Here is a 115,343-nt window from a genome sequence, read left to right on the forward strand (position 1 = left end):
TTTAAATGCTGTTGCATTTATTTGTTGAATCTAAGTACCTTAAATCTTGTCCCAATCTTTGAATGGGTGTTGATCTGCAGTCCAAAGTGGATAGAAATACCCATCTATCCATTCTTGTGAAATCTCTTCGAGTAAAGCAGGAGTCCATTGTGGGTTTTTATCTTTATCGATTAATAAGGCGCGAACTCCTTCTGGAAAGTCTGGGTGCATGGCACATTGACAAGAGAGGTTTAGCTCCGTTTGAAAGGCAAAAGCAAGTGACTTTCCCTTATTGAGTTGAAGTTGTCTAAAGATAACAGCTGCCGAACTGGGGGATCCGCTTTTAAAGATTTGATAACCAGCATCTATCCAAGCGTTATTTTTTGCTAGTTTTTCGATGGTTTCTTGAAAGGTAAGTACATCTGATACCTGTTCAAAGGATTCTATCGCTAGGCGATTCGCTTCTGCTTGAGAAGTAGTTTTATCCTTTAGCTCAAAGGCAGTTAAGCTTTCTTTTAGTTGTTTATTTATATCTAGTTTAGGATCTAATTGAGTAAGCTTTTCAATTAATTGCTGCTTAACAAAAGAAGGCAATACATAGTCCGCAAGTCCTAAGTAGTGAGCATCTGCTCCATTAATACGTGCTCCAGTCATTCCTAGGAATAAACCATAGGCAGATGGCATTTGATTAAGGAAAAAAGAAGCTCCTACATCGGGATATAATCCTATGCTAATTTCTGGCATAGCTAACAAGCTACGTTCTGTCACGATGCGGTGTGATGCACCAGCTAATAGTCCGAGTCCACCGCCCATAACAATGCCATCTCCCCATACAACAATGGGCTTCGAATAGGTATGTATGGTGTAGTCCAAGGTGTATTCAGCGATAAAGAAAGTCTTGCATTTCTGTGGTATTTGAGTGGGGTCTATGGCTGCTTGTTCTTCAATTCCTTGTCTCATCTCTCGAATGTCTCCTCCTGCACAGAAGGCTTTCTCACCACTGCCTTGTAAAAAGACACAATGTATGGTATCGTTACTTCTCCATTGATCAAGTAATACTTGTATTTGATCTACCATGGGTTGAGACAGTGCATTAAGTGAACGCTCTGCATTGAGTGTAATAATTCCTAGGTTGTTAATGATTTCACTTGTGATTAGGCTCATATTTATTGTTTTTATCGAAGCCAAAAGTTAAACATTTTTGTTCAGAGTAGCGAGGTTTAGTTCGCTTTATATAGGTCTAAAATTATTCATTCCGCTCTCTATATTCTTCTAAATTGTACTTAATTTCTGATTTCATTCAATTATTTTACGATTTTTCACTAGTGTAATTTGTTTATTTTCAGTATTTTGCAATTAATATAGTGTATTTGTTTGAAAAAACTTCTCAGTGCGATGCAAGATTTGGTAAATATGGGGTTTATATAGTGTATAGTAAAAGAATATAGTTTGTAGTATTAATTTCGTAAACTATGGTGTTAAGAAAAGTTATATTAAGTAAACTAACAAAAGTTCTAAGCAGTGTATTATTACTCAGTGCATTGGGTTGCGGTACATCTGAAGCGAACGATCTCACGATGCTAGACCGAGTTAGCTTGGATAGCGTTAATGGTGAGTATGTTAGTTTACTTAGTACTTTTCACAATCAATACAACGTATTCCTTACTGTAGATAAAGATAGTTTAGTGTTTAAAAACTTTCCGCTGTCTTCTCTGTTAGTGCATGCAAATGAATTAGAAGGAATAGCTGAAACCATTGGCTTCAGCATTAAGTATGATAGAGTGTTGACGGAGCACAAGATGGGAGTAGAGTTGTTTTTAGAACCGACGACTATAAAGATTAGTAAGAACAAAGAAACAGGTGGCGAAAAAGAAATAAATTTGTTGTTAGAATCAAAAGGAAAAGGACTATATATTGGTTCAGAGAAGAAGATTAAGTTTGACTTAAGATTAAAGAAAATTGTTGTAGATAATAAAATAAACATTCTCAAGACCCCTGTAGTTTTTTCAATAGAAACTGTTCTAAAGAAATAGTAGGAGTATAGTTCTTTTTTTCCTTTTAAAGAGTTGTTTGTTAGATAGATGTTATTAGAAGGTCAGGAGGAATCCTTAGTTTCTCGCTTACAAAAAAGAGAGCCAAAAGCTTGGAAGGAGTTTTATGACTTCTATTCGAGTAGCTTGACCTATGTCTGTATGCGATATATTATTAAGCAAGAAGATGTACAAGATATATTGCAAGACAGTCTAGTAAAAATGTATCATGCGATAGAGAAATTTGAATACAAGGGAAAGGGAGCCTTACAAGCGTGGGCAACACGAATAGTGGTTAATGAGTCATTGAAGTTTCTAAGAAAAGAAAAATATAACTTCACTGTCGATGAAGAGCTGATAGAAGATGTAGTAGAGGAAGAAACATCAGACTTTGAAGGGGTGTCTCAAGAAGATATTTTTGAGATGATACGCAGTCTGCCCGATGGGTATAGAGCAGTATTTAACCTTTATGTCTTTGAACAAAAAAGCCATAAAGAGATTGGACAATTACTTGGAATTGCGGAGAATTCATCAGCTTCACAGTTTCACAGGGCGAAAGGAATATTATCCCAAAGAATAAAAGAGTTTAAAAAACTAAAAGTAGCGTTATGAGTAAAGAATGGAATGAAGAGCTGCGGAAAAAAATGAAAGGTTTTAGTCATCAGGCACCTGTTGACGTTTGGGATAATGTAGAGAAGATAATATTTGAGGATAAAAAGAAGGCAGTAATCCTACCTTTGATTCCACAAAAACCTTGGTTCAAACAACCTGTTGTCCTTTATAGAGGAGGTCTATTGATTGGCGCAGCAACAGTTGCTCTGATGTTGTTTGTCAAACCCTCGGTTAATGAGCATATTACAAAACCGATAAAGGAAAAGGTTAGCTCAAAAGTTAATGCAGTCGCTACAGCGATAGAACGTCAAGATGCTGAGGTTGTCGAACAACGTACAATAGCACCAAAGCAAGCATTGATCGCTAAAGTAGAAAGAGAAAAGCAGTCCACACTGTTTAATCATAACTACTTAAATGAACATACGGAAAGACATCAAATAGCTGGTGAGAGAGCAGTCGCTTTTACTGAAGTAGCAGTTACTTTTGCTGGAGATACAAATACGGAGCCTATTAGTCTAGAAGAGTTAATAGAGAAAGAAAAGGCTTTTTGGGAACAAGAAGAGTTAATCGCTACGTCTAATAACAAACTAAAGAGTAAAAGAAAAGGTTGGGATGCTGCGGTACATACGAATGGTATTTTTGCAAAATCACAACAGACTATTCCGGGTTATGCAACGATGAACGGAACGACTCTGGGTATAGATTCAGAAATAGTACAAAGTATCAATGGAGGTACTAATGCTTTTTCTGATATATTCAAAGCAAATCGAATAGAAGATGTAGTAACGAATGTTACGCATAAAGCACCGATCACAGCAGGAGTGTCTATTGGGTATGGATTAAGTGATCGATGGAGTGTATCAACGGGATTAACTTATACGATCATGTCATCTGAGCTAGAATCAGGACAAAAGTATAATCGAATGGTTAGTAAACAGACGTTACACTTCTTAGGAGTTCCTTTACAAGTGAATTATCGTATGTTTAATTTATCAAAAGTTAATACATATGTAACAGCTGGCACGCTATTTGAAAAGACTATATCTGGCAACACGAAGACAGATTATATTGTAAATGATCAGCTTAGTAAGCAAGTGGATAGTCGTACAAATATTAAGGAAGTACAGTTGTCGCTTAATGCAGGAGTAGGAATGGAATATCGCGTGTCTGATTTGATAGGGATCTATGTAGAACCAGGGGTTCAATATCATGTCAAAGACAACAGTGAAATTGGGGTTTTTTATAAAGAGAAGCCTTTTAATTTTAACCTTAAAGCAGGTTTACGCTTTAATTTATCAAAATAGAACATACTTTAACTATTATTAATAACCTTTAGGAGCCAGACGATTTTATTGTCTGGCTTCTATGCTTTAGACTACTTGGATAGTTGCGAAGTTTATTGTCTGGCTTCTATGCTTTAGACTACTTGGATAGTTGCGAAGTTTATTGTCTGGCTTCACTTTTATCTTCTGTTTCTCGTTACTAAGCGGTTTACTCTTGCCATAAGTAGAATGCCTAATATTCCAATAGCTGTTACGACATATCCTACGATATCGTAATTCATTAAGGGAGAGTTTTCTGTATCTTGGAAGACAATAAAACCGGCAACGGCAGATGCTATCCCTCCCGCAATCTGTTGTAATGAGGCATTGATACTCATAAATGCACCTCTGTCCTTAGGCTGTGGAACAGCACTTGTTAACGCTTGCGAAGGAACCATACGACTCATTATACCTATCATTAATAAGATGTTTAGCAACATGACTAACCATAAGGGTACAGCAAATAGATTGGTATAGATAATACAAATCAATAACATCCAGAGTGTTGCTATAACAAATAGTTTATACTTGTCCATCTGATCGCTCAGCTTACCAATAAAAGGCATGATAAGCAGGGAACAGGTTCCAGAGGCCATAAACAAGAAAGGGAGTTCTTCCGGAAGTACACCTAAGTTATTTACGGCGAAGATTGTACCAAAAGGCATCATCATAAAGCCTCCAATAGACAGAAATACTGTAGCTAAAAAGCCTATGCGATAGTCTTTGTTTTGTATGGTATGCCAAAGATGAAGAAGTGGCTTTTTATCGTTTGGTATTTTCAAATGTTCATTGACAGGTTTTAACTTAAAGGCAATAGCAAAAGCGATGCAAATCGATAAACCAACAATCATCAGAAAGGGTGTCTCCCACGTATATTTGTTGGCGATGTATAGCCCTATCGGAATACCAAGTACTTGACTAGCTCCAAAGCCCATCTGGACAAAGCCCATGACACGACCTCTCTGTTGTAGGGTGAATAAATCGGTTATAATAGCCATTGAAATAGAACCTATCACTCCACCAAACAACCCTGTTATAATACGTGCCATAACTAATGTAGAGTAGGAGTTGGCTAGTCCGCAAAGGAATGTCCCGATAATAAAACCACTATAAAAAACTAATAACAGCCGTTTGCGGTCAAACTTATCTGCAAATCCAGCAGTGAGTAGTCCTGATATGCCAGCACTAAAGGCATATGCTGAAACGACTATACCGAAGTCTGTGGGATTGATGTGTAAGTCTTTTAATAGTAAGTCTCCTAGTGGAGCCATGACCATGAAGTCAAGTATAATAGTGAATTGTGTAATAGCGAGTATGAAAACTACGAACTTGTCATAGTTAGAAAACCCTGCTTTGTTTTCTATTGTCATTTGAATTGGGTTTGTTTGTAAACAAAGATAAGGCTTTATGTTAGCTATTTAGAATATTTCTATACTAATGGCTTTTGTATGGTAACAAAAAAGCCCACTTATCTAATTAAATTAGGCAAGTGGACTTTTTACTATGTTGGTTATTTAGGCGTCTTGTTTGGTATCTGAGATAATTAATTCTCTCAATAACACACTTTGAGGTAAGTCATAAGCAAACTTAATCGTACGAGCTACGTCAATTGCTTGAATGCGGTTTGCACCAGATGACTGCATCCATTGCTTGTATCCGTCTTTGATTTGGTCACTTGTCGTATGTCCAAGTAGTTCAGTTGCTACTGCTCCTGGCTCTACTGCGATTACACGTACATTAAACGGACTTAGCTCCAAACGCGCTGTTTGTGTCACTCCTCTTACGGCATATTTACTGGCACAGTATGCAGCGTGATTAGGGAAGGGTAGTACCCCAGCAATAGAAGAAATATTGATAATTGTACCTCCTTGTCTTTCTTTCATATCACCCATTACAGCTTGCATTCCATTCATTACTCCAAGTACATTGATATCCATCATCTGTTTCCACTCTTTCGGGTTTTGTGTAGCCAAATCACCCAGTAGCATAACTCCAGCATTGTTAATTAACAAATCAGTCTTTCCATATACTTGTTCTGCTTCGCGAATAGCTTGTTCAAAAGCTCCTTTGTCGCTTACATCTACACTTTTGCAAATAGTGTTTGGAAGATTTAAGGCTTCCATTTTATCAAGTCTTCTCGCTAATAATAACAAAGGATGACCACTATTTGAGAATTCTTTTGCTAGTTCCATTCCAAATCCTGAACTAGCGCCTGTGATTACTACTAATTTTTTTTCCATTTCTTTCTTTATTTTTACATTGCAAAGTACGTAGAAATCTGCTTTTGTAATGTGTTTTCTTGAGTAATTTTCACTATAAATTGTATTTTTATGATTTTATTAAGTATATTTAATATATGGTGTATAAGGGAAGGGTTGCTTAATAAAAATGAGAAGTTAAATATCTTTTACTTTTCTACTTTATAATGTGGTAATAAAAATTTAACTTACTATTTTTACGCAAAATAATCAGTTGACTATGGCTAATACGGTATTATCCCTTAATGGTGTAGATATTTTTCAAAATAAACACAAAGTGCTTTCAAACATCAATTTGAAAGTAAATAAAGGTGACTTTCTTTATATAATTGGAAAGACTGGAGCAGGTAAAAGTAGCTTTATGAAGACGCTTTATGCTGACCTTCCTTTGACTGAAGGACATGGGACGATTGTTGACTATAATCTAAGAGAGTTGCGCGAGAAGGATATTCCTTATTTGCGTCGTTCTTTAGGAATTGTTTTTCAAGACTTTAAATTACTTCCTGATCGTACTGTATTCGGCAATTTACACTTTGCTCTTAAAGCTACTGGTTGGAATGAGAAAGAAGAAATTAATAGAAAAATAGAGGAAGTACTTGAAAAGGTAGGTATGAGTAGTCATATTGAAAAGATGCCTCATCAACTTTCAGGAGGGGAACAACAGCGTATTGCTATTGCTAGAGCGTTGTTAAATGATCCTGATTTAATCTTAGCGGATGAGCCTACGGGTAATTTGGACCCTCAGACGAGTGTAGAGGTAATGGAGTTACTTAAAGAAATCAATGCAAACGGTAAGACGATCATCATGGTGACGCACGACTATGCTCTGTTGCTGAAGTATCCTTATAAAACATTAAAATGCGAGGACGGTACGCTATTTGAAGTGGTGTACAAAACAACATAAATTACAAAGAGGCTATTTCTGGTAAAGGAAATAGCCTCTTTGTTTATTTTGCCTTTGCTAACTTCAAATCGCTATATGATTGATCAATTAGCTGATCTGTTCTAAGGTGAAAGTACTGGAAGTAGTAGTCACATTGAGCTTGCAATTCTTCAGGCGTTTTGTCGTTTCCGGCATTGCATGCTTCTACTTCTATAAAGCTTCCTAGTCCATCTACTTCGTCTAAGTGAATACTTATATTTTCCTCTGGCTTATAAACCTTTCGCGTTTTAGCTACTTTTACTTTAATGCCAAACTGCATTTCTAGTATAGCTACTAAGGCTGTATTGGGCTCATGTTTGTAGTAAATTACATCAGATTGTTTTGCTCCTGCCTGATTTTCGCGATGGTAATAAATAAGCGAACTATAATCACCATATTCTCTTAATTTTACTCGTCCAATAGGCACATTATAGTAGGTATCGACTTGTGTGTAAATACCTTCTAAAGTGACTTGTGCTCGCTTGAGTTTGTCTTCTAAAGGAAGAATAGAATCCACGCTAGCTTTAAACTCTATATTCTTTAATTCCAATGGGGGAGTTGTTTATTAGGTTAATGGACAAAACTATTAAAACTGATAGTTTGTCCCAATAGAAAAACAGAATTTATTCTGCCGAATAATCTCCTAGCATATCTAGGGTAGGTACAAAAAACAACGCTCCAGTTACAGCTTTTGAATAATCCAAGATACGGTCATAATTACCCACTGGATTACCGATAAACATATTTTTTAGCATCTTATTTGTAGTGCTAAAAGTACTAGCATAAGAGATAAAGTAGGTCCCTACTTCTCCCTTTGATGGATTTCCAAATGGCATATTGTCTCGAACAATTTTCAATGCTTCGCCATTTTCGTCTTTGACATTCGTCAGGGCAGAATGAGAGTTGTTTGGCTTTACCTTATCAGTCATCTCTATATCAGACATTTTATATCGACCGATTACTTTTTCTTGTTCTTCTATAGGCAGTTTGTTCCAGTCTGTCATATCGTGAATGTATTTTTGTACGAATAGGTAACTACCTCCCTTATATGTTGCATCTTCCTCTCCTACAATTCCGTAGAATTCGCGATCTTGACCCTGAGGATTTTCTGTTCCATCGACAAAACCAATGATTGAACGACCATCCCAATATCTGAATCCATGCACTTCATCTAAGCACTCACTCACAGGGATTAATACTTCTGATAGTGCCATTGCCATATCAAAGCATGCAGACATACTTTTTCCTCTTAAGTGGAAGTGTAAATCTCCTGGTGTTGATACTGCTTTGTGTTTATCTCCTTGTATTGATTTAAAAGGCGTTAATTCTTTCGGCATGGGCTGGGGCATACCTAAGCGTAGCCATGCATCATAGCCTATTCCCATGACACAACTTGTCTGTGTCTCTGGTAGTCGAGTTTGAAAAGAGTTGTTGAAATTTTCAATAAGTCCACATACGCGTTCAAAAGCCTCGCTTACTTCTATATTTTCTTTAAATTTCCAAGTTGTAAAGATTGTATTCACATTAGGTGCATCAGTTACATTCTGTGCGTTAAATTCTTGTTTATTCATAAAAATATCCTTTGCAATAAAGATAATAATATATTGAAAAATAACGGGTGTTTCCTTGTTTTTAATTATTGAGTTTTCTTTGATATAGTATATATTGGCATTCGCTGTATTTTTAGATTAACTTTGTCGCAATTTACTAACGCGAACACTATACTAACATGAAGTATTATCTAGTACACTTAGCTTTAAGTTGTATTCCTTTATATTTGGCACAGGCTCAAGATTCTTTAGCCATACATTCGATAGAGGAAGTGATTATTCAAGCCAAACTTCCAGAGAGGAGTTTTTCTTCTAAAATGCCTTTAACAAGTTTGGAGACTCCTCAGTCGTATGATCTGATTCAGTCTAGTACTTTAGAAAAACAAGTTACGACTAACTTAAAAGATGCCTTAAAAAATGCTACGGGTATTGCCAGAGCATGGGAATCTACAGGAGTTGGAGTTATGGGGGGGAGAATATTATACTCTAAGAGGCTTTGCCCTTCAACCTAATTTACTCAATGGGTTACCTAGTTTGAATAATGGCGCACTAGAAATGGCCAATGTTGAACAAGTGGAAGTGATTAAAGGGCCAAATGGAACGTTGTATGGAGGGAGTGTAGTGGGGTATGGAGGACTGATCAATGTGATTACCAAAAAACCACATGATACGTTTGCTTCTTCTATGACCTATACTGTGGGTAGTAATCAATACAATCGTTTCGCCCTTGATTTAAATACGCCTGTTAGTGAGTCTTTCCTGACTCGATTAAATGTATCCTACCAAAAGGAGAATAGTTTTAAAGATGCAGGTTTTAAAGAGTCTTTTTTTGTGGCTCCATCAATGGAATACAAGATCAACAAGCGCGCGACGCTATCTTTTGATTTTCAATATGCGCTGTCACAGGCAGTTCATGTGCCAATGATGTTTGTATCTACAGCAGTTCCAGTTGGTTTTAATACGCTTGATTTGTTTGAGTCAAATTATAAGAATTCATATACTACAAATGATATTGCCATCAAGAATCCAACACTAACTGGTCAGTTGAAGTTTGCTTATGACCTCGCTGAGGGCTGGGTTAATACAACTGTAGTTAGTAAAAATCAAACGCTAGCAAATGGTTATTATCAAGTCTTAGATGATAGGGGAGATAGCGATCATTTTCAGCGATTTATTACTCGTATAGATTCTAAGTCAAAGGTATTGTCTGTGCAGAATAATCTTACGGGAAACTATCAAATTGGCTCATGGAAGAATAAGCTTTTAATAGGTGTTGATTATTTGTCTAAAGAATTTATTAGTCGAAATACGGATTATGTGGCAATGGGAGTAGTTTCTTTGGTAGAGCAGACAGATAGTGGTAATCTGAGTTTATCGGCGATTGATCGTCAATTGGAGCAGGCATTATATGTCGATAATCAGGCAAAAATGCAGACCTAAAGTGCGTATCTGTCTAATGTGACTGACTTGTCAGAAAGGCTTTCAATGATGATGAGTATTCGTCTGGATCATCTCGTCGGAAGTACATCGACCTTTGAAGCAGAGAAAGTTTATCAAACAACTTATTCCCCTAAGTTTGGATTAGTATATCAATTAATGCCTGATCGCTGGGTCGTTTTTGCCAATTATCTTAACGGATTTGTATTCTTGGATCCGGCTATTACTTCAGATCCTGACGGTACAAATAGGCGCATTAAACCTTTTGATCCAGAACAAGCAAATCAATTTGAAATAGGAACTAAAGCAAAGCTCTTTGCTAACCGACTAGAGGCTACCCTGAGCCTATATACAATAGATGTGTATAATAAGTTGATGACCGATATTACCAATACTCAAAATTTCAAACAAGGAGGAAAAGTAAACAGCAAAGGAATAGAGCTTACCCTACACGGTACGCCACTACCGGGGCTGACCATAATAGGCGGTTATAGTCACAACTATAATCAAGTAACTAAGTCTGAACCTTCTGATGCCAATTTAGGACTAAGGCCTGAGGAAGCAGGGCCAGCTAATCTTTTTAATGCATGGATAGATTATGAGATACAGGCTGGTACTTTCAAGAATCTAAATATTGGAATGGGGGTTTTTGGTGCGAGTAGCCAACGATCATTAAATCGCTTGACTTTAGGCGCGATGAAATTGCCTAGTTATACTTTTTTAAATGGGGTAATAGGCTATCAACTGGATCAATACAACGTTCGCTTTAAGATTGACAATATGTTGAATAGAAAGTATTTTACAGGAAATGCTACTGTCAATCCACAGGCTTTGCGAACCTTTCTTGTATCGTTTAATTATTCCTTTTAGTCGATATAGTGTATTGAAGGAAGTAATCAGGAGTGATAAGTCTTCCTAAAGGAATGACAAAGTGTTTAAAAATTGATTTTAATTAAGCAGAGTAACCTATATTTGCCTTAGGCATCTCAGCGAAGAAGTCTGTGTTAAAGAAAAAATAGATAAGACTATGCAGGACAGTGAAAAAGAACTATTGAAAAAGCGAACCAAGCGAGCAATACTGATTGATATTACACTTTTTGTCCTGTGTACAATTAACTTGACCTTATGGCTTATCCGTGCTAGTTATGTAACGGGAGTTATGGATCACTCAGTCGCTATTTGGGTCTATGAACAGCTGTTTACGCCTATGTATTATGCTTTATATGCTTTACCTATACTATTGGTACTTAGTTTTATTAACCGACGAATCACCTTTGATTCTTTTTCTTTTCTATCGGTTAAGTGTTTGGCGATTACTTACTTTTTGATTTTTACTGTTAGTTAGTAAAGTTTCTTCTAAAGAAGATGTCATAAGCATAGTCATCGTTAGGTGTTGCGAGGATTGTAGTTTTGTCTATGATGCGTGCAGAATACGAACAGTATGCTTGAGGTTTTCTTGCCAAGAAAGCCCTTCTGGGGGACTAAAGGCGAAGAATACTGCACTTATACCCCAAGCTTGGAAACAAAAAGACCCTAAACAAAAGGAATTTGCCCCCCTCTAAGAATATGTAGAGTATAAAAAAAACAGCGCCCGTACCCAGAGTGCTGTTTTAACTAACTAACCAACAGAATAATGAATCTTTTTATCTTCAAATTTTCTGATGTAAAAGTACTATATGTGTATTAGGGAAATATTAAGGCAAGGTTATCAAAGTGATAATGTTTTAGTTAAGCTAAAAAAGAAGAGTGCATTCCAAATGGTTTATTTGGAAATGTTAAAGAAATAGATAAAATAAGAAATAACAACTGTAGGGTTAGTCTACTTTTGTAATTTTGCACTAAATTATTTGTAATTATGAACTTGATTAAACAGGTAGCTATTGTGATTGGCTGTCTTGCTTTTGGGGAATTGGTCGTTTACCTAACAGCAGTCAAACTTCCAGCAAGCATTATTGGCTTAATACTCTTGTGGATACTCCTCAAAGTGGAATGGGTAAAAGTAGAATCTATAAGTGGAATAACTGATTTTTTATTGAAAAACATGGGGATATTCTTTGTGCCTCCTTGTGTAGCAATGCTCAACTATTTTGGATTGCTTAGTGCGTCTATTGTTCCGATAATTGTAGCGACCTTAGTCAGCACCATCTTAGTTATTTTTGTCACTGGACTTAGTCATCAAATTTTAAGAAAGAAAAAATGAGTTTTCTCAATAACCCCACCTTTTTGTTATTTCTTACCTTAGCTTTGTATGCGATGGGTATTTATTTGACAAGTAAGAAAAAATGGATTATTTTCAATCCAATAATATTTGCGACAGCGATTCTAATCAGTTATTTATTAGTGTTAGAAATACCGTATGACAATTATGCTCAGGCAGGACGTTATATAGATTTCTTTTTACAGCCTTCCATTGTAGCACTGGCGATACCGCTGTATCTGCAATGGGATAAAATCAAAAAACAACTTTTCCCGATTGTATGTAGTCAGTTTATCGGATGCCTAGTTGGAGTGATCTCAGTAGTCTTGTTAGCCAAGTGGACAGGTGCTGATCGAGAGATAATTTTGTCATTAGCTCCTAAAAGCGTTAGTACCCCGATTGCTTTGGAAATTTCAAAGACGGTAGGGGGGATTCCTTCAATAACAGCAGCGGCGGTGATGATAGCGGGAATATTCGGAAGTATGATAGGTTTTAAGTTTCTAAATATGTCGCGAATTACCAATCCAATGTCACAAGGAATAGCGATGGGGACGTCATCACATGCGATGGGAACCATGAAAGCTATGGAAATCAGTGAAAAATATGGAGCCTTTGCTAGTGTTGGAATGATTTTTAATGGAATTTTAACAGCGATACTTGCGCCTATCATTCTCAATTTTTTAATGCCCTACATATCTTAGAAAAAGTTAGTAAAATAAAGGCTTTACCTGTGCAATATATTGCTAAAAAATATGTTTTAATTAGTATATTAAATATATTTGGCAATAAATAAAATAAACTCAAATGCGCAAGAATATAAGATTAGCCTATTTAGTTATGGCTTTGGGGACCATGACCATGAGTGCTCAACAGTCAGCAGTATATAATAATGAATATCAGGAGTTTGAACATGCGGTGCGTCTATTTAATGAAGAACAATACTTAGCGGCACAATTAATTTTTCAAAAGGTTAAAAATACACAGTTTGCACAGAATAAAGAAATGGAAGCAGATTGTGCTTATTATATAGCCAATTGTGCTATTCGCTTAGATCAAAGTACTGCTGAGCAAAAGATCGATGATTTTGTAAATAAATATCCGACTAGTGCAAAACAGCATCAAGCTTATCTAGATGTGACGGACTACTATTTTTCAAAAGGAGATTATAGAAAGGCACTTCACTACGCAACCAAAATACAGGATCCTAAGTATGTAGGGGATTTAGCAGAAGATAAATATAACTTTCAAAAAGGATATAGCTTTTTTTATGTAAAAAACATGAAAGAAGCAAAGCGTACCTTGCGCAAAGTACGTCCAGGAAGTGAGTGGGGGGATCAAGCCTCTTATTATTTGGGGTATATGGCATATGATTCGGATAATGTAGAAGATGCAGAGAAATTATTTGAAAAAGTAGGAGACAAATCTAAATACCAAGAGCGCATTGGCTATTACCGTGCTGATATGAATTTTAAGTCTGGTAACTTTGAGAAAGCTATTGCTGAAGGCCTTGGACAACTAGATAAAACAGAAGATGAAGCACAGCGCTCTGAACTGCAAAAAATAGTAGGTGAAAGTTACTTTAATACTTCTCAGTTTGAAAATGCTTTGCCTTATTTGTTATCTTATGAAGGAAAAGAGGGCAAGTGGAGTAATACTGATTACTATCAATTGGGGTATGCGTATTACAAGCAAAATGACTACGAACAAGCAATAGAGCAATTTAACAAAATTATCTCAGGTAAAGATGCTGTAGCGCAAAATGCTTACTACCATTTAGGCGAAAGTTATTTGCGTACAGATAAGAAAGTACAAGCGCTGAACGCGTTTAAGAATGCTTCAGAGATGAGTTTTAACAGGGATATTCAAGAAGATGCTTTCTTGAATTATGCTAAATTGAGCTATGAAATAGGGAATGCTTTTGAGAGTGCCCCTACTGTATTAAATGCCTTTATCACAAAATATCCAAGATCTACTCATAAACAAGAGATAGAAAACTTACTGATAGACTCATACGTAACTTCAAAGAACTATGAAGACGCGTTAACAATTCTAGAGAATAGTCGCGGAAATGACAATGCAGAAGTATATCAGAAAGTGTTGTTTTTGAGAGGTATTGAGTTGTATTCAACCCAACAATATAGCCAGGCTTTAAAGTTGTTTAACCGAGCAGCAGGAGAACATCACAATCAACGCATGACAGCTTTGGCGAACTATTGGCGTGCAGAGTCATTATTTGCATTGGGTAGGTATGATGAATCTATACGAGGGTTTGACGACTTTAAGAAAAGTGAAGGCGCTGGCTTGACAAATGAGTACAAACAAGTGGATTATAGCATTGGTTATGCCTACTTTAAGTTGAAAAAATACGAACAAGCTATTGGAGCGTTTACTGCTTTTACAAAGCTTGGAGGTGTAGATAAAAACAAGCTAAACGATGCTAATCTACGCATTGGTGATGCTAATTTTGCAATAGGTAAATATTGGCCAGCGATGGATGCGTATAATTTGGTTATTAACAGTGGTTCGCTTGATGTAGAATATGCTAAGTTTCAAAAGGCAATTTCATATGGATTTGTCGATAGAAACCAGAAAAAAGTAGAAGACTTACTCGCTTTTGTAAGCGATCATCCATTGTCAAATTTGGCTGATAAAGCACAATATGAAATTGGAGTATCTTATGACCTGCTCAATCAAAAAGATAAAGCATTAGGTGCTTATACAGCGTTAATTAATTCTTTTCCAACTTCAAATTACCGCACACGAGCTGTGTTGCGTCAGGGATTGATTTATTATAGTATAGGAAAGAATGATGTAGCTTTATCTAAGTTTAAAGAGGTAGTATCAGACGCACCCAATACGCCGGAGGCTTTAGAAGCTGTGCAGAATGCTCGTCTGATTTATGTTGACAATGGACAGATGGATCAATATGCTAATTGGGTGAAGGGGTTAGACTTCGTAGAAGTGAGTCAAGAAGAGTTGGATAGCGATACGTTCGAATCAGCAGAAAGACAATATATTCAAAACAATAAAGAAGAAGCAATTAGAGGCTATGAGCAATACCTTAAGAGCTTCCCAAATGGGCAGAAGGCATTACAATCTCATTATTACCTAGCACAATTGTATGCAGGACAAGGGCAAGACAACAAGTCATTGCAACACTATGAGGCGGTATTGAGAGCTGGACAAAGTGAATACTCAGAAGTTGCTTTAGTACGTGCTATTGAAATGTATCTGAAAGCAAATGATGAAGGTAAGGCAATCGATCGATTGAAGCGATTAGAAAAAGAAGCAATACAAGAGCAAAATAAAGTATATGCAATGTCTAATTTGATGAAGCTATATTACGAGCAAAAGAATTATACTCAAGCATTAACTTATTCAGAGCAAGTAAATGAAAAGCAAGGAGTTGATAGTCGAATCAAGAATGATGCACAGGTTATTATCGCTAGAACATCACTTTCAACAGGAAATGAGGTAAAGGCCAAACAAGCATATGCAGAAGTATTAAAAAGTGCTAGAGGTGAAGTTGCAGCAGAAGCTTTATACTACGATGCTTACTTCAAAAATAAAGAAGGACAATACGAATCGTCCAATGAAGCAGTTCAGAAATTAGCAAAAGAATATTCATCGTATAAATATTACGGTGCTAAGGGTTTGGTCCTAATGGCAGAGAACTTCTATGCACTCAATGACAGTTATCAAGCAACTTATATATTGGAAAGTGTGATGAAGAATTTTGGAGATTATGTAGATGTAAAAGCTCAAGCTCAGAAAAAACTGAATCAGATAAAAGAAGAAGAAGCTAAGCATAATTCATCAATTGCTAACTAGATTTTTTGATAAGGAAGAAATATGAAAAATAGAAATATATATATAGCCCTAACTGCCTTTGTGGCTTCTGTTGTGTCTGTACAAGCACAGAATAAAAAACCAGATTTGGGAACTGAAGTGGTTAATGTAGTTAGGAATTATGAAGGAAAGGTAGCTGATGCTGATAAGATGACAGAGCTGCCTAAAGAAGATAAAGATATTGTAACAGAGAAAAAAACAGTAGAGTACAATATTAATTCTTACCCGGTAGAGTCAACCTTTGTACCAGAGAAAGGAGAAGTCGCAGAAGTAGAAAAACGCGAACCACTAAAGACGTTTAACAACTATGCGCTAGGTTCATTTGGATCTTATACAACGATTAATGGGGAGGTGTTTTTGAGTCATAAATTCAAAAACAATAGTTATGTGGCAGGATTTGCAAACTATATGTCTTCACAGGGAGGGTTAAAAGATTTATTATTAGAAGACAATTACTCAAAGACAAGTGCTAGTGCTCACTATGGAGGACAAAAAGGGAACTTTAGCTGGACAACTGAGTTAGGAGGAAGTTTTCAATCGAGTCATTGGTATGGTTTGCCAATGGAGGAGGTAAACTTCAACAGAGGAGATATTCAAGGAGTAGATTCCCAACAGCGCTATAAAGATATTTACTTCAATGGTAATTTTGAGTTTAAGCAATCTCCATTCACCAATCTAGACGTAAAGTTTGACCGTTTTTGGGACGACTACAGTTCTACGGAGAATAGATTTTCTATTAAACCGCAAATATCTACGCGTATTGGCTTTATGAGTAATGCTAATTTAGGGATAGTATTGGACTATGTAAGTACAGAATTTAAAGATCACTTGGTGACACAAACAACGCAAAAGACCACCCACTTCAATATCGGATTAGAGCCTAACGTCGCGTTTAAAGGAGATAAATATTTTGTACAATTAGGGTTAGGTATTTACTATAACGATGGTAAAGTAGCTAATCAGAGTGATGGAAAATTCTACGTATATCCACAAATAAAGGGTACTTATAACTTAGTGCCTAATCTATTAAGTGTTTATGCCGGTATAGAAGGAGGGTTGCAACAGAATTCATATAAGGAATTAGTAGAGGTTAATCCATTTGTAGCGCCTAATTTACTAATCACTCCGACGAGTAAGAACTACGATATTTATGTAGGAATGCGTGGAAAGTTAGATCATAATATTTCCTATAATGTAAAAGGGTCGTATATGAATGAGTCCGATAAGTTGTTGTTTATTCATACCCCTTATTCGACCAATACGGCAAAAGTACCATTTGGTTTTGGAAACTCATTCGCGACAGAGTCACAAAAAGTAAAGACTTTTTCGTTGTTAGGAGAACTGAAATATGAATTTAATAAAGAGGCTTCCATTGGAGCTTATGCACAGTGGAGCAACTATGATACAGACGGAGAAAAAGCATGGAATTTACCAACTACAAAGTTTGGGGCAAATCTAGACTTATCGTTTAGTCAAGCGTGGTATGCTAATCTTGACCTCTACTATGTCGGTAGTCGCTATGATGCATTCTCGATTTCAGATATAGAAGGGACGATTGTAGGTGATCCAGAAGCTCTTCAAATGAATAAGGTGCGAGAGCTAGACGGTTATGTAGATTTGAATTTACAAGTAGGATATCGAATTACGAAAAACTGGACAGCCTTTGCAAAGCTGAACAATGTATTAAATAATCAATACGATAAATGGGATAATTATAAGGTACAAGGATTCCAAGCAGTAGGAGGAGTGATGTATAAGTTCGATTTTTGAGAAAAAAAGCTTAATAAAAGTTTAAATTTTGACTATTTGATTGTTTTTTTGCTCGACAAGCATACAAATATGTTGTATTCATAGGTCTAAAGGCTTACTTTTGTGTCACAAAACAACAATAATCAGACTCCAGATAGGAGAATGTATAAAACATTAATGATGACACTAAAAGAAAGACTTAAAACAATTTGTATCCAGCGGTTAGAGGATAAAATTAGTGCATTTCGAACTATCGTCAGTGATATGTCAGCAGATGCTCAGACCGATGCGAAAAGCTCAGCAGGAGATAAACATGAGACGGGATTGGCGATGATGCACATCGAACAAGAAAACTTAAGTAAGAAGATTAAAGAAAACTTAGATATTTTGGAAGTAGTTTCTAAGATAGACGAGAAGAAAGTAAGTGATAAAGTAGAATTTGGAAGTGTAGTTAAGATTAACTCCGTTACTTTATTTTTCAGTGCAGCTTTGCCTAAAATAGTTTTAGACGATATGTCAGTTATGGCAATTTCTAATGATGCTCCGATAGCTAAGGAGCTTCTAGGTAGAAAGTTAAATGAGACATTTGTATTCAACAATTGTGAGTTTAAAGTAAATTATATAGAATAAGCTTTTTTAGATACGATGTAAAAACGCAAGAGTAGCCCTCTTGCGTTTTTTTATCGAAAAAAACAGAGAAAAAGAAGGGTTAAAAACTGCGAATAACCAAGCTTAAAACTTGATATAGTCTTGGAGATAGTTTATATTTGTAGTTACTTATTTTATATAAAAATTATGAGCCAGGAAACAAAGCATAATTATTCAGCAGATAGCATACAAGCTTTAGAGGGAATGGAGCACGTAAGGATGCGTCCATCGATGTATATTGGAGATGTGGGAGTGAGAGGACTTCATCACTTGGTATATGAGGTTGTGGATAACTCTATTGATGAGGCATTAGCAGGATATTGTGATACAATAAAAGTTACAATTAACGAGGATAACTCGATTACAGTAGAGGATAATGGACGTGGGATTCCTGTAGATATTCATAAGAAAGAAGGAGTATCAGCCTTGGAGGTTGTAATGACTAAGATCGGTGCGGGGGGTAAATTCGACAAAGATTCATACAAGGTATCAGGAGGTTTACACGGAGTAGGTGTTTCGTGTGTGAACGCCTTATCAGAACAGTTGATTGCAACAGTGTATCGCGATGGAAAGATATACGAACAAGAATATTCAAAAGGTAAAGCACAGTATCCAGTAAAAGTAATTGGAGAGACAGAGCTAAGAGGTACAAAAGTAATGTTTAAGCCTGATGTTTCTATCTTTACTCAAATCACTGAGTATTCTTATGAGACATTAGCTGCACGTCTACGTGAGCTGGCATTCTTGAACAAGGGGTTAAAGATTACTTTAACAGATGAGAGAGAAAAGAACGAGGATGGTGCCTATAAAGAGGAAACATTCTTTTCAAAAGAAGGTCTAAAAGAGTTTATCAAGTTCTTAGATGGAAACCGAGTGCCAATCATTGGGGATGTAATTTCTATGGAGAATGATAAAGGAGATGTGCCTGTAGAAGTAGCGTTGATTTATAACGATACTTATGCTGAGAATATTTATTCTTATGTCAATAACATTAATACACATGAAGGAGGTACACATTTGCAAGGTTTCCGTATGGGACTTACTCGTACACTTAAAAAATATGCAGATGCTTCAGGACTGTTAGATAAATTAAAGTTTGAGATCTCTGGAGATGACTTTAGAGAGGGATTGACAGCTATTATTTCTGTAAAAGTAATGGAGCCTCAATTCGAAGGTCAAACGAAGACTAAGTTAGGAAATAGAGAGGTAGTATCTCCAGTAAGTCAGGCTGTAGCAGAAATGCTAGAAAGCTACTTAGAAGAGAATCCAAACGATGCGAAAATAATCATTCAGAAGGTAATCTTGGCAGCACAAGCACGTCACGCTGCTAAGAAAGCACGTGAGATGGTACAGCGCAAAACCGTGATGACAGGAGGAGGATTACCAGGTAAACTGTCTGACTGTTCAGAACAAGACCCATCTAAATGTGAGGTGTTCTTAGTCGAGGGAGACTCGGCGGGTGGAACTGCCAAACAAGGACGAGATAGAGCTTTTCAAGCAATTCTTCCATTAAGAGGTAAGATACTTAACGTAGAGAAAGCGATGGGACACAAAGTTTTTGAAAACGAAGAGATCAAGAATATCTTTACCGCTCTGGGTGTAACAATAGGAACAGAGGAAGATAGTAAAGCGTTAAACCTAGAAAAGTTAAGATACCATAAGGTTGTAATCATGTGTGATGCCGACGTGGACGGAAGCCACATTGCTACACTTATTCTTACTTTCTTCTTCCGTTATATGAGAGGATTGATAGAGAATGGATATGTTTATATCGCGACACCACCTTTATACATGGTGAAAAAAGGACAGAAAAAAGAATATGCTTGGTCTGAAGAAGAGCGCTTAACACTTATGGAAGCTATGGGAAGTGGTTCTTCTGTTCAACGATACAAAGGTCTTGGAGAGATGAACGCGGAACAGTTATGGGAAACAACAATGAATCCAGAACACCGTATCCTAAGACAAGTAACCATTGATAGTATGCAAGAAGCAGATAGAGTATTCTCCATGTTGATGGGTGATGAAGTTCCACCACGTAGAGAGTTTATCGAGAAGAATGCTACTTATGCAAAGATTGACGCATAATAACTTATACTAAAAGGTCATGCATTTTTGTATTGACCTTTTTTTAATCACTAAAAAATATTAACGTATGAAAGTTTCAGTAATTGGAGCAGGAAATGTAGGAGCAACCTGCGCAGAAGTAATTGCAAACAAACAAATTGCTAGTGAAGTAGTTCTAGTGGATATTGTAGAGGGATATGCTGAGGGTAAGGCAATGGATATAATGCAGTGTGCTGCTACTTCAGGATTTGGTACTGTAGTATCAGGAGCTACTAATCAATACGAGAAGACAGCAAATAGTAATGTGATCGTTATCACTTCGGGTATTCCTAGAAAACCAGGAATGACTAGAGAAGAGCTAATAGGAACTAATGCGTCTATTGTAAAGACAGTTATCAATAATTCATTAAAATATTCGCCTGAAGCAATCTTCGTTATTGTTACTAATCCATTAGACACAATGGCTTTAGCAGCAATGAAAGTAACAGGATTGCCAAAGAATAGAATCATCGGTATGGGGGGAGCATTAGACTCTTCTCGTTTTAGATATTTCTTGAGTCAGAAATTTAATAAACCAATTGCAGATATCGAAGGCATGGTAGTGGGTGGACACGGAGATACTACTATGATTCCACTAACTCGTTTTGCAACGTATAAAGGTATCCCATTATCAACACTTGTCAGTGAAGAGGAATTAGAAGAAGTAGCTAAGCAAACAATGGTTGGAGGAGCAACTTTAACTAAGTTATTAGGAACATCGGCTTGGTATGCACCAGGAGCATCTGTAGCCTATTTAGTAGATAGTATACTTAGTGATCGCAAACGCATGATACCATGTTCAGCCTATTTAGAAGGAGAGTATGGAAAAAAAGACCTATTTATTGGTGTACCATGTGTGATCGGTAAAAACGGTATTGAGAAAATAGTAGAGTTGTCTTTCAATGAGTTAGAGCAATCAAAGTTTGATGCAAGTGTAGAAGCGATATTAGAAACGAACAAAGAGTTAACAAATTTTTTATCTTAAGGGATTGAAATGTTAAAATAAAGTGATACTTTGTGCATCGTTTTGCCGATATTCTCTCGTAAAGTGTTGGTAAAGTATCACGCAATATTTTATATTTGCTCGTTTTTAAAGTAATAAATAATTAATTTTTAATAATAATGCAGAACAAAGGACTCGTTAAATTTTTCGCAGTAATATTTGCATTGGTAAGTATTTACCAACTTTCATTCACCTTTGTTACCAACCATTATGAGGATAAGGCAAAAGCATTTGCTGGTGGAGACGCTACAAAAGAGTTGCTATACCTTGATTCAATTGGTAATCAAACGGTATTTTTAGGACAGACATTTAATGAAGTAAGAGCTAAGCAAATCAAGAAAGGATTAGACTTAGAAGGGGGGATTAGTGTGACTTTACAGATATCTATTAAAGATATTTTGAAAGGTTTATCTAATAACTCTAAAAATGCTGTTTTTAACCAGGCATTAGCGAATGCTGAATCTAAAAGACAAGGGAACCAAACATTCTTAGAAGGTTTCTATCAAGCTTTCGAGGAAGCGTCTAATGGTACAGTAGGATTAGCTTCACCTGATATCTTCGCTAATAGAAATCTAAGTGAGATTACTATTGGAATGCCAGATAGCCAAGTGAAAACAATTCTTGAAAAAAAGGTAACAGAATCTGTAGAGAGTGCTTACCGTGTATTCAGAGAGCGTATCGACAAGTTTGGTGTTACTCAACCTACAATTCAGTTGTTAGGAAATTCTGGACGTATATTAGTTGAGTTACCTGGGGCTAAAGATATTGACCGTATCAAAAACCTTTTACAGAGTACTGCACAACTAGAGTTCTGGGAAACCTATAAAAATAATGAAATTAGAGGTTTTGTATATGCAGCTAATTCTTATTTACAGACCACTGAGAAATCGGAAGAGCCTAAAAAAGAAGTAGTTGAAGCTTCAGCGGAAAGCTCTGAAATTGATGCAATCCTAGGAGGTGTTAAAAAGGATAGTGTTGCAGCAGAACCGACTTCTAGAGGGCCATTATTAGATTTAATGATCGGAGAAGGTAATCCTGAGGGACCTATCGTAGCTTACTTCCACACAAAAGATACTATTAAAGTAAACACTTATTTAAAACGTCAAGATGTACGTAATTTATTAAGTGCTGATAAGAAATATGCTCGTTTCGTATGGGGTAAACCAGCGAAGAAAAACGAAGGTGTTGTTGAATTATACGCTTTAAAAACAAACCGTGAAGGAATACCTCCACTAAGTGGAAGTGTAGTAACGGGAGCTCAAGATGAGTTTGATCAATTTGGACGTCCAGTAGTTGGAATGCAAATGAGTCCAAAAGGAGCTAAAATATGGGAAGAACTTACAGGTAAAGCATTCAGAGAGAAATCACAAATTGCTATTGTTCTTGATAACGTAGTATATTCTGCGCCTGGAGTAACTACAGGGCCTATTACAGGGGGTAGATCATCTATTTCAGGAGACTTTACAATCGCAGATTCTAAAGACTTAGCAAATATCTTAAGAGCTGGTAAGCTACCAGCTGGAGCAGATATTGTTCAGTCAGAGGTTGTAGGACCATCATTAGGACAAGAAGCTATTGATGCAGGTATGTTGTCAGCAATTGCTGGTCTTATCATCGTAGCTGGTTGGATGGCTTTCTATTACGGTAGAGCAGGTTGGTATGCTAACGTAGCATTATTGGCTAACTTATTATTCTTATTTGGTATCTTGGCTAGTTTAGGTGCTGTGTTAACTTTACCTGGTATTGCCGGTATTGTATTAACAATGGGTACTGCAGTAGATGCGAATATTATTATTTCTGAACGAGCGAAGGAGTGTCTGCGCAAGGGCATGAGCTTACCAGAGACAATTAAAGAGTCTTATAGCTGGCAAGGTGCTATGCGTCCAATCGTTGATGCTAACGTTACACATATTTTGACAGGGGTTATCTTATTTGCTTTTGGAGCTGGACCTATTAAAGGATTTGCTACTACTTTATTAATTGGTATCGGTACATCTTTATTTACTTCGATCTTTATCGCTCGTATTTTTATGGATAAGGATATTATTAAAGGTAGAACACTTGCTTTCTGTACAAATATCACTAAGAACTGGTTTACTAATTTTAACTTTGATTTCTTAAAAGTTAAAAAGGTGACTTATGGTATTTCTGCTGTTATCGTTATCGTTTCTTTTGTATCTTTCTTTACTAATGGATTTGATGAAGGAACTGACTTTGTAGGAGGAAGAACATTCCAGGTTAGGTTTGACCAACCTGTAGAAGCTAGTGAAGTAGGAGACCACTTAGGTGATGTATTCGGAGTGAATGTAGAGGCTAAAACCTTTGGTAATAAAGAGCAACTTAAAATTACTACTAAATACAAAGTAGATGAAGAAGGTGCTGCTGTTGACAAAGAGGTTAATGAAAAAATGTACGAAGGACTTAAGTCTTATTATAAAAATGAATTGACTTACATTGAGTTTGTAAATACAGGTGAAGGTAAAAGTTTAGGTATTATTCAAGCTTCTAAGATTGGACCTAGTATGGCAAAAGACGTTAAGCAAAATGCTTACTGGGCTGTGTTAGGATCGATGGTAGCTATTTTTATCTACTTAATCATTTCTTTCCGCAAATGGCAGTATTCATTAGGAGCTATTATTTCAGTAGCACACGACGTTATCTTTGTATTGGGTATTTACTCTCTTACTTATAAGATTATGCCATGGCACATGGAGATTGATCAGCACTTTATCGCTGCAATCTTGACAGTGATTGGTTACTCGATGAATGATACCGTAATTGTTTTTGACCGTGTACGTGAATATATCGCTGGAAAAACAAAAGGTGATTTCAACAAGATCGTTAATGACTCTGTAAATACTACAATCTCTCGTACAATTAATACTTCTGTTACTTTATTAATGGTATTGTTAATTATGTTCATCTTCGGTGGTGATTCTATGAGAGGGTTTGTATTCGCGATGTTAATCGGTATCTTAGTAGGTACTTATTCATCTTTATTCTTGGCTACACCGGTATTAGTGGATACTATGCCACGTAAAGACAAGGAGGCTATTGAAAAAAGACACCAAGAAGCTCAAGAAGAACTAGCAGCTGAAAACGCTTAATTACTTCTTAGCTTAATAGTATAAAAATAAAACGACCACTCCGAATGGAGTGGTCGTTTTTATTTTTAGCAACGGTAGTTGTTTAGTTTTTCTTATTAATGTTTTCTTTGACTGTGTATAAAGCGAAATAAGGCTATTAACAAATGCGCATCAGTCAATTTGTCAATATTATCTATTAGTTCGTCTAATTTTACCCAATGCAGGTGTTCACTTGCCTTAGCCAGTGTTACAACATAAGGATATACTTGCTCTGGAGTCACACCAATACTCGGAAAGTATTTCTGACCTAGCGTTTTAAATGCTTTGATAGGTGAACCTTCAACAATTAGTTTTTCTAAGTATTGCTCTAGATCCCATAAATCCTCTATTTTCTTGGATAATCTAAAAGCAGGTATGGTCAATAGAAGGCTATTGTCTTGATGGAGTTGTGGAACAGGTAAGCTGCGTTGTTCTAACCCTATATAGACTTCTTGATTGTATTTATATACTGGAAGAACAGTAACTGTATTGATGCTGTAGTTCGTGGGATAGGTGTATTCTAAGACTACATTACTATTGTCAATACCACGTTCGGCGAATACTGCACGACGAGTCGTTAGAAAGTTAACAGTTTCTGCTGTTGGGATATATTCCTTTGCGCGTTGATCAAGTATATCAGATAAGTTTGTCACCGATAAATCATCAATTTGCTCAGGCGTGAGCTGTTCTCCCAGCCATTTAGGCAATTCTACTTTCTTCTGGGCTAGTAAATAGTATATATTTAATTCCAATCGGGCTTCGACCAATGCTCCTGTCTGAGCAGTGTTGAGCAGTTGAATAGCGTCGTATTGTTTTAAACATCCCATGTCTTTAAATCCTGTTCTTGCTTTTGGCAATCCGCTTGGTTTAAAGTTGAAGTTGTCCGTTAAGGGCAAATACTGAGCAACTACTCGTTCATTGATCCCTCCAGGAGAAGTATAATAACTCAATCCTTGTTCTGCTGCTAGATAGTGTTTAGCCATAATATTAAAGCGCTGGGCTACCTCCTCAGCCCAATCTGCACTATCAGCCAAGGCTAGAGCCTCAGGAATATAACCACTATAGCGTTTGCCGTCAAGTATTTGTCCGCTTTCTGTCAAAATACACAGTGGGCGGGGATAACCGTGCTTAGCAATAACTTTAAGATTGTTCTCAATCCATTGATAAGGGAGAATATCTACTACTTGATTTGGACGTTTTACTAAGTCAAATACTTGTTTGTTTTTTACGTTTAAAAAGGAGCTATATTCTAAATAAGGGGTTGAAAGTAAAGGAAGGTGTCTGGTTAATTGCAACTGTTTAGCTCCAGTAACTTTTTCTCCTGCAATTAAGTAATTCGTTGGAGGTAGTCCAATGTCATTTCCTTCTAAATCATATATAGTAAAGGCTCCTTTATATCTATTATTGATAATCCACTGATTGTAAATAGGAGTAGAGACAATGATGCGCAATCCTAAATCGCGAAAGGTATCTTCAAATTCTTTTTGCGTAAAGTAACCATATTCTTCTTGTAATTCAATATCCCAGTTTGCATAATAATCCTTTCGACGTATAAATTCAACTACATCTGTATAAAATGCCTTAAAACGTTTAGTATTGGATTTTAAGGTTTGTACTTCTTCTATAGGAAACCCCTTGTTTGTGGATAAGCAGCGAGCCGTTTGGCTAAACTGTATAAATAAATCCGTATCACTTGGCCGGTCTTCTTTAGCAAGGGTAGAGAGTTCTAAGATTACTTCTTTTTCCTCTACTTTGACAAAGTCGCGTACCACGAGTACTCCTTTGTCTTGCAGTAATTCAACCTGTCTCTTTAAAGTATTGAGTGCTCGGTTGTTGTCATAGTCGTTATAGGAGGTGATGTGATGTATCGCTGAGCAATTAAAGAAGCCGCTAACTTTGTTTTCTGTAAAGCTCGTCAAGGTTTCTCCATCATCTTCGCGAAAGCTAAGATTTGGTAATTGATAGGTTTTTTGAGCTATATTGACCATTTTTGGGTTAATATCTACACCGATTACTTGTAAGTGAGGAAATAGTTCTGCTAGAATAGCAGTACTAGTACCGGAAGCCATACCAACATCAACCAACACATTACCTTGTTTGCTATGAAAAAACACACTGGCTGAAGCTACTTTTTCGATGGCTATCGCATCCATGGCTTCTAGGTATTGTTGGTACTGTTTTTTATCTCCTCTGTCCTGAGTGGTGTATTTTGTAGACATAATATATAGGGCGTGTTTGATTCTTTTTTGATTTGATATTTTTGGCTATGATCTAATGTGAAAGATAGTGTTTATTTGAGCAAGTTTAAATAGGTTTATTTATATATTTGGGTATGTTAAACTATTATTATGAAAAGATTTGAAAAAAATAATTGAAGTCAAGCTAAAAGGCATGTTGAATCCTGATTTAGATGTCTTAAAAGCAGAAAAAGAGCTCAATAACTTAGGTATGCAAGGGTGGGAGTTGGTTAGTGTAACTCCTAATATAAATTCTGGGACAACGTATAAACAGTATTGTACATTCAAAAGAGCATTATAAACAAAAAGAGCTAATCAATAGTATTTGATTAGCTCTTTTTGTTATAATGAAGATACGCTTATTCATATCGTCTATTTTTTGCAGTTGCCCAGAAGTAAATTCCTATAATGATAAAAGGAATACTTAACCATTGGCCGGTAGAGAACACCCCTAATACATCTTCAAAACCTCCTTGACTATCTTTGACAAATTCAACAATAAAGCGAACTGTCCAAAGAAGTACTAAGAATACGCCAAACAATAATCCTAAATGTTTTCGTGCATCTGTTTTCCAATACATATAGTATAGAATGATAAAGACAAAGATATAACCAAATGCTTCATATAGCTGTGCTGGGTGCTTCGGTGTGACATAAGCAAGTGCTTCAGCAAATTGAGGATTGGTCTCAATTGCATTATATGCTTGGTTGTGATCTGTAAGCCCTGTTAACTGTCGCGCTTGGTTTGGTGTAAACTTATCGCGAATAAAACGAACGCCCAGTGATGCTGTTGTTTCGTGTCCTACTATTTCTGAGTTGAAGAAATTACCAATACGCACAAACACACCACCAATACTAACAGGAATAGTTATTCTATCTAAAATCCAAAGCATAGGTTTGTGTACAATATTTTTGCTGTAATAATACATTACAATAATAATAGAAATAGCAGCACCATGACTGGCTAATCCACTAAAACCAACGATTTCAAACTTAGGTGAAAAACGTACTGGTGATATAATTTCGAATAAATGATCCTTGTAATAATCCCAATCATAGAAGAATACGTGCCCTAATCGCGCACCAACAAGAGTAGCTAGTACTGTATAGATAAACAGTTTGTCTAATTTTTCGGTTGACTCGCCTTCGCGGTCAAAAATTTTCTTTGTCAAAAACCAGCCTAATCCAAAGGCAATGACAAACATTAAACTATAAAATCGCAGGGTTATAGGTCCAAGGTTAAAACCTTCTGAGGGATTCCAAATCATATTCAATGAGTAAATCATAGTTATTGTATCGTGTTAAAGGATAAATGTAAATATTTTTTGACAAATAAGCGTCAAATATTTGTTAAGGCACAGGATCATATCCTTTACCTCCCCAAGGCCCACAGCTACTAATTCGCTTAATTGCCAACCAACCTCCTTTGAATAATCCATGCTTTTTTAAGGCCTCTAATGTGTACTGAGAGCACGTAGGGCTATATCGACAAGCAGGTGGAAAAAAAGGGGAGATGGCTACTTGATAAAATCGAACAAGTAGAACAAAAGGAAAGATTAATATTTTCTTTAACATGGGAGCTATATGAATGAAAAGCTATAAGAGAAGACCCTTATAGCTTTTTGATTATTGTATTATATAGAGAAGGAAGTTCCTTCTTTTCCATCTTTTAATTGGATGCCTAGCTTTGCTAGTTCATCTCTAATGTGATCAGACATGGCGAAATCTTTATTCGCTCTAGCTTCATTTCGCATACTAATTAGCATATTAACTACACCTTCTAGTTTTGCGTTGTCTTGACCTGTAGCTTCTTCTTGTTCTAGCCCTAGAATATCAAAGACAAAGGCATTTAGACTTGTTTTTAATTCTTCTAAATCGACAGCAGAGATGGTTTCTTTACCTTCTTTAATAAGGTTAATCATCTTCACTGCGTCAAATAGATGAGCGATTAAGATAGGACTGTTGAAGTCATCGTTCATCGCATCATAACAAGTCTGCTTCCATGCTGCGATATTAACCGTAGAACTAGCAGAGACTGGTAAATCTTTTAAAGCTTTGATCGCTTCCATCAATCGGTGGAAACCTTTTTCAGAAGCCATGATTGCGTCATCAGAAAAGTCAAGAATACTTCTATAATGTGCTTGCATAATGAAGAAACGAGTTACTGCTGGCGAAAAAGCTTTTTTTAAAATTGAATTATCTCCTGAGAACAATTCATTGGGTAGAATATTGTTGCCAGTAGATTTAGACATCTTTTTACCATTTAAGGTAAGCATATTTGCGTGCATCCAATAGTTAACTGGAGAGTTACCCGTAGAAGCTTCATTCTGTGCAATTTCACACTCGTGGTGTGGGAATTTTAAGTCCATTCCTCCTCCGTGAATATCAAAGTGTTTGCCTAAATACTTTGTACTCATCGCTGTACACTCTAAGTGCCAACCTGGAAACCCATCTCCCCAAGGAGAAGGCCAACGCATGATGTGTTGAGGCTCTGCATTTTTCCAAAGAGCGAAGTCTAATGGATTGCGCTTGTCTGATTGTCCGTCTAACTCTCTTGTGTTAGCCAACATATCTTCAATCTTACGACCACTTAGCACACCATAGTTGTGCGATTGGTTGTATTTCACGACATCAAAATATACCGAACCGTTTACCTCATAGGCAAATCCATTGGCTATAATTTCTTCAATAATGCGAATTTGCTCGATAATATGACCGGTTGCCGTAGGCTCTATACTCGGTGGAAGATTGTTGAATTGCTTTAAGATATTGTGGAAGTTCAATGTGTACTTCTGTACAATTTCCATTGGCTCTATCTGTTCGATACGAGCTCGTTTAGCAATTTTATCTTCTCCTTCATCTACATCATCTACGATATGACCTACGTCAGTGATATTACGAACATAGCGCACTTGATATCCCAAGTGTTTCAAATAACGATATACCAAGTCAAAAGAAATAAACGTACGACAGTTTCCAAGGTGTACATAGTTGTAAACGGTAGGTCCACAAACATACATCCCTACTTTTCCTTCATGGATAGGTGTGAAAATCTCTTTTTCTCCTGTTATGGAGTTGTACATTTTTAACTGTTGATTTTGATATAATGTCATTTTAATCTATATTAATGGATTAGAACTTTGTTTCTAATTTTATGTATTCTAAAAATTCTTTGCGAACGCTTTCCTCTTGGAATTTTCCTCCAAATTCAGCAGTCACTGTGCTACTCTCGATATCGCGGATACCACGTGAGTTTACACATAAGTGTTTTGCATCGATAATACATGCTACGTCCTCTGTATTCAATACTCGTTTTAATTCATTTACAATTTGAATAGTTAAACGCTCTTGTACCTGAGGTCTTTTAGCATAAAAATCTACGATACGATTCATTTTAGACAAACCTACAACTGTACCATTAGAGATATAAGCTACGTGTGCACGTCCTACGATAGGAAGTAAATGGTGCTCACAAGTAGAGTAAACAACGATGTTTTTCTCTACCAACATTTCACTGTACTTGTATTTATTGTCAAAAGTTGAAGAGCTAGGTTTCTTAGCAGGGTTTAGCCCTCCAAAAATTTCCTTAACAAACATCTTAGCTACACGGTTAGGCGTTCCTTTCAAACTGTCGTCTGTAAGATCTAAACCTAAAGTATTCAAAATGCTTTCAACATCTTTCTTTATCAATTCTATTTTTTCATCATCTGTGCGGTCAAACGCATCACTTCTCAGAGGAGTAGCATCAGTACCAGAACCAATGTGGTTATCTCCCATGTCGTCGTGAAATTTTTCGTCTGTATTCATTTATATTTGTTTTAATACATATTGTTTTTATCGGATACAAATATAAGTAATAAATGCAGACGAAAGAGTCGTCTATTAGATAAATGTACAATAGCAGCATAGGTGTATTCTATTGCAATTGTTTTGAGTGAGTTAAAGGACTTATTTGTTATTTGTTAGCGCTTTTTTATTGTTTTTTTGGGTTCATTTTACTGTCTTTTAGTATGTATAGTTCAACTTTATTGCTTACCAATAGTATTCTTTTAAGTTTACTTATTTCTTTTACACATTTAGAATTGATTTGCTACTAAGCGATGATAGTATGATACAGTGTATCTATTGGCCTATTGCCAATATTTGAATTGTTTATTTCAAATGAAAAGCACATGACCTATAGATGTGTTTTTTACTATTCGCAAAACATAAGGTTCTTTTGGTTGAAAAAATCAGTTCTACAACTACCGAACTATCGATGAGTTCAATGTATTCAGTGCTTTCTAAGTTACTTCTTCGAGTCATCTTCGAAAGGAATGCCTAAAATAGGGGCTTTTACCGAAGATGACTCGAAGAAGTATCGGTTAATGCCTTGTAAATATTGGGATTTGCTACGTTTTAGATCAGTTTTTTAATAAAAATGAGAAGACAAAATGAGAAAATAAAACACCTAGAGTATTGGTGTTTTTTATTGGGTGTGAAAGTATTTTCTATGCTTTGAATTGCTTTACTTTCAAAATCTTCTGTATCAGCTATACAGGCTGATTTTGTACAAAATAAGAATTTAGACAAAAAGATTAAATAGTTTTAAACCTTTTGTTTTTAAAGAATAAGACTAGCGTTAGAAGGTTCTACAAAAACTGTAATATGATCTTTAAAAAGCGGTAAGTTGACGTGCTAAAAGTTATTTCTTTTACTCTTTTAAGTAGAATATGTCAAAAACTCTATCTATATATAATTAATAAATAAACACACCCAACAGTCTGTAGGCAAGAGAAATGAGAAGCAAAACAATCATATAGTGATAAAAAAGACACTAACAGAGTGATAATAGTTTAACTTTGTGATTAAATCATTTTTTATGTGTGCTTATAAATCCAAAGATATTTATGAATCTTATAGCGTTCGATTGGCTTTAGATATTCTCTCTAAAAGCTGGAATGCATGGATTTTAATGGAGTTAGAGTTAGGGCCACTTGGTCTGAGTGAATTGCATCGGCTAATAGAAGTAGCCCCTAGACGCGTATTGACCAAGCAAATAGGAGAATTGGAACAAGCAGGCTTATTGACTAAACAAGTATTTCCAGAAGTGCCTTTGCGCGTTGAGTACAGTCTTTCAAGTCGAGGACAAGAATTGGTATATATCATTAAGCAATTAAAGCTGTGGAGTAATAAGTATAAAAAAGATTTAATAGCAATAATGGTAGACTAATCCAATAGGATTGGTCTTTTTAATTTAAATAAGATCACCATGAATAGAGTTTATTTAAGAGATTTTGAATTAATCGATGCAGAGGCTTTATTTGAGATATATTCAGATAAAGAGGCTATGAAATATAGAAATACGTTACCATTCGAAACAATGGAGCAGGCTATTGCTTATGTAGAAAATACAGCTGCAGGTAATAATAAGCTTAAAAGTTATCGTTGGGTGGCGATACACAAAGAAGAAAAGGCAGTTATGGGTACAGCTTTTTACAAATTTGTCAGAGATAAACAAACGGTTGAAGTTGGAGTATCAATAGGAAGAGCATTCTGGAGTGGTGGCTTTGGTAGAGAAATATTACAGTTATTAGTCGATACAATAAAACAAGAGTTGCCTCAAGTCAAAACGATAGTAGCTGTAGTTAATAAAGAAAACATATCATCTGTTAAAATGATTACACGCGTCGGCTTTAAGCTTGCCGAAGATAAAGGAATTAAGAGTCAATTCGAGTATAAAGTCAAGTAAAGAATAATTACTATATCCTATTTATATAAGGTAAATTGAGTAAATTCAACGCGCAAACAGTACAAAGCATGAATGCAAAACAACAGTTGTCAGAATTAGAACTAACTATAGCAGATGGAGATGTTGCAGCAACATTAGCCTTGTTAAAATCTGTAGGTGAGACAGAGCGGTTTTCTTGGAGTAAGTCTATTGGAAAATTAGTAAAACACTACAGTGAGATTATAGCGTTAGACGACACTAATAGACGCTTTGGAGCCAGAGGAAGTCAATCACAACTAACAGCAGTAGATACAGCAGCTTTAGTTTGTATGAGTTACAAAGATATCAAAGCAGTGCGAATAGCTGATAAACAGGTATATGAATCTGTTTTAGCATGGTATGTACCAGATTGGTTACCACAACGGATCAATGATGCTATCGGAAAAGACTTTATTAGTCCACCATTTCACGATATTGCGTTTTGCTATGAATTAATAAAGCGCATTGGGCGTGAAGATGAAGTTAAAGAAGAAACTTGGGCTAAGATTTTAGCTACACACCCAGATCTACAATTAGCGGATCGCTATCCTACCTTCTTTTTTAAACATATCTGGCATATGTTTGCTTATGAGACAAGTATATGCTATTCTCATAAACGTATAGATGATCAATTAATTAATTGGCAATTCATCATTCAGCAATTGGTGGACGATGGGCGATTGGATCGAATAAAGGTGGTTGAAGCAATGATAAAAGGGGCGGTAGCTTTTAATAAAACACCTTTAAATAATTGGTTTGCAGAGATGATATCGTTTCTATTAACTGACAAAGAAGCGATCTTGGTTATGCAAGAGCCATTGCAGGGAATGCTATTGAGTCCATATTCTAAAGTGGTTAATACCTCGCTTAATTTGCTATTATCTGTTGTTCATGATCCGTCATTTGACGATAAGAGTTGTATTGCAGCTATGTCAATGGTTTTTAATTCAACAGTGAAGACCGTATTAAATGAAGGAATAAAATTAGTTACTCAACTAGTCAAAAAAGATAAGTCAAAGAATCAAGAGTGTGCAATAGTATTGCTAGCAGGGTTTAGTATGCAAGACCAGACTATGCAGAAAAAGCTAGCTAAGCTATTAATAAAACTCGTCACGCCTAGTCAACCTATAAAAGAAGGATTACATCCTTATCACTCTTTACTACTAAGTGATACGAAAGCCTTGTTAAAGGATTATATAGTAGAACTACAAGAAGTAGGTTTGCCTGAAAAAGGAATAGAAGAAGACAGCGAAGACAGATTTATCAATCCAATTGATAATGCAGAAGATTTAGTCTTTTATCTTACCAGTGCATGGGGAAGTGCGACTATATACACCTTTGAATATGCTGTTGATGCTATCCTGCATTTCATACCTACTATGCAGCAAGAAGATTTTGATAAGCTTCTGCCTGTATTTGATAAGGCGTATAAGGTAATAGGCAATATATGGAGTGCAAGTCATAGAGATATGCTCTTAGGTATGTGGCTGATAGAGTGGAGTCGTTTATTGAGGCAAGATTCGAGATTTAAGATAGAAGCTTTAGAGAAAATATATCAAAAGCACTTAAAAAGCAATAAGTTAGGAGATAACTTTGGGTTTACCTTAGAGACAATATCATTAGTGTCAGAAGGAAATATGAGGCACTTTTATGTAAATGTACGCTTGTGGTTGCCGATTTATTACCACAGTTTAAAGATGGTAACAGAAGGAGTTTATTATCCTGTGCTTTGCGTACCAAGTGTTGAGCCGTTTTATTTAGATGCTAAAGCATTAATTAAGCGCCTAGCTCTGTATCAAAAAGGAGGCTATCTGTTTGATTCAATAGATCTACAATTAGCGATAAGTCGTCTGTATGTAAAGGACCTACAAGATAAAACAGAAGCAATAGCACTAGCTAAAGAAGTGCTAAACGAGGATTGTTTGGCTTTAATACGTTATGTATTAGGAAGCACAATACAAATAAAAGGAAGCAAAGAATTGATTGATGTATGGAGGTATGCTGCTTCTATTCGTTTTCCTGAAACCTTTGAGGAAACTCTTGGAGGTGATGACTACACAGAGCAAGAATACCTATATTGTACCAGCTGGTCTAAAAGTTGGGATTCAATAGATGAGCCCTATACTTATACTGCTTGGGATGCCAAAAGCAAAGAGATGAAGCCAAAGACGGTATATAACAAGAAGATTGTAATTCAACCATTATCATTGAGTGTTGATTCCTCTGTTATTTTTTCACGTATTAATCAGGCATTTGATGTTAGTGGAGTAGGGCATTCTTTTAAAAGCACAAATCTAATGGCTTTACTCTCTTATCAATTAGCAGAGCAGCGCTATAGTGTAGATGGTGATTTGATAGCGTATACACCAAGGAATATTGATGTGGTATTAGTTAAAGTAATTCAACAAGCACTATCTTATGGAGGGAGTAGTACATACGAAGTAGCAGAAAAAAAATTGCTTCAAGGTCTTTTGGTTAATATATTGCAATTCAAAAGTATTCAACATACAGAAGCTTATTATTTATTCTTGGCTTTAGCGCTAATAACAGAAGATAGGGTATCTCGAGCGTTAGCAGCTGAATTGTGGATTAAAGAAGTCGCAGACTTAGATCAAAAAGTGCTTGGAATATATTTGGCTAAAATACAGCGCAATGAGTTTGCTAATCTAAAGCGATTAACGGATACTATTCAAAATACTTTTATTCACATTAGTCAGCAGCATACTACTGCCTTGCAAGTTATGTTAGAATCAATGATAGCTCATATGGGACATGAGCCAATAAAAGGATTTAAGACAATACTTGAACAATACTTCGAAATAATAAATAAACAGGGGTCGGCATTGACTGATGATGGGGTAATTGAGAAATTGTCGAGTTGGTCATCAGTTACTGCAACTAAGAAAATTATTAAATCGTTATTAGCATTGAAAAAATGAAATTAAGAGCAGAGATACTTCCAAACTTTGAAGTGGCTAAAGAGCGGTATGACGAAGTCTTGAAGCAAATACTTGACTATACGGCGTACTGTGATGAGTATGAAGATCAAGATCAGATAATTTATAATAAAATAGCTGCATATTTGGCTGAAATAACTGGTAAAGACATATCTGTTTACAATCTTTATGAGTGGTGGGAAGAGGAAGAAGCACAAGTATTAGCATTTAGGATAGCCTTACCAGCTCCGATAACTCTTAGTGATATTACAATGGAAGAATTACGTGCAGTAATATCAAAGATTAGAACATTTGATACCTTTGAGCAGGAAGGAGAAAACCTTACCTTTGAACAAGAGTTTAGTCTTTATTTAGATGACTATTACCACGCGTGGTTAAAGCTAAATTTCAAAAAATACAAGTATTCTCTATTTAACCGATATAAGAATTCAAAAGGAGAATACCTTGAATACAGTATAGATGAATTAGTCAATTTTATTTACTAAAAGAATAAACAAGTGAATTATACAAAAGTATAGATGAAAGAAATAAAAAAAATAGAGATTGAGTTATTTGATAAGGCAGTAGCTCTTCTTAGTCAAGAGTTCACAATGACCAAATGGAAGTTGACCAAAACTGGAGAAGCTAATTTTATTCGAAATTTTGGAGAAGAGGTGGGAAGCTTCTTTATTAATCATTCGTATCAATCAGGTTGGCGATTTGGGAAGAATTCTTTCTCTCAAGTCTATCAGTTGCATGGATTTAATTACAACAAGAGTAATAAAGCAATTTATAAAAGAGGTTATTATATCATCGGAAGTGGACTACACAATGATCCTATTGTGTTTAACACAAATACAGGTACCGTAGGGTTTATAGATTCGGATTTGTTTTATCGCTCAGAACAAGAGATTGATATAGAAGATTTATTCAAAGATACTGGTTTAGATATGGGGACATTTTATTACCGATCAATCGTAGAAGGAGATAAGTTTTATGGTAGGGCAAGTGATCTTGTTTGAATCACATAAAGGCTTTGCAAAGGATAGTTTATAGAAAAGACAATCCTTTTGTTGTTCTAAGGCAATTTAAGGCTTTATTTTATCCGAAAGCTATTCGGGTTACGAAAACAATAGATAAATGAATACAAAGGGTGTAAATGATTTAAATAGACAACTTGTTTAGTTTTGTTAAAAGTATTTAATGTAAAAGGTAGTTTCATAGTGAAGCTACCTTTTTCTTTTTGAAAAGAATTGAGCTTAGCCTCGAAAATTTGAAAAGGAACATCGTTGTATTACTTACATTCAAAAGGGAATAAAAAGTAAGGTTTAAAAAATGAAGAAGATAAGTCTAAAGAAGGTGTTGATTGAAATGTAAAAAAGACAATTGTAATCTATAGCAATTGGTAAACTTTCCCTTTTTTAAGTACTTCAAAAAGACAGCTTGTCACTTATTAAAACAAAAGTGAAAAAAGGCAGTAAGCGATCAAATAGGGTGGAGTAGATGCTTTAGAAGTAAACTATTCAAATCAGTAATCTTTGATTAAAATATAAGCGTCTTTTTCACTAATTTATTTACTGACTAATATTACAATGGTGTATTTTATATTTGGATAGGTGAGTCTCATTATTTAAAGCTTTACTTTAAGTATTCGTTTTTGAATGGTGTAGCTAATTAATGTATCAGTAGTTTATTAAGCTATTACTGAAGCAAAGGTGTGTTTTGTCAAAATGTCAGTATTTTAATTATCTAAATAATATCTTAAAATACAGCTTAGATGATAAAATTGTTGATATAATTAATCAAATACTTTGTTTATGGCTTGTTTTGAAAAGTTTAAATATATCTTTAAGTTAAACTTTAATTAATTTGATATAACTAACTGATTTGTAGTTGATATTAATTTGATTTTAAATTAACAATCTAATTTATTTTTAATTACCTTTGTTTATGTTGTCGTGATTACTATATTTGCAACAACAAAATAATTGAAATGAGAACAATACAAGACAATTACAATAGGTTTTTAGAGGTCTATAACCAGTGGGAAATAGCTTTAAAAATGTACTCAGACGACCAAATATGCCAACCGACTTCAGTAGACTCCTGGACAATTGGACAAGTTTACAACCACTTAATTCAATCCGTAACTGAGTTTCAGGCACCTGCTATTTTAGCTTGTTTAAATAGTAAAAAAGACGTTTTTACTAATAAGAATATTAAAGGTGTTTTAGTCTTTAAAGTGCTGAATAAATTTCCTCCAGCAAAGATAAAAGTACCTGCTTCGGACGACTATACGCCTAAAGCTCCAAAGTCTAAAAAAGAAGTCAGTGAGGGTATGCTTCAAGTGCTGGATTTAATGAGTAAACTAAAGGATCAAATCGCTTCAACTAGCAGTGGAAAAACACCACATCCTGCCTTTGGTTATCTCAATGCAGAGGAATGGTATCAGTTAATTGTGATGCACTGGGTACATCATTTAAGACAGAAAAAAGAACTAGATAAAGTACTTTTTTCTAATCAATAAAAACATACTAAAGAAGAGAACTATGAATGAACCAGTCGATTTTCACTTCAATGTACCAGAAGAGAGTTCAGGGTATTTATTATGGCAAGTCACCATGGCTTGGCAACGCTCAATGAAGCGCAAGCTTGATGAGTTAGATATTACGCATACGCAGTTTGTTATTTTAGCTGCTTTGGCTTGGTTGAGTAAAGAACAGGAAGCTGTTTCCCAAGTTGATATAGCTCAACACAGCAATACCGATCGTATGATGGTCTCAAAAGTGTTGAGAACTTTAGAAGACAAGAAGTTAGTCGTTAGGGAAGACCACCCTATAGATACTAGGGCGAAAATTATTAAATTAAGCCCTTTAGGAGGTGATTTATTAAAAAAAGCACTAGTAGTAGTTAAGGCTGTAGATGATGCTTTTTTTGACACCTTAGGGCCTTATAGAGGGGTGTTAGATCTAAATATGAAAGCTCTTTGGGATAAAAGTAAAGATGTTTAAATGCCTTTTGCCTGGTTGTGTTATAGAAAGTAACTATAGGATTTGCTCAACTTGTACAGTATAGCTATGTTTGGTGTTTATTTATAAACCAAAAACAAATGAAAAAAATAGTACTACTTCTAGCGCTTAGCTTTACTTCTTTTATTGGAAATGCTCAAGAGCAAGCAAATCAGTCAGCTCCAAAGGCATTTATGCAACAATTGTGTCAATTGGTGGGGAAAGCTTTTAAAGGAAATATCGTATCTACACCTGTTCCCAATGACTTTAAGGACAAAGAATTGATTATGTATGTGATGAGTTGTCAAGATAATCAGATTAAAATACCTTTTTTTGTAGGTGAAGATCTCTCTAGGACATGGGTTTTTACTCAGGATGATAGAACAATAGAACTTAAGCACGATCATAGACATGAAGACGGCAGTCCAGATAAGCTGACAATGTATGGAGGTAAAGCAACGAATACAGGGATGTCTGATATACAGTTTTTTCCAGCTGATCAACAGACAGTAGATATGCTGCCTAGTATTGCCGGTAATGTATGGTACGTGACTGTGAATAAGCAGACTTTTACTTATAACTTAAAACGCGTAGATAGAACCTCTCAGTTTAGTGTAGAGTTTGATTTAACCAAACCTGTAATAACAGATAAAAGACCTTGGTAAAAAAAGATTTAATTTTTAAGAGCCCGTGAAAACTTCACGGGCTTTTTTAATGTTATCTGTGAATTGTACTGTTTTGTATGTGATATAGGTTGCTGTTTAGCCATGGGCTTGTATTACTTTTGTTTCTGTAATTAAAAACAGCTACAAATGAATAACTTATTAATTTACGCTATATTTATTGGTATAGGTGCAACCATTGTTATGGACTTGTTTGCCTTGTTACTGTTGAAAATCTTTGGTATTCCTTCTTTGAATTATGCTCTTGTAGGAAGGTGGATAGGAGGGTTTAGTCAAGGAAAATTTACTTGTCCCAATATTATACAAGCCCATAGTGTGAGAGGAGAACACGCTATAGGTTGGGCTGCACATTATAGTATAGGTATTGCTTTTGCACTTGTGTTATTGTTGATTGAAGGACTCCAGTGGGTAGATCAACCAACATTGCTACCCGCTTTGATTGTTGGAGTATTGACTACGGTTGCTCCTTTCTTTATTATGCAGCCTGCCTTTGGCTTTGGATTTGCTGCTTCAAAGACACCAAAGCCTACAATAGCAAGACTACGCAGTCTTCAGGCTCATACAGTTTATGGAGTTGGACTTTATTTAGCAGGTTTACTATTGAGTATGCTTATCAAATATTGAGTAAGTTAGGTGGACTTACTGTATCTTTGTAAGAAAGGCTGTATAAATAGATAGTCATTTTAGTCGAATTTTGATCAGTATTTGTGATGGAGGAAGAAGAGAAGTTTAAAGAGGTAAAGAATCCACAGGAGTTTATAGATATGTATTTTCCCGAGTCGGAGAGTGCGACTAGTTGTATTGATTGTGATAAGCTGGCATACGATAATAAAGCAGGCTTCTTAGAGCTGTTTTCCTTAAATGACCTTCGCGCTATTAAGCAGTCGTATCTGAATAGTCAGACGCGTAAACTCTTTTATACAATGGTGCTTATAACAAGAGGGGAGGCAACTGAGGTTATAGGTCATCATCGCTATACTTTTTCTGCTAATCAAATGTATTTTATTGCAGAAAATCAATTGCATGCTATAGAATCTTGGAGTGATGACTTAAAAGGTATTATGTGTCTATTTGATGCTGACTATTTTCTCCTGTGTTTAAAACATCAGATTAAGTTAAACAACTTTCCTTTTTTTCAAATAGGACAGCTTCCTTTTATCAATCTTTCGCAGAGAGAATCAACGATGATGGAGCACTTGTTTTGGAAACTGCAAAGTGAAGTGGCTTTAAAAGCTACGTTTAACGATGACTTACTTGTGCGTATGTTCTTAAATATTATCTTATTAGAATCGGAGCGAATCTACAACTTTCGAACACCTGAGCGCATCTATGTATTGTCTAGAAAAGAACAGTTGGCAGCAAAGTTTCAGTTGCTAGTTAATCAAAAAGCAATTCAACTGAGAAAGGTTAGTGATTATGCTAGTCTGCTGAATATTCACCCACATTATCTAAATGACACAGTCAAGGAAATTGTAGGAGCTTCGGCTAGTGCATACATCTACAAAGTAATTGCAGAAGAAGCTAAATCTAGATTAATTCAAACAAGTGATACGATAAGTATGATAGCTGAGGAGTTAAACTTTACAGACGAATCATATTTTAGTCGTTTTTTTAAAAAACAAACAGGGATTACACCATTGCAATATAGAAAGAAACACAAGCAGCATTAACTGTTCTTATCTATGGTTTATCTCTTGTAATAGCTGCTTGAAAATAGTTGTGAAAAAAGCACAGAATATTTCTGTGCTTTTTGTTTTTCTAATCTTCAATATTATTTTCTTTTAATAAAGTTTTAGCTCTATCTAAATCAGTTTCTTCAACAAAGACATTAACAGCCTTACCTAACGTGCCGTATCCTGCAGCGATACCAGATTCTATATCGTCACGGATGATATAGCCTATGTTGTGGTCTTCTAATAAGTTTCTGACAGCTAGCACCATTACTTCGCTTCCAGCATATAGTTTTTTATGACTCATAATAGTAGTTTTTATATTCTCTAAATTAAACTATTTTTGATTAATAACCTTTTAAAAGGTAAATTATTCGGTAAAAACTTACTGCCTTCTTATGATTGTAGTCTTTAATAAATACAAAAGATCCAATAGTTAAGTACAACTATTGGATCTTTTATAAGTATAATTGACAATTATGCCTGTTTATTCTTATTTATTTCGTCTTGTAATTGACGACGTATTTTTTGTTCTCTTTCCAGTGAGCTCCTTCTCAGTTCTTCTAGTTCTAACTCTGTGTCATCTAGTTTCTTGATAGCATCTTTAATATCTGTATGGCTCTTCTTATAGCGGAAAAAAATAATCCCTAACCCAATAAGCAATAGGCCAATGATAGCAGATACTATGGTTTGATAAGTAGATTTTTCTGTAATAGTACCAAATACTTCAAAGCTATTTTCTTTTTGCAAGGCTAGATCAAGGTCTCCTTGTATGGTATTTAGCTTATTAGATAACGAATCTACCGTTGAACTTTGTTCTTTTATTTGGTTGTTTACCTGATCAATGTTCTTTTGAAGAGCTTCAATAGAGTCTCCTACATTCTTCTGTAGATTATATAGCCTTTCTTTCGAAACAACTTTATATGATTGATAATTAGTTGATTCTTCTAAAAGGGTAGTAAACTGATTATTTATACTATTCTTATTGTCCTGTGCGAAGGTAATGGTTGATAATGTTAGTAAGGAAACGGTAAGAATAATTTGTTTTTTCATTAAGTGATTTAATTTATGTAAATAATACTAATAGCAGGGCTAATATAAGACTATATTTCATTTTAAGCCTAGTAAATTCAAGCCTTTTTAATAAAAAGAAGTCCTTTTTGTTTTTATTTTTTTACAAATGAATATTTTGTAATGTTTTCTTAACAAAACACCCTCAATTCGAGAATTGAAGGTGTTTGAAGTAATCAATATATAAGCAAAAGTACATCTAACCTCTTGTTAGCCATCCTCGCTTACTTGCGGTAGCGATTGCGTATGGCGTAATCCAGAAAAGTGTAAATGTATAGAATATACTATATGGATAAGCCCAGAATGACTCTAATACATTATAGCGTTTTGAATAGAATAAAACTTGAATACTAGAGAAAACAAATATTCCGGCTAATGTTGATACAATAAATAATACAGGGTGTGTAGTTATGAACAGCAACATCATGATCAAAATAGGGTAGGCCATTATTACTTTGATCCACTGATTGATAAGTAATATTCTCGGACCTATTTTTGAACCTTCTCTAAAGTTCTTGAAGGCAAAAGTACTCATCATAATATTCTCTCTAACATTACTTCGTTCCCAACGAATAAACATCTTGTAAAGGTTTTTGTATCGCTCAGGAGTATTGGTAAACACATAGGCATTGCGTTGAAATAAAACGTGGTAACCTTGTTTTAAAATCATGTTCGTCATCGCTCTATCTTCACCAATATCTGAAGGCTGCCCCATGAATGTCTGGTTAATCCAGTCTTCTAAGCAATTCATTACAGCCTCTCTTCGATACCCTGCTAGTGCTCCTGGTGTACATAATACTGATCCTAAGGCACTCTGCGCAGAGCGAATGAACTCAAAACTAAAGACAAAGCTTACATTTAGCATCTTTGGAATCATTGCGTCCTTACTGTTTAGTACTTGAACGTTTCCACCAACTGCTCCACATTCCTTATTTGTAACAAATGGAGAGACTAAGTTTCTCAATGTTTCTGGGGTTACGATGGAATCACTGTCAACAGTTACAAACACTTCTCCTTTACCTATCTTGAAGGCGCGATACAATGCATGTCTTTTTCCCATATTCTTTGGCTGTTGATAGATATCTATTCGATCTCCCAGTTCTTCTTTTGCTTTAAGCATCCATTGCCAAGTGTCATCTTTACTTCCGTCATCTATCGAGATAATTTGTAATTTATCAACTGGATATTGGCTGTCGGCTAAGCTATATAGTGTTTCATAAACTAACTTTCCTTCATTATAGGCAGGAACAATGACTGTACAAGTAGGTAGTTCTTCATCTGATACAGATGAGATTGGCTTGTACTTCATGTATAATACAACGATAAACAACAAGAAAGCCATTTGGATGCACAATAAGGCGAAAGTGACGTTTAAGAATATTCCTCCCCAAATGGTATTGAGTCTTTCTTGGTGAAGTTGATCAAAATAAGGCTTTAGTTCAAAGAATAAAAAAGCAGAACCAATCATGGCAACAAAAGTAAGTGCTAAGACTATAAGGTCTTTTTTCCTATTTGTTCCTGGTTGGAAAAGGCGGCTAATTCTTTTGGTAAAGCCTTCAGTAGATTTCCTATTTTCTGGAGTTGTTTTGATTGTTTGCATATTTCAAGTGTTTTGTAGATTACGATCAATCAATACTGATTGGAATTCTTTATTTAGAATAAGTAATCTTATTGGGTACTAAATGTATTTCAATATGCGTGCCAATGGCTCAGAATGCCTTATATCCCTGTTTTTACTATAAAATAGATGGACAGGTTGTGGAATTTAGCCACAATATGAGAGGGGATAAAACAGTGAAACAGGTAATCGATATCTTTATAAAGAAGGCAAGTGTTTTAAGTAGAAAAGAATTAACGCTAGACAAAGACACATTAAGTAGAGATTATAGTTTAGTCAATCAGTAAGGTGGATATATCAAAAACGATTTAATGAAAATTAAAGCGTTTTTGATAAAAAGTAGTATCTATTGCATTAGGCTTGTGTGATAAGAAAAGAATTTCTAAGAAATACACTAATCAAAGTATCTAAATCAACTTATCTTTTTAAGTAAAAAACATCAATACCTAAGGTGTTTTGTTTTCTCATTTTGCCTTATTGACTTTTCTCTAAAACACTATTAAAACATTACTGAAGTCAGTATTTGTAAGGCTTTACCCGATACTTCTGCGAGTCGTGTTCGGTAACTCCCTTAATTTTCGGGACTTCTACCGAAGACGACTCGAACAAGACTTACATAAATAATGTTTAAGCCTTGTTTTATAAGTTGCAAACTAACTTTTAAGCCAGGATCATTGGTTCGTTTTGAGAATGGTAAAAAACACTATATTTCACTTAGCGTATCAGGTCAAACTTACGTATATCAAAGATGAACTACCTAGGAATATTAACAGCTATTGTGGTCAATCATAGATATTAGCTTTGGTAGATCAATAGCTATAGTGTTTAAGATCATCGACTATTGTATAGTGTGAGATTGTATGTCGTGTATTTAACCACTTCAAACAAAAGTGGTTAGTGTGTATATCTCTTTAGGATTTTCGCTTGCTAAATAAGGTAGTGCCTATACTTGCACTTACTACACACAGTATAGAAAGCCATTGTACTAAACTTAGTTTTTCACTCAAAAACAACAGACCGGACAGCGCTGCAAAGGCAGGCTGTAAGCTAGTTAGAATACTAAAAGTATTGGCGGGTAACTGCTTTAAGGCTAATAAATCGAGGCTAAAAGGCAATGCACTTGACAGTATGGCTACCAATAGCCCTAAGCCAAATGTAGTCCAGGTCAAATGCTCTAAACCACCAGCGTATAAGCCTATCGGTATAATGATCAGTGTTGCAAATACCAAACCGACAGATACGGCCTCATTGGTGTTCATCTCTTTGGAAACTTTGCTTCCCATAAAGATATAACATGCCCAAAATACACCAGCCAAAAAAGCTAATCCTAAACCAAGTAAGTCAACATGGTCAGTTTTCCATGGAACGATTAATAAAATACCTATTCCGGCCAGTAGCGCCCACAGAATATCTAATAGCTTTCTAGAGAGTACTAAAGCTAAAAATAAGGGACCTATAAACTCTATAGTCACACCCAGTCCCAAAGGTATGCGCTGTATCGCTAGATAAAAAATAGTATTCATCAATGCGATCGATCCACCGTAATAAAAACAATACAACCATTGCTTGCGAGAAAATTGTGAAATCTTAGGTCTATTAATAAGGTTTAATAAGATAGCTGAAAGACCAATACGCAAAGTCGTCGTTCCGGTAGCACCAACAAGGGGAAATAAGCTCTTAGCTACAGAAGCACCGCCCTGTACACATGCCATAGACAGTAAAGCTGCACTTACTGCAGAGCCTTTTGGTGTTTTTTTCATTAATTGTAGTGTTTTGGAGTTAGGATTGTTATTTTAATCTTTGGGATTAAACAATCAAAAATAGATTAAATTAAACTGTTGTCAAAACACAGAGCAACAAAAACGGCTCCTAGCATCAAAAATAGAGTGGGTGGCCTAGTTTATTCTTTTTACTCTACTATTTCTATCAACAGCGTATAGTCACTACTTGTGGTCTGTAAAAGATTAACTCTTTCTTTATTGGTCAGAATATTGTAAATTTGATTTATACTTGACAGCGGTATTTAAATAAACTTGATTATGAAAAAATACATATTATTTTTATTGATTAGTGGAAGTGCATTTGCCCAGCATACAGAAGGCAAAAATACCTCTATCTGGACAAGAGAACTACGTCACGTAAAAGATATAGCGTATATTCAATATAGTAGAGTGGAAGATGATAGTTTGAAAATCGAGCGAAGAGTTTCAAATTTTGCTGATGCTAATACATCAGTACCAGATGAGTTAGCAGCGCTACAACTTGATCATTCCGCAAAAGAATATATTTACAAAAACAACAAACAGCAAACACTGTTTTATGCAGTCTATCAAAACGATGCAGTGGTAAGTGGTATTGTCTTAGACACACTTTCGTTTGGCAAAGATAAAAACAGATATACATTCTATCAGAATAATCAACCTAGTCAAGTATATGTTTTCGATAGAGATAAGCATTACCTATCTTTTCTGACCTCTAGTGTACACGCTAATAAAAAAGCATTAGATTATTTTTATAGTTTACCCGTAGGGGCTGTTTCTCCTACAATAGAAAGCTTTTCTGACCCAGAAGGTTTTCGCATTAAAGAGAGTAAAACAAGTAAACAACTAATTTCGTCAGAAGACACTTTAAATTTTGTTTTTTCGGATACAGAAGATTTCTTTACCTTGACAATTCACAAACCTAAGAGTATAGAGTACTATGCCGTGTTGAGAAAGGGAAATACAATTACAATTAACAGTATTTCGTATGATAATGAACAGAAAGAAGAGGGAGTATTAACTAAAGCGACTATATCTAATGTAGGGTTAGAACAGAAAAGAGCAATAACAACGACCGCTGAAGGCAAGGGGGTATGGGACGCATATCTAGAAAACTACGCACTTGAAGATTGGCAGGTCAAAAATCAATTGGTCTTTAAGTATAAAAGAGGCAGAGAAAAAAAACCACTACACATGCGCATTGTCGTCGGGGAGTCTATTGATAAGGAGAGTTACCTCTATCATTTAGTTGTCAGTATAATGCGATCTCCAGAGCTTTTTAGAAGAGATGTTATTTTAAAAGACTTTGATTATACGCAAATAGTCTCATCAAATCAATTGATTCTTAAGCCTGAAAAGGAGAGTAAATATACGGTGTTGGAATAAGCGTGTTTCAAAATGAACACATTATATCATATAATAAGCTCTAGGTCTGTGCATTGGCATTTTAACAAAAATACTTGTGTCTAGTTTATAGCATTTTGTACCTTTAGCTTGAAAAATTTATTTTAGAAATGACATATTTAGAGAAATTATCAGCGATCCGTCTTTTGATGAAAGAGAAGGGAATAGATGGTTATATTATTCCTTCTTCAGATCCACATATCAGTGAGTACTTACCCGATTATTATAAGTGTATTGCATGGACTTCAGGATTTACAGGTTCAGCAGGAACATTAGCTATTACACAAGACTTTGCTGGACTGTGGACGGACTCAAGATATTTTGTCCAAGCGAAAGAACAACTAGAGGACTCTGGATTTGAGTTAGTAAAACTTAAAGTTCAACACGCTCCAGAATATGTAACTTGGTTAGGAGAGCAGCTTCCTACTGGAGCAACTGTGGCATTTGATGGGAATCTAGCTTCTCTAGCTGTAGCGAATGCAGTTAAATCAACTTTAGAGCCAATAGGAGTAAAAGTAAATGGTCATGTTGACTTATTAGACCCTATATGGAAGGGGAGACCGAGTTTGCCAACAGAACAAGCATATACTTTGCCAATATCCACTACAGGTCAATCTACTACTGAAAAGATAGCAGCTGTACGTCAAGTATTAAAGCAAAAACGAGCTACTGCTCATTTGATTTCTTCTCTAGACGACTTAGCTTGGCTATTCAATATTAGAGGAACAGATGTAAAATGTAACCCTGTTACTCTAGGCTTTGCTTTTATTAATGAGTCAAAAGCGATTTTGTTTATTGATGCTGTTAAGTTATCTCAAGAAGTTAAAGCAGAGTTAGCTTCTCATGGAGTAGAAATAAAAGGATATACAGAAGTTCAAGACTATCTAAAAACATTGACAGCTTCTGATGTTATTCTACTCGATCCTAAGCGCACTTGTTTTGCTACATACGATTCAGTAGCTAAAGGTACGTCAATCTTAGAGGATATAAATCCTTCTACAATGTTGAAAGCGATAAAGAATGAGGTAGAGATCAACCACCAGCGCAAAGCGATGATTAACGATGGGGTAGCTTTGACTAAATTCTTTAAGTGGATAGAAGAGAATGTGGCATCAGCAGAGTTGTCAGAAATGAGTATTGCAGACTACTTAAGAGATTTACGTGCAGAACAACCAGGGTTTAAGGATATCAGCTTTGACACTATCGCTGGATACAAAGACCACGGAGCATTGCCTCACTATAAAGCTGAGCCGCATAGCAATTATACATTAAAACCAGAAGGTCTTCTTTTAGTAGATTCAGGAGGTCAATACGAAACAGGGACAACCGATATTACGCGTGTTGTATCATTAGGTAAGCTTACGCAGGAAGAGAAAGAAGATTATACTATTACTTTAAAAGGAACAATAGAAGGCTCAATGGCAATCTATCCAAAGGGTACTAGAGGGTATCAAATAGACGCAATTACTAGACGATCTATCTGGGCTACAATGCGCAATTACGGACACGGTACGGGACATGGCGTTGGTTTCTTCTTGAATGTTCACGAGGGACCACATGTATTCAATCCAACACCAACAGATATCGCTATCGAAGTAGGGATGATTACTTCGATTGAGCCAGGGTTATATCGCGAAGGAAAGCACGGTATTCGAATAGAGAACTTAGTATTGTCGAAAGATTTAGACACTAATCAGTTTGGAGAGTTTATGGACTTTGAGACACTGACTATTTGTTATATCGCAACAGACTTAGTGGATACTTCACTGTTAGAAAAGACACATATAGAGTGGTTGAACAATTACAATGCTTGGGTTTATGAATCTTTATCACCTAAATTAACTCAAGAAGAAGCAATTTGGTTAAAAGATAAAACAAAAGCAATCTAAGCTTACTATAATTAAAAAAGCCGATTACGCTACGTAATCGGCTTTTTTAATTATATCCTTAGCAATGTGCATTTTTATTATAGCGAATTAGATTATTCGTGTCAATATGAGGAATAGCATTTAGGTTAGTTAGTAATTGCTCCCCGTTTAAAAAACCATATTTATTAGCAATATCATCTATTTCATCAGAAGAGAATAGAATGAGTTCTAGGCTTTTTAGTAGACGTTCCTTTCTACAATGCTTCACCATCTCATCACCGTAGTAATACTTGAAATTATTGTTTAAAGTAGTTAGATCAAGCCCAATGCTATTAGCAATATTACTTGCAGAAGCCGTAGTACAATCATCTACTTTTATAAATTTCTCAAATACTTCTTTACAAATGGATCTATCGATGGAAGGAGTAAATGAATTACTACTTGCTGGTCTAGCCTCTGTTTTTACTTCAATAATACAGAAGTTCAATGTTATATTATGTGTACGACTATTTAGGTAAGATGTACCAGAGATAATATACTTTTTGTCGTTTACCACATCTTTACAGAAGATTTTTTGATAGCTATCAGTCTCTTTTGTCGTGCGAATTTTCTCTAAATTATCCGCAAGGTACTTAGCTATCAACTGATGACTTGGATTCTGTTGGTTAAAGTCAATGGCACGAGTTAATTGATTGTTTTTGTCGAAAGACAAACAGATATTATCTACGCTTTTGGGAACAACAACTGAGCTTTGGAACTGTACGTAATCTAAGTGATTAATAGAGCTAATCAAAGTATTCGTCATAGATGAGAAATAAGTGAAATAGAACTGTTCCCATGCTAAACCGTCATTGATTTTGTTAATTGGTATTTGTTCGAACTGTGCTATAAAGCTGTCAACTTTAGAGCATAGAACATCAAATAATTGTTGTTTCATAATGTTTGTTGTTTTTGATTGTCGTTATGGAGTCACAATGTATATAAAAAAATATTCATAATCAATTGTTATGTGAATATTAATTTTTCAGATTGATTAATTAGAATAAAGCAAAATAGTGAGTTCTTTTTTTTCAAATTGTCAATTCAAAGCTTATAGGTGGTACATACTTTGCTATATTCTTATTTTAGGAATAATATTTTTCTTCAAACAGCGATTACTTTGAGTAAAGAATTAGAATAAATAGACTAAAGTGTAAAATTGTGACATAAAAAATAGACAAGTTTATAAGATCTTTTAAAATAATTTATATTTACTCATGTTATAATTGTTTAAGTATGAATCTTAAAGATTTGTTTACTTTTGTATATGCCGTTGTATAAACAGCTAAGGCACTTATCGAGACAATATGGTTATCAATACATTAAAATATATACTTGGCATTCTTATTTTTATAACTCTCTTTAGTTGTGAAGGAAGAATAGATAAAAAAAACCAGCAGCTCCAAGAAATTGGTACTTATATCAATACATATAATCGATTTAGTGCAACTAATGAAACCAAACAAGCTGCTGACTCAGTAGGTAAGTTGCTTTTAGCACAAGGAAGTACTGAAGAGGTTAGAAAGTTATTGCGCAACTATATTCTATTGATAGGAGCAGACCGATCATATATCGATCAATTGTTTAAGTTGTCAAGGCGAAAAGGCGATTTAGAGAACGAAGCACATGCTTATTTCTTGTTAGGTAGGTATTTTAATAAACAATTTCAAACAGATAGTACCTTTTATAATTATACTAAGGCAGAGTATTTATTCAAAACTATTGGTGATTCTGTCCACTTAGAAGAAGTATATGCAGCAAAAGCAGTACTGCTGTTAAATCACAATATATTTACAGAAGGGCAGTCTCAAATCATAGAGGCAATGTCACTCAATAGAGAACACAAGAGTATTAAAGCAAAATATTCTGAAAGTTTGATCATGGCAAATGCATTAGCTGGTTTAGATCAATACGAAGAAGCATTAAAAGAATCAGCATACGCCCTGACTCTCCTAGAGAATAACGATATCAAGGCCTATTTCAACGCTGACGCCATTCGCCTAAATAAATTGACAATCTACACTACTATGGCAGAAGTGTATATCAAGCAGGGTAATTATGGTCAAGCCAAAGAGCTAATCAATAATACAATTAATAACTACATAGTCAATGAGTCTATGTATGATTCAGTGATGTTGGGACATTTGCTTTTTAATCTAGCGGAAGTAGACCTACTAAGTCAAAATTATGCTCCGGTAGAAGCCAACTTAAAAAAGGCGATAGCGTTACAGCAAAAGTTTAACAACAAACAGGAACTCTATACTTATAAAGCCCTATTAGCGGAATACTATTATCAAAGTAATCAAGAGGACGTTGCTAGTGAGTTGCTCCAAGAGGTAATGAAGTATACTGAGACTACACATGACTTAATGTTAGAAAAAAAGGTGTTGACCGTTTACTTAAAGTATAGTAAAGAAAATTACAATCATAACTTTATGCGCTATGAAAGCATAAATAAACAGATTCTCAATGAGAATAATATGATCAAGAATACCTTTGCTCGATTGAGTTATGAAGCGGACAATTTACAACGTGTAAATGATAGTTTGCTAAGTCAGAAAAAGCTAATCACACGCATTAGTGCAGTGTTGTTTTTCACTGCTATTGTAATCTTCTTTACTTTGTTATTTAAACAAAAATCTAAAGAAATAGCACTAGTTAAATTGTTTCAAAAAGATACAGAGAAGTTTTATGACTCTATATTAGATGCACAAAATGAATTAACCAAAGCAAGAGATTTAGAGCGCAAGGAGATCTCCAAAGAGATTCACGATGGGGTATTAAATAAGCTATTTGTGACACGATTTTTATTAATGCAGACTGATAAAAACTCGGTTGATGAACACAAGGAAGCGCTTATTAATGAAGTCAAAGATGTAGAACTGTACTTGCGTGGTGTATCACATGCTCTAGCCAATAAAGAGGAGTTGCGCATCAATCGTTTTGAGCAATTAATACACGAATTAGTAGAGATGCAAAATAGAAGTGAGCAAACTACATTTAGAGTAAGTTTAGCAGAAGACTTGTGTATTGAAGATTTAGATAATCAGTACAAAGTTCACATTTATAGAATAATACAGGAATGCTTGCAGAATGTACATAAACATGCTAAAGCAACGCGATGTGATGTAACCATAAAGCAATATGGATCAAATAGTTTTAAAGTAATGATCAAAGACAATGGAGTAGGTTTTAAAACAAATCGCACAAATAGAGGAATAGGCTTCACTAATATAAAGGAGCGCATAACGGCAATGAATAGCAAGCTAGTCATAGATAGTAAAGTGAATAAAGGAACTTCCGTGTCTTTTGTGATTGAGTGTTGCTAATTAATAGGATTAAAGAGTTGCTGATTTTCAAAAAAATAACGTTAGGTCTGTGAAGTACTAAATTTGGAGTAAATGGTTAAACTTAAGAGGTTATCAGACTTACCCTCTCTTTGCTCTTACCCCTTTGTTTATAATCAATCACATGAATTAATTTTACAAATATTCAAAAGAGTTCTTTCATTATCCTTCGAAAAAAGTCTTAGTTTCTTGCGAAAAAAGGTTTTTTTATGAAAGAAGAGAGGACTAAGACCAAAACGAGACTGGAAGATAATAAATTACTTTATAGTTAATAAGTATTAGCTCTTCAAACCTCCAAGACCTACCTTTATAGTCTATTAAATCTATTTTGGTTAACTCTTGAGTCAAATATTATAGGGCTTGTAGTGAAATTAGCGAATATTTATTATATTGGCATTCTACAAAAAACTATAAAGTAAGAATTATGCAACAAAATATGCCTTATGCACCTAAGAATAAGGTGCGTATAGTTACAGCTGCGGCTCTATTTGACGGGCACGATGCAGCCATTAACATTATGCGCCGTATTATTCAATCTACAGGATGTGAGGTGATCCATTTAGGACACGACAAGAGTGTGGAAGAAGTAGTAAATACAGCCATTCAAGAAGACGCTAATGCTATAGCAATGACTTCATACCAAGGAGGTCATAATGAGTACTTCAAATACATGTATGACCTTTTAAATGAAAAAGGAGCAGGACATATCCGAATTGTAGGAGGAGGAGGAGGAGTTATCCTTCCAAGTGAGATCAAAGAACTAATGGATTACGGAATTACTCGTTTGTATTCTCCAGACGATGGACGTGCTATGGGACTACAAGGCATGATTAACGATATGGTAGAGAAGGCTGACTTCCCTACGATGGATCTACAGTTACCAGAAGGTAAAGATATTTATCAGTCTTTAGCAGATAAAGATGTAACAACTATTTCTCGTTTAATCTCATTGGCAGAAAATAGAGAGGAAGACTTCCTTAAAGTATTCAAGTTTGACCAAGACAAACATAAACACACACCAGTATTAGGTATCACAGGAACAGGTGGTGCAGGTAAGTCGTCAATGGTAGATGAGTTAGTTCGTCGTTTCTTGATTGACTTCCCGGAGAAATCAGTAGCCTTAGTGTCTGTGGATCCTTCTAAACGTAAGACAGGAGGTGCTTTATTAGGTGATCGTATTCGCATGAACTCTATCAACAATCCTCGTGTATTTATGCGTTCGCTAGCTACTCGTCAATCTAACTTAGCATTATCGCGTTATGTTGAAGAAACACTTCAAGTACTTCAAGCAGCAAAATACGACTTAATTATCTTAGAGACTTCAGGAATTGGACAGTCAGACACAGAGATCTTAGACCATTCAGATGCTTCATTATACATCATGACACCAGAGTTTGGTGCGGCTACTCAGTTAGAGAAGATCGATATGCTTGACTTTGCAGATATCGTTGCCATCAATAAGTTTGATAAACGTGGGGCATTAGATGCTATCAGAGATGTGAAGAAACAATACCAACGCAACCATAACTTGTGGGATGTAAACCCTGATGAGATGCCTGTGTTTGGTACGATTGCTTCTCAGTTTAACGATCCAGGAACTAATGCTTTGTACAAAGCTATTATGGATAAGGTAGTAGAGAAGACAGGAGCAGACTTGAAAACTAACTTCGAAATCACGAAGGAGATGAGTGAGAAGGTGTTTGTTATCCCACCAAATCGTACGCGTTACTTATCAGAGATTGCCGAAAACAACCGAAAATACGATGAGACTGTACTAACTCAAAAAGAGGTGGCTCAGAAATTATACGGTATTTTCAAGACTGTAGAAACAGTAGCAGGTAAGCTACCAGAGATTGATAAGTCAGGAATAGTTGAAGAAAGCATAGCTTCTAAAGATGCAGATACACAATTGTTCATCAATTTGTTGTTGAAGGAATTTGACAAGGTGAAGATGAACTTAGACCCATACAATTGGGAAGTTATTTTGATGTGGGATCAGAAAGTAAATAAGTATAATACCCCAATATATTCATTTAAAGTACGTGATAAAGAAATCAAGATTGCAACGCATTCAGAAAGTTTATCACACCTACAGATTCCTAAGATCGCCTTACCTAAGTATGAAGCTTGGGGAGATATTTTGCGTTGGTCATTACAAGAGAATGTACCGGGGGAGTTTCCATTCACTTCAGGGCTTTATCCTTTCAAACGCGAGGGAGAAGACCCTACGCGTATGTTTGCAGGAGAAGGAGGGCCAGAACGTACGAATAGACGTTTCCACTACGTATCTTTAGGGATGCCAGCCAAGCGATTATCGACTGCTTTTGACTCCGTTACCCTTTATGGTAACGATCCAGGACACCGTCCTGATATCTACGGAAAGATTGGTAATGCAGGAGTTTCTATCTGTTGTTTGGACGATGCTAAAAAGCTGTACTCAGGATTTAACCTTGCACACGCTTTGACTTCTGTGTCAATGACAATTAATGGACCTGCACCTATGTTATTAGGTTTCTTTATGAACGCAGCTATCGATCAGCAATGTGAAATCTATATCAAAGAAAATGGATTAGAGGCAGAGGTTCAAGCAAAGATTGCAGAAATATACAAAAATAAAGGGGTAGAGAGACCTCGTTATAATGGTGACTTACCAGAGGGTAATGATGGGTTAGGACTAATGCTTTTAGGAGTTACAGGAGACCAAGTACTACCTCAAGAAGTTTACCAAGAAATTAAAAAGAATACTTTATCACAAGTACGCGGTACAGTACAAGCTGATATTTTAAAAGAAGATCAAGCACAGAATACCTGTATCTTCTCTACAGAGTTTGCACTGCGTTTGATGGGAGATGTGCAAGAGTACTTTATCACAAAGAACGTGCGTAACTTCTACTCTGTATCTATCTCAGGATATCACATTGCCGAAGCAGGAGCGAACCCAATTACACAGTTGGCATTTACATTAGCTAATGGATTTACTTATGTAGAGTATTATTTAAGTAGAGGGATGAATATTAATGACTTTGGTCCTAATTTGTCGTTCTTCTTCTCTAATGGTATTGACCCAGAGTATGCAGTTATCGGACGTGTAGCTCGTCGTATTTGGGCAAAAGCACTGAAGAATAAATATGGTGCCAATGAGCGTGCTCAGATGTTGAAGTACCACATTCAAACTTCAGGACGTTCACTTCACGCACAAGAAATAGACTTTAATGATATCCGTACTACACTACAAGCACTTTACGCTATTTATGACAATTGTAACTCACTTCATACTAACGCGTACGACGAGGCCATAACAACTCCTACAGAAGAATCTGTACGTAGAGCAATGGCGATACAGTTAATCATCAATAAAGAACTAGGATTAGCTAAAAACGAGAACCCAATACAAGGGTCGTTCATCATTGAGGAATTAACCGACTTAGTAGAAGCAGCTGTATTAGCAGAGTTTGATCGAATCACAGAAAGAGGGGGAGTGCTAGGTGCGATGGAAACAATGTATCAACGTTCTAAAATTCAAGAGGAATCTTTGTACTACGAGACGTTGAAACACAATGGTACATTCCCTATTATCGGGGTAAATACTTTCTTGAGCTCCAAAGGATCTCCTACCGTTGTCCCAGCAGAGGTTATCCGAGCTACAGAAGAAGAGAAGTTGTTTCAGATCAAAACGAAAGAGAACTTAAACAAAGCAAATGAAGCTTTAGTGAAAGAAGAGTTAGAGCGCATTCAAGAAGTTGCTATTCAGAATGGCAATATCTTCGAAGCTTTAATGGATGCTTCTAAAGTTTGTTCGCTAGGTCAGATTACTTCAGCCTTATTTGAAGTAGGAGGACAGTATAGACGAAATATGTAATAATCGACAACTTAAATGATACAAATAGAGCACTTCTGAGTAATCAGGAGTGCTTTTTATTGCAAAAACAGTGTTAAAACATAAAATTTACTCATTATCATATTAAAGCATAGATTTACTATTCGTTTGTTTTTTATGATATTATTGTAGTTTTGATAAAAATAAATATAGTTTTATGAGAGAATAGTATTAATAAATAAAGTTAGTATATTGTGACAACGTAAAGAAATAAAAAAATCCTTACAAAATGTGAACAACCCTAACTTAACTATAACTATATAATTGAAAAATTATATTACTAAAAAAGAGACTATAATAGTCTCTTTTTTTGGTTACTATAGGTATATCCGCTGTGTTAGGTTTTACAAATACTTATTTATTAAATACAGATAAGCCGGAGGATTGTGATGTGTCATTGTACTTTTTGAGGTATTAAACTTATCCATGTACTCTTGGTCGTTTATACCTTGTAAAATAACTGGGTTACCCACTCTGTGATAATTTGCATTTTTCATATATGTCGGTTCTTCTAAATGAGGTAGGTCCTTTTTAATCTGTTTAAAAATGAACGAGCCTAAATACTTATTATACTTGTGTACAGCTTTTTTAGAAGGTTTTTTAAGTCCTTTAAATAGACCTTGGGCAAACCAGCGTTTTGGCCAGCTAATCTTTTTAAACATTGCATTAGTTTCTTCCTCTGCAAATGGGCTAATTTCATTAAAGTCGGTCAGCATTTGAGCTGTTGGAGGGACCTCTGGTACCCAGTCCAGGGTGTTAATCACACTATAACTCCAATTTCTAGTTGTCGCTTCATAGCTATAATTGAAATATAAATTTCCTGGTTTGGGTGGAGCTATAGCATAAGTCTTTACTATTAGGTCACTAGGTAATTGGTGTAATGCCTTTTGTTGATTTATTGCAGCTGTTAGTAAGTAAGCAATGGCAGCACCTTGGCTATGCCCAGAGATGATTACTTCCCGAGCCCCTGTAGCTATTATACTGTCAAGTTTAGGTTGAATATCCTCTAATAAATATAATGTAGCTACTGTCCAGCCAGCATGTGTACCCGCTCTCGGATCATCCGATAAGCGATAGTTTACAATCTTATCTGTTTCTAGTTTAAGTGTTCCTTCAGCAGGAATCATTGCCGCATAATAATTAGCCATCCAGCTTAATCCTTTATTGACAGATCCACGGACAGCAATCTCATAGATATTTTGATCATTCTTATACAACGCCCATTTATTTGTCAAGCCTAATTCTTTTGACTCATAAATACGCGTATAGTTAGTCAGTGTATACAGCGTATCCTTAGCAAAGGACTTATGAAGATCTTTTGCTAGTTCTAAACTATGTATAACCTCTTGTTTATCAAAGGAAGGTTTTAATTGTTGGCTATAAGTCACTAGACTAAAGAACAATAGTAAAGTCGCTAAGAGTGAATTTATTTTCATTTATACAGGATATTATCTTAAATTTATAAAGAAGAATAGAATTAAACACAAATTTACATCTATTGATGGATATAATACGAATACTAGAATAAATTAAAAAACATAATTATGGAACATTTAAGTATCTTAAGACGTATCAGAAGTAGTATTAAGCACTGGTATATCCCTGTGCTATTGGGCGTCTTTTTTGTAGTTAGTGGTATTTATATTTTTAGTACTCCATTAACCTCTTACGTGGCATTAACGTCACTATTTAGTATCTTATTTTTATTCTCAGGAGTTTCAGAGCTAGTCTTTGCAATCGCCAACCGAAAAGAGTTAGATAACTGGGGATGGTTGTTATTCGCTGGTGTTATAGATACTTTATTAGGTATCGTACTAATTACTTCTCCTTTATTTTCTATGAGCGTATTACCTATATATATAGGTATAACATTAATGTTTAAATCGTTTAGAGGAATGACACTTGCTTTCGAACTGAAAGATTATGGAGTTAAGAATTGGCTAGGAATCTTCTTACTTTCCTTATTGGGACTTATTTTCTCTTTTATGATGGTTGCTAACTTATCATTTGGAGCTTTTACCATTGTTTATTGGACAGCTTTTACATTTATTTTTATAGGTATTTCAAGTATGGTCTATGGGTTTCAATTAAAAGGATTGAAAAAAAATGCGAAGAAAATAAGTGCAGAATTAGCCAAGCGTTATGAAGATATTCAAGAAGAAGTAAAACGAGCATTGAACCAAGACTAGATTTTAAATTAAAGTTAATAAGTAGTATTTGTATACTAAAAAGACTACTTTAGAATTTGAAAATAAAAAAATGAAATTATGAAGAAGTTTATTAGCGCAATCATCGCTCTTGTTTTAGGAGTAATAGCTGTAGGATGTACAGGTCCAGATGGACCACAAGGGGCTCCTGGAGTACCCGGACCTCTAACTAGAGTTTATGAAAAGAAAAATGTCTCTTTTCAATCAAGTCAGCAGGATCCTAAGGTAAGTGATTCGTACGCGATTGAACATCCGTATGATTTAGGTTTTGGAGACGCAGTCATGGTTTTCTTTTTAGATGGAGTAGAAGATGGAGCGCCCGTATGGACACCTCTTCCTCGAAGATATGACAACTTACTAATCAATGTAAATGGCCAACAAAAGCGTTCAGACCTTGACTATTATTATAACCTAGCACCTTTCTACATCGATTTATTTGCTAGAGGAGAAGATAACCTTATGTATTTTGACAAAGTATTTGGAAAGAATGGTTCGCTTAGTTATATAAAAGGATTGACCTTCCGCTTTGTATATATCTTAGGAGAAGATCCAATTCAATTAAAATCAACTAACTCAATTTCTTCACAACCGACTATGAGCTATGAAGAAGTAGTGAAAAAGTATAATATCAAAGAAGAAGACGTAATCAATTTATAGAATTACGGTTCAAAGGCATTAAAACGACAGTCTAATTTTAGGCTGTCGTTTTTTGTTTTTAATCAAAAATGCACATTTTGTATAAAGCACGGGGTGTTTTAGGGGGGGTATGAATAGTAAGAAGTGTGATTTTAAAAATAAATTAAAAAAAACAAAGGGGGGTGTGATGTGTTTTTTTGAACTTTTACTTACATTTGCATCATTAATAGAGGGGGTGCCTTCAAAAAACTATAATTATGTCAACATTTCGTTTTCGAGCAATTGAGAAAGCAGCGTCAAGAGAACCTGTTAAAGTAGAAGAGCTGGGTAGAAAATCATTAATTTTTGGTGACAATGTTTTTAATGATAAGTCTATGCGTCAATTCTTAACCCCTGAGGCTTACCAAGCCGTTAAGAATGCTCAGTTAGGTATCAAAATAGATAGAAGACTGGCGGACTATATCGCACTAGGTATGAAAGAGTGGGCTCTATCTAAAGGAGTTACTCATTACACACACTGGTTTCAGCCCTTAACAGGAACAACTGCAGAGAAGCATGATGCTTTCTTTGAAACTCAGTTTGACGGTGATCCTGTAGAAAAGTTTAACGGTAGTCAATTAGTACAACAGGAGCCTGATGCTTCTAGTTTTCCTAATGGAGGAATTAGAAACACATTTGAAGCTCGTGGATATACAGCTTGGGATCCAACCTCTCCAGCGTTTATCTTTGGTTCTACACTGTGTATTCCTACTGTATTTATCGCTTATACTGGTGAAGCACTTGATAACAAGACTCCTCTATTAAAAGCAATTAACGCTATTGACGATGCAGCTACTGAGATTGCTAAGTTATTTGATAAAAATGTAAAAAAAGTAACACCAACACTAGGTTGGGAACAAGAATACTTCCTTGTTGATTCAGCTCTAGCAGAGTCTAGACCTGATATATTAACGACAGGAAGAACTTTATTAGGACATACTGCCGCTAAAGGACAACAGTTAGACGACCATTACTTTGGATCAATTCCTACACGTGTATTGAATTATATGCACGATTTAGAGAATAACTGTATCTTATTAGGTATTCCGGTTAAAACAAGACATAATGAGGTAGCTCCAAACCAATTTGAGTTAGCGCCTATTTTCGAAGAAACGAATCTAGCCGTGGATCACAACTCATTGTTGATGGACGTAATGAAGAAAGTTGCTGAGAAGCACCACTTCAAGGTGTTATTCCACGAAAAACCTTTTAAAGGAGTAAATGGTTCTGGAAAACACAACAACTGGTCGTTGGCAACGGATACTGGTGTTAATTTACTTAGTCCAAGCAAAACACCTAAGAGCAATTTACAATTCCTAACATTCTTTATTAATACTATTAAAGCAGTTAATGAGAATGAAGAACTATTGAGATCAGCTATTGCATCTGCAAGTAATGATCACCGTCTAGGTGCTAATGAAGCTCCACCAGCTATTGTTTCAGTATTTATTGGTCAACAATTGACTAAAGTTTTAGAAGAACTGAAAGAAGTAACTGATGGTAAATTATCGCCAGAAGAGAAGACTGATTTAAAATTAAATGTAGTTGGTAAGATTCCAGATGTATTATTAGACAATACCGATAGAAACAGAACATCTCCATTTGCTTTTACAGGAAATAAGTTTGAGTTTAGAGCAGTAGGATCAACAGCTAACTGTGCTGGACCAATGACAGTACTTAATACAATCGTGGCTAAACAATTGAGAGACTTCAAAAAAGAAGTGGATCTATTGATGAATAATGACGGTTTGAAAAGAGATGAAGCTATCTTCAATGTATTGAGAGAATATATCAAGCAAAGTGAGCGTATCTTGTTCGAAGGTGATGGATATAGTGAAGGATGGGAAAAAGAAGCTGAAAGAAGAGGGCTTAGCAATAACAAAACAACGCCAAAAGCACTGAAAGTTAAGAAATCAGAAGAGACTATTGCTCTTTTTGAAGAAATGCAAGTAATGACGCGTAAAGAAGTATTAGCGCGTTATGAAATAGAATTGGAAGAATACGTTAAACGTATCCAAATCGAAGGGCGTGTATTAGGTGATATTGCTAGAAACCACGTAATACCAACAGCTATTCGCTACCAAAACTTAGTAATCGAAAATGTGAAAGGTTTGAAAGAAATCTTTGGAGATACTGATTTTAATAGTATTGCAAGTGAACAACTTCAAATTATTAAGAAAATCAGTTACCACATTGCCGAGATTAATGCAAAGGTTACGGATATGACCAACGCAAGAAAGAAAGCCAACAATATCGAAGATATTGAGGAGCAAGCACGCGTGTACTGTGAAGAGGTGAAGCCTTATTTTGATATCATTAGATACCACAGTGACAAATTAGAAATGAAAGTAGATAATGAGCTTTGGACATTGACAAAGTACAGAGAATTACTTTTCACAAATTAAGAGCATTAATTAATCGCTATACAACACAACACTTACTAGAAAAAAGCCTTGTCTTCATTGATAAGGCTTTTTTTATATGCTCATACTATCTTAATGATATATTAGTAGTGCCATTTTAGCAAATAAATAAAAAAACTATCAAACATGTGATTAAATTCTTTGAATAACTCTATTTGTTTTGTTTTAAGCTATTTAACGTATATAATATAGTATAAAACATGATTTTTTTTGCGCTATTTTAATAGTGTAGTAGCTTTTTATGTCTCTTTTGGCAATATTATTGATAGCTTAGACTCAATTAGTGAAGTAACACTAGAATTTGAGGATATAAACTGTTAATGATTTTTTATCTATTTCGGGTATTTTTTATTAATCAAATGTTAAAACACGCTATTTTGTCATGAATAACATTTTATATAAAAGAGCTGAATTGATTGAATAATACCAACTAAATACCGAATAAGTAAACATAATATTTGATTAATGAGTCGATTTATACATAATTATGTGTTTTTAAATTGTTAAAATTCATAAAACACTTTGATTTGTATAACTGCAATTGATTAAATGCGAAGTATCTTTGTAGTGAAATATCATACTGATTTAGTGAGAAGTATGATTGAAATTAAAAAGATTAGAAAAAATTAAAAATTGTGTAAAATGCAAAACGCTACTGCTGTAATCAAAAAGTTGAAAAAGATGCTAGGCATCAAGACTGACTTAGAATTATCTAATATTCTAAACGTAAAGCCAAATACAATCTCTTCTTGGAAAAAAAGAGATAGTCTGCAATACGATAGTATAATAGAATTATGTGAAAAGAACAAAATCAATTTAAATGATTTGTTTTATAGTGATTCATCATGTTTGTTTCCTATTAATGACCAGAGTAGAACTGTTAAGGTAATTCCTGCAGATCATCACTTTGAGTATTTCTTGAATCCAGATAAAGCATTGGCTAGTGCGCCAACTTATATATTCCCAACAACTGAAGAAGTTGATACTGCTTTTCAAGTAATAACTGAGAATATGTATCCTACTATTAAAGTAAGTTCTTATGTTATTACTAAAAAGATCACTCTGAGAGATCTTCACCCATGGCACTTGTACTTATTCACGTTAGAGAATAGAGGGATTATGATCTATCGCTTCAAAAGAACATTAGAGAATGGTAAACTTTTGTTTATCAGTGATAATACAAATTTCGAAAACCTAGAGGTTAATCCTAAAGAGATAAAAGAACTATTCTGTGTACGCGGATCATTCTTACCTAATTTTAAAAACTTAGGTGACTAAAGGGTATTTATTAGTTAGAGTAGTTGAAAAGATTAGCACTGTTGTCCTAATCTTTTTTATTTTTGTCAATCTCAATACGATATGACATGAAAGAATTATTAAATAGCCAATGGAAAGAGATATTAGCAGAGGAATTTATACAGCCTTATTATAAATCTTTAGAAGCATTTGTTGCAGCTGAGTATGCTTCAAAGAAAGTATACCCTCCTAAGGAACAAATCTTTAGTGCCTTAAATCTCTTACCTCTAAATGATGTGAAAGTAGTTATTCTTGGGCAAGACCCTTATCACGGGCCTTTTCAAGCAAATGGACTTTCGTTTTCCGTGAGTAAAGGTGTAAAGCTGCCGCCTAGCTTAGTTAACATCTACAAAGAACTACAAGACGACCTCGGTATTAATAACAAACTGAACGGTGATTTAACTCCTTGGGCTACTCAAGGTGTATTGCTTCTAAATGCTACGCTAACAGTAGTTGAAAAGCAAGCAGGTGCTCATCAAAAAAAAGGCTGGGAAACTTTTACTGATGCAATTGTTAAAAAGATTGCAGAGGATAGAGAAGGAGTAGTATTCATTTTATGGGGTAGTTATGCGCAGAAAAAAGGAAAGAGTATTGATCGATCAAAACACTTAGTTATAGAAACAGCACACCCGTCTCCTTTGTCTGTGTATAGAGGATTCTATGGTAGTAAGCCTTTTTCGAAGACTAATGAATACTTAGTATCTAAAGGATTAAAAGCTATAGATTGGCAAGTATAATACTTTATAGCTTACTAGATACAGTCTACGACTAACGAGTCTTACATAAGACATTAAAATGATTATCTTGTTCTTGGTAGAATAGTTGAAGAATTGATCAATATTGAAAACTAAAAATCTTTGATAATCACGTTCAATGATAAAAAACGGGAACCTAATTGATGACTAGGTTCCCGTTTTTATATATGAAAACTGGTAATTAATTACAAGTTTCTTCTTTTCATTTCAGTTACGATAAGGTCTAATTCTCTATTTGTTTGACCTGCTACGGAAGTATTTTCTTCCGCACGTCTAATCAAGTAAGGTATTACATCGCGAACTGGTCCAAATGGAAGGTATTTAGCTACATTGTAATTAGCTTTTGCTAAGTTGAAGCTAATGTTGTCACTCATTCCGTATAATTGACCGAAGAACAAACGCTGATCATTGTGCATGATTTTGTACTGATTCATTAACTCCATGATTAAGTACGAGCTCTTTTCATTGTGTGTTCCAGCGAATAAAGCCATACAATCCATATTTTCTAACATATATGTAACTGCTGCATCATAGTTGATGTCTGTAGCAGCTTTATCTACACAGATAGGAGATTTATACCCTTTTTCAGCAGCACGTTCTCTTTCTATCTCCATGTAAGCACCTCTTACTACTTTCATTCCTATATGAAATCCTTCAGCTTTAGCAATTACGTGTAGATCTTTTAGATATTGTAAACGATCCCAACGATACAACTGTGCAGTATTGTAGATATATGCTTTTTCTCTGTTGTACTTTCTCATCATGTCTAGTACAATCTCATCAGCTGCATCTTGCATCCAACTGTGTTCTGCGTCAATTAACAACAATACTTTGCGTTCTGCAGCATATTGACAAGCAACATTGAAACGGTAAACGATTCTTTCCCATTCCTTTTCTTCTTCAGCAGTAAAGGCTTTTCCTTCTCCTTTTTTAACAAACATATCAAATCTACCAAATCCTGTAGGTTTGAATACTGCAAAAGGAATAGAATCAGGTCTTTCTTGTGCAAACTGAATAGTTTTTAAAGTCATGTTTAAAGCAGCGTCAAATTGCTCTTCAGTTTCTTTACCCTCAACTGAATAGTCTAGTACTGACGCAACTTTACCTTGTGCATACATTTTATCTACTACTGATAGGCAATCTTCTTCACTGATTCCCCCACAGAAATGGTCAAACACTGTTGCACGGATAATACCCGTCACTGGCAAATGTGTTTTGATTGCAAAATTTGCTAAGGCAGACCCCATTTTTACTAATGTAGGTTTGCTAATCATTTTAAAAAGAAAGTGGGCTCTTTTTAATTCTCTATTATTTTTAAGTGCAAAAGCAACTTCTGTGTTGTTAAATAAATTTTCCATTACTTAAAATAAATGCGTTGCGCAAATATAATTACTCTTTTACTAATATTTTAATAGTTTTATGTATTTCTAGCAGTATTTGAATATTCTATAAATTTTAAAAGAATAGCTACTTATATGTTGCTAAAATTAGAGTTATTTATAAAGTAAATATTCTAAAATACTACTACATTGTAAATTAAAATAAACCTAAGGAATTATAAATATTTTAATAGCTCAGATTTATGAGTTTGGAAGGGCTAAAATCAGCGTAAAAGACAATCTTTTTTTTGACAAAGCCAATTGCTATGGTGCTAAACAGGGAAGCATTTTTTTGAATAGTCAGTAGCTAGTTGTGCCGCATAGAGGTTTTTGAATAATAGCTTTTGTTGCCAAGCTTGTGCAATGCGTGCGGTATACGAGCCCAGAAGCAGCTTCTTGGCAAGAAAAGGTCAAGAAAGCGTGGGAAAGTAATGACTATAAATAGATAATTAATTACAATTGAGGTACTGTTTCTAAAAAAGTAAGGCTGATTGACGTATTGGGGAGACTGATTTACAAGATACTTATGAATAGCTGTGATGTAAGCAGGAGGAGAAGTTAATGCTTTGAGAAGGCAATAATGTAAAACTACTTTTTTTAAAATCTCAATAATAGCTAATTATGTTTTTGGGATGACGACTTGGTTTCTCTGAATTAGGACTAGGGTCGTCAATAGAAATAGGCAGAAACACTAAAACAAAATAGAGTGGCAATACCCTTAGTGTTTTAAACATTATAGAGACAACAAAAGTTTAATAAAGATTTTATTCAATAAGCTTTATGAATAACCGTTAATTTTAGATATTTGTATATAAGGCACAAGAAATAGATACAATGGAAATTATACAAGCACAAGGATATGATGTAGCTTTTGGCAATGAGGCGCATCAATATTTAGGAGAGTTACTAAACCAACAACAATATTCAAAACTGATAATACTAACAGATACCAATTGTAATGAATTGTGTATGCCTTATTTTTTGGCAAACTTGCCCACAACAGTTCCATTCGAAATTATTGAAATAGAACCTGGTGAAGAGCATAAGAATTTGCAAACAGTAGAATCCGTTATTCAAGCGATGCTCGAATTGGGAGCTGATCGCAAGAGTGCTATATTGACCGTAGGAGGTGGAGTGATAACTGACCTTGGAGGTTTTGTAGCCTCTGTTTATATGAGAGGAATTGACTGTTATAATACTCCCACTACATTACTATCTATGGTTGATGCATCTGTGGGAGGTAAAACAGGTGTTGATTTAGGAAGTGTAAAGAATTGTGTAGGTACGTTTTCAATGCCTAAATTAGTGATAGTTGATGTGGCTTATTTGGATACCTTAGAAGCCGCACAATTAAAGTCTGGATATGCAGAGATGTTGAAGCACGGATTGATATGTGATAAGGATTATTATATGCATCTACGCGATATTCGTGCAATTGATTTTGCCGATTTAGAAACCTTTATAATGCATTCGGTTGCGATCAAGAATGCTGTGGTATCCCAAGATCCTAAGGAAGGTGGACTGCGAAAAATATTGAATTTTGGACACACTATAGGTCATGCTATTGAAAGCTATCACTTAAGTGAGAGTGAAAAAGAAACATTACTACACGGTGAAGCCATTGCGATTGGTATGGTTTTAGAAGCCTATTTATCAATGATAACTGGACGATTGAGTCAAGAATCCTTTGAATTGATCAAAACTGATTTAATGAGTATTTATACAATGCCAGAATTTACTGATAAAGACATTGAGAATATCCTAGAATGGTTGAAGTTTGATAAGAAAAATGAAGCAGGAGAAATAAAGTGTGTTTTCCTAGAAGAAATAGGAGGGGCTAGCTTTGATAATTTAATTGATAAAAACCTTATTTTTAGAGCCTTTAGAGAAAGCTTGAAAGAGGGGGTAAAATAAAAGCAAAATTGTTTTTTCATTCTGATATTTTGTTACATTTGCCGAAGTGAAAAATAATGTTTTATATATTCGATTTTGGGTGTCAAAAAGGCGCCACTTAAAGCATTTTGTTAAGCGACAGAAAGCTGATTATATATATAGTATTGTCAAATACATGAAGGAAGCGTTGAACTCATTTAGATTTAGTGAAAAGATGCCAATCATGTTTGCCAATATTCGCGTTTGAAAATAAACTTACTCTCAGGACTAATGTTTATTACAACCGATTTTTATTAATTTTTAAAAAGTATTTTTATAATGAATACAAAATATGTAGATTTAATCAATCAAACTTTTTATTTTCCACAAGAAGAATTTAAGCTTAATAAAGATAATTTATTATTTCACAATATTGATTTAGTGGGGTTAGTTGAAAAATATGGTTCTCCATTAAAATTCACTTACTTGCCTAAGATTTCTGAAAACATCAGCAAAGCAAAGGGGATGTTCAGAAAAGCAATGGAGAAGAACAAATATAAAGGGAACTACTACTACTGCTATTGTACGAAGAGTTCGCACTTCTCTTATGTATTAAACGAGGCTTTTAAAAATGACATACACGTAGAGACATCTTCTGCGTTTGACGTAAATATCGTTGAGAAGTTATTAGAATCAGGTAAGATTGATAAAGATACATTCGTGATCTGTAACGGATTTAAGCGTGCGCAATACATTGATAATATTGCGAACCTAATCAATAACAAACACGATAAAACTATTCCGATCATTGATAACTATGAAGAATTAGACTTGCTTCAAGATCAAATCGAGAAGAAGTTTAAAATAGGTATCCGCATCGCTTCAGAAGAGTCTCCTAAGTTTGAGTTTTATACCTCTCGTTTAGGAATTGGATATAAGAGTATTGTCCCTTTCTATAGAAAGCAAATAGCAGAAAACCCAAAGGTAGAGCTTAAAATGTTGCACTTCTTCATCAATACAGGGATTAGAGATACTGCCTATTATTGGAATGAATTAGTAAAATGTTTGAAAGTATATATAACTTTAAAGAAAGAATGTCCTACCTTGGATAGTTTAAACATTGGAGGAGGTTTTCCAATTAAGGACTCTTTAGCTTTTGAGTTTGATTATCAGTACATGGTTGATGAGATTATTAATCAGATTAAAATTGTATGTGATGAAGCAGAAGTTGATGTACCAAATATCTTTACAGAGTTTGGATCCTATACAGTAGGAGAGAGTGGAGGAGCGATCTATGAGATTTTGTATCAGAAACAACAAAATGATAGAGAGAAGTGGAATATGATTGATTCGTCATTCATTACAACACTTCCAGACTCATGGGCAATTAATAAAAAGTTTATTATGTTGCCGATCAACCGATGGAATGACACTTATGAACGCATATTATTAGGAGGTCTAACGTGTGATAGTGATGATTACTATAACTCAGAGCAAAACCTAAATGCAATCTACTTACCGAAGTACAACAAAGAAAAGCCATTGTATATTGGATTCTTTAATACCGGAGCATATCAAGATACCATTGGAGGTTATGGAGGGATACACCACTGTTTGATTCCACAGCCAAAACACATCTTAATAGATAAAGATGAGAATGGAATAATCGCTACTGAATTGTTTTCTGAACAACAAACAGCAGAAGACGTATTAGATATTTTAGGATATAATAGAAAAGAAAACGAGTAATCTTATTAATAATAGAAAATATAAATAAAATGAGTAAAGGACCAATTAGTCAGTTTATTGAGCACAACTACAGACACTTCAATGCTGCAGCTTTAGTTGATGCAGCGAAAGGATATGAAGCGCACTTAGACGCAGGAGGAAAAATGTTAATTTCTTTAGGAGGAGCGATGAGTACTGCTGAGTTAGGAATATCTTTAGCAGAAATGATTCGTCAAGACAAAGTACAAATCATTTCTTGTACAGGTGCCAACTTAGAAGAAGACGTGATGAACTTGGTTGCTCACTCTCACTATAAAAGAGTTCCAAACTATAGAGATTTGACTCCTGAACAAGAAAGAGAGTTATTAGATAACCACTATAACCGTGTGACGGATACTTGTATTCCAGAAGAGGAAGCATTCCGTCGCTTACAACAACACTTAGAAGACGTATGGCACTCAGCAGAAGCAAAAGGTGAGCGTTATTTTCCACACGAATTCTTATACCAAGTGGTTAACTCTGGAGTTTTAGAGCAATATTATGAGATAGACCCAAAAGATTCGTGGATTGTAGCAGCTGCTGAAAAGAATATTCCAATCGTATGTCCAGGATGGGAAGATTCGACAACAGGTAATATCTTTACTTCAAACGTAATAAAAGGTAAATTAAATGTGCATACTGTAAAATCAGGAATTGAGTACATGATTTACTTGACAGAGTGGTATAGAGCGAACTCAGGAGGACACGGAGTAGGATTTTTCCAAATCGGAGGAGGTATCTCTGGAGATTTCCCTATCTGTGTAGTACCAATGATGTACCAAGATTTAGAGTGGGAAGATGTTCCTTTCTGGTCTTACTTCTGTCAAATTTCTGATTCGACAACGTCATATGGTTCATATTCAGGAGCTGTGCCTAACGAAAAAATCACTTGGGGTAAATTAGATATAGACACTCCTAAATTTATCGTTGAGTCAGATGCTACCATAGTTGCTCCATTAATTTTCAACTATATTCTTGGTAATTAATTTTTAATTTTTCGGATATAAATTAATAGTTTTTTTTATTTGTAGTTTACAATTTACCTATTACATTTGAAGCCGAAATAAAGCAAAAACAAAGAATGAAAAGAGTAATTGTTGATTATGCAAAATTAACGAACGAAATTTTGACATTATTGGTTGAAAAATTTCCTGACGGATATGATGATTCGGATATTATTCGTTTTAAAAACGTTAAAAATGAAACAGTTGAGGCAGTTGAAGTAAGGACTGAGGATACGATTTACTTAGTAAAAGTAAGTACTAAATTAGCCGATAGAATAGAGAATTTTGATGATGAGGACGAAGATTATGGAGAGTCTTCAGAAGATTCTTTAGACGCATTGAAGGATTTGGAAATAGCAGATGATGAAGATTAACAAATCGATTATATAAAAGAGACCACTCCCTATACGGAGTGGTTTTTTTATGGAGCGAGATAATGAGTTGATAAGTGTGGTTCTAATCTTGTTTTAAAGCTATGAACTTGTTTATTTTTCATATATATTTGCAATCGATTAAGAATTCACAAGATATTTTAAAATATGAAAGCAGGTATAGTAGGATTGCCAAATGTAGGTAAATCAACCTTATTTAATTGTTTATCTAATGCAAAGGCACAGAGTGCTAACTTCCCATTTTGTACAATAGAACCGAATATTGGGGTTGTGAATGTACCAGATCCACGATTGACTAAATTAGAAGAGTTAGTAGTGCCAGAACGCGTATTACCTGCTACTGTAGAGATTGTTGATATTGCTGGATTAGTAAAAGGAGCAAGTAAAGGAGAAGGTTTAGGTAACCAATTCTTAGGAAATATTAGAGAGTGTAATGCTATTATCCATGTATTGCGTTGTTTTGATAACGATAATATCATTCACGTTGATGGAAATGTAAACCCGATTAGAGATAAAGAAACGATAGATATTGAGTTGCAGTTAAAAGACCTTGATACAGTAGAGAAAAGACTAGAAAAGGTAAAAAAAGCAGCTAAAACGGGTAATAAAGAAGCACAAGTAGAGGCTGACTTATTAGAGCGTATCAAAAATGTATTACTCGAGGGAAAATCAGCAAGAGTAGTAGAGCCTAAAAATCAAGATGAAGAGGAGTTAATGGAAGCTTTTCAATTAATTACAACAAAGCCAGTTCTTTATGTGTGTAACGTAGATGAAGGAGCGGCAGTATCAGGTAATGATTACGTAGTTAAAGTAAAAGAGCTAGTAAAAGATGAAAATGCAGAGGTTATTGTTTTAGCAGTAGGTACTGAAGCTGACATTATGGAACTTGAGACATTTGAAGAAAGACAAATGTTTTTAGAGGACTTAGGATTAGAAGAGCCAGGAGTTTCGAAATTAATTCGTTCAGCATACAAACTATTAAACTTACAGACTTATTTCACAGCAGGAGTAAAAGAAGTAAGAGCTTGGACAATCCAAGTAGGAGATACTGCACCAAAAGCAGCAGGTGTTATTCACAGTGATTTCGAAAAAGGATTTATCCGTGCAGAGGTTATTGGGTATGATGACTATGTAGCTTATGGTTCGGAAGCAAAAGTAAAAGAAGCTGGAAAACTAAGAGTAGAAGGTAAAGAATATATCGTTAAAGACGGTGATGTAATGCACTTCAGATTTAACGTATAATCAAAATATCAAATAGTTAAAAGCCCTCAAGTTAATTGAGGGCTTTTTTATGGGATAATGTTATTATTTTTAGCAATAAAAATAGGTTTCAACAAAACAATTTAAGTTATTTTTACATGGAGAAACTAATGATGGTTTTCCCTAAAATAATGAAAGATACATTTTAAGCAAAAAATGAAAAACCAAGCTTTTTTTAAAAAGGTTATTAAGTTGTTCACTGATTCTGTTTTCGATTTTCTAGATGATAATGCAATGAAATTTAGTGCAGCGCTATCTTATTATACCATATTTGCCTTACCACCGTTGATTATATTGATTATTTCGGCTAGTGGATTAGTTTTTGAGCAAAAAGAAGTTTCAGATTTCTTCTATAATCAGTTAAATGACTTGGTAGGAGTCAATACCTCACAAGAGGTCAAAAGAGCCATGGAGAATGTCAATATTAATCGCTCAGGAACTCTACCAACTGTTATAGGTATTGGAATGCTTTTGTTTAGTGCATCAGGAGTATTTGCAGAGATACAGAGTTCGATTAATTATATATGGGGATTGGCAGCTAAACCAAACAAAAGCATTGTTCGTTTTGTAAAGAATAGACTACTCTCTTTTGCTATGATAGCTTCAGTAGGATTCCTTCTGCTAGTAAGCTTAATGGTCAATTCATTTGTTGGTATTTTATATGAATATATAGCTACTTGGTTTGATGAAGAACTAGTACATGTGATCTATGTTGTCAATAATGTTATTATCTTCTTAGTGATTACCCTTTTGTTTATGTTAATATTCAAAACATTACCTAATGGAAAAATTGGTTTTAAAGAGACTGCGATAGGGGCTGTTTTTACCACCTTTCTATTTATGATAGGTAAGTTTGGTATTGGGTATTATTTAAGTACTACAGCTACCTCCTCACTCTATGGTGCGGCAGGGTCTATCATTATTATGCTTATTTGGATATACTATTCGGCTATGATTCTGTATTTTGGAGCTGAATTTACAAAGAATTTTGCCCTATTATTTGGAACCCCTATTACACCAGGTTCTTTTTCAATTGAAATAGAAAAGAATGTTATTAAAAAAGGGGAGTGCCTTAAAGACAGTGAAATATAGTAATCAGCGTACTTTATAAATTTTTATTTTAAGCTAAATAATAGTAATTTAGCACAAATTCCTTACGTTTCTATGCAAGATCAAAATCAATATACTGAAGACAATATACGTTCATTAGACTGGAAAGAGCATATCCGTATGCGTCCTGGGATGTATATTGGTAAACTTGGAGATGGATCATCTCCTGATGATGGTATTTATATTTTAATTAAAGAAGTTATTGACAATAGTATTGATGAGTTCGTAATGGGCTCAGGAAAAACTATTGAAATAGTCCTAAAAGACAAGTCAGTAACAGTACGTGATTATGGTCGTGGTATTCCGTTAGGAAAAGTTGTAGAGGTTGTTTCAAAAATGAATACAGGAGGAAAGTACGACTCCCGAGCATTTAAGAAGTCTGTTGGATTAAACGGAGTAGGTACAAAAGCTGTTAATGCCTTATCAGCTTACTTCCGCGTAGAATCAGTACGTGATGGACAACAAAAAGCAGCAGAGTTTTCAGCTGGTAACTTAGTCTCTGAAGAAGAAATCATAGAGACTACAAAACGCAAAGGTACTAAGGTTACCTTTACAGCTGATGAAACGATCTTTAAAAACTACAAATACCGTACAGAGTATGTAGAGAAGATGCTTAAGAACTATTGTTATCTAAATAAAGGATTGACAATTATCTTTAACGGAGAGAAACTATACTCTGAGAATGGACTAAAAGATTTACTAAGTGAAAATATCGAACTAGAAGATCAGATCTATCCAATTATACACCTTGAAGGAGAGGATATTGAAGTAGCTTTAACGCATAGTAAGACACAGTACTCAGAAGAGTATTACTCCTTCGTAAATGGACAAAATACAACGCAAGGAGGTACACATTTAGCTGCTTTTCGCGAAGCTATTGTTCGTACGATTAAGGAGTTTTTTAATAAAAACTTTGAAGCCTCAGATATCAGAAAGTCAGTTGTAGGGGCAATCTCTGTAAAAGTAGAAGAGCCTGTTTTTGAATCACAAACAAAGACAAAATTAGGTTCGACCGACATGGGGCCAAACCTTCCTACAGTCCGTACATTCGTCAATGATTTTGTTAAGACACAATTAGATAATTTCTTACATAAAAATACAGAAGTAGCAGAGGCATTATTAAGAAAGATATTACAAGCAGAGAAGGAGAGAAAAGAGCTATCAGGTATTCGTAAAATTGCAAAAGAGCGCGCTAAAAAAGCTAGCTTACACAATAAAAAGCTAAGAGATTGTAGGGTTCACCTTACAGATATCAAAAACCCAAAATATTTAGACAGTACACTTTTTATTACAGAGGGTGACTCTGCATCAGGGTCGATTACAAAATCTAGAGATGTAAATACACAAGCTGTATTTAGTTTAAGAGGTAAGCCTTTAAACTCGTATGGAATGACCAAGAAGATTGTTTATGAAAACGAGGAGTTTAACCTTTTACAGGCTGCACTGAATATAGAAGATGATTTTGAAAATTTAAGATATAATAATATTGTCATTGCAACGGATGCCGATGTCGATGGTATGCACATTCGTTTATTGTTAATTACATTCTTTTTGCAATTCTTTCCTGAGTTAATTAAAGATGGACATCTTTATATTTTGCAAACACCTTTGTTTAGGGTTAGAAATAAAAAGGAAACGATCTATTGCTATTCAGATGAAGAGCGCATTGCTGCGATTGAAAAATTAAAACCTAAGCCTGAGATTACCCGATTTAAAGGACTTGGTGAGATTTCACCAGATGAGTTTAAGTATTTCATTGGAGAGGATATTAGACTTGATCCAGTAATGCTAGACAAGTCCATGTCAATTGAGAAAATGTTGGAGTTCTATATGGGCAAAAACACTCCTGATAGACAAGAATTTATTATAGATAATCTAAAAGTAGAACTTGACGTAGTAGAATAAGATGAGCCACGAAGACAATTTTGATCCAGAAGAGTTAAACCATAGCCAATTAAATCAACCCGAAGAGGATTTAACTTCCGAACAAGAAGAAGTACAATCAGAAACAATCACTAAGATAACGGGATTATATAAGGAATGGTTTTTAGACTATGCCTCTTATGTTATTCTTGAACGTGCAGTACCTGCTATTGAAGACGGGTTTAAACCTGTGCAACGCCGTATCATGCACTCGATGAAAGAGCTTGACGATGGTAGATACAACAAAGTAGCTAATATCGTAGGACATACTATGCAATATCACCCACACGGAGATGCTAGTATCGGTGACGCTATCGTACAACTAGGTCAGAAGGAATTACTTATCGATATGCAGGGTAACTGGGGGAATATTCTTACTGGTGATGGTGCAGCAGCTTCTCGTTATATAGAAGCGCGTTTGAGCAAATTTGCTTTAGAAGTTCTTTATTCACCTAAGATTACTACTTGGCAGTCATCTTATGATGGTCGTAGAAATGAACCAGTAAACCTACCTGTTAAGTTTCCGCTTTTACTTGCACAAGGAGGAGAGGGGATTGCTGTAGGTCTATCAACTAAGGTATTACCACACAACTTTATAGAACTTATCAATGCTTCTATAAATATATTAAAGGGTAAACCTTTTACAATATATCCAGATTTTCCAACAGCGGGGATTGCAGATGTTTCGAATTACAATGATGGACAAAGAGGAGGACGTGTACGTGTAAGAGCGAAGATTTCGCAATTAGATAAAAACACTCTTGTTATCAATCAAATACCTTTTTCGACAACGACTACCTCTTTGATCGATAGTATCTTAAAAGCCAATGAAAAGGGAAAGATAAAAATTAAGAAGATTGAAGATAATACAGCAGCTGAAGTTGAAATTCTTATTCACTTGCCTGCTGGCACATCACCAGATAAAACTATTGATGCTTTGTATGCTTTTACAGCTTGTGAAACATCTATTGCTCCTCTTGGGTGTATTATTCAGGATAATAAACCTTTGTTTACAGGAGTTAGTGAAATGCTTAAAATGTCAACAAATCAAACTGTTGACTTACTTAAGAGCGAATTAGAGATTGAATTAAATGAATTAGAGGAGAAGTGGCACTTTCTATCATTAGAGCGAATATTCATTGAGAATAGAATTTACCGTTCTATCGAAGAGGAGGAAACCTGGGAAGGTGTTATCAATGCAATTGACTTAGGGCTAAGACCGTTTGTTATCAACCTAAAACGAGATATCACTACCGAGGATATTGTCCGCCTTACTGAGATTAAGATTAAACGTATTTCTCGCTTTGATATTGATAAAGCTAATCAAATTATAGAGTCTTTAGAGGACGATATTGAACAAGTAAAATATAACTTAGCTCACTTAATTGAGTTTGCGATTAATTACTTTACTAAGCTTAAAGAAAAGTATGGTAAGGGAAAAGAACGTCTTACAGAGTTAAAGAGTTTTGACACTATTGAAGCTACCAAAGTAGTTTTGAGAAACACAAAACTTTACGTAAACAGAGAAGAAGGATTCTTTGGTACTAGTTTGAAGAAAGACGAATACGTATGTGACTGTTCGGATATTGATGATATTATCGTGTTCTTGCGCGATGGTTCTTTCATTGTGTCTAAAGTAGATGAGAAAAAGTTTGTTGGAAAAGACATTATCCATATCAGTGTATGGGATAAAAACGACACACGTACAATCTATAACCTTATTTATCGCGATGGAAGATCAGGATCTTCTTATGTAAAGCGATTCAATGTAACAGGAATTACGAGAGATAAAGTATATGATTTAACACAAGGGAAAGACGGTTCTCAAGTTCTGTACTTTAGTGCAAATCCTAACGGAGAGGCTGAATTAGTAACAATCATACTTCGTCAATTATCGAACATTAAAAAGCTTAAGTTTGACTTAGACTTTGCTGAACTATTAATTAAAGGGCGTTCAGCTAAAGGAAATCTTGTCAGCAAATATGCTATCAAGAAGATTGAACTTAAAGAAAAAGGTATATCAACATTAAGACCTCGTAAGATTTGGTTTGATGAGACTGTACATCGTCTAAATGTAGAAGGTAGAGGAGAGCTACTCGGTGAGTTCAAAGCAGAAGATCGTTTATTAGTTATTACACAAAGCGGAAAAGTAAAAACGATTACTCCTGATTTGAGTAAGCACTTTGAAGAAGATATGATTATCCTTGAAAAGTGGAAGCCTAAAAAGCCGATTGCTGCTATATACTACGAGGGTGAAAAAGATAGATACTATATCAAGCGCTTCTTGATTGAGAATGAAAATAAAGAAGAACTATTTATCTCTGATCATGAAAAGTCTCGTCTAGAGGTAGTTTCTACGGACTACAGACCCGTAGCAGAGATTGTATTCTCTAAAGTAAAAGGCATTCAAAAAGAAAGTTTAGAAGTTAACTTAGAAGAGTTTATTACTATCAAAGGTATTAAGGCACTAGGTAATCAATTAACAACAGATAAAGTAAAAGAGATTAATTGGCTTGAGTCGTTGCCTTATGAAGAAGAGGAAGAGGAGGAGGAAGAAGTATTAGATATAATACTCGATGAATTACCTGAGACTTCTGTAGATGAAGACGGGCAAGGAACTATTTTATTTGATTAATGACTTTTTTATTTATGAGGAGAAAGATTATCTCTACAATTTGTATTTCTTTGTTTGGCTTACTATCTCTAGCACAAGAACAGGAAGATGCCATCTTCAACCAAGATCGAACTAATCAAGGATTGAATGAGCGCTGGGAGCTTACGCCAGAGACGAGAAACAAGACATTTACTATTAGTCCTTACAAACCAGTCTATGTTTTGCCTTTTCGCTATGTAAACAAGCCTAATGAGCAACCAGCTAGTTTGAGTCCTATAAATGTTTCTGAAGAACATAAAGATTATAAGAAGCTAGAGATCAAGTTTCAGATTAGTTTTAAGACAAAAATAAGCCAGGGATTGTTTTTCGGAAAAGGTGACCTTTGGTTAGCCTTTACACAAACGGCAAATTGGCAGGCCTATAATGATGGTTTGTCTCGTCCTTTTAGAGAACTTAACTACGAGCCAGAGCTGATCTTTAACTATCCACTAGATTTAGCTATCGGAGATTTTAAATTTAAAATGGTAGGCTTTGGCTTTAATCACCAATCCAATGGTCGAAGCCTTCCGGAGTCTAGAAGTTGGAACAGATTTACAATGCACCTAGGTATGGAATATAAGAAATGGACTTTCTTTGCTAAACCTTGGTTGCGTTTTAGAGAGACTAAAGGTGATGATAATCCTCAGATCACAGATTATATCGGAAAAGGGGAGTTTAATGTTATCTATTCAAACTGGGGACACGTATTTACTTTAAACCATAGAACTAATTTTAGGTTTAATCATAGAAATAGAGGATATACTGAGTTTACTTGGTCGTATCCAATCAAGAATCATTTAAAAGCCTTTTTAGCAGTTAGCAATGGCTATGGAGACTCTATGATTGATTACAATTGGAACCAGACTAATATAGGTGTCGGAATTACTTTAATCGAGTGGTTATAACAATCACTTCAATACTATAAAAGAAGAGGGGAGCTATTAGGCTCCCCTCTTTTTTACTAATGTTTTTTCAAGTAAACATGTAGCAAATAAACAAATGACAATCGTTATTCACTTTTTGCTTGATCTTGTTGCTTTGCGGCTTTCTTTACTGAATATACTAGATAAGCTGCAAAGAGAATAAAACTCAAATGTGAAAACCAATTAATTCTTATAGACCATAAATTGGCTGCATCTAAGTTATATATTCCATAAACGAACAATAACAGAACGATAAAAGTGATTATTTTTTCTAATTTCATAACATTTTACTTTATTACAACTACCTAAAGATACTAAATTGTCATTGAAAACAATTGTCTGTCTGGTTTATTTGCTTGTAAGCGCAAATCAAATGCCATGCAAATGTTTCTAATAAAGGCTCTCCCTTTTTTAGTTACCCTAATGGTGTTGTTGTTGATATCAATAAGCTTATCTTTCTCAAACTCATTCATCTCCTCAAGCGTCTTACTGAAATCAACTTTATCTATATCCTCTGTTAAATCTGTTGATAATGAACACATCAGATTTAAAATATGTTTTCTAATAATTAAGTCTTCTTGATTTAGGATATGACCTTTTACTACAGGAATAGTACCTTGGTCTAGTAACTCATAATACTTCTCAATGTCTTTTTCATTTTGAGCAAAAGCATACCAGCTATCACTGATAGAAGATACCCCTAATCCAATCATTACTTTTGTCTTAGACGAAGTATATCCCATAAAGTTACGGTGTATGTTACCGTTGTTTAAAGACTTGTATAATGAATCACTTTTTAATGAGAAGTGATCCATTCCTATCTCTACATAATCATTATTCAAAAGTAATTCTTTTCCCTTTTCGTATAGTAGTCTTTTTTCGTCATCTTTTGGTACATCTGAATCATTAAACCCACGTTGACCACTTCCTTTAATCCATGGCACATGTGCATAGCTATAAAAAGCTAATCGATCTGGAGATAGCGATTTAGTCTTTTCAATAGTATCTATAATGTGAGATAATGTCTGAAACGGAAGACCGTAAATAATATCATGTGAAATAGAAGTGTATCCTATTTCTTTGGCCCATAAAGTTACTCTTGCTACATCGTGAAATGTTTGAATACGGTGTATTGCTTTTTGAACTTCAGGATTATAATCTTGTACACCAAAACTTACACGGTTAAAACCTAAGTCAAATAGTGCTTGTAATTGTTCTTTTGTTGTATTGTTTGGGTGTCCTTCAAAACTAAACTCATGTTTGTCAGCTATTTTTCCCTTACTTGTAATTCCTTTTATTAGCGTGGTTAGATTCTCAACAGAGAAGAAGGTAGGCGTTCCTCCTCCTAAGTGAATTTCTTTTATAACTGGAGTTTCCCCAAACTCTTTGCAGTATAAATCCCATTCTTTTAAAAGTGCTTTAATATAAGGCTGTTCTACTTCGTGACGTTTAGTAATTCGTTTGTGACAGCCACAGAATGTACACAAGCTTTCACAAAAAGGAAGGTGTATATAAATACTAATCCCTTCTGTATCATTGGATTCTTTAAACGCTTGTTTCACTGAACTGATCCATTGCTCGGGAGTAAATGAGTCCTGATCCCAGTAGGGAACAGTAGGGTAACTCGTATATCGCGGCCCTGGAACATTGTATTTTTGTATAAGAGACATTGTCATTTTGCGTATATTTGAAACAAAAGTACTTTAAAGTCAAAATTATTACTATGACAAATGTCATTTTTTCTAATCACTATTAACATTTAAATCATGAAGAGAGCACTTATTTTAACTTTACTCTTAACTATTTTTACTACTTCTTATAGTTGTGGTCAACAAAAAGACAAAGAATATTTACTAAACAAAGATTCTTTTGAAAAAGTAATTGAACAAAAAAACACGCAACTTGTAGATGTTCGTACACCAAAAGAATTCAAAGAAGGAACTATTGATAATGCTGAAAATGTAGATTTTCTATCGGAGGACTTTTTAGATAATATGCAAAAATACAATAAAGAGGAGCCTATCTATATTTTCTGTAAATCAGGAAAGCGAAGTGCTAAGGCTAGACAAGCTTTACTGGACAATGGGTTTAAGGCTGTGTATGAATTAGATGGAGGATATACAATCTGGTAATTCTTCTTCACTCTATAAAGTATTCTAAGCAAAAGAATTAATATTTATCAATAATTTAAGAATTAAAGTTATCTTGATATTTGATTAATTTCTATTTTTGGAAAAAGCAAAAGGTTATGGATACAGCTTCATTTACAGGTTTTTTGAAAACCTTGTGTATAATAATCTTAATTTATTATGCATTCAAATTCGCTATGCGATACTTACTTCCAATGCTCTTAGTGAAAGCTGCTAAGAAGGCAAGTGAGAATTTTCAACAACGACAACAAGATTTCTACCAAAACAATGGTAATACAAACTCGTCAAATAACACCTATCAAGACACTGAGTCAGCTAACACGGGTAAAGTGCCTCGTTCGACTAAAGTTGTAGGTGAATACATCGAGTTTGAAGAAATCGATAAAAAGTAAAGGGTTCTGATTAATCAGAACCTTTTTTTATGTGGTCTTTTTTCTCTATTCTATTTTTATACCTCCATTTTATTTAGTTAATTTAGCGACTCATATATAATGCTAAAACGCTTAAGATAAATATGGATATTTTAAAAAAGATTTTGCCTCATCTATTGGTTATATTGGGGTTTATAACTATTTCTCTTCTATACTTTTCGCCTGTTCTTTCTGGTAAAACGATCTATCAATCAGACATCGTGCAATATACGGGTATGGCTAAAGAACAAATTGAGTTTCGAAAACAAACCGGAGAAGAGCCTTATTGGACTAATAGCGCTTTCGGGGGAATGCCTACATATCAGTTAGGTGCCAAGTATCCTAATAACTTTATCAAAGATATTGATTCAATTTTTCGCACTTTACCAAGGCCTGCGGACTATTTATTCTTGTATTTTTTTGGGTTTTATACTTTACTAATATCCTTGGGATTAAGGCCATTACGCTCATTTATAGGAGCTTTAGCTTTTGGTTTCTCCACTTATTTAATCATTATTTTAGGGGTAGGACATAATGCTAAAGCACACGCTATTGCTTATATGCCAATGGTATTGGCAGGGGTAATGCTCGTATTTAGAAAAAAATGGATTGTTGGAGGTATTCTAACCGTGTTTGCAGCTGCCCTAGAGATTAGTGCCAATCACTTTCAAATGACTTATTATCTGTTGTTGCTTTTATTAGTCGTGACAGCTTATTATACAGTTTATTACATAAAAAATAAAGACTATAAATCACTCGCTACGGCTTTTGGAATCTTTGTGATTGCTGCTATTTTGAGTATTGGAGCAAATGCAACTAACTTGTTAGCTACTTCCGAATATACTAAATTCAGTACGAGAGGAAAAAACGAATTAACCTTTAATCCCGATGGGAGCAAAGCGAATTCTTCCAATGCCCTTAGCTATGATTATATCACCGAATACAGTTATGGCAAATTTGAAAGTCTGAATTTATTAGTTCCTCGTTTGACTGGTGGAGCAAATAACGAAAAACTAGGGGAGGATTCTAGCCTCTTTAAATTTGCACAGACTATTGGAGCCTCACCTTTAGAAGCTAAACAGTTTGCTGACCAAGCACCTACATACTGGGGTGATCAGCCTATAGTAGCAGCACCTGCTTATATAGGGGCTGTTGTTTTCTTTTTATTTGTCTTAGCCTTCTTTACTGAAAAGCGCAAGTTTAAATACATCTTTATTGCTGGAGCCTTACTTTCCTTATTATTATCATGGGGTAAGAACTTCTCATTATTAACAGACTTTTTTATTGATTATGTACCGCTATACGATAAGTTTAGAGCTGTTTCTTCCATTCAAGTTATCTTGGAGCTATGTGTACCTGCTTTAGCTATTTTAGGCTTATATAGCTTTTCTAAAGGATCCAAACAAGAACAACTAAATGCATTAAAGTACAGTTTAGGAATTGTTTTAGGGTTACTAATTGCTTTGTTTTTTATTAAAGGCACACTGAACTTCTCAGGACTTAACGACAGTTACTACCGTCAAGCCTACGGAGACTACGGAATGAGCTTTGTAAAAGCATTGATTGAAGATAGAAAAGCAATGTATTCGGCAGATTTAATCCGCAGTTTTGTATTTGTCCTCTTAGCTGGAGGAGTCCTATATGGAGTGTACAAAGAAAAGATTGCTACACAATACAGCCTTATTATTTTAGGTTTACTGATGACTACTGACTTGGTATTGGTGGATAAGAAATATGTAAATGACACTAATTTTGTACCTAAAATACAGATGGAAAAACCATTCAGTCCTACACAAGCTGATAAAGCAATTCTTTCTGACCCAGAACACTTTAGGGTATTTGAGATGCAAGGTGGGTTTAACAGCGCCCGTGCTTCTTTTTTCCACAATTCACTAGGTGGGTACCATGCAGCAAAGCCAAGACGCATGCAGCAATTAATGGACTATCAGATTAACCAAAACAATATGGAAGTGCTTAATATGCTAAATGTTAAGTACATCATTCAAAAAGATGAACAAGGCAATGATATACCTTTAGTAAATCCTGAAGTAAATGGAAATGCTTGGTTTGTATCTTCACTGGCAACGGTTCCTAATGCAGACGAAGAAATGAAAGCGCTATCTACTTTAAAGTCTAAAGAGCAAGCAATTATTAATAACACTGATAATCCTTTGGCTACTGCTTTGAGAGCAAATTATACTACAGATTCCCTAAGTAGTATAACACTCGTAAATTACGCGCCAAACAAATTAGTTTATACAAGTAAGAATTCAAATGACGGTTTTGCCGTATTCTCAGAAATATATTATCCAAAAGGCTGGAAAGCAAGGATTAATGATAAAGAAGTCGAAATATTTAATGTTGATTATGTATTAAGAGGTATCGAAATACCTAAAGGAGAACACACTATATCATTTACTTTCGAACCTGAAGTAATAAAAAAAGGTAGTATAATTTCGTTAATCAGCTTTATTATCATAATTTTATTAACAATAATAGCTATCGGTTATACGTGTAAAAAAGATTGTAATAAAAAATGAAAGAAAAAGTTTTAATAGTTAGTTACTATTGGCCTCCTGCAGGTGGGCCAGGAGTACAGCGCTGGTTAAAGTTTGTCAAATACCTACCTGATTTTAATATTGATCCGGTGGTATATATCCCAGAAAATCCCACATACCCTCTCATAGATGCTGAAATGTCAAAGGATCTAAGAGAAGGAACTACAATATTAAAGGCTCCTATCAAGGAGCCTTATAAGTTCGTCGATAAAATAGTTAAGAAAAAAGCAAAGACGATGAGTGCAGGAATGATTCCCAATCATCGCAATCAAACTAGAATCGAAAAAATATTGCTTTGGATCAGAGGAAATCTATTTATCCCTGACTCTAGAGTTGCCTGGGTAAAACCATCTATAGCCTATCTCAAAAAGTATCTAGCAGAGAATCCAGATATAACAAAAGTAATCACCACAGGGCCTCCTCATAGCGTACACTTGATCGGCAAAGGATTAAAGGAGCAAGTAGGAGTCAAGTGGATTGCAGACTTTAGAGACCCTTGGACTACTATAGGCTATCACAAAGAGCTAAAATTAACACAGCGCTCTGCCGATCGCCATTTTGCACTGGAGAAAGAGGTCCTTACCACAGCCGATCATATCTTAGTCACTAGTAAGGGAACGAAAAAAGAATTTGAACAAAAGACATCAACGCCTATTTCTATTATTACCAATGGATATGATATTGCCCATTTTGGAAAAATAGAACTAGATCAAAAGTTTACGATTTCTCACATAGGTTCTTTTTTATCCGATCGCAACCCTCGTGTACTCTGGAAAGCACTCAGTGAATTGCGCAAAGAAAACGAAGCCTTCAGGGAAGCTTTTCACCTTAATCTGATAGGAAAGGTCAGTCAAGATATTCTAGACACTGTAGAGGAGTTCAAGTTAGGGGAGTGTACAACCAATTATGGCTATATCAATCATCAAGAGTCCTTGCTTAAAATGAGACAATCTCAAGTGCTATTACTCATAGAAATTGACTCAGAAGAGACGACATGCATCATACCTGGTAAGCTATTTGAATACATGGCTGCAGAACGTCCCATATTAGCTATAGGACCTGAAGAAGCTGATTTCTTCGAAATTATCCAGCAGACCAATACCGGAAAGATAGCGCTGTACAGCGAAAAAGATAAAATAATCGATATATTGCTAGAATACTTCAAGCTATATCAACAAAATCAACTCAAAGTATACGCCATGGGGTTACAGTACTTTAGTAGAAAACGACTAACTGAACGATTAGTTACCGCAATTAAAAGTTTATAAAATACTACTTAGAGCAGTTTTTCTTTACCATTTGAAAAGCTGCTCTTTTTTTGATTTAATTTTTAAATCTTTTGAGAGTTTGGGGAATTAATTCAAAGGCATATACTCCGCTTATAGTCTTTGGCTTGCCAAATGGTGCGGAATACGTGTAGTTTCTTTGCAGTTTGCCTGCCTAGAAGGCTGTTCTTGGGAAGAAAATCTCAAGCATACTGTACGCAATGGTCAAGCATCTCTGATTATAATTTCTCGGAAGTATTTAAAAAATGAGCAGATAACTAATGAGTAACTAACTGATTGACAACCAAAAAATCTACAAAACTTTTAAGTAAAACAAAATACTACGTTTCAAAATGTACTTAAGTCCTGTCCTAAAGTATGAAAAAATTTTTATTATATACTTATTCTAGGGCAGACACAAGACAAAAATAAAAGAGAGAGACCTTTTGGACTCCCTCTTTTACTTATAATTTTGCTTTTAAATATTTACCAGTTAATGACTTTGGATTTTTGACGATTTCTTCTGGCGTGCCGAAAGCAACCAGATTACCACCGTTTTCTCCACCTTCAGGACCAATGTCTATGATATAATCCGCACACTTAATCATGTCTAAATTGTGTTCAATAACAATAATGGAATGTCCTTTTTCAATAAGAGCATTAAATGAGTTGAGTAGCTTTTTAATATCGTGAAAATGAAGACCTGTAGTAGGTTCATCAAAGACAAAAAGTACTTTATCACGCGTGGTACCAGCCAACAAAAAAGAAGCTAGTTTGATACGCTGTGCTTCACCTCCAGACAGGGTAGAAGAGGACTGTCCAAGCTGAACATATCCTAAACCAACATCCTGTAAAGCCTGCAACTTATTTGTTATTTTGGTTTGCTTGTGCAAAGAGAAAAAAGCAAGAGCTTCATCGATAGTCATGGTCAAAATATCATCAATATTTTTCTCTTCAAATTTGACTTCAAGGATTTCTTTCTTAAAGCGTTTTCCATGGCATGTCTCACACTCTAGGTGTACGTCAGCCATAAACTGCATCTCTACAGTTACACTACCTTCCCCTTTACAAGTCTCACAGCGTCCACCTTCAACGTTAAAAGAGAAGTGTTTGGGCTGATAACCTCTTAGTTTAGAAAGCTGTTGCTTTGAATACAAATCTCTAATATCATCATAGGCTTTGATATAAGTAACAGGATTAGAGCGGGAGCTACGCCCTATCGGGTTTTGATCGACGTACTCAATAGCTTTAATACCCGCAAAATCACCTTTTAACTCCGTAAATTGACCTGGCTTATCACTTAGCCCAGTAAGTTTTTTCTGAATTGCAGGAAACAAAATACTCTTGACTAAGGTAGATTTACCAGACCCAGAGACTCCAGTAATAATAGTCAAACAATCAAGAGGAAAAGTAACATTAATATTCTTTAAGTTATTCTCTCTCGCACCGATCACTTCAACATATTGCTTGTATTTTCTTCTTTTCTTCGGTACTTCAATTGCCAAGTCTCCGTTCAAATACTTAGCAGTAAGAGAATCACCCGCCTCAATAACTTCTTGATAAGTTCCTTGGGCAACTAACTCTCCACCAAGACTCCCAGCCTCAGGACCGATGTCAATAATCTGATCAGCCGATTTCATAATATCTTCATCGTGCTCAACCACTATAACCGTATTTCCTAAACGCTTTAGATCCCTTAGCACTTCGATTAGTTTTTCCGAATCATTAGGATGCAAGCCAATACTTGGTTCATCAAGGATATAGATAGATCCAACCAAGCTACTTCCTAAAGATGTTGCTAAGTTAATGCGTTGGGATTCACCACCAGACAGGGTAGAAGAGTTACGATTAAGTGTTAAATAGCTCAATCCTACATTTTCTAAAAACCCTAAACGATTGTTTATTTCAATCAATAAACGTTTAGCAACTTGCACGTCGTATTTATTTAAGTCTAAATTGTCAAAGAAAGGAATTAAATGTTTGATTGGAAGATCGACTAATTCAGAAATAGTCTTCCCGCCAACTTTTACATAATTTGCTTCAATTCTTAAACGCTTACCTTTACAAGTAGGACACTTTGTTTTTCCTCTATAACGCGATAGGAGTACTCTATTCTGAATTTTATAGCTTTTATCTTCTAATTCTTTAAAAAAATCGTTTAGCCCAGTAAAGAAACTATTACCTTCCCAAAGCAGAGCTTTTTGCTCCTCTGATAGTTCAAAATAAGGCTTGTGGATAGGGAAGTCAAATTTATAAGCGTTATTAACTAATTGATCGCGATACCAACTCATCGAATCACCTCTCCAAGGAAAAACAGCGTTTTCATAGATGGATAATCCAGTATTAGGAATAACTAATTCATCGTCAATACCAATTACATTACCATAGCCATCACAAGAAGGACAAGCACCGTAAGGATTGTTAAAACTAAACAAGTGAATATTAGGCTCTAAAAAGCTAATCCCATCAAGTTCAAAGCGATTAGAAAAGTGCTTTTTAGTTGCGTTTTTTAAATCAAAAACATAACACTCTCCTTTTCCTTCAAAATAAGCAGAGTCAACAGAATCTCCAAGTCGATTGTAAAATTCCTCATTGTCTTTGACTACTAAACGGTCAATGATTAAGAATAGGTCATTTAGATCATAGGAATTAATTTGCTCAATATCATTATTTTGTAGAAACTCATCGAGGCGAAGCATCTTTTCATTCACAAAAATACGTGCATATCCCTGTTGAAGTAATACATTCAAATACTCAGCAAGTTCTCGGTCCTCTTCTAAATGAATAGGAGCAAGCAACAATAGCTTAGCATCAATAGCAAACTCTTTAATATAGTCTAAAACATCAGAAACGGTATCTTTCTTTACCACTTCATTAGAAATAGGTGAGTAGGTCTTACCAATACGAGCGTATAAAAGTTTGAGATAATCATAAATCTCAGTAGAAGTCCCTACAGTAGAACGTGCATTTGTCGTATTAACTTTCTGTTCGATAGCGATAGAAGGAGCGATACCCTTAATGTACTCAACTTTAGGTTTGTCAATACGACCTAAAAATTGTCTAGCATAAGAGGATAAACTCTCAACATATCTACGCTGGCCTTCAGCATATAAAGTATCAAATGCAAGGCTAGACTTACCCGAACCAGATAGTCCAGTGATGACAATAAATTGATTTCGAGGAATTACAACATCTAAGTTCTTTAGATTGTGTAATTGCGCCCCTTTTATAATTATATTTTTTTTAGGATCAATCCCTGATAGATCTATCTTCTTCATGCTGTTTTATGTTGGAGAGGACAAAGATAATCCTTTCTTTAAACTATTTAAAGCAGAGAAGAAGAGTTATAGTAAAGTATCAAAAAAATAAATATTTGTTAATGTTAAAAAGAATAGTGAATTCTTGTTTTTTTTAACATTTAATTACTATATTTGTTGCTCAATCATAAACCCAAAACGCCTATAAAACAACATTACTTTTAGATTAGAAATAAAATATTGCTATTAAAAGAATTTGTTATGGTATATACAGAGATGCCAGATGCAAAGCTTATTAAGTTTTACATTGAGGGCGTAGAGCAAGCCTTGGAGGTACTTATTAAAAGACACCAAGCTAAGATTTATGGTTTTATCTTTTCAAAAGTTTCAAATGCAGACCTTGCAGATGATATCTTTCAAGATACCTTTATAAAGGTAATCCACACACTAAAATCAGGGAAATATAACGAGGAAGGAAAATTCTTGCCATGGGTTATACGCATAGCACATAATCTAATTATGGATCACTACAGAAAAGAGAAGCGATCACAAGTAGTGAAAGATACAGAAGAATTCTCATATTTCTCCATATTAAAAGAAGAAGGGGACAATATAGAGAGTATCTTGATTAAAGAACAAATAGAGAAGGACTTAACCTCACTTTTGGAAGAGCTACCAGAGGATCAAAGACAGGTAGTGTTAATGCGTATTTTTCAAGACTTAAGTTTCAAAGAAATAGCCGAACAGACCGATGTAAGTATCAATACAGCATTAGGTAGAATGCGTTATGCACTACTAAACTTGAGAAAACTGATCAATGAAAATAAGATTATTTTAAGTAATCAATAATAAACTGATATGTTTTGTCGTTTAATAAGTAAACAACAAAATATATCGCTTATGAAGAACATTTACATTACTAAGAAGCAGGATGTAATGCTGCCTCAGAAGAAGACTATTGATTTTATATTAAATTACTCAAAAAGTCTTACAAGCATACAGTTAAATAAATTAATACTGCCAAGCATTAGTTCAATGCAAAACTAAAAAAAGAAAACCCTAAGAGACTATTTCTTCTTAGGGTTTTTCTTTTGATTATATTGGTTAATAACAGTTTTTCTTCCAATTACAGAAGTAATCACATCTAACTCTAGATTCCAACCACGAGCAGGACTATATTGTCTACCATACCAAACAAGTTGGAGGTGGAGCTTGTTCCATTTATCTTTTGGAAATAAACGCTTAGCGTCTTTCTCTGTTTGCTGTACACTTTTACCATTGGATAAGTTCCAGCGGTACATCAAGCGATGAATATGAGTATCTACAGGAAAAGCTGGAATATCATAAGCCTGAGAAATAACAACACTAGCTGTTTTGTGTCCTACTGCTGGCAATTCCTCTAATGCTTCTAAATCAGCAGGAACATCACCATTGTATTTATCAATTAATATTTTAGACAAGCCATAAATACCTTTTGACTTCATAGGAGATAATCCACAGGGCCTAATAATCTCTTGAATTTCTTCAACCGTCATTTTAACCATGTCATAGGGATTATCTGCTTTAGCAAATAATAAAGGAGTAATCTTATTTACACGCTCATCTGTACACTGAGCAGACAAAAGTACTGCAATCAATAAGGTATAAGGATCCTTATGATCTAATGGTACAGGAATCTCCGGATAGAGGGCATCAAGTGTCTCTAATACAAATTGAATCTTTTCAGCTTTAGTCATTTCTATAGGTTTATAAGCAAAAATATAGAAACTAAATTTAATAAACTAACAGGGAGTATTAGAAGATAGTATAGTAGTATTCAAAAACTCTATTTAACATAATATGTATTATGATATAGTGTAAAGATAATTAAAATTATATAGGAGAATATCAAGTAATACTTACATTTGTAGAAAAAAGAATGCTCTATCTATTATTAAGTATTTTAGGAAGTGTTTCAGTTGGTATCTTATTTAAGATCAGTAAGAAATACAAGGTAAATATAATACAAATGGTTCTACTTAACTATGTTGTAACTATATTATTTTCATATTTTCAGTTTAATGTTAACTTAGCTAACATTCCTGAAAATCTGCCATATACATTAGTATTAGCGTTAGGTTTTTTATTACCAAGCATATTTGTTGTTCAATATTTTTCAATAGTATATTCAGGAATTATTCGTACTGATATCGCTCAAAGAATGTCTCTTTTCATTCCAATAGTAGCGGCTATTACTATCTTTAATGAACAAATCTCTACACAGCGTTATTTTGCACTATTTATTGGTTTGCTATCCGTATACTTAATTTTAAAAAAATCAAGTAATCAAAATCAAGAATTAACTATTCAAACAAAGAATTACAGTACTTTGTTTCCATTGCTAACATTTATAGGCTTTGGAGTAATTGACATTCTATTCAAGCAGCTAGCCTTATACAGTGAAATACCTTATACAAGTTCATTATTCTATGTATTCAGCACAGCATTTGTATTAAGTTTAGTATATTATATCGCGTTTAAGTTAAAAAATAAGGAAAATATACTAACTATTTCCAAGAGTACAGTATTATATGGATTAATACTCGGGACACTTAATTTTATAAATATAGCCTTCTATATGAAAGCTCATCAAGTATTTAGAGAAAGTCCAACTACGGTATTTGCCGGAATGAATTTTGGTGTTATTATTTTGGGAACGTTGGTTGGTTATTTCTTTTTTAAAGAAAAGCTATCCAAGCTAAACCTGATCGGTCTAGGATTGGTTATTCTATCAATACTAGTCATTTTACTATAAAAAGAGCCCCAATGTACTGCATTGGGGCTCTTTGATTAATTATATTTTACCATTGATAATACTATCTATTACTTCTGGGTTGATTAATGTTGAAATATCTCCAAACTCTTTTGTTTCTCCATTTGAAATAGAACGAAGAATTCTTCTCATAATCTTACCTGATCGAGTCTTAGGAAGACTCTCTACAAACTGTATTTTATCCAACTTAGCAATCGGGCCAATGTGACTTGAAATATACTGATTGATCTCTTTTCTCAAGTTTTCTCTATCACGTGTCTCCCCTTCTACTTTAAGGGTAATAAAACCATACAGAGCATTCCCCTTAATATCATGCTTATAACCTACTACAGCACTTTCTGCTACTGCGTGATGCTCATTAATAGCGTCTTCTATAGGAGCTGTTCCAAGATTATGCCCTGAGACAATTACCACATCATCAGCTCTACCTGTAATTCTATAATAGCCTACTTCATCGCGCAATGCTCCATCACCTGTAAAGTATTTACCTGGGAATTGACTAAAGTAAGTCTCTTGATAACGCTCGTGATTTCCCCAAATTGTTCGAGCCATTGATGGCCAAGGAAACTTAACGCATAGTGATCCATCTATTTGATTATCTTCTATTTCGTTGCGCTTTTCATCCATTAAGACAGCTTGTATTCCAGGCAAAGGAAGCGTTGCATAAGTTGGTTTAGTCGGTGTAATAAAAGGCAGTGGAGAAACTAAAATACTGCCTGTTTCTGTTTGCCACCACGTATCTACTATAGGGCAGCGCTTCTTCCCTACATGGTCATTATACCAGTGCCATGCTTCTTCGTTTATTGGCTCTCCTACAGACCCAATCACACGCAAACTAGACAAATCATGATTATTTACATAACTATAGTCTTCCGTCATTAACGAACGAATTGCTGTAGGTGCTGTATAGAATTGAGTTACTTTATATTTATCTATAATATCCCAGAATCTACTTGGTGTTGGATACGATGGTACACCTTCAAACATCACCGTTGTTGCTCCGTTTAATAGAGGTCCATAGATGATATAGGAGTGTCCTGTAATCCAACCACAATCGGCTGTACACCAAAAAATATCTTCTTCTTTGTAATCAAATACATTTCTAAATGAGTAAGCAGTCTGCACCATATACCCTGCTGTAGTATGTACCATACCTTTTGGCGCTCCTGTCGAACCTGAAGTATATAAAATAAATAAAGGATCTTCTGCATCCATTACTTGAGCAACATGATTACTATTTGCTTCTTCTAGTAAAGGGGCTAACCATAAATCTCTTCCTTCTTGCATATTTACATCAGCTCCTGTACGATTAACAAGTAATACTTTTTCTACTTCTGGACATGATTCTAAAGCTTCATCTACGATCGGTTTTAAAGGAATAGTCTTATTTCCTCTAAAACTTCCGTCAGATGTAATGACAAACTTACATCCACAATCATTAACACGCTTTGATATAGCTGAAGCAGAAAATCCTGCAAAAATAACACTGTGTATAGCTCCAATACGCGCACATGCCAACATACTTATAGCTAAGTCTGGGATCATTGGTAAATAGATACATACTCTATCCCCTTTTTTTACACCTTGATCCTTTAGTACATTCGCCATTTTACACACGCGATTGTATAGATCATTATAAGTTATCGTTTGTGCTTCTTCTTCTGGATTATTTGGTTCAAAGATAATAGCAGGCTTATCTCCTCTTTTGGCTAAATGACGATCGATACAGTTTTTTACGATATTAAGTTTTCCATTGACAAACCATTGGAACTTTGACTCTTCCATGTCAAATTCAAAAACTTTATCCCACACTTGATACCATACAAAGTTCTCTTCTGCTATTTTACCCCAAAACTTTCTTGGTTCTCGAATAGACTTTTTATAGTGTTTAAAGTATTGTTCTAAATTTTCTATTTTATAGTAACTCATGTTTTTTTTAGTATAATTTGTTTGATATATTATTTCTAATAATTAAATATATGATATTAGTAATAAATAGCAAAAAAGTCATACAATATTTTTAAATAAAAAAACATTGTATGACTTTATGTTATCTTTAGATTAACTTATAAATAAGCTAATTCACTTTTAGCTATTTCAAATTCTTTGATAATTGATTTTACAATTGTGTCCACAGATTCCACACTATTAATTAGTCCTGATATCTGTCCTACTTCTAATTCTCCTTCAATTAAATCTCCTTCAAACATTCCTTTTTTGGCTCTTCCTCTTCCTAGGTATGCTTTTAACTCTTCTGTATTCGCTCCTTTTGCATAGAGAGCTTGTAGATTTGTGTAAAACTCATTTTTGATTAGTCTTACAGGTGCTAATTCTTTTAAAGTTAGTGTAGTATCACCTTCTTGTACTTGTAATAACAATTGCTTAAAACTATCGTGGGCAGAACTTTCATGTGACGCTATAAACCTTGTTCCCATTTGAACGCCATCTGCTCCAAGCACCATAGCTGCAAGCATAGCTCTACCTGTAGCTATTCCTCCTGCTGCTATAAGTGGTATACTGATCTTCTCGCGTACCATTGGGATTAAAGTTAGTGTAGTAGTCTCTTCTCGTCCATTATGCCCTCCTGCTTCAAAGCCTTCAGCTACTATAGCATCTACACCAGCTTCTTGCGCTTTTAGAGCAAACTTTGAGGAACTTACTACATGTACTACTGTTATTCCGTGTCCTTTCAGAAAAGATGTCCATGTCTTTGGATTTCCAGCAGACGTAAATACTATCTTTACCCCTTCTTCGACGATTATATTCATAATCTCTTCAATATTAGGGTAAAGCATAGGCACATTGACTCCAAAGGGCTTATCTGTTGCCTTTTTGCACTTTTGTATATGCTCTCGCAGTACATCAGGATACATAGACCCAGCACCTATAAGGCCTAGTCCTCCTGCATTACTTACTGCACTAGCCAATTTATAGCCGCTGTTCCATATCATTCCTCCTTGTACTATAGGGTACTGGATATTGAATAGATCTACTAACTTATTTTTCATTGTATTTTGGTTGTTTAGATTTTCGATATAACACCCGAACCAATTAGTTCGTCATCGATATGCCAAGATACAAATTGCCCTTCTGTAATTGCAGACTGTGGCTGTTCAAATCGAACATATAGTCCCTCTTTTACCTTATGCAATACTGCTTTTTGTAAAGGTTGGCGATATCTTATTCGTGCTAATATAGGCATTGTTTCTCCTTCTTGCAATGCTAAATCTTCTCTAATCCAATGAATTTCTGCTTCTTTGACAAATAATGATTGATGAAATAAGCCAGGGTGTTCACTTCCTTGTCCTGTATAGATTATATTTTCTTTTACATCTGTCCCAATGATAAACAATGGCTCAGCTGTTCCTCCTACATTTAATCCTTTGCGTTGACCAATTGTAAAAAAGTGTGCACCGAAGTGCTCTCCTACTTTCTTACCCATTTCTGGGGTGTAGACAATTGACTTAGCCTCTCTTTCTAATGCTTCTTCTAAACTAGCTGTTGCTGTCTCTTGTTTTTTGTAAATTGGAGAGTCTTTTGGGATTTCATAAATAAAACCGTCTTTCCTTTTCAACTGTTGTTGTAAGAATTCTGGTAAACGTACCTTTCCAATAAAACACAATCCTTGTGAGTCTTTTTTATCTGCTGTAATTAAATTCATCTTAGCAGCAATCTCTCTTACCTCGGGCTTCAATAATTCACCTACGGGAAACAATGCCTTTGCTAATTGCTCCTGTGATAATTGACATAAGAAATAAGACTGATCCTTGTTTGGGTCTACTCCTGCTAATAATTTATATACGGTTTCTTTACTTCCGTCTGCTTTAGTGATAACCTCTTCATCTTTGCGACAATAATGTCCTGTAGCGACATAGTCTGCTCCTAGACTCAATGCAATCTTCATAAAGACCTCAAACTTTATCTCGCGATTACACAATACGTCTGGATTAGGGGTACGACCATTTTCATACTCCTTAAACATATAGTCCACTATCTTTTCCTTATATTGTTCACTTAGATCTACAGTCTGAAATGGTATGCCTAGTTTTTCTGCTACCATCAGAGCATCATTGCTATCCTCTAACCAAGGACATTCATTAGATATTGTCACGGAATCATCGTGCCAATTCTTCATAAATAATCCAATCACTTCATATCCTTGTTCTTTCAGTAAATAAGCTGCGACACTTGAATCTACACCTCCTGAAAGTCCTACGACTACTCTTTTTTTCATAATACTAAATATTGCGACAAATTTACAAGAAATGCCGCAATACAAAAAGTTTTTGGTTTTATCTTAAGACTATAATTTGACTAATTGAATATTAGTTCTTTCCCAATCGCTCGGATTGCAACTTAGCCCGATCAATCCCCTCCATTATTTTTTGTTGAATGTCTTGCTCTGTGAAGTATTTAATCGCTTGCTCTGTAGTCCCTCCCTTTGAGGATACCTTCGCTATCCACTCATCTGTAGAGAGTGAATGTGCTTCATATAACCCTAGAGCTCCAGAGATAGTCTGCTTAACGAGTAGTTCGGCCTGAGCTGTATCAAATCCATAGGACTTAGCTGATTGTATCATTGCCTCCATAAAATAGAATATATACGCCGGCCCACTTCCCGAAATGGCAGTTGCAGCATCTATCTTCTCTTCTTCTGATACATAGACAGACTTTCCTGTTGTATTAATCAGATTCTGAATGATGAATAATTCTTTCCTATCTAATTCATCTGAAGCCGTAAATACAGTCATACCCTTACCGATTTGTGTCGGAAGATTAGGCATTGAACGAACAATCTTATTTATCCTTAGTTCTTCTTTTATCTTGTCAATACCGATACCTGCCATTACAGAGACAATAATCTGATCTTGATCTAAAAAGCTTCTCAACTCAGTAGCTGCGGTTGAGAAATCTTGTGGTTTAATCGCTAGAATAACAATATCACAAGTAGTTATTTTCTTATCGAATTCATAATTATAGGGCAACTTATGTATGTTTCTGAAGTCCTCTTCTGTACGCTGTGTACGTGTATATACAAATACATGCTCTGGATGTATAAAGCGAGAGTTTATAAATCCATTGGCAAATGTGCTACCCATATTCCCCATTCCGATAATTGCTATTTTCATAAAAAAAAACACCTCTGAATTTGATCAGAGGTGTTAAATATATAAAAATTATTTCTTTTTATTCTGTTGTTCTTTTAGCCTTTGTTGTTCTTGTGCTTGCTCCATCATCTCTTGCATTTTACGTTGGAACTTACCTTTTGGACGTTTTTTAGTTTTGTTGTCCTCAATGATTGCTTTAATTTTCTCTTCTTTTACAATATAGTTTTTAATCACATACATGATACCAATTGTAATCGAGTTAGAAATAAAGTAGTACAAACTCAACCCTGATGCATAGTTATTAAAGAAGAATAACATCATAATCGGAGAGATGTAAATCATAATCTTCATCAGTTTACCCATATCTGGCATACCTTCTTGTGTAGGCGCAGCCATCTGTTGGTCTCCTGTAGTCATTTTCATATATACAAAGATAGCAATCGAAGCTAACAGAGGAAACAAACTCACGTGGTCCCCGTAGAAAGGAATACTAAATGGCAAATGAAGTATTGAATCGTACGAAGATAAGTCATCTGCCCATAAGAATGATTTTTGTCTCAAGTCAAACGCTGATGGGAAGAATTGAAACAGCGCATAGAAGATTGGAATCTGTAACAGTGCTGGTACACATCCTGCCATTGGATTTACCCCTGCTTTTGAGTACAAGTTCATCGTCTCTTGTTGCTTTTTCATTGGATCATTCTTGTACTTCTCGTTTAATTCATTCACTTCTGGACGAATAGCTTTCATCTTAGCTTGAGATAAGTAAGACTTATATGTCAATGGTGAAATTAATAATCTCACTAAAACAGTCAATACAATAATAGCAATACCGTAAGGCAAGAATGAACTTAATACACCAAATACTGGAATAAACAAGAATCTGTTTAACCATCCAAAAATACCCCAACCTAATGGCACAATATTGTCTAAGTTGCGATCGTATGATTTTAATACTTTGTAATCTGATGGACCAAAGAACCAATTCATATCATAGTTCAGCTCTCCATTAGTAAACTCCATTGGCAACTTAGCTACGAATTCTTTGGTAAATACAGTATCTATTTTTTCGTCATTTACTAAGTTCTTAGCTACAAGATCTGCTTTTGTAAATTTCTTATCTGTCAATAAAATAGAAGTAAAGAAATGTTGCTTATATGCTACATAAGATACATTATTTACTATTTTTTCACTAGATCCACTTGTTGGATTTAAGTCATTATCTTTTCCATCTTCATACTCGTAGTATAAACGTGTGTATCTGTTTTCATACGAAATACTCTTTTCATTGCGGAAAGACTTCAACTCCCAGTTAAGTTGTGGTGTTTTATTTAAGTCTACTATTTTACTCAGTCCTTGTGAACGAATTGAGAAATCAAGCATATAATCACCAGGTTTAAGAACATAACGATATTCTAAGAACTGACTTTCTGATGCTTTCAAACGCATTGATAAAACTTGATTCTCCCCTTCTTTAGTTAATTCTGGTTCAAAATATAAGTCTTTCGTATTGAATACTCTATTATCTGTCGTGTGAAGCTCTAAGTTAAGGTTAGAATTATTGTCTTTGATTAGTTCAACAATCTCATTTGATGTTTTACTAAATCTCTTTTGATCAAGAACCTCTACTTTACTTAAATAACCTCCTTTATTCTCAACAACTAGTGATAGTAAGTCACTTTTCAATTCTGTATTTCCGCCTTGTGCAGAAGGTAACGTTGCACTGTAAGCAAAATGACCTAAGGCAGCTCGAAGTGATTCATTTGGCAATGAATCTGATTGCACATGTTCTGTTATAGCTGTTTCAATTCTATCAGCTTCGGTTTTTGCAACTACTTCTTTTTTTGCTACTTCAGCATCCTGTTTAATAGACTCTTGCTCCTTATTGATGTTGTTTAACATCATCCAAATAAGCAAGCCGGCAATTATAATAAAGCCTACAATACTGTTACGATCTAATTTTTTTTCTTCCATTACTTAATTTGTAATTGATCTAATGATTTTAAGATTATCTATCTAAGAGCGAATATACAGAGAATTGAATTACTTCTTGTTCTCCATCGCTGCTTTCACGAAACTAACAAATAGTGGGTGTGGTTTTGCCACTGTACTTTTGTATTCTGGGTGAAACTGTACTCCGACAAAGAATGGGTGATTCTCTATCTCTACTACTTCTACTAATCCTGTCTCTGGGTTCCATCCTGCAGCAGTCATTCCTCCTTTTTCAAAGTCTTCTTTGAATTGGTTGTTGAACTCATATCTGTGACGGTGACGCTCATTGATTAATTCTTCAGCATATATAGCGTGTACTTTCGACCCTTCTTTTAATTGACAGTCCCATCCACCTAGACGCATTGTACCTCCTTTGTCTGTGATTGTCTTTTGCTCTTCCATAAAGGTAATTACTGGATACTGAGTACTTTCATTTACTTCTGTTGTATTTGCTCCCTCAAAACCTAATATATTACGAGCGTATTCGATAACAGCCATTTGCATTCCTAAACAAATCCCCAAGAAAGGAATTCTGTTCTCTCTTACAAACTTCACTGTTTCTATTTTACCTTCTATACCTCTTGAGCCAAATCCTGGAGCAACTAATACTGCATCAAGATTTTTCAATTTATCTGCTACATTATTAGCATTGATATTATCTGATTGTATAGAGATAATATTTACTTTTATTTGATTCTCAGCACCACCATGTACTAATGCTTCTAATATTGATTTATAAGAATCCTGTAACTCTACATACTTACCAACTAATCCAACATTCACGACGTGTTTTGGATTTTTTAGACGGTGAAGGAACTCATTCCACTTCACTAAGTCTGGTGACATTTTTTCTGGTAAATCTAATTTCTTAAGAGCTACTTTGTCTAACCCTTCTTGTAGCATTAAATTAGGAACATCATATATCGTGTCTGCATCGATAGACTGAACTACAGCTTCTGGCTTTACATTACAGAACTGTGCTAACTTTTGTCTGATTTCAGTGCTTAAATTGTGTTCTGTACGACAAACTAAGATATCTGCTTTAATTCCGCTTTCCATCAATGTCTTCACAGAGTGTTGCGTTGGCTTTGTTTTTAATTCTCCAGCTGCTGCTAAGAATGGTACTAATGTCAAATGCACAACAATTGCATTATTATCGCCCAACTCCCACAATAATTGACGTACTGACTCTATATAAGGCAATGACTCAATATCTCCTACAGTACCTCCAATTTCAGTAATTACGATATCATATTCACCTGATTTACCCAATAGCTGCATGCGCTCCTTAATCTCATTGGTAATATGAGGAACTACTTGTACTGTTTTTCCTAAAAACTCTCCTCTTCTCTCCTTTTCTATAACAGATAAGTATACACGACCTGTTGTTACATTATTCGCTTGAGAAGTAGGTACGTTTAAAAACCTTTCATAGTGACCTAGGTCTAGATCCGTCTCTGCTCCATCATTGGTAACAAAACACTCTCCATGTTCGTATGGATTTAATGTTCCTGGATCCACATTAATATAAGGGTCAAACTTTTGGATTGTAGCTGAATATCCTCTAGCCTGTAATAATTTAGCAAGAGATGCTGCTATAATCCCTTTTCCCAATGAAGAAGTTACTCCTCCAGTAACAAAAATATACTTTGTCTGTTTCATTTAGCTTGTAATTTGTTGTGTTGATAAGAATAAAACGGGGCAAAAATACAACTTTTAGACCTATTCTTCTAATTTTACTATATCTAAAACTACAATATTAGGCATAAATAATTGATAGACTCTAATAAACTTTATTCGCCTAGCTACTTGATGAATTGACTTTCAAGCACTTTGTACAGTGTTCGACTCAGATTAGGCTTAAGGGTTTTTCTACCATCCTAAACGACTCTCCTATTATACTGCACTACTTTACATCGCTAGTATCATACCCTATCGTACATCTATATTGTTTTTTCCTCTATTTCAGTCTAAGCAAACATTATTCTGTTTATCAATCGAAAGACAGAAGGTTATTTGGTTATCTCTATTCTAAATGAAAGTATTTTGCTTATAATATTCAAAATACCGAATTTTAACTAAAACTAAATGCCTAAATCTTTATTTTGTAATAAAAAACATATGTTTTTATGGTATTTATTAATTTATATGTAAAATATAACTTACATTTGCCTACCTAAAAAAAATGTAATGAACACAAATGACAATACAGTAAAAAGAGGTTTAAAAGCCAGACACCTTTCCATGATTGCTATTGGAGGATGTATCGGTACAGGGCTATTCATGGCCAGTGGAGAAGCTATTCGATCTGCAGGACCAGGTGGGGCTCTAATCGCTTATGCTGCCATTGGGTTAATGGTTTACTTCCTAATGACTTCACTAGGAGAAATGGCCACTTACCTACCCGTATCGGGCTCTTTTTCAACCTATGCCTCTCGCTATGTGGATCCTTCTCTAGGCTTTGCCTTGGGTTGGAATTACTGGTTCAACTGGGTAATTACGGTGGCAGTTGACGTATCCATAGCTGCTATTGTGATCTCCTATTGGGAGCCGATGACCATCATCCCTACTTGGGGCTGGAGCCTTATCTTTTTTAGTATTATTGTATTACTTAATATGCTGTCTGTCAAGGCTTATGGCGAATCTGAATATTGGTTCTCTTTTATTAAAGTAGTGACCGTTATCGTATTTCTTGCTGTCGGACTATTGACTATCTTTGGTATTATGGGCGGCGAATACATTGGTTTTAAAAACTTTAACCTAGATGATGCCCCTCTTTTAGGTGGAGACTTCTCTGGTAGATTTTTGAGCATTTTAGGAGTTTTTCTTATTGCTGGATTTTCTTTTCAAGGAACTGAGTTAATTGGTATAACCGCTGGGGAATCTGAAGACCCTGAAAAGAACATACCCAAAGCAATCAAACAAGTTTTCTGGCGTATCCTAATCTTTTATATTCTAGCGATTTTCGTGATTGGGTTAATCATCCCATATACTAGCCCACAGCTATTGGGAGCTGACGTTAGTGAAATTGCCAAATCTCCTTTTACACTTGTATTCGAAAAAGCACATTGGACCTTCGCTGCTGCCTTGATGAATGCCGTTATTTTAACCTCTATTTTATCAGCTGGAAACTCAGGAATGTACGCCTCTACCCGTATGCTGTACGCCATGGGGAAAGACGGTATGGCCCATAAAAACTTTCAAAAAACGAACAAACACGGGGTTCCAGTACTAGCTTTACTGGCAACTGCCTTGGTTGTCATGGTTATCTTTGTCATACAAGCCAACTTTGAAAAAGCGGTAGACTATGTATTAGCAGCTTCTGGTTTGACTGGATTTATCGCCTGGCTTGGTATTGCACTAAGTCACTACCGATTTAGACGTGCCTACGTCAAACAGGGCAAAGATATCAATGACCTAGTTTATAAGGCTAAATGGTTTCCTTTCGGTCCTATCTTAGCTGTGATCTTATGCGTATTGGTGATCATCGGACAAGATTCTAAATTGATCTTTGAAGGGGTGTTTGACCTAGAGGGGGTGATCATAACCTATATGGGAATTCCTTTCTTCTTGTTTTTTTACTTCTATCACAAATTGAAATACAAAACCAGTATTGTCCCTCTAAATGAGGTCGATCTATCTAAAAAATAAAAACATAGAGTACCAGCTTTTTTGCAAAAGCTGGTTTTTTTTTACCTTTTTATGATGACATTGCATTTATTGAAGCTTAACTCCCTATTTTAAAACTAGAGACGTGTAAAAAGAACTAATCACTATATCCAAAACATTCTCCAAAAAAACTTATATTTACAACTGCATCGGCAAAGTAAACAAAACAAAATAGATACTCTTTATCAAAAATTGCTCGATGAGAAAATTGAGAGGTATAACTAATCTTCCTTAGCCCACTAACTCTCACAACTTGATTTACTAATCTAGACGGGGACTATTTTCTTAACAAACACAGTATTGAGAATTACCGCTTTAGTCATTGTACAAGGCTCTATTTTTACAACATATACCTTTTATTTGTTGCCAACGGTGCGGAATACGTGCAGTATTCCTGAGGTATACTAGCCCAGAAGGCACTCCTTGGCAAGAAAAGGTCAAGAATACTGCACGTATTGCCTGAATAAATAACCTCAATGATACATCAAAAAAAAGAGCAACAACAATTGTGCTACTCTCTATTTTTAATCGCTATCCGTTTATTATTTACTTGCTAGCTTTACCTTATCCCAATATTCGTTCATCTCCTCTACAGATAGATCTGCTATACTTTTACCAGCTTGTACTGCCATCTGTTCGACTCCTTGAAAACGATTAATAAATTTATTATTTGCACGAGCCAGTGCTTTTTCAGGATCTAGTTTGACAAAACGAGCATAATTAATTAATGAAAACAACATATCTCCGAATTCCTCCTCCATTAATTCTTTATCATCCTTTACCTCTTCGACTTTGAATTCCTCGATTTCTTCCTTAAATTTTGCCCAAACATCTTCTTTATTATCCCAATCAAACCCTACTCCACTTGCTTTATCTTGAATGCGATACGCCTTGATCAGAGCTGGAAGACCTTTTGGCACTCCGCCTAAGACTGATTTATTACCTTCTTTTAGCTTTAGTTTCTCCCAATTTGCTTTCACCTCTTCTTCATCTTCGACCTGAACATCTCCGTAAATATGCGGATGTCGATAAATCAACTTGTCCGAAACAGCATCAGCAATAGTCTTGATATCAAACAGACTTTGTTCGCTGCCGATCTTAGCATAGAATACTATATGCATCAACACATCGCCTAACTCTTTCTTTAGCTCCTCATTGTCTTGCTGATCAATGCTATCTGCCAATTCATACACTTCTTCCACCGTCAGGTTTCTCAAGGACTCAAAGGTCTGCTTAGCGTCCCATGGACATTTCACTCTAAGCTCATCCATGATGGTCAGTAATCGGTCAATGGCAGTCAACTGCTCTTCTCTTGTATGCATAGTGTTGTCTTGTTTTTTTGTGATACGAAGGTATAAAATAAAAGCTCGTAGAAAGGATTCTACGAGCTTAAATATTGTAACTATCGATAACGTTTAACTATTTAGCCTCTTCTTTTACTTCTTCTGTAGTTTCAGCTGCAGAAAAAGACTCAGCGATAAGACCTCTTTTTTGTAAAATGTTATACCAGTTTAATACTTTCTTGATATCAGAAGCATATACTCTCTCCTCATCAAACTCAGGCAATACTTCTCTAAAGTAAGCTACTAACTCAGGGTTAGCTGACTTGTGAGAAATAGCTTCTCCATTATTTTCTTTTGTTGCAATACTTTTGAATACGTCAAATAATTTGATTTCATCATTGTATGTATAGATAGATATTTCTGACAATAAACTAACGTTATTTCTTAATCCTACCGTGCTTTTCTTTCCATCTGCTATTGACTCAGCGATAAATCCTGTGCGAGTTTGCACTAATAACTCATATAACCCTGGCTTTCCCGAAATAGCTAATACTTTTTCTAAACTCATTTTTTTCTAAATTTTCACATTAAGATGCACAAATATCTTAAATACTAATTAAATTCCAATTTATTTATCTTCCTTTTTTTTGAGCAAATCTCATTTTATAATCCGTAAATATTTTACCTTCTAAAATATTTGTTAGTTTTTTTGAAATTAACTTCTTCTTCAAAGAAGATATTTTATCCGTAAACAACACACCCTCAATATGATCGTACTCGTGTTGAATCACTCTAGCGGCTAATCCATCGAATACCTCTTCATGACGCACAAAGTTTTCATCATAATACTCGATTGTAATTCTTTCTTTTCTTTTTACTCCTTCATGAATATCAGGAATACTTAAACACCCTTCATTAAAGCTCCACTCTTCACCTTCTTCTTTCAATATTTTAGCATTGATAAACGTCTTCTTCAATGTTCTTAAAAACGCTGCTTCTTCTTCTGTATTGCCTTCTAATTCAGCAAAAGGTGCTGCATCAATAACAAATAAACGTATGGGTAAACCTACTTGAGGAGCTGCTAATCCTACTCCACTAGCTGAATACATAGTCTCATACATATTTTGAATCAACTCTTGTAACCCAGCGTAATCTTGAGTAATATTATCACCTACTTTTCTTAAAACAGGATCACCATACCCTACTATTGATAATATCATAATATCTATTTCTAAAAAATTTGAGTGGCAAAATTAAGGAAAAATAAACGAATAAATAATCTTCTAAATTATTTTTGGTATTTAATTTGTTTTATCTTGCTTACGTAAAACCTAGCGTTGAGCATTGAAAAAGAAAAATAACCACATGTTAACTAAAGCAAGAAAATATACTGATAATTCCCACTTTTCAGAATCCTTAAAGATTACCATATCAGCCGTTGTACCCTTTTTAGTATTAATGCCTTATGAGCAGTTTAACTGGGCCTTCGCAGCTGCACTTGGGGCCATGCTGACTGCACCTGTAGATATTCCGAGTAACCTAAAAGACAAATGTGTTGGATTGATCGTCGGAGCCTTTACTGTGCCAGCGGTTACCCTTACCCTGTCGTTAGCAGATGGACACTGGTATTTCTACCCTATTTTTGTCTTTATCCTATTCTCGCTTAGTATGATCTCTGTCTATGGACACCGAGCGAATATGTTGTCATTTACAGGACTATTAGCAGCCAGTTTAGGACTAGCACATACCTATTCGGGAAAAGATTTATTAATGCACTGTTTAATGCTCCTATTGGGAGGGTTGTTATACTTATTAGTTGCCATTATCTTCTATTTCGCCAGACCTCGTAGATACGGAGTTTTACAGACTTCTGAATGTATGACTCTGACGGCCAAATATCTTAGATATCGCGCCAAACTGTGGAGCGACAAGGCAGATAGTGAGAAAATTGTAGAGGAACTCTTGACTATTCAAGTAAGTCTAAATGAAGTCCATGAAAATTTGCGCGAGTTTCTAATCCGAAACAAAGCTAATTCGGGTAACTCCTCAAACAACCGTCGACTATTAGTCGCTTTCTCTACTTTAGTAGAAATACTAGAAATTGCTGCTTCTACATCATTTGACCACCAAAAAATCAAAGAATACTTCAAAGATCGACCAGATATTATTGCTGACTATCAAGTTTTAGCAATCAACTTCTCTAAGACGATAGAAGAACTTAGTGAAGCGCTTAACATGGGGTTAAAATATGAATCAAAATATGATCTAACAGCCCAATTACATGGCATACAAGCTAAACTAAGCGACTTTGCCTCTGAGGAGACTTCAGCAGACAAGGTAGAAGCAATTGTATTGTTTACCAATGTACTACACTATGCGCAAAGTCAGATATCCAAAGTATATGCATTGGAAAAAAGCTTAATTGAAAAGGCCTTCACAGCAGATGTAAAAGAAAAATTCAAAGACCTCGAAAAGTTCTTAACTCCTGTACATTACCGTTGGGAGACTTTAAGAGAAAACTTAAACTTTACTTCAACAATATTTAGACATGCCACTCGATTGACCCTGACTATCTTAATCGGGTTCTTAATCGGAAAAGCCTTTTCGCTTTTAAATGCTTACTGGATATTACTGACTATTGTCGTGATTATGCGACCAGGTTTTGGACTGACCAAGCAGCGTGCCTTTGAGCGTGTGATTGGGACAGTGATCGGAGGTTTATTAGCCTTAGGGTTACTAACCTTTGTTTCTAATATCAGTATATTAGCCTACCTGACCGTTATAACCATGATTATTGGCTATTGGTTTTCACATACAGATTACAAAGTAGGAGTTACCTTTATTACGATGTATGTTATATTGATTTATGCCATACTGACTCCTGACTTTATGGACTTGCTAGTCTTTAGAATTGTCGATACTGTAATAGGTGCAGCCTTAGCCTTTGCTGCTAACTATTTGCTATGGCCTTCATGGGAGTTTTTGAATGTCAACACTCATTTGTCTAAATCTGTTAAAGCTAATAAAGAATATGTAAAAGAAATCTCCCTACTCTACAATGAAAAAGGAGAAGTGACTCTACCATATAAACTGGCAAGAAAATATGCTTTTATTGAGATCGGTAACTTGATGGCTTCGTTTCAACGAATGATCCAAGAGCCTAAATCCAAACAAACGCTTAGGGCTGAGATCTATGAGTTGGCTGTATTGAACCATACGTTCTTATCTACTACTGCTTCTATAGGTATCTATGTACAGCACAAACATACCACCAAAGCATCTAAAGCCTTTAATGTAGTCATTGATTATATTATAAAAAATCTGAGCATCGCTGTAAAACTATTGGAGCAAAACAAAACGATAGTAACTGAAAAACCAGACACCGGTATAGTTATAGAGGAGTATAATGTCAGTTTGCAGTATTTGAAGGACTTGCGTGAATACGAGTTAAAAAAGAAGTACACCGATGACGAAAAGATCAAAAACCTGATGGAAGAATCAGTGTTAGTAATCGAGCAACTCATGTGGTTATCCCAATTGTCAGAAAAGATTGTCAAATTGAGTAGAGATATTGCGGAAAAGAGAAATGAGTTACAAAAAGCAAAGAAACTACACTTGACAATACCCAAAGCAATATTTAATAAAAAGGGAAGTAAGCTAAGCTAACCCTTAAGAAGATAAGAAAAGCGCTAATTCTACAGTTAGAAATTAGCGCTTTTTATTTAATTATTGATTGTCCACAAAGTCCTGTAAGTGGCCGAATCGGTCTGTGAGCTTACCGTCTTTGACAATTGTTGATTTCTGAAGTATCTTATCTTTATCTCCATTGAAGAAAGCAGGTAAAACTTGCTCAATAAATAACTCTCCAAAACCTTCGCTTGCATCTTTTGGTAATTCACAAGGTAGATTATCAATAGCCATCACTGTGATAGCAGCAGGGTGATCATACTCTACTTCCTCCCCTTTGCCAGGATGATAACCATAGAAAGGTTCAGCGACTGTAGATGCTCTTAATGTAGAAGCAATTGGGCCTTGATCAACGTCACAAGATACATCACCAATAACTTTAAGCTGATTCTTAGGAGAATTAAGCATCTCTTTTGTTAAGATCTTAGGTGCACCTTTCTCAAAAAAATGTCCAGTGATCAAGATATCAGCAACGCGACTATACTTTTCAAAATCACTCTCAAACAACTCTGGATGCTGATAAACATCTTCTTTTACAGCTTCACTACCATCAATACGCTTGTAGTAGTCCGTCACGCCAATTTGGGTATAAACTGGACGATCATACTTCTGAGTCAGGAAATGCTCTGCAGAGACCTTCTTCATCTTCATACCGTCAAGTATCTCCATGATACCCTTGGCAACCTTACCTGTTCCGGTAACGACAATTTTAATTGGAGGAAAGAATTGTTTTTTCAAGCGATAGACTAAATCCTCTTTGTGCTGTAGAGTCTCTGCTTTAGCAAGAGAAAATAGTTCATACTTGAGTCCAAAAGCGCGTAAAGTATTATACGCTCCAACAATTCCAGCATAACGACCAAAGCCAATGATTCGCTTATTGTTTTGATCGACTAATGTTTCGTGATCCATTAATGTAATGTTCTTTTCAATGCAAGCCTGTAGTATCTTGCGATTATGTACTTGTTTTTTTATAGTATGCGAAAAGAAGATGTAAGTTTTATTGGGTATAAGTGAATCTACAGGAACTTCCTTTACTCCGATGAGTAAATTACAATCAGTCAAATCCGAGGAAAGTTCAAGCCCTTCCTTAGTATAATCTTCATCTGGAAAAACCCTAATATCAGAAGGCTCTATCTTTATACTCAACTGATTAAAAGCACTTAAAGCTTTAGAAGCAGTCTTCGGACAAAGGACAACACGCCTATCTGGAGGGGATTTCCGCTCCTTAATAATTCCGATTTTCATAATGTAAAATTGATTAGTTTTTTTGCTTGGTTTACCAAATATAGAATTTATTTTAGTTCTAGTTGATTTTTTATAATAAATACTACTTATTTTTCACAAATAAGCAAATAAACAACTCATAGTCAGCTAAGCCAATTTAATCAGTGATATAAAAAGAAAAAGCCCTTGCGAAAATTCAAAAACTTCTTATATTTGCAGTCCGTTCTTAACAGCAGAAGCTAGTTATAGTACACAATGGGGTCGATCGGTATTGACAGCGAGTGGAATTAGTTAGTAAGCACGTCGAGCGTTGTTATGTAGCTCGTAAATATCATGTAACGACTTTTTTAAACGGCGAAGAAAACTACGCTTTAGCTGCATAATCTGAATTATAGTAAGATTGCCTTTAGTTTCCACCAGGTGGAAGAGCTGAATTCTCCTTAAGAGCCTTGGTTTGTGGCGCTTTGTTTAGGGGAACCGTAAAATAGACCTAGAAGTATTGATATCTCTAAGATACTTCGAAATTTTAGAGGTTAAGCTAAGAGTGGTTGTTTTTTGCCAAGCTCTTAGTCGAAAATTTAAAAAGAAACTAAACGTGTAGAAAGCTTTCTGATTGCTTGTTTGGACCCGAGTTCGATTCTCGGCGACTCCACAGAAAACAAAAATAACCACTTGATTTTCAAGTGGTTATTTTTTTTAAACTATTTTTTTGTATAGTTTTTGTATAGTTTTAAAAACTAAAATACTTTCGATACTTAAATGCAAGCAATCCTATTACCGAAACAGGAAGTATTACCCACAGCCAATTGAATTGCTTCCTATCGACAACCTTATCTTTTTCAGCTATTTCAGTAGTTTCATTTTGCTTAACTTCTACATCATTATCGATAACTTTGTTTTTTATTTCTTCTTTTTCAACCTTGTCAATTTCTCTTTTTGATTTAACAGAAGGGTTGTACATAATTACATCACTTCCTTTTTGAATTATCGAGTCTGCCCTCAAGTCTAATTCGTAAATCAAATTGCTAAACGAGTCTTTATTTAAAACCAACTCCTTTACTTTTGTCTTATCTACAACCTCGTTATTAACTTTTTGCTTAGAAGTTTTAGTTTCTAAATTAACCTTCCTGGCACCGCAGCTAAGGAAGGTCAATATTAATATATAGAATAGCAATTTCATTATAATCGTCTATTTACTGAATTAAATACTTGTTTTAAAATATCAGCGTAATTCGGAGCGGTTGCGTAACCAGCTTTAGCGACTTCCTCAAAGAACCTACGCGGATCGTGCTTAAACTCAAGAGCTGTCTTGTAACGTGGATTATCTTCTAAGAACTGATAATACCCTTTAAAACTATCGAACGGCGTTGGGTATACGCTGAAGTAGTCTTTAACGATATATTTAAACATCGGTTTGCCCTTACGTGTAACTGGAGTTATAGAAATTATTTCAGGGAATTTATAATTTCGATGCGACAAATACTCCGTTGTTGTGATAAGTTTATTTTTCATATTCTTAGCATACTTAATTCCGAAGTAATTATTATGCTTAACGTGCTTCCCCCAACCAGTTTCAACGGCAGACACGGTTAGTAAAATTCTAAAATCCATACCGTAGATATCCTCTACAGTCTTAGCATCTGCCCATCTATCTTGTATGTATGTAGTCGCATTATCTGCTTCTAACGCTTCTAGTAAATTGTAATCGTAATAAGCCATTATTCCTCTTTATTTTTAGTTTCAAAAAATGCTTTTAAATCTCCATTCTTTTCAAAGTCATAGAGTTTCTTCATTATAAATTCGGGTGGATATTTTCCATTTGTCATTATATAGATGTTTTTCATAACCTTACTCGTTGGATAGAGCAAGGTTGTTATTTGAATAGTAATTTTAAATATCTCACCTGCTAGATTATCACCAGCTGTATATCGCAACATTTCTAGCATTACATACACCACGCTGACCGATCCTGCCATGAACATATTACGCTTAAAAAATGCGGGCCAACTGAAGCTATTATTCTTAAAATGAAATATAGCGCCAACTATCATGTTGATAAATATAGCCATACACATAAATTGCCCGAATTGCTTATTTTCGCTAAACCACCAGGATATTAAATCTAGCAACATAGCTATTGGAGCAAGACGAATTACTACTGCTATATAATAATCTAATCTATCTGATATCTTTACGAATGGCTCTGTAATCAGAACCAATTTTGCGAAGTATTTTAAAATCAATTGTTTCATTACGCTGTTGTTGTTTGACCGATTATTACTTGACTATAAGGCACCGAACTCTTTTGTCCTGGTCCTGGAGTAGTTAGATTTACTTGAGCTGTAAATGAAGATTTATGTGTAACCTTTCCATTTACTATTCTTACCGCATGGAATGTTCTTGTAAAAGTAGGACTAGTTGTTTCATATACTGGGGGCTGACCTGGCATTGAGAAACCTAATCTTCTACCATAACCTCTTTCAAACGAACCAGTAGTTATATACCAACCATTATCTACTTTACTCCCTAATTTATTATTAGACTTATAGTAATATCCTTCGTATTGTTTATTATGCTCAGATTCAGGATTCTTACCTGAGTGGTAACTATATAAATAAGTTACTGTCTCAGGACTAGCTCCTACAACTGTCCAATATTCTCCCTCAAAACCTTCATTACCTGTACTGCTCCAATAACTTATTTGCTCTTTGAAAAGAACATCTAAATACACCCTAGCCATTGTTTCAGTAAATGTACTTCCATCAGATGCCTTAGTGTATATAGTGGTAGTATAGCTCTCTGCTATGTAGTTAGTATAAATAATACCACTTGTTCCAGCACTCCAAGTTTCGTTACCTTGCTCGTCAAAAAATTTTATAGAAGGGACACCCGTATTATCTACACCGATTGTTATTCTATCTCGCAATTCATTGTCGCGAAATTTAAGACCATCTTGGCTGCTTATTTCTAACTTACGGTCATTTGATACAATGTTATTATTTTCAATTCTAAAGCCTCCAATTGAGCCAAATAACGCCTCAATTCTACCTGATATCTCAGCATCCTTAGCTATAATCTTGCCGAGTATTCCATCTAAAATTAGGTTAGGATTAGACAGGCTGGGCTCCTGACTAACAAGCTTTTGATCCTTGAAAATAAAACCTGCTAAATTAGCTTGCTCAGCAACAATTATCCTAACTGCTAATTGCTCTAGAGATGTAAGTTTTACAAATTGATTTGAAGGATTAACACCAGCAGTAACGTTGTTTAATCCATCTTTTAATCTCCACCATGTGTCAGTAGCTCTGTGATATATATAATCTATAACATCTGTGTTATTCCTGTATACATCTCCAGATGTCCATTCTCTCTGTACAACCATTTGACCTTGCTTACCAGGTTGCCCATCTCCACCATCTTTTACCTTACTAATTGAGATCGTGTCTTCGTACTTCTGATTATCTTGAGAAGTAACAACTACCTTATACACCTCTACAGTAGCTACCTGGCTATTTGAAATACTAAAACTTGAGCTAGTTCCAACAGCTGTAGTGCTAGTCCCTTTATACCATGCATAAGATTTAGGAGTAAAACCATAAGGCTTTGCCTGCAAGGTTATACTCGCAGGACTAGAGCCTTGAAATTGATTTCCCGTAGCTAATATTCGTACGTATTTTACCTTTTCCTTAACCGATATAGGAATTGTTCTTTTTACTGACATATCTTATTGTGTATTAGCTTCCATGTGCAACTTGATATTTCCTCCCTCTGCAAATACATCGGCGTACGAAATATTATATTTAGCACCCGTTGCGGAATTACCTATCAATTCACCATTTTGACGAGCCTTTTGATACTTAAATGTCCACGAGCCACCTGCACTTGTATTTGTCCCCATTATTACAACACGCGGAGTTACAATAAGCGTCTGTCCCTCATCGATTGAATCGTAAGGGATATTCGTTTCATACACAATATCATAAGGATCTGTTTCGTCCCTTACCTCCATTAGAGTCTGTGCAACAACAACATTGTTTTCCTTAATCGTACAAACGAAAGTAGCTGTTGTATCAACTTGGTCCTTAGTCACCTTGTAAGTTTTCTGAGTCGCTCCCGGAATTGTATATCTAAAATCAGCAATTGTATCATTTTTCAAATCTAGCGTTTCGTCCAGTGTTACCTTACTCCATTGGTAGGATAATCCGCTTGTTACTTCTACACCGCCTTTTTCAAGCACAGCAACTAGTGTAACCTCTTGATGGTCTTGTGTGATAACAGCACCTCGATTCGCTTGGTCTAAAATATATGCTCTATAGGTGTTAGGACTTACATTTTCCCTATTTACTTCTATATTAGCGTGCATATCGTACGTAAATCCACCGCTACTTACCTTAGCTGAAAATTCAATAAATGCGGTAGTATTTACGCCTACCATGATATCGTCCTTAATTCGTAAAGCAGGAACTTTAACCGAGCCAATCGTATGCTCAAAAACTTCGAATCTTGTATCTTCCGATGTTATCTCTTGACCATTCCATTTCCACACCTTATTACTCATAACACCTCCCGACAACGGAAATGAACTCTGAGCCGACAAACACTGAACATACACCTCTCTATTGTTGTCAGCTTCTTTCCAACTATCGAAAATATTATCATTTTGAAACTTCGCAACTAAAGGCTTAGGAGCAATTAATCGCATTGTCATGCTATCTGCTTTTTTTACAACCGATAATGTGATTGAACCTCTTACTAAATTTGCCATGTGTCTAATATTTTAAGTGCTTGTGCTGTTGTTAATTCTGTCATCTCTTCTGTAACACTTACATTAGCAAGCGTTAATAAATCTTTTTTTAAAATCACTTCCTCTCCATTTGTCGGATAAGGGTGGTTATCTTCTATTAAGCCTAATTCCTTAGCTTTATCTATACTCAATTTTACGTATATCATAATTCAATTATTTCATATTCAACACCCTTACCGCTTGCTATAAATGCTTCGATTTTCGAAAATGGAACTTTTATTTTTAATCCTTTATACTCGTATGTACCGTCTGCTTTTTTCCACCAACCAATCGTGAAAAAATCACTTGCATTTTCAATAACACCTTTATTGTTATTGAAAACAGCTTCGAATTGTACAAAATCTGTATCGGGATTAACGACTTCGGGATAGTGTATTTCTACATCATAATCACCGTAGCTCTTCTTTAAAAGTTTTTCTGATTTGTAAAGTGTGTCGGGTTTTATACTAGGTCGGTAGCCTTGTGGTAGGCTTGTTTGTTCTGCGTAGTAAGCTGTTTTTTGAGTGATTAATTCTTGAAGGTCTAGTTTTGATGGTGACCAGTTTGTAGCAGTATCTCCCTTTTCAAATTTCGGACTCGACTGCATAGGATATGATATTCTTAAATATTTTACATAAGATGGAACTATATAAGAAAATATATCCTCGGGGTTAGGTTTCCTACCTAAATAATTTTTATCCTTATCATACCAAGCCCATCTAAAATAACTATCTTCTGTATTGGTTATTTTAGTAAACCAATACTTACTACCGGGTAATACTTCGATATAATCAGTTGTAGCGTGTCCTGTACTGACAACAATATATCCATATGAATCTACCCAATAGTTTTTTAATTCTGATTTCCTAATAATCAAATTCTCCCCCTCTCCACTCAACAACCCTCTCCACTCAACAACCTCTGCATCAGCTTCTACTTTTTCTGAAACTAACTCATTGAATTTCTCTGTACAATCAGCTACTTCAACTTGAAAAACATTACCTGCCTTACTTGCATCTGTAACAACAAGCCTATCTGTTTTCTCATCTAACTCAACACCGTCCCTTTTCCAATAATAAGCCGCAGGTACTTTTTTCGCAGAACGCATTAAATCTGCTTGCAACACTAATCCTTTTTGATTAACAAAAGGAAATTGCACAGAGCCGATTGGAGCTGTTAGCTTTAACTCTGCTTGTGCTACTGCTTCTGTCACTGTTATTAAGCTAAACGACCTTTGAAACTTAGCTACACGCTTGCTCTTAGGTTCCATGTATTTAGCTTCAAATTCGATTGTTGTATCGTCACTATCGCTTATATTTTTATAGATTGTTAGCTTTCCTTTTTCTTCGTTTTGCCCAATTTTGAATTGAGCATTTGTAGAAGAAATAACATCTCCATTTATTTTCCACATAACGTCGGTAAGAGCTGAATTAACAACTCCCGATACTAAGTTATGTGGGTCTAAAACTTCGCACGTTACTAATAAAGTCAGTGGGTCTAATCGTCTATCAGGGTGGAAATAACCCGTATTAACATCATAAGTTTGACGTTGATTTCCCGATAATGTTGTTGCACTATCTGACGTACTTAAAGGCTTATATTCTATACGTATGCTTTGCTTTTGTATCATTTTCTGCTAGTTGAATTTTAAAGTTTGTGTGATAATTTCCCCCTCTACGATTGCTTGACAAGTGAACGTTATTGAACGCTCGTAAATGTTATTTGTGAAGTCTTCGGCTGTTAGATTTAGAATGCGTTGCTTTTTATCGATTGACCAAATTGCGTCGCTGTCTTGATCTTCTTGTGTAGTTCCTGAGGTGCGGAACCATTGCCACGCAACAGCTTTATAAGTTATATCCTTCCAATACCTCTGAATAGTAGGAGTTAGAGTTGTGTTCAGATCATCAGCAGTTAATAGGAATCCCTTAGCAGAATCTATAAACATATTATTTGAATCATAGCCAATAATATCATCAACATTATCAGCTGATAATCTTATATCTAGAGCACCTGATACAACGAAGCAATTATTTGAAGATATGTATTTTAAGACAATCACCTCTAATGGCCTTAAGTAGTAATTTTCTAAAGTGTATAGGAAGATAGGAATGCCTGCATTAGAGTTATGAATTATTGTTATGTAATCACTACGATTATTCCTAATTGAAACTTCACAACCATCAGCTAACTTGTCTACTTCAAAACCAAATAAACCATTCTTAACTCCTTCAACAAATGAATTACCACCTATTACATCTATATTTCTATTGGAATCTGACACACTTAATAACCTATCCATATTCACCTCTCTCCAGGAATAACTAAGCTTAGATACATAATCCCCTAAAGCATCAGATCCTAAGTTATTAATACCCTCAGCATCAACATATATAAATAGATAAGGCAGCGAATTATCTAAAATAGGTTTTGAATAATAATCCCCTTCAACTCCCTGAATAACCTTAAATTCTCCTAAGTCAGTAGCTACTATAACATCTAACCTCTTATTAGAAATAGTAGGGGATATCATAAACTCATAATTAACAGGATTAGACAACACATCTCCATTAATCTTCCATTCTGAACCAGCATTAACAACTATATTATTACCTGACTTAAAATACCCAGCATCATGTATAAAATAATCACTATCAGATAGCTTATTAATTTTTTCGTCTAAATACTTGAAGTTACCATCTACTTCACTTGATGTAAGTTGACTTCCCTTCTCTCTTCTATATACTATCTTATTCGACATAATCCTCTACACAATAATCATTTACACAATAAACCCGATCCTTGACTATTGGACCAAATGGCTCTCCTGGTACTCTAACAAAAACAACATGTCTAACCCAATATTCCTCCAGTCGTTGTGAATAATTCTTCATATACATTCTCACACATCGTTATCTCAGTTCTACCTTCGCTAAAATCCATCTCTAACCGAGTAGGAATAAACTTCTTAGAGCCTCTCCATTTGAATTCCAACAACTCATTTGGCGATACAATCCCTAGAGCCGTGCCGTCAACTTTAACATGAACTCCAGGCTGAATCGAATGAGTCATAGCTGCATAACAATAACCAAACCTTCTACTCTCATTCACTCCTGATCTCTTCCAGCTCTCCCTCCAAGATTTCTGCTCCTGCATTCCTTCTCGTTTGAAAATAAAACGCTTATCGGTATTGTCCTGAGCGTTGTCAATATGATATAATTCAATATTCATTTTCGTTGAATATCTCAAATCAGGTCTTATTAACTTCAACTCATAATCCTTCTTAGCGATTATTTTCATTTTTATTTCTTGAATTCCAACCTCTTCAAATGTTCTTTCCATTGGATTAACCAATACAGGAGGATAAATTCTTACTTGCAACCAGCCGCTCTTCGAAATTGAATAGCGTTCCTTTTCTATCTTACCAGTTAATCTCTTCCTAGTTTCTATGAAATTTT

The 115,343-nt window shown here is 35.1% G+C and carries 93 protein-coding genes, 1 other RNA gene and 1 pseudogene (1 of these 95 running past the window's edge); 55 read left to right on the top strand and 40 right to left on the bottom strand.

The annotated features are described in order from the left end of the window. Positions 1-39: 39 nt before the first annotated feature. The gene (locus tag GJV77_RS00005; RefSeq protein WP_155034302.1) at positions 40-1,143 is read right to left on the bottom strand and encodes an enoyl-CoA hydratase/isomerase family protein; all 1,104 of its coding nucleotides are present in this window, start codon (positions 1,141-1,143) and stop codon (positions 40-42) included. 308 nt (positions 1,144-1,451) lie between these two features. On the opposite strand from GJV77_RS00005, the gene GJV77_RS00010 reads away from it, so the two are divergent. Genes GJV77_RS00010 through GJV77_RS00020 form a run of 3 tightly spaced genes read left to right on the top strand, consistent with a single transcriptional unit; the run spans position 1,452 to position 3,925 of the window. Continuing rightward, the gene (locus tag GJV77_RS00010) at positions 1,452-2,012 is read left to right on the top strand and encodes a DUF4840 domain-containing protein (protein ID WP_155034303.1); all 561 of its coding nucleotides are present in this window, start codon (positions 1,452-1,454) and stop codon (positions 2,010-2,012) included. A 48-nt stretch (positions 2,013-2,060) separates the two neighbouring features. After that, positions 2,061-2,621 carry an RNA polymerase sigma factor gene (locus GJV77_RS00015; protein WP_155034304.1) on the top strand — a complete coding sequence of 187 codons (561 nt, stop codon included), beginning with the start codon at positions 2,061-2,063 and terminating at the stop codon, positions 2,619-2,621. Next, complete coding sequence (locus tag GJV77_RS00020; RefSeq protein WP_155034305.1) at positions 2,618-3,925, top strand: outer membrane beta-barrel protein; 1,308 nt, start codon at positions 2,618-2,620, stop codon at positions 3,923-3,925. Before GJV77_RS00015 ends, GJV77_RS00020 begins: the two co-directional genes overlap by 4 nt. A gap of 158 nt (positions 3,926-4,083) precedes the next feature. Here GJV77_RS00020 and GJV77_RS00025 read toward each other — a convergent pair whose 3' ends face one another. Together GJV77_RS00025 and GJV77_RS00030 are read right to left on the bottom strand one after the other, a co-directional pair. Then, complete coding sequence (locus tag GJV77_RS00025) at positions 4,084-5,319, bottom strand: MFS transporter (protein WP_317162539.1); 1,236 nt, start codon at positions 5,317-5,319, stop codon at positions 4,084-4,086. Positions 5,320-5,457: 138 nt separating this feature from the next. Further along, positions 5,458-6,183, bottom strand: coding sequence for an SDR family oxidoreductase (locus tag GJV77_RS00030; protein WP_155034307.1), 726 nt, complete (start codon positions 6,181-6,183; stop codon positions 5,458-5,460). A 238-nt stretch (positions 6,184-6,421) separates the two neighbouring features. Between GJV77_RS00030 and GJV77_RS00035 the strand changes: the two genes are divergently transcribed. After that, positions 6,422-7,105 (top strand): cell division ATP-binding protein FtsE, encoded by a 684-nt coding sequence (locus GJV77_RS00035; protein ID WP_155034308.1) that lies wholly within the window; start codon positions 6,422-6,424, stop codon positions 7,103-7,105. A gap of 43 nt (positions 7,106-7,148) precedes the next feature. Here the strand turns inward: GJV77_RS00035 and GJV77_RS00040 are convergent, their stop codons facing one another. Continuing rightward, complete coding sequence (locus GJV77_RS00040) at positions 7,149-7,673, bottom strand: class IV adenylate cyclase (protein ID WP_155034309.1); 525 nt, start codon at positions 7,671-7,673, stop codon at positions 7,149-7,151. Positions 7,674-7,746: 73 nt separating this feature from the next. Beyond that, the gene (locus GJV77_RS00045) at positions 7,747-8,694 is read right to left on the bottom strand and encodes a Dyp-type peroxidase (RefSeq protein ID WP_155034310.1); all 948 of its coding nucleotides are present in this window, start codon (positions 8,692-8,694) and stop codon (positions 7,747-7,749) included. A 158-nt stretch (positions 8,695-8,852) separates the two neighbouring features. On the opposite strand from GJV77_RS00045, the gene GJV77_RS14850 reads away from it, so the two are divergent. The 12 genes from GJV77_RS14850 to secDF all read left to right on the top strand — a co-directional run bounded on the left by GJV77_RS14850 (position 8,853) and on the right by secDF (position 24,766). Beyond that, entirely contained in the window at positions 8,853-9,185 is a 333-nt protein-coding gene (locus tag GJV77_RS14850) for a hypothetical protein (RefSeq protein ID WP_240142784.1), read from the top strand. Further along, on the top strand, positions 9,091-10,113 hold the full coding sequence (locus GJV77_RS14855; protein ID WP_240142785.1) for a TonB-dependent siderophore receptor: 1,023 nt from the start codon (positions 9,091-9,093) through the stop codon (positions 10,111-10,113). The genes GJV77_RS14850 and GJV77_RS14855 overlap by 95 nt, the downstream gene beginning before the upstream one ends. A 27-nt stretch (positions 10,114-10,140) precedes the next feature. After that, complete coding sequence (locus tag GJV77_RS14860) at positions 10,141-10,980, top strand: TonB-dependent siderophore receptor (RefSeq protein ID WP_240142786.1); 840 nt, start codon at positions 10,141-10,143, stop codon at positions 10,978-10,980. A 157-nt stretch (positions 10,981-11,137) separates the two neighbouring features. Next, complete coding sequence (locus tag GJV77_RS00055; protein ID WP_155034311.1) at positions 11,138-11,455, top strand: hypothetical protein; 318 nt, start codon at positions 11,138-11,140, stop codon at positions 11,453-11,455. A gap of 510 nt (positions 11,456-11,965) precedes the next feature. Then, positions 11,966-12,310 carry a CidA/LrgA family protein gene (locus GJV77_RS00060; protein ID WP_155034312.1) on the top strand — a complete coding sequence of 115 codons (345 nt, stop codon included), beginning with the start codon at positions 11,966-11,968 and terminating at the stop codon, positions 12,308-12,310. Next, positions 12,307-13,008 (top strand): LrgB family protein, encoded by a 702-nt coding sequence (locus GJV77_RS00065; protein ID WP_155034313.1) that lies wholly within the window; start codon positions 12,307-12,309, stop codon positions 13,006-13,008. The genes GJV77_RS00060 and GJV77_RS00065 overlap by 4 nt, the downstream gene beginning before the upstream one ends. 103 nt (positions 13,009-13,111) lie before the next feature. Then, positions 13,112-16,138 carry a tetratricopeptide repeat protein gene (locus tag GJV77_RS00070; protein ID WP_155034314.1) on the top strand — a complete coding sequence of 1,009 codons (3,027 nt, stop codon included), beginning with the start codon at positions 13,112-13,114 and terminating at the stop codon, positions 16,136-16,138. Between the two features lie 21 nt (positions 16,139-16,159). Then, a complete protein-coding gene (locus tag GJV77_RS00075) occupies positions 16,160-17,926 on the top strand; it encodes a TonB-dependent receptor domain-containing protein (protein WP_155034315.1) in 1,767 nt (588 codons plus the stop codon). A gap of 102 nt (positions 17,927-18,028) precedes the next feature. Then, the gene (locus GJV77_RS00080; RefSeq protein ID WP_317162537.1) at positions 18,029-18,535 is read left to right on the top strand and encodes a GreA/GreB family elongation factor; all 507 of its coding nucleotides are present in this window, start codon (positions 18,029-18,031) and stop codon (positions 18,533-18,535) included. Positions 18,536-18,700: 165 nt separating this feature from the next. Continuing rightward, positions 18,701-20,638 (top strand): DNA topoisomerase (ATP-hydrolyzing) subunit B, encoded by a 1,938-nt coding sequence (gyrB, locus tag GJV77_RS00085; protein WP_155034316.1) that lies wholly within the window; start codon positions 18,701-18,703, stop codon positions 20,636-20,638. A gap of 67 nt (positions 20,639-20,705) precedes the next feature. After that, positions 20,706-21,641 carry a malate dehydrogenase gene (mdh, locus tag GJV77_RS00090; protein WP_155034317.1) on the top strand — a complete coding sequence of 312 codons (936 nt, stop codon included), beginning with the start codon at positions 20,706-20,708 and terminating at the stop codon, positions 21,639-21,641. A 137-nt stretch (positions 21,642-21,778) separates the two neighbouring features. After that, positions 21,779-24,766 carry a protein translocase subunit SecDF gene (gene secDF, locus GJV77_RS00095; protein ID WP_155034318.1) on the top strand — a complete coding sequence of 996 codons (2,988 nt, stop codon included), beginning with the start codon at positions 21,779-21,781 and terminating at the stop codon, positions 24,764-24,766. A 95-nt stretch (positions 24,767-24,861) separates the two neighbouring features. Here secDF and GJV77_RS00100 read toward each other — a convergent pair whose 3' ends face one another. After that, a complete protein-coding gene (locus tag GJV77_RS00100; protein WP_155034319.1) occupies positions 24,862-27,003 on the bottom strand; it encodes a class I SAM-dependent methyltransferase in 2,142 nt (713 codons plus the stop codon). A 139-nt stretch (positions 27,004-27,142) separates the two neighbouring features. On the opposite strand from GJV77_RS00100, the gene GJV77_RS00105 reads away from it, so the two are divergent. Then, a complete protein-coding gene (locus tag GJV77_RS00105; RefSeq protein WP_155034320.1) occupies positions 27,143-27,322 on the top strand; it encodes a DUF4177 domain-containing protein in 180 nt (59 codons plus the stop codon). 58 nt (positions 27,323-27,380) lie between these two features. On the opposite strand, the gene lgt is transcribed toward GJV77_RS00105, so the two are convergent. From lgt to folE, 4 genes are all read right to left on the bottom strand, one after another. Next, a complete protein-coding gene (gene lgt, locus GJV77_RS00110) occupies positions 27,381-28,307 on the bottom strand; it encodes a prolipoprotein diacylglyceryl transferase (RefSeq protein WP_155034321.1) in 927 nt (308 codons plus the stop codon). 64 nt (positions 28,308-28,371) lie between these two features. Next, complete coding sequence (gene yidD, locus GJV77_RS00115) at positions 28,372-28,596, bottom strand: membrane protein insertion efficiency factor YidD (protein ID WP_155034322.1); 225 nt, start codon at positions 28,594-28,596, stop codon at positions 28,372-28,374. Positions 28,597-28,655: 59 nt separating this feature from the next. Beyond that, positions 28,656-30,134 carry a cysteine--tRNA ligase gene (gene cysS / locus GJV77_RS00120; protein ID WP_155034323.1) on the bottom strand — a complete coding sequence of 493 codons (1,479 nt, stop codon included), beginning with the start codon at positions 30,132-30,134 and terminating at the stop codon, positions 28,656-28,658. 19 nt (positions 30,135-30,153) lie between these two features. Then, the gene (gene folE, locus GJV77_RS00125) at positions 30,154-30,828 is read right to left on the bottom strand and encodes a GTP cyclohydrolase I FolE (protein ID WP_155034324.1); all 675 of its coding nucleotides are present in this window, start codon (positions 30,826-30,828) and stop codon (positions 30,154-30,156) included. 1,054 nt (positions 30,829-31,882) lie between these two features. Here folE and GJV77_RS00130 point away from each other — a divergent pair. From GJV77_RS00130 to GJV77_RS00175, 10 genes are all read left to right on the top strand, one after another. Further along, on the top strand, positions 31,883-32,233 hold the full coding sequence (locus tag GJV77_RS00130) for a winged helix-turn-helix transcriptional regulator (RefSeq protein ID WP_155034510.1): 351 nt from the start codon (positions 31,883-31,885) through the stop codon (positions 32,231-32,233). A gap of 39 nt (positions 32,234-32,272) precedes the next feature. Next, positions 32,273-32,752 (top strand): GNAT family N-acetyltransferase, encoded by a 480-nt coding sequence (locus GJV77_RS00135; protein WP_155034325.1) that lies wholly within the window; start codon positions 32,273-32,275, stop codon positions 32,750-32,752. A 68-nt stretch (positions 32,753-32,820) separates the two neighbouring features. Next, on the top strand, positions 32,821-35,709 hold the full coding sequence (locus GJV77_RS00140) for a DUF6493 family protein (RefSeq protein WP_155034326.1): 2,889 nt from the start codon (positions 32,821-32,823) through the stop codon (positions 35,707-35,709). Then, a complete protein-coding gene (locus GJV77_RS00145) occupies positions 35,706-36,212 on the top strand; it encodes a hypothetical protein (protein WP_155034327.1) in 507 nt (168 codons plus the stop codon). Before GJV77_RS00140 ends, GJV77_RS00145 begins: the two co-directional genes overlap by 4 nt. Before the next feature lie 33 nt (positions 36,213-36,245). Beyond that, complete coding sequence (locus GJV77_RS00150; RefSeq protein WP_155034328.1) at positions 36,246-36,728, top strand: hypothetical protein; 483 nt, start codon at positions 36,246-36,248, stop codon at positions 36,726-36,728. Between the two features lie 971 nt (positions 36,729-37,699). Then, positions 37,700-38,233, top strand: coding sequence for a DUF1569 domain-containing protein (locus tag GJV77_RS00155; RefSeq protein ID WP_155034329.1), 534 nt, complete (start codon positions 37,700-37,702; stop codon positions 38,231-38,233). Between the two features lie 22 nt (positions 38,234-38,255). Next, positions 38,256-38,717, top strand: a complete 462-nt coding sequence (locus GJV77_RS00160; RefSeq protein WP_155034330.1) for a MarR family winged helix-turn-helix transcriptional regulator — start codon at positions 38,256-38,258, stop codon at positions 38,715-38,717. A gap of 98 nt (positions 38,718-38,815) precedes the next feature. Beyond that, the gene (locus GJV77_RS00165; RefSeq protein ID WP_155034331.1) at positions 38,816-39,379 is read left to right on the top strand and encodes a hypothetical protein; all 564 of its coding nucleotides are present in this window, start codon (positions 38,816-38,818) and stop codon (positions 39,377-39,379) included. A gap of 147 nt (positions 39,380-39,526) precedes the next feature. Continuing rightward, on the top strand, positions 39,527-40,021 hold the full coding sequence (locus tag GJV77_RS00170) for a DUF2938 domain-containing protein (RefSeq protein WP_155034332.1): 495 nt from the start codon (positions 39,527-39,529) through the stop codon (positions 40,019-40,021). Between the two features lie 86 nt (positions 40,022-40,107). After that, positions 40,108-41,067 (top strand): helix-turn-helix domain-containing protein, encoded by a 960-nt coding sequence (locus tag GJV77_RS00175; protein WP_155034333.1) that lies wholly within the window; start codon positions 40,108-40,110, stop codon positions 41,065-41,067. Between the two features lie 88 nt (positions 41,068-41,155). On the opposite strand, the gene GJV77_RS00180 is transcribed toward GJV77_RS00175, so the two are convergent. The 3 genes from GJV77_RS00180 to GJV77_RS00190 all read right to left on the bottom strand — a co-directional run bounded on the left by GJV77_RS00180 (position 41,156) and on the right by GJV77_RS00190 (position 43,738). Then, positions 41,156-41,374, bottom strand: a complete 219-nt coding sequence (locus tag GJV77_RS00180) for a putative signal transducing protein (RefSeq protein ID WP_155034334.1) — start codon at positions 41,372-41,374, stop codon at positions 41,156-41,158. A gap of 170 nt (positions 41,375-41,544) precedes the next feature. After that, positions 41,545-42,120: an LPXTG cell wall anchor domain-containing protein gene (locus GJV77_RS00185; RefSeq protein ID WP_155034335.1), complete on the bottom strand. Its 576-nt coding sequence runs from the start codon at positions 42,118-42,120 to the stop codon at positions 41,545-41,547. A gap of 217 nt (positions 42,121-42,337) precedes the next feature. Continuing rightward, positions 42,338-43,738 (bottom strand): glycosyltransferase, encoded by a 1,401-nt coding sequence (locus GJV77_RS00190; protein ID WP_155034336.1) that lies wholly within the window; start codon positions 43,736-43,738, stop codon positions 42,338-42,340. A 104-nt stretch (positions 43,739-43,842) separates the two neighbouring features. On the opposite strand from GJV77_RS00190, the gene GJV77_RS00195 reads away from it, so the two are divergent. Continuing rightward, positions 43,843-44,043 carry a hypothetical protein gene (locus tag GJV77_RS00195; RefSeq protein WP_155034337.1) on the top strand — a complete coding sequence of 67 codons (201 nt, stop codon included), beginning with the start codon at positions 43,843-43,845 and terminating at the stop codon, positions 44,041-44,043. Between the two features lie 624 nt (positions 44,044-44,667). Here GJV77_RS00195 and GJV77_RS00200 read toward each other — a convergent pair. Beyond that, the gene (locus GJV77_RS00200; protein WP_155034338.1) at positions 44,668-45,516 is read right to left on the bottom strand and encodes an EamA family transporter; all 849 of its coding nucleotides are present in this window, start codon (positions 45,514-45,516) and stop codon (positions 44,668-44,670) included. Positions 45,517-45,795: 279 nt separating this feature from the next. Here GJV77_RS00200 and GJV77_RS00205 point away from each other — a divergent pair, with 279 nt between their 5' ends. Continuing rightward, positions 45,796-46,902, top strand: coding sequence for a hypothetical protein (locus GJV77_RS00205; RefSeq protein ID WP_155034339.1), 1,107 nt, complete (start codon positions 45,796-45,798; stop codon positions 46,900-46,902). Between the two features lie 128 nt (positions 46,903-47,030). Next, positions 47,031-48,809, top strand: a complete 1,779-nt coding sequence (locus GJV77_RS00210) for an aminopeptidase P family protein (RefSeq protein ID WP_155034340.1) — start codon at positions 47,031-47,033, stop codon at positions 48,807-48,809. A gap of 58 nt (positions 48,810-48,867) precedes the next feature. Here GJV77_RS00210 and GJV77_RS00215 read toward each other — a convergent pair whose 3' ends face one another. Next, the gene (locus GJV77_RS00215) at positions 48,868-49,725 is read right to left on the bottom strand and encodes a hypothetical protein (protein WP_155034341.1); all 858 of its coding nucleotides are present in this window, start codon (positions 49,723-49,725) and stop codon (positions 48,868-48,870) included. Positions 49,726-50,134: 409 nt separating this feature from the next. Here GJV77_RS00215 and GJV77_RS00220 point away from each other — a divergent pair, with 409 nt between their 5' ends. Both GJV77_RS00220 and GJV77_RS00225 read left to right on the top strand, forming a co-directional pair. Then, positions 50,135-52,156 (top strand): tetratricopeptide repeat-containing sensor histidine kinase, encoded by a 2,022-nt coding sequence (locus GJV77_RS00220; RefSeq protein WP_155034342.1) that lies wholly within the window; start codon positions 50,135-50,137, stop codon positions 52,154-52,156. Positions 52,157-52,598: 442 nt separating this feature from the next. After that, on the top strand, positions 52,599-56,033 hold the full coding sequence (locus tag GJV77_RS00225) for a methylmalonyl-CoA mutase family protein (RefSeq protein ID WP_155034343.1): 3,435 nt from the start codon (positions 52,599-52,601) through the stop codon (positions 56,031-56,033). A gap of 362 nt (positions 56,034-56,395) precedes the next feature. On the opposite strand, the gene GJV77_RS00230 is transcribed toward GJV77_RS00225, so the two are convergent. After that, entirely contained in the window at positions 56,396-57,487 is a 1,092-nt protein-coding gene (locus GJV77_RS00230) for a lipase family protein (RefSeq protein WP_155034344.1), read from the bottom strand. 108 nt (positions 57,488-57,595) lie between these two features. Here GJV77_RS00230 and GJV77_RS00235 point away from each other — a divergent pair, with 108 nt between their 5' ends. From GJV77_RS00235 to ung, 5 genes are all read left to right on the top strand, one after another. Next, positions 57,596-58,240, top strand: coding sequence for an HdeD family acid-resistance protein (locus GJV77_RS00235; RefSeq protein WP_155034345.1), 645 nt, complete (start codon positions 57,596-57,598; stop codon positions 58,238-58,240). Positions 58,241-58,318: 78 nt separating this feature from the next. Beyond that, positions 58,319-58,915, top strand: coding sequence for a hypothetical protein (locus tag GJV77_RS00240; protein WP_155034346.1), 597 nt, complete (start codon positions 58,319-58,321; stop codon positions 58,913-58,915). Between the two features lie 236 nt (positions 58,916-59,151). Then, positions 59,152-61,338: a glutamine synthetase III family protein gene (locus GJV77_RS00245; RefSeq protein WP_155034347.1), complete on the top strand. Its 2,187-nt coding sequence runs from the start codon at positions 59,152-59,154 to the stop codon at positions 61,336-61,338. Between the two features lie 660 nt (positions 61,339-61,998). Continuing rightward, entirely contained in the window at positions 61,999-62,634 is a 636-nt protein-coding gene (locus tag GJV77_RS00250) for a LexA family transcriptional regulator (protein ID WP_155034348.1), read from the top strand. Positions 62,635-62,720: 86 nt separating this feature from the next. Next, complete coding sequence (gene ung / locus GJV77_RS00255) at positions 62,721-63,389, top strand: uracil-DNA glycosylase (protein ID WP_155034349.1); 669 nt, start codon at positions 62,721-62,723, stop codon at positions 63,387-63,389. A 203-nt stretch (positions 63,390-63,592) separates the two neighbouring features. Here ung and GJV77_RS00260 read toward each other — a convergent pair whose 3' ends face one another. Then, the gene (locus GJV77_RS00260; protein WP_155034350.1) at positions 63,593-64,765 is read right to left on the bottom strand and encodes a proline dehydrogenase family protein; all 1,173 of its coding nucleotides are present in this window, start codon (positions 64,763-64,765) and stop codon (positions 63,593-63,595) included. An 855-nt stretch (positions 64,766-65,620) separates the two neighbouring features. Here GJV77_RS00260 and aroB point away from each other — a divergent pair. The 9 genes and pseudogenes from aroB (at position 65,621) to GJV77_RS00305 (ending at position 77,672) form a co-directional block, all read left to right on the top strand. Continuing rightward, on the top strand, positions 65,621-66,700 hold the full coding sequence (gene aroB, locus GJV77_RS00265; protein WP_155034351.1) for a 3-dehydroquinate synthase: 1,080 nt from the start codon (positions 65,621-65,623) through the stop codon (positions 66,698-66,700). 297 nt (positions 66,701-66,997) lie between these two features. Then, complete coding sequence (locus GJV77_RS00270) at positions 66,998-68,407, top strand: type III PLP-dependent enzyme domain-containing protein (protein WP_155034352.1); 1,410 nt, start codon at positions 66,998-67,000, stop codon at positions 68,405-68,407. A gap of 29 nt (positions 68,408-68,436) precedes the next feature. Beyond that, positions 68,437-69,411 (top strand): deoxyhypusine synthase family protein, encoded by a 975-nt coding sequence (locus GJV77_RS00275; RefSeq protein ID WP_155034353.1) that lies wholly within the window; start codon positions 68,437-68,439, stop codon positions 69,409-69,411. Between the two features lie 95 nt (positions 69,412-69,506). After that, positions 69,507-69,800 (top strand): annotated as a pseudogene (locus GJV77_RS00280) (hypothetical protein); the annotation flags it as partial. 168 nt (positions 69,801-69,968) lie between these two features. Beyond that, entirely contained in the window at positions 69,969-71,063 is a 1,095-nt protein-coding gene (gene ychF, locus GJV77_RS00285) for a redox-regulated ATPase YchF (RefSeq protein WP_155034355.1), read from the top strand. A 174-nt stretch (positions 71,064-71,237) separates the two neighbouring features. Then, positions 71,238-72,173 carry a YihY/virulence factor BrkB family protein gene (locus tag GJV77_RS00290; protein WP_155034356.1) on the top strand — a complete coding sequence of 312 codons (936 nt, stop codon included), beginning with the start codon at positions 71,238-71,240 and terminating at the stop codon, positions 72,171-72,173. A 72-nt stretch (positions 72,174-72,245) separates the two neighbouring features. Then, positions 72,246-74,096: a DNA topoisomerase IV subunit B gene (locus GJV77_RS00295; RefSeq protein WP_155034357.1), complete on the top strand. Its 1,851-nt coding sequence runs from the start codon at positions 72,246-72,248 to the stop codon at positions 74,094-74,096. A 1-nt stretch (position 74,097) separates the two neighbouring features. Continuing rightward, positions 74,098-76,749 carry a DNA gyrase/topoisomerase IV subunit A gene (locus tag GJV77_RS00300; RefSeq protein WP_155034358.1) on the top strand — a complete coding sequence of 884 codons (2,652 nt, stop codon included), beginning with the start codon at positions 74,098-74,100 and terminating at the stop codon, positions 76,747-76,749. Between the two features lie 14 nt (positions 76,750-76,763). Continuing rightward, the gene (locus GJV77_RS00305) at positions 76,764-77,672 is read left to right on the top strand and encodes a phospholipase A (RefSeq protein ID WP_155034359.1); all 909 of its coding nucleotides are present in this window, start codon (positions 76,764-76,766) and stop codon (positions 77,670-77,672) included. A 104-nt stretch (positions 77,673-77,776) separates the two neighbouring features. Here GJV77_RS00305 and GJV77_RS00310 read toward each other — a convergent pair whose 3' ends face one another. Together GJV77_RS00310 and hemN are read right to left on the bottom strand one after the other, a co-directional pair. Next, entirely contained in the window at positions 77,777-77,971 is a 195-nt protein-coding gene (locus tag GJV77_RS00310) for a hypothetical protein (protein ID WP_155034360.1), read from the bottom strand. A 33-nt stretch (positions 77,972-78,004) separates the two neighbouring features. Beyond that, positions 78,005-79,366 (bottom strand): oxygen-independent coproporphyrinogen III oxidase, encoded by a 1,362-nt coding sequence (gene hemN / locus GJV77_RS00315; protein ID WP_155034361.1) that lies wholly within the window; start codon positions 79,364-79,366, stop codon positions 78,005-78,007. Positions 79,367-79,456: 90 nt separating this feature from the next. Between hemN and GJV77_RS00320 the strand changes: the two genes are divergently transcribed. The 4 genes from GJV77_RS00320 (at position 79,457) to GJV77_RS00335 (ending at position 84,076) form a co-directional block, all read left to right on the top strand. Beyond that, positions 79,457-79,822, top strand: coding sequence for a rhodanese-like domain-containing protein (locus tag GJV77_RS00320; protein ID WP_155034362.1), 366 nt, complete (start codon positions 79,457-79,459; stop codon positions 79,820-79,822). A gap of 116 nt (positions 79,823-79,938) precedes the next feature. Next, a complete protein-coding gene (locus tag GJV77_RS00325; RefSeq protein ID WP_155034363.1) occupies positions 79,939-80,232 on the top strand; it encodes a DUF4834 family protein in 294 nt (97 codons plus the stop codon). A gap of 122 nt (positions 80,233-80,354) precedes the next feature. Then, on the top strand, positions 80,355-82,790 hold the full coding sequence (locus tag GJV77_RS00330) for a YfhO family protein (RefSeq protein WP_155034364.1): 2,436 nt from the start codon (positions 80,355-80,357) through the stop codon (positions 82,788-82,790). Continuing rightward, positions 82,787-84,076, top strand: a complete 1,290-nt coding sequence (locus GJV77_RS00335; RefSeq protein WP_155034365.1) for a glycosyltransferase family 4 protein — start codon at positions 82,787-82,789, stop codon at positions 84,074-84,076. The genes GJV77_RS00330 and GJV77_RS00335 overlap by 4 nt, the downstream gene beginning before the upstream one ends. Positions 84,077-84,537: 461 nt before the next feature. Here the strand turns inward: GJV77_RS00335 and uvrA are convergent, their stop codons facing one another. Then, positions 84,538-87,351: an excinuclease ABC subunit UvrA gene (gene uvrA / locus GJV77_RS00340; RefSeq protein WP_155034366.1), complete on the bottom strand. Its 2,814-nt coding sequence runs from the start codon at positions 87,349-87,351 to the stop codon at positions 84,538-84,540. Positions 87,352-87,591: 240 nt separating this feature from the next. Between uvrA and GJV77_RS00345 the strand changes: the two genes are divergently transcribed. Then, entirely contained in the window at positions 87,592-88,179 is a 588-nt protein-coding gene (locus tag GJV77_RS00345; RefSeq protein WP_155034367.1) for an RNA polymerase sigma factor, read from the top strand. Between the two features lie 218 nt (positions 88,180-88,397). Here GJV77_RS00345 and GJV77_RS00350 read toward each other — a convergent pair whose 3' ends face one another. Then, a complete protein-coding gene (locus GJV77_RS00350; RefSeq protein WP_155034368.1) occupies positions 88,398-89,066 on the bottom strand; it encodes an endonuclease III domain-containing protein in 669 nt (222 codons plus the stop codon). Positions 89,067-89,338: 272 nt separating this feature from the next. On the opposite strand from GJV77_RS00350, the gene GJV77_RS00355 reads away from it, so the two are divergent. Next, positions 89,339-90,124, top strand: a complete 786-nt coding sequence (locus GJV77_RS00355) for an EamA/RhaT family transporter (protein WP_240142787.1) — start codon at positions 89,339-89,341, stop codon at positions 90,122-90,124. Positions 90,125-90,163: 39 nt separating this feature from the next. On the opposite strand, the gene acs is transcribed toward GJV77_RS00355, so the two are convergent. From acs to GJV77_RS00385, 6 genes are all read right to left on the bottom strand, one after another. Continuing rightward, the gene (acs, locus tag GJV77_RS00360) at positions 90,164-92,071 is read right to left on the bottom strand and encodes an acetate--CoA ligase (protein WP_155034370.1); all 1,908 of its coding nucleotides are present in this window, start codon (positions 92,069-92,071) and stop codon (positions 90,164-90,166) included. A 137-nt stretch (positions 92,072-92,208) separates the two neighbouring features. After that, a complete protein-coding gene (locus GJV77_RS00365) occupies positions 92,209-93,150 on the bottom strand; it encodes an NAD(P)H-dependent flavin oxidoreductase (protein ID WP_155034371.1) in 942 nt (313 codons plus the stop codon). Positions 93,151-93,164: 14 nt separating this feature from the next. After that, positions 93,165-94,376 carry a tRNA 2-thiouridine(34) synthase MnmA gene (gene mnmA, locus GJV77_RS00370; protein ID WP_155034372.1) on the bottom strand — a complete coding sequence of 404 codons (1,212 nt, stop codon included), beginning with the start codon at positions 94,374-94,376 and terminating at the stop codon, positions 93,165-93,167. Positions 94,377-94,467: 91 nt separating this feature from the next. Beyond that, positions 94,468-95,271: a pyrroline-5-carboxylate reductase gene (gene proC / locus GJV77_RS00375; RefSeq protein ID WP_155034373.1), complete on the bottom strand. Its 804-nt coding sequence runs from the start codon at positions 95,269-95,271 to the stop codon at positions 94,468-94,470. A 48-nt stretch (positions 95,272-95,319) separates the two neighbouring features. Next, positions 95,320-97,224, bottom strand: a complete 1,905-nt coding sequence (gene yidC / locus GJV77_RS00380) for a membrane protein insertase YidC (protein WP_155034374.1) — start codon at positions 97,222-97,224, stop codon at positions 95,320-95,322. A gap of 69 nt (positions 97,225-97,293) precedes the next feature. After that, positions 97,294-98,904: a CTP synthase gene (locus GJV77_RS00385; RefSeq protein ID WP_155034375.1), complete on the bottom strand. Its 1,611-nt coding sequence runs from the start codon at positions 98,902-98,904 to the stop codon at positions 97,294-97,296. 528 nt (positions 98,905-99,432) lie between these two features. On the opposite strand from GJV77_RS00385, the gene GJV77_RS00390 reads away from it, so the two are divergent. Then, a complete protein-coding gene (locus GJV77_RS00390; RefSeq protein WP_205012522.1) occupies positions 99,433-100,893 on the top strand; it encodes an amino acid permease in 1,461 nt (486 codons plus the stop codon). A 560-nt stretch (positions 100,894-101,453) separates the two neighbouring features. On the opposite strand, the gene mazG is transcribed toward GJV77_RS00390, so the two are convergent. The 3 genes from mazG to def form a co-directional block, all read right to left on the bottom strand. Further along, complete coding sequence (gene mazG / locus GJV77_RS00395) at positions 101,454-102,233, bottom strand: nucleoside triphosphate pyrophosphohydrolase (protein WP_155034376.1); 780 nt, start codon at positions 102,231-102,233, stop codon at positions 101,454-101,456. A 97-nt stretch (positions 102,234-102,330) separates the two neighbouring features. Then, positions 102,331-102,762: a DUF5606 family protein gene (locus GJV77_RS00400; protein ID WP_155034377.1), complete on the bottom strand. Its 432-nt coding sequence runs from the start codon at positions 102,760-102,762 to the stop codon at positions 102,331-102,333. A gap of 64 nt (positions 102,763-102,826) precedes the next feature. Then, positions 102,827-103,414, bottom strand: coding sequence for a peptide deformylase (gene def / locus GJV77_RS00405; RefSeq protein WP_155034378.1), 588 nt, complete (start codon positions 103,412-103,414; stop codon positions 102,827-102,829). Between the two features lie 145 nt (positions 103,415-103,559). Between def and GJV77_RS00410 the strand changes: the two genes are divergently transcribed. Then, positions 103,560-105,860: an FUSC family protein gene (locus GJV77_RS00410; RefSeq protein ID WP_155034379.1), complete on the top strand. Its 2,301-nt coding sequence runs from the start codon at positions 103,560-103,562 to the stop codon at positions 105,858-105,860. 60 nt (positions 105,861-105,920) lie between these two features. On the opposite strand, the gene GJV77_RS00415 is transcribed toward GJV77_RS00410, so the two are convergent. Next, positions 105,921-107,126, bottom strand: a complete 1,206-nt coding sequence (locus tag GJV77_RS00415; protein WP_155034380.1) for an NAD(P)-dependent oxidoreductase — start codon at positions 107,124-107,126, stop codon at positions 105,921-105,923. A 236-nt stretch (positions 107,127-107,362) separates the two neighbouring features. Between GJV77_RS00415 and ssrA the strand changes: the two genes are divergently transcribed. Continuing rightward, positions 107,363-107,760, top strand: a transfer-messenger RNA (tmRNA) gene (gene ssrA / locus GJV77_RS00420). A 75-nt stretch (positions 107,761-107,835) separates the two neighbouring features. Here the strand turns inward: ssrA and GJV77_RS00425 are convergent. From GJV77_RS00425 to GJV77_RS00465, 9 genes are all read right to left on the bottom strand, one after another. After that, positions 107,836-108,285 carry a hypothetical protein gene (locus tag GJV77_RS00425; RefSeq protein ID WP_155034381.1) on the bottom strand — a complete coding sequence of 150 codons (450 nt, stop codon included), beginning with the start codon at positions 108,283-108,285 and terminating at the stop codon, positions 107,836-107,838. Beyond that, entirely contained in the window at positions 108,285-108,824 is a 540-nt protein-coding gene (locus GJV77_RS00430) for a glycoside hydrolase family 73 protein (RefSeq protein ID WP_155034382.1), read from the bottom strand. The genes GJV77_RS00425 and GJV77_RS00430 overlap by 1 nt, the downstream gene beginning before the upstream one ends. After that, positions 108,824-109,357, bottom strand: coding sequence for a hypothetical protein (locus GJV77_RS00435; protein WP_155034383.1), 534 nt, complete (start codon positions 109,355-109,357; stop codon positions 108,824-108,826). The genes GJV77_RS00430 and GJV77_RS00435 overlap by 1 nt, the downstream gene beginning before the upstream one ends. Continuing rightward, positions 109,357-110,826: a hypothetical protein gene (locus tag GJV77_RS00440; RefSeq protein ID WP_155034384.1), complete on the bottom strand. Its 1,470-nt coding sequence runs from the start codon at positions 110,824-110,826 to the stop codon at positions 109,357-109,359. Before GJV77_RS00440 ends, GJV77_RS00435 begins: the two co-directional genes overlap by 1 nt. 3 nt (positions 110,827-110,829) lie before the next feature. Beyond that, entirely contained in the window at positions 110,830-111,870 is a 1,041-nt protein-coding gene (locus GJV77_RS00445; RefSeq protein WP_155034385.1) for a hypothetical protein, read from the bottom strand. Beyond that, positions 111,858-112,055, bottom strand: coding sequence for a hypothetical protein (locus GJV77_RS00450; protein ID WP_155034386.1), 198 nt, complete (start codon positions 112,053-112,055; stop codon positions 111,858-111,860). Before GJV77_RS00450 ends, GJV77_RS00445 begins: the two co-directional genes overlap by 13 nt. After that, entirely contained in the window at positions 112,052-113,518 is a 1,467-nt protein-coding gene (locus GJV77_RS00455) for a hypothetical protein (protein WP_155034387.1), read from the bottom strand. The genes GJV77_RS00450 and GJV77_RS00455 overlap by 4 nt, the downstream gene beginning before the upstream one ends. Positions 113,519-113,524: 6 nt before the next feature. Next, positions 113,525-114,646, bottom strand: a complete 1,122-nt coding sequence (locus tag GJV77_RS00460) for a hypothetical protein (protein ID WP_155034388.1) — start codon at positions 114,644-114,646, stop codon at positions 113,525-113,527. A 92-nt stretch (positions 114,647-114,738) separates the two neighbouring features. Further along, positions 114,739-115,343, bottom strand: the end of a protein-coding gene (locus GJV77_RS00465) for a hypothetical protein (RefSeq protein WP_155034389.1). Its footprint extends 1,393 nt past the window's final position; only the last 605 of its 1,998 coding nucleotides appear in the window; its start codon lies beyond the right edge, outside the window; it ends in the stop codon at positions 114,739-114,741.

Source organism: Myroides pelagicus (assembly GCF_009711055.1).
In the GTDB taxonomy this organism is placed as follows: Bacteria; Bacteroidota; Bacteroidia; order Flavobacteriales; family Flavobacteriaceae; genus Flavobacterium; species Flavobacterium pelagicum.

What these genes read in the sequence shown, in the direction of transcription:
- mdh (WP_155034317.1), top strand. Translation starts at nt 20,706, where the DNA reads ATGAAAGTTTCAGTAATTGGAGCAGGAAATGTAGGAGCAACCTGCGCA.
- GJV77_RS00240 (WP_155034346.1), top strand. Translation starts at nt 58,319, where the DNA reads ATGAAGAAGTTTATTAGCGCAATCATCGCTCTTGTTTTAGGAGTAATA.
- GJV77_RS00390 (WP_205012522.1), top strand. Translation starts at nt 99,433, where the DNA reads ATGAACACAAATGACAATACAGTAAAAAGAGGTTTAAAAGCCAGACAC.
- GJV77_RS00440 (WP_155034384.1), bottom strand. Translation starts at nt 110,826, where the DNA reads ATGTCAGTAAAAAGAACAATTCCTATATCGGTTAAGGAAAAGGTAAAA.
- mazG (WP_155034376.1), bottom strand. Translation starts at nt 102,233, where the DNA reads ATGCATACAAGAGAAGAGCAGTTGACTGCCATTGACCGATTACTGACC.
- GJV77_RS00245 (WP_155034347.1), top strand. Translation starts at nt 59,152, where the DNA reads ATGTCAACATTTCGTTTTCGAGCAATTGAGAAAGCAGCGTCAAGAGAA.
- secDF (WP_155034318.1), top strand. Translation starts at nt 21,779, where the DNA reads ATGCAGAACAAAGGACTCGTTAAATTTTTCGCAGTAATATTTGCATTG.
- yidC (WP_155034374.1), bottom strand. Translation starts at nt 97,224, where the DNA reads ATGGAAGAAAAAAAATTAGATCGTAACAGTATTGTAGGCTTTATTATA.
- GJV77_RS00070 (WP_155034314.1), top strand. Translation starts at nt 13,112, where the DNA reads ATGCGCAAGAATATAAGATTAGCCTATTTAGTTATGGCTTTGGGGACC.
- GJV77_RS00015 (WP_155034304.1), top strand. Translation starts at nt 2,061, where the DNA reads ATGTTATTAGAAGGTCAGGAGGAATCCTTAGTTTCTCGCTTACAAAAA.
- GJV77_RS00250 (WP_155034348.1), top strand. Translation starts at nt 61,999, where the DNA reads ATGCAAAACGCTACTGCTGTAATCAAAAAGTTGAAAAAGATGCTAGGC.
- GJV77_RS00445 (WP_155034385.1), bottom strand. Translation starts at nt 111,870, where the DNA reads ATGGCAAATTTAGTAAGAGGTTCAATCACATTATCGGTTGTAAAAAAA.
- GJV77_RS00290 (WP_155034356.1), top strand. Translation starts at nt 71,238, where the DNA reads ATGAAAAACCAAGCTTTTTTTAAAAAGGTTATTAAGTTGTTCACTGAT.
- GJV77_RS00210 (WP_155034340.1), top strand. Translation starts at nt 47,031, where the DNA reads ATGACATATTTAGAGAAATTATCAGCGATCCGTCTTTTGATGAAAGAG.
- GJV77_RS00305 (WP_155034359.1), top strand. Translation starts at nt 76,764, where the DNA reads ATGAGGAGAAAGATTATCTCTACAATTTGTATTTCTTTGTTTGGCTTA.
- GJV77_RS00235 (WP_155034345.1), top strand. Translation starts at nt 57,596, where the DNA reads ATGGAACATTTAAGTATCTTAAGACGTATCAGAAGTAGTATTAAGCAC.
- GJV77_RS00425 (WP_155034381.1), bottom strand. Translation starts at nt 108,285, where the DNA reads ATGAAATTGCTATTCTATATATTAATATTGACCTTCCTTAGCTGCGGT.
- def (WP_155034378.1), bottom strand. Translation starts at nt 103,414, where the DNA reads ATGATATTATCAATAGTAGGGTATGGTGATCCTGTTTTAAGAAAAGTA.
- GJV77_RS00035 (WP_155034308.1), top strand. Translation starts at nt 6,422, where the DNA reads ATGGCTAATACGGTATTATCCCTTAATGGTGTAGATATTTTTCAAAAT.
- GJV77_RS00180 (WP_155034334.1), bottom strand. Translation starts at nt 41,374, where the DNA reads ATGAGTCATAAAAAACTATATGCTGGAAGCGAAGTAATGGTGCTAGCT.
- GJV77_RS00170 (WP_155034332.1), top strand. Translation starts at nt 39,527, where the DNA reads ATGAATAACTTATTAATTTACGCTATATTTATTGGTATAGGTGCAACC.
- GJV77_RS00195 (WP_155034337.1), top strand. Translation starts at nt 43,843, where the DNA reads ATGGCTCAGAATGCCTTATATCCCTGTTTTTACTATAAAATAGATGGA.
- GJV77_RS00275 (WP_155034353.1), top strand. Translation starts at nt 68,437, where the DNA reads ATGAGTAAAGGACCAATTAGTCAGTTTATTGAGCACAACTACAGACAC.
- proC (WP_155034373.1), bottom strand. Translation starts at nt 95,271, where the DNA reads ATGAAAATAGCAATTATCGGAATGGGGAATATGGGTAGCACATTTGCC.
- ychF (WP_155034355.1), top strand. Translation starts at nt 69,969, where the DNA reads ATGAAAGCAGGTATAGTAGGATTGCCAAATGTAGGTAAATCAACCTTA.
- cysS (WP_155034323.1), bottom strand. Translation starts at nt 30,134, where the DNA reads ATGACATTATATCAAAATCAACAGTTAAAAATGTACAACTCCATAACA.
- GJV77_RS00205 (WP_155034339.1), top strand. Translation starts at nt 45,796, where the DNA reads ATGAAAAAATACATATTATTTTTATTGATTAGTGGAAGTGCATTTGCC.
- GJV77_RS00415 (WP_155034380.1), bottom strand. Translation starts at nt 107,126, where the DNA reads ATGAAAATCGGAATTATTAAGGAGCGGAAATCCCCTCCAGATAGGCGT.
- GJV77_RS00385 (WP_155034375.1), bottom strand. Translation starts at nt 98,904, where the DNA reads ATGAAACAGACAAAGTATATTTTTGTTACTGGAGGAGTAACTTCTTCA.
- uvrA (WP_155034366.1), bottom strand. Translation starts at nt 87,351, where the DNA reads ATGAAGAAGATAGATCTATCAGGGATTGATCCTAAAAAAAATATAATT.
- GJV77_RS00185 (WP_155034335.1), bottom strand. Translation starts at nt 42,120, where the DNA reads ATGAAAAAACAAATTATTCTTACCGTTTCCTTACTAACATTATCAACC.
- GJV77_RS00225 (WP_155034343.1), top strand. Translation starts at nt 52,599, where the DNA reads ATGCAACAAAATATGCCTTATGCACCTAAGAATAAGGTGCGTATAGTT.
- GJV77_RS00355 (WP_240142787.1), top strand. Translation starts at nt 89,339, where the DNA reads ATGGTTCTACTTAACTATGTTGTAACTATATTATTTTCATATTTTCAG.
- GJV77_RS00160 (WP_155034330.1), top strand. Translation starts at nt 38,256, where the DNA reads ATGAATGAACCAGTCGATTTTCACTTCAATGTACCAGAAGAGAGTTCA.
- GJV77_RS00155 (WP_155034329.1), top strand. Translation starts at nt 37,700, where the DNA reads ATGAGAACAATACAAGACAATTACAATAGGTTTTTAGAGGTCTATAAC.
- GJV77_RS14855 (WP_240142785.1), top strand. Translation starts at nt 9,091, where the DNA reads ATGCTACGGGTATTGCCAGAGCATGGGAATCTACAGGAGTTGGAGTTA.
- aroB (WP_155034351.1), top strand. Translation starts at nt 65,621, where the DNA reads ATGGAAATTATACAAGCACAAGGATATGATGTAGCTTTTGGCAATGAG.
- GJV77_RS00295 (WP_155034357.1), top strand. Translation starts at nt 72,246, where the DNA reads ATGCAAGATCAAAATCAATATACTGAAGACAATATACGTTCATTAGAC.
- yidD (WP_155034322.1), bottom strand. Translation starts at nt 28,596, where the DNA reads ATGTTAAAGAAAATATTAATCTTTCCTTTTGTTCTACTTGTTCGATTT.
- mnmA (WP_155034372.1), bottom strand. Translation starts at nt 94,376, where the DNA reads ATGAAAAAAAGAGTAGTCGTAGGACTTTCAGGAGGTGTAGATTCAAGT.
- GJV77_RS00165 (WP_155034331.1), top strand. Translation starts at nt 38,816, where the DNA reads ATGAAAAAAATAGTACTACTTCTAGCGCTTAGCTTTACTTCTTTTATT.
- GJV77_RS00140 (WP_155034326.1), top strand. Translation starts at nt 32,821, where the DNA reads ATGAATGCAAAACAACAGTTGTCAGAATTAGAACTAACTATAGCAGAT.
- lgt (WP_155034321.1), bottom strand. Translation starts at nt 28,307, where the DNA reads ATGATTTACTCATTGAATATGATTTGGAATCCCTCAGAAGGTTTTAAC.
- GJV77_RS00100 (WP_155034319.1), bottom strand. Translation starts at nt 27,003, where the DNA reads ATGTCTACAAAATACACCACTCAGGACAGAGGAGATAAAAAACAGTAC.
- GJV77_RS00030 (WP_155034307.1), bottom strand. Translation starts at nt 6,183, where the DNA reads ATGGAAAAAAAATTAGTAGTAATCACAGGCGCTAGTTCAGGATTTGGA.
- GJV77_RS00335 (WP_155034365.1), top strand. Translation starts at nt 82,787, where the DNA reads ATGAAAGAAAAAGTTTTAATAGTTAGTTACTATTGGCCTCCTGCAGGT.
- GJV77_RS00410 (WP_155034379.1), top strand. Translation starts at nt 103,560, where the DNA reads ATGTTAACTAAAGCAAGAAAATATACTGATAATTCCCACTTTTCAGAA.
- GJV77_RS00320 (WP_155034362.1), top strand. Translation starts at nt 79,457, where the DNA reads ATGAAGAGAGCACTTATTTTAACTTTACTCTTAACTATTTTTACTACT.
- GJV77_RS00455 (WP_155034387.1), bottom strand. Translation starts at nt 113,518, where the DNA reads ATGATACAAAAGCAAAGCATACGTATAGAATATAAGCCTTTAAGTACG.
- GJV77_RS00345 (WP_155034367.1), top strand. Translation starts at nt 87,592, where the DNA reads ATGGTATATACAGAGATGCCAGATGCAAAGCTTATTAAGTTTTACATT.
- GJV77_RS00450 (WP_155034386.1), bottom strand. Translation starts at nt 112,055, where the DNA reads ATGATATACGTAAAATTGAGTATAGATAAAGCTAAGGAATTAGGCTTA.
- GJV77_RS00150 (WP_155034328.1), top strand. Translation starts at nt 36,246, where the DNA reads ATGAAAGAAATAAAAAAAATAGAGATTGAGTTATTTGATAAGGCAGTA.
- GJV77_RS14850 (WP_240142784.1), top strand. Translation starts at nt 8,853, where the DNA reads ATGAAGTATTATCTAGTACACTTAGCTTTAAGTTGTATTCCTTTATAT.
- hemN (WP_155034361.1), bottom strand. Translation starts at nt 79,366, where the DNA reads ATGACAATGTCTCTTATACAAAAATACAATGTTCCAGGGCCGCGATAT.
- GJV77_RS00220 (WP_155034342.1), top strand. Translation starts at nt 50,135, where the DNA reads ATGGTTATCAATACATTAAAATATATACTTGGCATTCTTATTTTTATA.
- GJV77_RS00175 (WP_155034333.1), top strand. Translation starts at nt 40,108, where the DNA reads ATGGAGGAAGAAGAGAAGTTTAAAGAGGTAAAGAATCCACAGGAGTTT.
- GJV77_RS00215 (WP_155034341.1), bottom strand. Translation starts at nt 49,725, where the DNA reads ATGAAACAACAATTATTTGATGTTCTATGCTCTAAAGTTGACAGCTTT.
- GJV77_RS00200 (WP_155034338.1), bottom strand. Translation starts at nt 45,516, where the DNA reads ATGAAAAAAACACCAAAAGGCTCTGCAGTAAGTGCAGCTTTACTGTCT.
- acs (WP_155034370.1), bottom strand. Translation starts at nt 92,071, where the DNA reads ATGAGTTACTATAAAATAGAAAATTTAGAACAATACTTTAAACACTAT.
- GJV77_RS00330 (WP_155034364.1), top strand. Translation starts at nt 80,355, where the DNA reads ATGGATATTTTAAAAAAGATTTTGCCTCATCTATTGGTTATATTGGGG.
- GJV77_RS00325 (WP_155034363.1), top strand. Translation starts at nt 79,939, where the DNA reads ATGGATACAGCTTCATTTACAGGTTTTTTGAAAACCTTGTGTATAATA.
- GJV77_RS00005 (WP_155034302.1), bottom strand. Translation starts at nt 1,143, where the DNA reads ATGAGCCTAATCACAAGTGAAATCATTAACAACCTAGGAATTATTACA.
- GJV77_RS00310 (WP_155034360.1), bottom strand. Translation starts at nt 77,971, where the DNA reads ATGAAATTAGAAAAAATAATCACTTTTATCGTTCTGTTATTGTTCGTT.
- GJV77_RS00230 (WP_155034344.1), bottom strand. Translation starts at nt 57,487, where the DNA reads ATGAAAATAAATTCACTCTTAGCGACTTTACTATTGTTCTTTAGTCTA.
- GJV77_RS00300 (WP_155034358.1), top strand. Translation starts at nt 74,098, where the DNA reads ATGAGCCACGAAGACAATTTTGATCCAGAAGAGTTAAACCATAGCCAA.
- folE (WP_155034324.1), bottom strand. Translation starts at nt 30,828, where the DNA reads ATGAATACAGACGAAAAATTTCACGACGACATGGGAGATAACCACATT.
- GJV77_RS00260 (WP_155034350.1), bottom strand. Translation starts at nt 64,765, where the DNA reads ATGGAAAATTTATTTAACAACACAGAAGTTGCTTTTGCACTTAAAAAT.
- ung (WP_155034349.1), top strand. Translation starts at nt 62,721, where the DNA reads ATGAAAGAATTATTAAATAGCCAATGGAAAGAGATATTAGCAGAGGAA.
- GJV77_RS00460 (WP_155034388.1), bottom strand. Translation starts at nt 114,646, where the DNA reads ATGTCGAATAAGATAGTATATAGAAGAGAGAAGGGAAGTCAACTTACA.
- GJV77_RS00045 (WP_155034310.1), bottom strand. Translation starts at nt 8,694, where the DNA reads ATGAATAAACAAGAATTTAACGCACAGAATGTAACTGATGCACCTAAT.
- GJV77_RS00365 (WP_155034371.1), bottom strand. Translation starts at nt 93,150, where the DNA reads ATGAAAAATAAGTTAGTAGATCTATTCAATATCCAGTACCCTATAGTA.
- GJV77_RS00060 (WP_155034312.1), top strand. Translation starts at nt 11,966, where the DNA reads ATGAACTTGATTAAACAGGTAGCTATTGTGATTGGCTGTCTTGCTTTT.
- GJV77_RS00270 (WP_155034352.1), top strand. Translation starts at nt 66,998, where the DNA reads ATGAATACAAAATATGTAGATTTAATCAATCAAACTTTTTATTTTCCA.
- GJV77_RS00075 (WP_155034315.1), top strand. Translation starts at nt 16,160, where the DNA reads ATGAAAAATAGAAATATATATATAGCCCTAACTGCCTTTGTGGCTTCT.
- gyrB (WP_155034316.1), top strand. Translation starts at nt 18,701, where the DNA reads ATGAGCCAGGAAACAAAGCATAATTATTCAGCAGATAGCATACAAGCT.
- GJV77_RS00020 (WP_155034305.1), top strand. Translation starts at nt 2,618, where the DNA reads ATGAGTAAAGAATGGAATGAAGAGCTGCGGAAAAAAATGAAAGGTTTT.
- GJV77_RS00435 (WP_155034383.1), bottom strand. Translation starts at nt 109,357, where the DNA reads ATGAAACAATTGATTTTAAAATACTTCGCAAAATTGGTTCTGATTACA.
- GJV77_RS00135 (WP_155034325.1), top strand. Translation starts at nt 32,273, where the DNA reads ATGAATAGAGTTTATTTAAGAGATTTTGAATTAATCGATGCAGAGGCT.
- GJV77_RS00055 (WP_155034311.1), top strand. Translation starts at nt 11,138, where the DNA reads ATGCAGGACAGTGAAAAAGAACTATTGAAAAAGCGAACCAAGCGAGCA.
- GJV77_RS00145 (WP_155034327.1), top strand. Translation starts at nt 35,706, where the DNA reads ATGAAATTAAGAGCAGAGATACTTCCAAACTTTGAAGTGGCTAAAGAG.
- GJV77_RS00430 (WP_155034382.1), bottom strand. Translation starts at nt 108,824, where the DNA reads ATGGCTTATTACGATTACAATTTACTAGAAGCGTTAGAAGCAGATAAT.
- GJV77_RS00350 (WP_155034368.1), bottom strand. Translation starts at nt 89,066, where the DNA reads ATGACTAAAGCTGAAAAGATTCAATTTGTATTAGAGACACTTGATGCC.
- GJV77_RS00190 (WP_155034336.1), bottom strand. Translation starts at nt 43,738, where the DNA reads ATGCAAACAATCAAAACAACTCCAGAAAATAGGAAATCTACTGAAGGC.
- GJV77_RS00065 (WP_155034313.1), top strand. Translation starts at nt 12,307, where the DNA reads ATGAGTTTTCTCAATAACCCCACCTTTTTGTTATTTCTTACCTTAGCT.
- GJV77_RS00130 (WP_155034510.1), top strand. Translation starts at nt 31,883, where the DNA reads ATGTGTGCTTATAAATCCAAAGATATTTATGAATCTTATAGCGTTCGA.
- GJV77_RS00400 (WP_155034377.1), bottom strand. Translation starts at nt 102,762, where the DNA reads ATGAGTTTAGAAAAAGTATTAGCTATTTCGGGAAAGCCAGGGTTATAT.
- GJV77_RS00010 (WP_155034303.1), top strand. Translation starts at nt 1,452, where the DNA reads ATGGTGTTAAGAAAAGTTATATTAAGTAAACTAACAAAAGTTCTAAGC.